Below are 112768 nucleotides of genomic sequence, written 5' to 3'. Positions count from 1 at the left end.
ACTGATACGTCGGAAGGCTGCACATGACGGGGGAGACCCTCGCGACCACGGTGCCGTGGACCGCCCGCGCACCCGGGGCCCTGGACACCGCCGACGCGTTCGCCGCCGTGTTCGACACGTACTTCGGCGAGATCCACACCTACGTGGCCCAGCGGCTCGGCCCCGACATCGCCGAGGACATCGTCGCCGAGACGTTCTTCACCGCGTATCGCAAGCGTGCCCAGTACGACCCGTCCCGCGCGGGAGTGCGCGCCTGGCTGTACGGCATCGCCACGAACCTCATCGGCAAGCACCGCCGCCTGGAGGCCCGCACCCTGCGCGCGCTGGGCCGCTGCGGCCCCGAGACCGACACGCCGGGACACGAGGAGTCGGTGGCCGTGCGCGTCAGCGCCCAGAGCCTGCGGCCGGAGCTCGCCGCCGCCCTGGCCGGGCTCGACCGGCGCGACCGCGACGTGCTGCTGCTGGTCGCCCTGGCCGGGCTCGGCCACGACGAGATCGCCACCGCGCTCGGCATCCCGTACGGCACCGTCGGCTCCCGGCTGAGCCGGGCCAGGAAGAAGCTGCGCGCGCGGCTCGGGGAGGTGCGCGTTGACGGATGACCTGATCCACGACCTGTACGGCGAGCCGCGGCCCGACCCGCACGCCCAGGCCAGGGTGTGGCGGCGGGTGACGGCCAGGCGGCGGCGCAGGCGGCTGTCGTGGCTGGCGATCCCCGCCGTCGCGGCCGCCCTGACGGCGTTCCTGCTCGTCACCACCGGCGTCGGCGACCAGTCTCTCTCCGGCCGCTCCATCCTGCTGACGGCCGCCTCCTCGGCCGCGTCGTCCACCTCGGGCGGCACCTACTGGCACGTCAAGAAACTGCGCGACGGCGCGGGTGTGAGCGAGCTGTGGGTGACCAGGCAGGGGGAGGCGTGGACCGCCGAGCGGGGCCGGGTCACCCGCGTCACCGGCCGGGCGCCGTTCAGCATGGCCGGACGCGATCTGACGTACGAGCAGATCAGCGCGCTGCCGTCCGACGCCGCGGCGCTGCGCGAGCGGGTGGCCGCGATGTTGCCGCCGGGCTCCGACGGGCTGCTCGCCGACGCGCTCAGCGGCCTGCTGTGGACCAAGCCGTCCGCGCCCGGCGTACGCGCCGCGGCCTACCGCGCGCTCGCCGACCTGCCCGAGGTCCGCTACCTGGGCGCCGCCACGGACGCGCGCGGGCGCGCCGGGGAGGCGTTCGCCTTCGACCTGCCCTCCGGCGGCCGGCGGACGCTGATCATCGACCCGGACTCCTCGCAGGTGCTGTCCTGCGCGGACAGCGGTCACGGCGGGCGCTCCGAGATCGTTCTCGCCGCCGGCTGGACCGACCAGGGTCCCGACCTTCGCTGATCTTCCCGACGCGCCGCGCGTGGGTCCCGCGCGCCCTGAAACAGGAGCCATGACGTGTTCTGGCGTGCCCGTACGACGTCAGGCAGGGCCATCTGCCTGAGCGACCAGTTCCCCTGGGCCAAGGTGGAGGAGGTGATGCGCGGCCTGGTGACGCTCGCCGGCCGGCCGCCGGTCCAGCTCGGCACGGAGATCGACTGGACCGCGAACCCGCACGGCAACCGCTCGTGGGCGCTGAACCTGCACACGCTGCGCTGGCTGGGCCGCCTGGTCGCCGAGTACGAGCGTTCCGGCGAGCGCTCTTGTCTCGACCGGGCCGCCGCGGTGGCCGACCACTGGATGCGGGCGAACCCGCGGGGCGGCGCCGGCGTCAGCCCGTGGGCGTGGGCCGAGCACGCGATCGCGTTGCGCGCCCCTGTCCTGGTGTGCCTCAGCGAGCACGTGCACACCCCGCGGCTGTGGGACAGCCTGGCCGAGCACGGTGAGCTCCTGGCCGATCCCGGCCTCTACCGCCAGGGCCACAACCACGGCCTCGACCAGGACATCGCTCTTCTCGTCGTCGCCTGCCGCCTCGGCCGGGGCCGCTGGCGCGACCTGGCCGTACGCAGGATGACGGCCTCGGCCGAGCTGGCCGTAGACGCGCAGGGCGCCCTGCACGAGCAGGCCCCCCGCTACGGCCTGTACGTGCACCGCCGCCTCGGCGTCGCCCTGCGCGCGATCCGCGAGAGCGGGGCCGAGGTCCCCGAGCGGCTGGTGGCCAGGCGGCGGGCGCTGGAGGCGTACGTCGCGCACGCGACCCAGCCCGACGGCCGCCTCGTCCCCATCGGCGACAGCCCCGCCGACGCCCGCGCGGACGGGTTCCCGCACGAAGGGCCGGCGGTGCGGGTCTTCGACGGCGGATACGTCTTCGGCAGGAGTGCGTGGGACGATCCGGAGTCCGCGTACTACTCGATCAGGTTCGGGCCGGGGCGGCGCCTGCACGGGCACGAGGACCACCTGGGCGTCACCTACTTCGCCGGCGGCCGCCCGATCCTGGTGGAGGCCGGGTTCCACTCCTACGAGCGCACCGGCTACGCCGACTGGACCCGCTCACCCGAGGCTCACAACATCCCCGTCCCGACCGGTGCGACCTTCCGCCCCGGCACCGCCACCCGCCTGCTCGACGCGCGCGTCGGCCCTGGTCACCAGTCGTTCGAGCTGGCCGACGACGCGTACGGGGTGCGCAGGACCCGCCGCGTGTTCGTCACCCACGGGTCCGGCATGATGGCCGTGCACGACCGCGTGGCCTCGGGGACCCTGCGCAGCCTGTGGCACTTCGACCCGGGCCTCAAGGTCCTCTCGCGTGGCGACGGGGCGGTGGTGCTGGGCGACGACACGGGCTTCCGCGTCACCCTGCTGCAGTTCCCGGGCGAGGGCCAGGCGGTACGGCCCGCCCTGATCTCGACGGGTTACCTCCGCACCGCCGAGTCCGTCACCGTCCTGTCCCCGGAGGCCCCCGGCGTCCTGACGACGGTCATCCCGCACACCCGTCACGGTTCCGGGACGTGATCGTCGTGACGCCCGGTTCACTCATCACCGTGAGCCGGCCGGACGAGCGGCGGGCGCCGGGTGCACCAGCGTGTCGATCAGTGGAGCCAGCCGCCGGAGCTCTTCCAGGTGGGCGGCGCTGAGCAGGGCCAGCTTCGCCAGGCCCGCCCGGGTCAGCGCGAGGCGTACCTCACGGCGATCCCCGCTCTCTTCGCGGGTGCGGCAGATGAGACCGAGCCGCTCCACACGGTCGGCCAGTTGTACGGCGCTGTGATGGCGGGTGCACAGATAGTCGGCGACCTCCCCGATGGTGGGCCCGCGCGAGTCGGCATGCCCGCGGATCGCCAGCAACAGTTGGTGCTGGGTCGCCGTGAGGCCGACGCGGGCCGCCTGCTGCTCGCTCCACCTCAGGAACCGGCGGAGCCCGGCACGAAAGGACAGCAGGTTCGCGTAGTCCCGCTCAGTGAGTCGTTCGGCCTGTCGCCCCATAACTCATAACCTCTCCTAACGTGATAATATCACACTAAGAGGTACAAATCGGGCGGCCTGGACGGAGTCGGCACGGGCCCGCGCCGTCACGCGCCGCGTCCGTGGCCGTCGTTCGCACAACCTCACGTACGCATGCCGCTGCATGCTCGAAGGTGGTGGAAGACATGGCTGGCGAGACCATGAGAATGCACCCCGACATCGCGGAACTACGGGCGAAATACGAGCTCGCCGCGGAGGCGCCGACCGCCAGGGCGGTCGCCGGGCTCACGTTCCTGGCCGGGCTCTACCTCGCGATGTCCCCGTGGATCGTCGGGTTCGACGGATTCACGACCTTGACCGTGACCAACCTGATCGCCGGAGTCGCCTTGGCGACGCTGGCACTCGGGTTCGCGTCCGCCTACGGCCGGACGCACGGCATCGTCTGGATCGCCCCGCTGATCGGCGTATGGACGATCATCGCTCCCTGGGTCGTCAGTGGCGACGTCGCCACCACGGCCACGATCTGGAGCAACGTCGTGACCGGCGTGATCGTCCTGCTCCTCGGGCTGGCCGAGATGTTCGGGTTGAACCAGTCCCGATTCCGCCGGTAACCCGTTCCCGCGCACTCCACAGGCGGAAGCCGGCCCACCGGCTTCCGCCTCGCCATGCGGCGCCGCGCCGCCTCCTGCCGGCTCTCGCCCCGCCGGCCGCCGAGACCCACGCCGGAAGCGACTTCCGGCTGCGCGTTGCGGGGATAACCCCATGGGGTTACAGTGGGGTTATGCCAAAGATCAACGTGTACCTGCCGGACGACCTGGCCGAGGCCGTGAAGAGCTCGGGGGTGCCCGTGTCGGCGGTCTGCCAGCGTGCGCTGGAGCAGGCCGTGCGCCGGGTGACCGCGATCAGGGAGACCGTTCTGACCGAGCTCGACCTGGAGCAGCCGACCGGCGCCCTGACCCACATGACCGCCAGGACCCGTACGGTGCTCAGGCTCGCCACCGAGCAGGCCCGCGCGGAAGGCGCCGCCGCGGTCGGCACCGAGCACCTCCTCGGCGGGATGCTGAGCGAGGGCACCAACCTCGCGCTGCGCGTGCTGGCCACCATGGAGATCTCCGAGAGCCAGATGCGTGCCGCGCTCGACCGGCACCGTCCCGCCGAGGCAGGCACGGGCGTGCCCGAACGGTTCGGCCCGCACGCCGCCGCCGCGCTCGAGCTCTCGGTCACCGAGGCCACCTCGCTGGGCCACAACTACGTGGGCTGCGAGCACCTGCTCCTCGGCCTCATCGCCGAGCCCGACGGCACGGCCGGCGAGGTGCTGCGCTCCCTCGGCGCCGACCTGCGCCTCACCCGGCGCGCCGTGTCCGCGGCCCTGGCCGGCTACGTCCACCTCCGCGCCCAGACCCCGCAGGCCGCGCCAGAGGCGCTCACCGAGCTGGTGACCGCCGCCGTCCGCCGCGAGATCGCCCCTTTCTCCGAGCGCCTCGGCGTCCTGGAGGCCCGCCTCGGGGAGGACGGCTGAGCCCCCGCCCCGCGCCCGCTTGGCAGGCGGTCGTCGTCCTCACGCTGCTGATCGGCCTGATCATCACAGCGTCGTGGTGAGCAGGGTCAGAGCCAGTCGCGGCGTTTGAAGACCGTGTAGAGCACCAGGCAGACGGCGCCCATCAGCATCAGCGCGAACGGATAGCCGAACACCCAGTGCGTCTCCGGCATGAAGTCGAAGTTCATCCCGTAGATGGTGCCGACCAGCGTGGGGGCGAACAGGATCGCCGCCCAGGCGGAGATCTTCTTGACCTCCTCACCCTGCCGGATGCTGGCCTCGGTCATCCGGGCCATCTCCTCGTTCTGGGCCTGCGTCACCAGCGTCGAGTTGACCACCAGGATGTTCTGCAACATCTGGCGGAACGACGAGATCCGCTCCGTCACGGTGATCGCGTGGTCGGCCACGTCGCGCAGGTAGCGCTGCAGCTCGTCGTTGAGGCCGTATTTCGGCGCCCCCGCGATGAAGCCGTGGACCATGCCCACGAGCGGCGAGGTCGCCCGCTGGAACTCGATCACCTCGCCCGACAGCTCGTAGACGCGCCGCGACACCGACGGGTCACCGCCGAAGACCTGGACCTCGATCTCCTCGATGTCCTTCTGCAGCCCGGCGATCACCGGCGCGTACCCGTCGACCACGGCGTCGAGGATGGCGTACAGGACGGCCTGCGGGCCCTGCCGCAGCAGCTCCGGGTCCGACTCCATGCGCCTGCGCACGCCCTGCAGGTCGGGCGCCTCGGCGTGGCGTACGGTGATCACGAAGTTGGGGCCGACGAAGACGTGCACCTCGCCGAACGCGACCTCCTCCACCTCGTCGAGGTAGCGGGCGGCGCGCAGCACCACGAACAGCGTGTCGCCGTAGCGGTCGGCCTTGGGCCGCTGGGAGCCGACGATCGCGTCCTCCAGCGCCAGCTCGTGCAGCTGGAACTCCTCGCCGAGCTTGACCAGCTCCCATTCCTTGGGCCGGTAGAGCCCGATCCAGGCCATGCTGTCGGGCATCTGCTTGAGGCGTTCGAAGGCGTCGGCGAGCGAGCCGGGGTTGTCGACCCGTTCGCCGTCGCGGTAGATCGCGTTGTCGATCACCGTCGGGCGGTAGGGAGCCTCCTCCGTGGCGCGCGGGTCCATCGAGTGCTCGGGCGCCTCTTCGCGTGCCTCGCCGCTGCGCCTGAACCCTCTGACCCTGGCCATGGTCTCCCTCCCGATGAGGACGATAAGGACGACTAGGACGATTGCCGGTCGTCGAGCTGCCGCGCCGCGCGTTCTCTGATCGTCCTGCGCCACATCGGCGTCCACCCGAGCACCAGCCCGTGCGGCCGGCCCAGTGCCATCTTCGACCATCGCTTGAAGTCGAACTCGTTGTGGTGGCGGACGATCAGGTCGTCCTCGAACCTGAACAGCGCGTCGATCTCGTTGACCACCTCGCGCCCGGTGCTGGAGAAGGTGTAACGGGCCGTCCAGTGCGCGGTGCCGGAGAAGTCGTCGGCGCGCACGTCGCGGTAGGAGGACGTCAGCCCGTTGCGTACGCCGAGCTGGATCCGCCACATCCTCATCACCCGGTCGCGCCCCTCGACCTCCTGGAAGATGGGATCGCCGAAACTGACCTCGGGGTGGTAGCAGCGCTCCATGGCCGCCAGGTCCGCGCGGCCCAGAGCGTCGAAGAAAGCGCTGATGAGTGCTACGTGCCGATCGTTCACTGTCATATCAGATCATGGCCATGCCATTGCTCCAGCAGACGGCCCGCAACCAGTCGTCGCCGAGGTCGAGCCGGGCCAGTGCGTCGAGCTGATGGGCATACGGGTAAGGGATGGTCGGAAAGTCGCTGCCGAGCACCACCTTCCCCGCCAAGCCGAGGTCAAGCAGCGCGGGCCGCAGTCGTTCGGGAAACGGCATGCCGCGCTCGGAGAAGTCGGTGAACGCCATCGTGGTGTCCAGCGCGACCCGCTCGTAGCGGGCGGCCAGCTCGAAGAACGGTTCGTACTCCGGCATGCCCATGTGCGCGATCACCACCCGCAGCCGTGGATGCCGGCGCAGCACCTCGCTGATCGGCTCCTCGCCGACGTAGCCGCCCGGCACGGGGATCGAGCTGGCGTGCACGACCACCGGCACCCCCGCCTCGGCCAGCGGCCCCCACACCTCGTCCAGCTCGGGGACGCGCGGGTCGAACCCGCCCACCTGCAGGTGCACCTTGAAGATCCGGGCGCCGTCGTCCAGCGCCGCCCTGACGTACTTCGCGACTCCCGGCTCGGGATAGAAGGTCGCCGACGGCAGGCAGCCGGGCGTACGGCGGGCGAAGCCGAGCGTCCATGCGTTGAGGTCGGCCGCCATTCCGGGTCTGTGGGCGTAGGCCAGGGCGGGGAAGGATCGCACGCCCAGCTCGCGCAGCCGCTCCACCCGCCGCTCGACCGGCCACTCGTACGCGATCGGCCAGCCCTCGCCCATGAGCGGGCCGCCGTGGTGGAAGTGGTGCCACACGCGGCGTTCCATCCGTTCGGGCAGGAAGTGCACGTGCAGGTCGATCAGGCCGGGGAGTCCCAGCCCCCGCCACCAGTCCGGCACGCGCGCGTCAGAATCCCGTTCCGTGACCACGGTGCAGACCCTACCGACCGTGCTCCCGCCGAACGGCGTGCTCCCCCCGGAATGCGGATAAATGCGCAGTCGTCCAGGAGCCGGGGAGGAGGCTGAGCGGTTAGGGTTTCTCCTCGATGGACAAGCTCTGGGCCCATTTGATCGATGTCCAGCCCGACCCCGACCCCTGGGTCGTCGCGGTCTCGGCGCTGGCCGCACTCGCGCTCGTCGGTTTCCGCATGCCCTGGCAGATCTCCCGAGGGCTGATCACGATCGCCCACGAGGGCGGCCACGCGCTGATGGCGCTGGTCACCCGGCGCAAGCTCGAAGGCATCCGGCTCCACTCCGACACCTCCGGTGTGACGCTGACCAGGGGCAGGCCCACCGGCCCCGGCATGGTGCTGACGGCGCTGGCCGGCTACCTCGCCCCGTCGCTGCTGGGCCTGGCCGCCGCCTGGCTGACCGAGCAGGGGCGCATCACGCTGCTGATCTGGAGCGTGCTGCTGTTCCTGGTCTGCATGCTGCTGCTGATCCGCAACCTGTACGGCGCGCTCATCCTGCTGGTCACCGGCGGCGCGGTGTACGCCCTGATCATGTACGCGCCGGCCGAGGCGCAGCAGGTCGTCGCCCTGGTGGCCGTGTGGTTCCTGCTCTTCGGCGGCATCCGGCCGATCATCGAGCTGCAGCGCAAGCGGCGCCGGCGGCAGGCCCGCGACTCCGACGCCGACCAGCTGGCCCGGCTGACGCTCCTGCCGGGCGGCTTCTACGTGTTCTTCTTCCTGCTGGTGTCGGCGGCGTCCGCGGTCTTCGGCGCGTACCTGATGAACCCCCTCTAGTATCGAAATTTCACACTAAACTCGCCCGCGAGCGCTATCAGGGGGAGTGACGTGCTGCCAGTCGAGGACGCGCCCGGCTACCGGGTACTCGATCAGGCGGGCCGGGGCGGGTTCGCCGTCGTGTACCGCGCCTACCAGGAGCGTCTCGACCGGGTGGTGGCGCTCAAGGTGCTCTCCGTCGACCGTGTCGACCAGCGCACGATGCGCAGGTTCCAGCGCGAGCTGCAGCTCACCGGCCGCCTGACCGGCCATCCGAACGTCGTGACCGTCTTCGACACCGGCGTGACACGCTCCGGCAAGCCGTACATCGCGATGGACTTCTTCGAGAACGGCTCGCTGCGCGACAAGGTCGGCAACGAGGGGCCGCTGCCGGTGCCCGACGTGCTGCGCGCGGGCGTGAAGCTGGCCGGCGCGCTGGCCGCCGTCCACGAGGCGGGCGTCCTGCACGGCGACATCAAACCCCAGAACATCCTCATCTCCCGGTACGGCGAGCCGGCGATCGCCGACTTCGGCGTGGCCCGGGTCGTCGACTCGGCGGAGGTGTCGGCCACCTCGCACGCGTTCACCCCGCTGCACGCGGCGCCCGAGGTGCTCACCGGGCAGCCGCACTCGGCCTCGACCGACGTCTACTCGCTCGGCTCGACCCTCTACCACCTGCTGGCCGGGCGGCCCGCCTTCCACAACCCGTCGGACCCGTCGATCGCGCCGCTGATGTACCGGGTGCTCAGCGTCGATCCGCCGCCGCTCAACCGCCCCGACGCGCCGCCCGGGCTGTTCGAGGCGATCCTGCGCGCGATGGCCAAAGAGCCCGGGCAGCGGTACGCGTCGGCGCGCGCGTTCGCCCGCCGGCTGCGGGAGGTGCAGGCCGAGCTCGGGCTGCCCATGACGGACCTGCTGGGAGAGGACCCAGGCCCGGGCCCGTCGATGTCCACCGCCCCCCGCCGCCACGCCACCTCCGGCCCGCCGGCCGGAACCGGCCCCACCACCCCGGCGCCGACCGGCCTCGACCCCACCCACCCGGGCCCCACCACCCCGGTCAGCGGCGCCCACACCGGCCCGAGCGGGTCTCCCACCGGTCCGGCCCCTACCAGCCCCGCCGGCCGGGCTCCGACAGGTCCGGCGGTTCCCGGCCGCCTGGCTCCCACCGGACCCGGGGCGGCAGGCTCTCGTCCCGAGCCGGCGCTCGGCGTACCCCACCAGGCACCCGCGGAGGCGTCCAGGACACGGCGGAGTCTGCTGGTCGGCGGGGCGGTCGCGGTCGTGGCGGTCGGCGGGACGGTCCTGGCCGTGCACCTGTCGCTCCAGCAGCCGGCCACGCCCCGGACGACCACGGCGGACACCGCGCGCCCTCAGCAGCCGGGCGCGGAAAGCCCCGCCCCCATCGACGAGCGGGACGTGGCCGCCCTCGCCCCCCGCCGCGTCAAGGTGACGGCGGACCGGGGCGCGCTGGTCGAGCTGGCGTGGGTGCTGCCCGCACGGGCCCGCGACTACCCCGTGGTCGTGCAGCGATCGCCGGTGGAGGAGGGCGAGCAACCCGTCACCGCTCTCGACCAGGGCGCCACGTCGACCCGTCTGGCCGGCCTCGACCCGGGCACCGGCTACTGCTTCCTGGTGGGCGTGCCGCTGCGCATCGCGGAGGACTCGACGGTCGCCTGGTCGCAACCGGCCTGCATCAGAGGCGCGAAGGCCCGCCCCACCCGCCGGTGACCCGCGCCGCGGGGCGGGGGCCGCTCAGCCGAGGAGCTTGCGGGCCGCCTGCTCGATCTCCGCTTCCGACAGCAGCACGTGCTGGGCCGCCGCGCCGAGCGGGACGAAGCTGTCGGCGGAGCTCACCCGCGCGATCTTCCCGGTGAACCCGGCGTCGAGCAGCTCCGTCACGACGCCCTCCGAGACGCCGCCGGTGTGGCGGGTCTCGTCGGCGATGAGCACGTTGCCGGTCAGCTCGGCCGCCCGCACCAGGTCGTCGATCGGCAGCGGCGCCAGCCAGCGCAGGTCGAGCACGCGACAGCCGTACCCCTCCTGGGTCAGCCGCACCGCGGCCCGCAGGCTCATCCGTACCCCGTTGCCGAACGTCACGATCGTCAGGTCACGCCCGTCACCGTACGCACGCGCCCGCCCGATCGGCACGTGGGTCTCCGGCCAGCGCGCGGGCGGCGCGTACGGGGCCAGCCACCCGCCGTCGCCGTCCTCGAACAGGTCGCGCGTGTTGTAGAGCGCGATCGGCTCCAGGAACACGCACACCGACCCCGACGTACGGGCCGCCGCCAGGCAGGTGCGCAGCATGGACGCGGCGTCGTCGGGACGCGACGGCGAGGCGATGACCAGCCCCGGGATGTCGCGCAGCGCGCCCACCGCGTTGTCGTTGTGGAAGTGGCCGCCGAACCCCTTCTGGTAGGCGTAGCCGGCCACGCGTACGACCATCGGGTTGGTGAAGGCGCCCTGCGAGAAGAACGACAGCGTGGCCGCCTCGCCGCGGATCTGGTCGAGCGCGTTGTGCAAATAGGCGAGGTACTGGATCTCGGGCACCGGCAGCATCCCCGACACCCCGGCGCCGAGCGCGAGACCGAGGATGGCCTGCTCGTCGAGCAGCGTGTCGAACACCCGCCCGGGCCCGAACCGCTTCTGCAGCCCCCGGGTGACGCCGTACACGCCGCCCTTCTTGCCGACGTCCTCGCCGAAGACGGTCATCTCCGGGTAGACGGCGAGCGCGTCGGCGAGGGTGCGGTTGATGGCGAGCGAGAGGGTCAGCGGCTTGTCGTCCTCGGGCAGCGCGCCGGCGAACGCCCGCTCCCTGACCTGGACGGCGGCAGCCGTCGGGCTGATCTTGGCGATCAGCTCAGGGCTGCGCGGCGCGATCGGCGCCATGACCTCCTTGGCCGAGCCCAGCCGGGGGCGGCGCGAGGTCTCCTTGGCCACCCGCAGGATGTGCTCGCGGGCGCTCTCGTACATCTTGAGCAGCCCCTCGGGCGTCTCCAGGCCGGCCTCGACGAGCATGGCCGCCGTCCGCACCAGAGGGTCGCGTTCGAGGTCGGCGCGGATCTCGCGCTGCGTGCGGTAGGCCAGCTCGACGTCCGACCCGGCGTGCCCCATGAGCCGCACGGTGGACAGGTGCAGGAACGCCGGCGCGCGGTGCTCGCGCACGTGCTCGGCGGCGCGCACGGCCGCGTCGTACGCGGCCGCCAGGTCGCAGCCGTCGGCGGCGAAGTATTCGATGCCGGGACGCCGCGCGGTCGCCTCGACCCACCCCTTCGGCGTGCGGACGCTGATACCGATGCCGTTGTCCTCGCACACGAACAACATCGGCAGCGACTGCCCCTGGTAGGTGGCGTAGGCGGCGGTGTTGAGGCCGGACAGGGCGCTGGCGTGGTTGATCGAGGCGTCGCCGAAGCTGCACACCGCGATCGCGTCCTGCGGCCACTTCGAGGGCACGCCGAGGGCCCGCGCCCGCTCGATGGCGAACGCCACGCCCACCGCCCTGGGCAGGTGGCTGGCGATCGTGGAGGTCTGCGGGATGACGGCCAGGTCGGGATGGCCGAACACCTTGTGCCGGCCGCCCGCGATCGGGTCGTCGGCCGCGGCGGAGAGCCCCAGCAGAACATCGCGGATGCCCTGCTCGGACAGCCGGCCGGCCAGCTCGGAGCGGGTCAGGTAGAACGCGCCCGAGCGGTAGTGGAGCAGGGCGGGATCGGTGGGCCGCAGGGCGGCGGCCACGGCCGCGTTGCCCTCGTGACCGGCCGAGCCGATCGTGTAGAAGCCCTCCTCCTGCTCACGCAGCCAGCGGGCCGCGATGTCGAGGAGGCGGCTGTCGAGCTGACGCCGGAACAGTGTCCTGCACTGCTCGCCGGTCAGCGAGGAGCCCTCACGGACCGGCGCACCCGGATCTCGCGGAGGGCCCGCCTCCAGCGTCGCAACCGCCTCGGTGAAATGAGTCTCAACAGTGTCGCGCGCCACGTCCACGATTATGTCCTTGATCCAGCCCGGCGTCTGCCGGACGCGGGGGAGATGTTGCAGACCGGTCCCTTTGAAGGTGACCTATAACCGTTTGTCAGAGTTCACAACCTTCTCTTGCGCGCGCACGTCTACTGAGGACACACGTGGCACCCTCAATGCCGCGTTGAACCACTGGGGTCTCCAAGAAAGGAACCCGCATGTTACAACGCATCCGTGTGGCCGCCCTCGCCCTCGTCCTCGGCGCCGGGACACTCGCCCTGTCGCCGGTCCCCGCGACGGCGGCCCCCGCTCCCACCATCAGCCAGGTGAGCGTCAGCCCTGCCTCGCCGATCGTCGTCTTCGACGCCGACGTGGCGGTCACGTTCACGTTCACCACGACGAACGCCACCGCGGCGGCGCTCAAGGTCGACGGCGCGCCGGTCGCGGTCACGTCCGCGCCGGACGGCGGCGGCCTGAAGTGGACGGGCACCAAGTCCTTCGGGCCCGGCGCAGCCGGCGGGCACGCCGTCTCCGCCACCGCCCAGGGCGACGGTGAGGTCTCCACGAGCGGCTCGTTCCAGGTGGCACGGGCGCTCACCACCGCGATCCGCGACTTCGACGCCGGCCCCGACGTCGTCGGCCGGGGCGACACCGTCAGGGTGTCGGGCGTGCTGGTGGCCGACCGCAGGGGATACGCCGGCCAGAGCGTGTCCATCACCTTCCGCGAGCGCGGGAGCGACGCCTACCGCGAGGTCGCCAAGGTGACGACCGGCCGCGGCGGCTGGTTCGGCACCCGCGTGCGGGCCGGCGCCACCGGCTGGTGGCGCGCCGAGTTCGCGGCCACCGCCACCGCCAGGGGCTCCGTCGCCGACGCCGACCGGGTGGACGTCCGCCGTGAGCTGGACAGCCGGATCTCCCGGTTCGGCGCCCGTCCGGAGCGGGTGGAGCAGGGCGACCGGCTCACCTTCACCGGCGCACTGACCGTCGAGCGGCGCGGCGGCGCTCCCGGCCGGCGCGTGGCCATCGCGTTCAAGGCCGACGGGTCGTCCCGCTGGCAGCACGTCACCAGCGTCACGACCGGCCGCGACGGCCGCTTCCGCGCCTCGGCGACGGCCCGCGCCTCCGGCTGGTGGCGCGCCGAGTACCGGGGCGGGCACGGCGTCGACGGCTCGGTCAGCGCCGCCGACCGGGTGCGGGTCGACCCGGCGAGGGCGGAGGCGCGGCTGATCGCGTTCGACGCCCGTCCGGAGCCGGTCAAGCGCGGCCGGACGCTGACCGTCACGGGCCTGCTGCAGGCCGGCGACGACGGCTCGTGGCGGGGCCACCGCGCCAAGGTGGCGCTGCTGTTCAAGCCGGAGGGCGCCGGGAAGTGGCAGTACGTGAAGTCCACCTGGTCGAACGGCGGCGGCAGGCTCGCCACGACGATCAGGGCCTGGAACTCGGGGCACTGGAAGTTCGCCTTCGGCGGCGACCCGCGCACCCACGGCGACGACAGCCGCACGGACTACGTGCGCGTCAGACGCTGAATCGCGGCCCGAGGGCCCGGACGGACAACCGCCCGGGCCCTCGTCATGTCCGGAAAAAAGTGCATATCAACTTGGCGCGCATCAAAAGACAGAGTTCCGATCGCTGTAGCTCTTTGAATATTCCGTCTTTCCTGATCTCGAGGGGAGATGCAACATGAGGGTGTGACCGTGTATCTCAAGGCATGGCAGCGATTTGTACTGGTGGTCGTATTGGTCATGACCACAGTGCTGGTCGCGGTGGCGAGTAATCAGATTTTGAATGAGAACGTTCTTAGTTGGTGGTGGTGCCTTCCCGCCCTCGGTTGGTCGGCAATTGCAACCAGTGCTGCGCTTTGCTTGACAAGTGCTAGTTCTGGTCGTGCTGAGTCGGGCGCTATTGTGTCAACCGGGGGTAAGTATGTTGCACTGTGCGCCGTTGGTGTTGTCGGCGTGGGCCTGATGACAGTATTCACCTACATGGGAACCTCCGCCGTCGCTAGCACCCAACATCCGACATGCACCACTGGATCGATTTGTTTGTGGCCTGAGCGAGGATTCGGTGGAGAGATGTGGAAATGGACGCCAGGGCGAGACGCGGAGGGCCTGGTTCCTGAACGTCTACGCGATCAAATCGGGTCGTTCCAGGCCCAGGCTATTGGGTGTTTCATGGACAGCGATTCAAGTGAAATGCGACCTATACAAGTGGGCGACTGGAGCGGCCGATACACTGAAAAGTTCGGACAGATAGCAGATGTCATAAAGGCGAACTGCTGAGATGGCATGACGCCGCTTCGCGCGCGGTGCAGTCCGAAAGTTAATGATCCTTAACAGCGGCGGTGAGCGCGGCGCGGGCCATGGTGTGCAGGAGCGGGCGCATGCGCCGGGCCGGAAGCTCGCCGGCGCTGTGCGGGGTCGAGTTGAGCAGGCCGAACACCGCGTGCGTGGCCGCGCGCAGCCGCGCCGCCGGGCACGACGGGTGCAGCTCGGCCAGCACGGTCACCCACTCCTCGACGTAGAGGCGCTGCAGCCGCCTGATCTGCCACCGCTCCCGCTCCGGCACGTTGCCCAGCTCCCGGTCGTGCACGGTGATCAGCGCCGGCTGCTCCAGCGCGAACGTGATGTGCGCGGCCAGCAGCGCGTCGAGCGACTCCGCCGGCCCCGGTGAGGTGGTGACGACCGTGACCGCCGACTCCCGCAGCCGCGAGCTGACGTCGAGCAGCATCTCCGACAGCAGGGCGTCCTTGCCGCTGAAGTGGCGGTAGAGGGCCGGGCCCGAGACGCCGACCGCGGCGCCGATGTCCTCGATCGGCACGCCGTGGAAGCCCCGTGCCGCGAACAGCCGGGCGGCCGCCTCCAGGATCTCCGCGCGCCTGTTGCGCCGATTGCGGGTAGGTGAGGCGGAGGCGGTGGTCACGTCTCACATACTAGACGGTGCACGTTAACGATGACTAACATCCGTGCCATGAGAGGGGACTCATGAGCGGCGACTGGCCGGTGCTGAAATCGGCGGTGGACCCGGGCGGCGAGGCGTACAAACGCAACGCCGAGCTCAACGAGCGGCTCGCCGCCGAGCTGCTCGAACGCCTCGCGGCGGCCGCGCTCGGCGGCCCAGAGCGGTCGCGGCGGCGCCACGTCGAGCGCGGCAAGCTGCTGCCCCGCGACCGCGTGGACGGCCTGCTCGACCCGGGCTCCCGCTTCCTGGAGCTGTCGCCGCTGGCCGCGAACGGCCTCTACGACGACCAGGCGCCCGCCGCCGGCATCATCACCGGCGTCGGCCGCGTCTCCGGCCGCGAGTGCGTGGTCGTGGCCAACGACGCCACCGTCAAGGGCGGCACGTACTACCCGGTCACCGTCAAGAAGCATCTGCGCGCGCAGGAGGTGGCCCTGCACAACCATCTGCCGTGCGTCTACCTCGTCGACTCCGGTGGAGCGTTCCTGCCGAAACAGGACGAGGTCTTCCCCGACCGCGAGCACTTCGGCCGCATCTTCTACAACCAGGCCACGATGTCGGCGCGCGGCATCCCGCAGATCGCCGCCGTGCTCGGCTCGTGCACCGCCGGTGGCGCGTACGTGCCCGCGATGAGCGACGAGGCCGTCATCGTGCGCGGCCAGGGCACGATCTTCCTCGGTGGCCCGCCGCTGGTGAAGGCGGCCACCGGCGAAGAGGTCACCGCCGAGGAGCTGGGCGGCGGCGACCTGCACGCCCGTGTCAGCGGCGTCACCGACCACCTCGCCGAGGACGACGCCCACGCCCTGGCCATCGTCCGCGACATCGTCTCCACGCTCGCGCCGCGCGCCCCCCGCCCCTGGGAGACGGTCGCGCCCGAGCCGCCCCGCCATGACCCCCGCGAGTTGTACGGCGTCATCCCCGCCGACACCCGTCAGCCGTACGACGTGCACGAAGTGATCGCCAGGATCGTCGACGGCTCGCGTTTCCTCGAGTTCAAGGCCGAGTACGGCTCGACGCTCGTCACCGGGTTCGCCCACATCCACGGCCACCCGGTCGGCATCCTGGCCAACAACGGCATCCTGTTCAGCGAGTCGGCGTTGAAGGGCGCCCACTTCATCGAGCTGTGCGACCAGCGCCGTATCCCCCTGGTCTTCCTGCAGAACATCAGCGGCTTCATGGTCGGCAAGGCGTACGAGGCGGGCGGCATCGCCAAGCACGGCGCCAAGATGGTGACGGCCGTGTCGTGCGCCCGGGTGCCCAAGTTCACCGTGGTGGTCGGCGGCTCGTTCGGGGCGGGCAACTACGCCATGGCCGGACGGGCGTACTCCCCCCGGTTCCTGTGGATGTGGCCGAACGCCCGCATCTCCGTCATGGGCGGCGAGCAGGCCGCCAACGTCCTCACCACCGTCGGCGCCGCCGACGCCGACGCGATCAGGGCCCAGTACGAGCACCAGGGCAACCCGTACTACTCCACGGCCAGGCTGTGGGACGACGGCGTGATCGACCCGCTCGACACCCGCACCGTCCTCGGCCTGGCGCTGTCCGCGGCGGCCAACGCCCCGCTCGAGCCCGCCGGCTACGGCGTCTTCCGGATGTGACGCATGTTGTTCGACCGTGTCCTCATCGCCAACAGGGGCGAGATCGCCGTACGGATCGCCCGCACTCTCCGCGCGCTCGGCGTCACGTCCGTGGCCGTGCACACGCCGTCCGACGCAGGGGCCCGTCATGTCCGGGACGCCGACCTCGCCGTCGAGATCCCCGGCTACCTCGACATCGAGGCCGTCGTGGCGGCGGCCCAGGCCACGGGCGCGCGGGCCGTCCACCCCGGCTACGGGTTCCTCGCCGAGAACGGCGCGTTCGCGCGGCGCTGCGCCGAGGCCGGGCTGGTGTTCGTCGGGCCGCCGGCCGTGGCCATCGACGCGATGGGTGACAAGATCCGCGCCAAGGCCACGGTGTCGGCCGCCGGCGTCCCCGTGGTGCCCGGCGCCGCCGACGCCCTGGAGGAGTGGCGCGACTTCCCCGCACTGATCAAGCCGTCCGCCGGCGGCGGAGGCAAGGGCATGGTCCTCGTACGGTCGGCCGCCGAGCTGCCCGACGCCCTGGAGTCGGCCCGGCGTACGGCGCGGGCCGCGTTCGGCGACGGCACGCTGCTGATCGAGCGGTACGTCGAGCGCCCCCGCCACATCGAGATCCAGGTCCTCGCCGACACCCACGGCACCGTGGTGCACCTGGGCGAGCGCGAGTGCAGCCTGCAGCGCCGCCACCAGAAGATCGTCGAAGAGGCGCCCTCGCCGTTCCTGACCGCGGGGGCGCGCGCCGCCATGGGCGCGGCGGCGGTGGAGGCCGCCCGCGCGGTCGGCTACGTGGGCGCGGGCACGGTGGAGTTCATCGTCGACGGGTCCACCGGCGCCTACCACTTCATGGAGATGAACACCCGGCTGCAGGTGGAGCACCCCGTCACCGAGCTGGTGACCGGACTCGACCTGGTGGAGCTGCAGCTGCGGGTGGCGGCGGGGGAGCGGCTGCCGTTCACCCAGGACGACGTTCGGCTCGCCGGCCACGCGGTCGAGGCCCGCGTCTACGCCGAGGACCCGACCCGCGGTTTCCTGCCCACCGGCGGTCGCGTCCTGCTGCTGCGCGAGCCCACGGGCGGCGCGTCCGGGCGCGACGTCGTGCGGGTGGACTCCGGGCTGGCCGAGGGCGGGGTCGTGGGCAGCGAGTTCGACCCGATGCTCTCCAAGGTCGTCGCCTGGGCGCCCGACCGGGCCGCGGCCCTGCGGGCGCTCGACCGGGCGCTCGCCCGCACGGCCGTCCTCGGGGTGGTCACCAACGTCCCGTTCCTGCGCGCCCTGGTCACGCACCCGGCCGTCGCGGCCGGAGAGCTCGACACCGGGCTGGTCGAGCGCGTCCTGCCCGAGCTCGTGCCCGCCGACGGGACGCCCGGCGACGACGTGCTCGCCGCGGCGGCACTCGTCTTCCACGCCATGCCGCAGGGCGACGACCCCTGGGAGGCCACCGACGGCTGGCGGGTCGGCGAGCGCGCGTGGACCACGTGGCGGGTGGAGTCCCGCGCCGGCGTCCACGCGGTGCCCGTGCGCGGGCTGCCCGAGGAGTCGGCCGAGGTCCGGCTCGACGGCCGGACGGTCCCGGCGCGCGTCCGCCGCGACGGCCCCGGCCTCGCCGTCACGCTCGCCGGGCGCACCGAGCACTACCTGTGCGTACGCCAGGGCGACACGCTCTGGCTCGGCCGCGACGGCGAGGCGTGGTCGTTCACCCGCCACCTGATCGGCGACCCCGGCGACCGCGCGCGCGCCGCCGGCGCGGGCGACGGCGTGGTGCGCAGCCCGATGCCGGGCACCGTCCTGGTGGTGAAGACCCAGCTCGGCGAACGGGTGAGCGAGGGTCAGCCGCTGGTCATCGTGGAGGCGATGAAGATGGAGCACACGGTCACCGCCCCCTGCGACGGCGTGATCGCCGAACTGCCCGCCCAGCCCGGGCGGCCGGTCGACATGGACGCCGTTCTCGCCGTGGTCACCGCTGAGGAGGCGTGATGCCGTACCCCATGCAAGGGTTGCCGCGACAGGTGTCGATCTACGAGGTCGGGCCGCGTGACGGGCTGCAGAACGAGTCGGCGGTCGTGCCGGTCGAGGTCAAGGCCGAGTTCATCGAGCGGCTCGCCGACGCCGGGCACAAGATCATCGAAGCGACCAGTTTCGTGCACCCGACGTGGGTGCCGCAGCTCGCCGACGCCGACGAGCTGCTCGCCCGGCTGCGCAGGAAGCCGGGCGTGCGCTACCCCGTCCTGGTGCCGAACGAGCGCGGCCTCGGCCGGGCACTCGACCGCGGCGTGGACGAGATCGCGATCTTCGCCAGCGCCACCGAGACGTTCGCCGCCAAGAACCTCAACCGCGGCCTGGAGAGCCAGTTCGACATGTTCGAGCCGGTCGTGGCCAGGGCGCTGGAGAGCGGGGTCCGGGTACGCGCGTACGTGTCGATGTGCTTCGGCGACCCGTGGGAGGGGCCGACGCCCGTCTCGCAGGTCGTCCAGGTCGGGGAGCGCCTGCTGGGGCTCGGCTGCTACCAGCTGTCGCTCGGCGACACCATCGGCGTGGGCACGCCGGGCCACGTCACGGCGCTGATCGAGGCGTTCCGCTCGCCGGAGCGGCTCGCCGTGCACTTCCACGACACCTATGGCCAGGCGCTCGGCAACACCCTTGCCGCGCTCCAGGCCGGCGTCACCACCATCGACGCCTCCACGGGCGGCATCGGCGGCTGCCCGTACGCCGAATCCGCGACCGGCAACCTGGCCACGGAGGACCTGGTCTGGATGCTCCGCGGGCTCGGCATCGAGACCGGGCTCGACCTGGGCAAGCTCGTGTCCACCAGCGTCTGGCTGGCGGAGCTGCTCGGCCGGCCCAGCCCATCACGCGTCGTACAGGCGCTATCGAAAGGCTGACATGCTCAACGACGAGTACGCAGAGCTGCGCAAGACGGTCGAGGCGTTCGCCCGCGAAGTGGTCGCTCCGGTGATCGGCGACTACTACGAGCGCGAGGAGTTCCCCTACGACATCGTGCGCCAGATGGGCGCGATGGGGCTGTTCGGGCTGCCGTTCCCGGAGGAGTACGGCGGCATGGGCGGCGACTATTTCGCGCTCTGCCTGGCCCTGGAGGAGCTGGCCAGGGTCGACTCCAGCGTGGCGATCACCCTGGAGGCGGGCGTGTCGCTGGGCGCGATGCCGATCTACCGGTTCGGCACCGAGGAGCAGCGCCGCGCGTGGCTGCCGAAACTGGCCTCGGGGGAGATGCTGGGCGCGTTCGGGCTGACCGAGCCGGGCGGCGGGTCCGACGTGCCGGGCGGCATGCGGACGACGGCGGTGCTCGACGGCGGCGAATGGGTGATCAACGGCACGAAGGCGTTCATCACGAATTCCGGCACCGACATCACCGGCGTGGTCGGCGTGGCCGCGCTCACCGGCGAGCGGGAGATCTCCACGATCCTCGTGCCGAGCGGCACATCCGGGTTCACGGTGTCGAAGAAGTACTCCAAGGTCGGCTGGAACGCCTCCGACACCCGCGAGCTGGCGTTCGCCGACTGCCGCGTGCCCGCCGCGAACCTCCTGGGCGAGCGCGGCCGAGGCTACGCCCAGTTCCTGCAGATCCTCGACGAGGGCCGGATCGCCATCGCCGCACTGAGCGTGGGCCTGGCGCAGGGCTGCGTGGACGAGTGCCTGAAATATGTCAGGGAGCGCAGGGCGTTCGGCCACCCGATCGGCCACTACCAGGCCATCCAGTTCAAGATCGCCGACATGGAGGCCCGCGTCCACACCGCGCGCCTGGCCTACTACCACGCGGCCGAGCGCATGCTGGCCGGGCTGCCGTTCAAGAAGGAGGCGGCCATCGCCAAGCTGGTCTCCTCCAACGCGGCCATGGACAACTCCCGCGAGGCCACCCAGGTCTTCGGCGGATACGGCTTCATGAACGAGTTCCCCGTCGGCCGCTTCTACCGCGACGCCAAGATCCTGGAGATCGGCGAGGGGACGAGCGAGGTGCAGCGCATGCTCATCGCCCGGCAGCTCGGGCTGGGCGACCTGTGATCCGTCCCCCGCGCCCCCTTCAGCCGCGGGGAGTAGGTCAACTAGGGTCATCAGTCATGGGTGACGATCTTCTCATCAGGAGAGCGGACAAGTCGGACGCGGACGCGGTCTTCGGGCTGGCCCGCGACTTCGGCGTGACGTTCCAGCCGGAGCGCGACGCCTTCGACGCCGCGCTGCCGGCGTTGCTCGCCGATGACGACGCCCTCCTGCTCGCGGCGGTGGTGGGCGGGCGGGTGCACGGCTACCTGCTGGGGTTCGTCCACCTGACGCTCTTCGCCAACGGGCCGGTGGCGTGGGTCGAGGAGGCGATGGTCCAGTCGGGCTCGCGCCGCCAGGGCATGGGCAGGGCGCTGCTGGAGGAGTTCGAGCGCTGGGCCCGCTCACGCGACGCCCGTTACGTGGCCATGGCGACGCGGCGGGCGCCGGAGTTCTACCACGCCCTCGGCTACGAGGCCTCGGCGACCTTCTACCGCAAGGTCCTGCGCTAGACGAGTGCGTCCCAGGTCTTCGCGGTGCGGGCACGGCGGAGGCACGGCGCAGGCACGGTGCGGCCGCTGACGCGTGTGTCCGGCCTCACCCGCACGCCACGTCCCTCTCCGATCGCCTACGACACTGACCGGCTCAGGATTTGCTCGGATACCCCCAATAGTCCTGTTCGGGCAGCCTCAGGTGCGTGCCCGGGTCGGTGATGGCGTACGCATCGGCCGGGCGCAGGCCCGCGGCGGCCGGCAGCAGGGCTGAGGGTCATGGGTGGATGATGGCGCGTTCGTGTCGGTATGTGATGGCATGCTGGACGCGTGACGATCCATGCCGTGAGTCCCCTGTTCGTCGGCCGTGCCCGCGAGCTGGCCGTCCTCGGTGACGCCCTCGACCGGGCCCGGGCCGGAGCGTCGTCCACCGTGCTCGTCGGCGGCGAGGCGGGGGTCGGGAAGACACGGCTGATCAAGGAGTTCACCGACCGGGCCGGCGACGCGCTCGTCCTGGTCGGCGGCTGCCTGGAGCTGGGCACCGAGGGCCTGCCGTTCGCGCCGTTCACGGCCGTGCTGCGCGGGCTCGTGCGCGAGCTGGGCCACGACGGCGTCGCGGCGCTCGTGCCGGGCGGCGACGCGCGGGCGCTGGGACGGCTGCTGCCGGAGTTCGGGGAGCCGGGGCGCGACGGGGCCGACGCCCGGGCCCGGCTGTTCGAGCAGGTGCTCGGGCTGCTGGAGCGCCTGGCCGACAAGCGTCCCGTGGTGCTCGTGGTGGAGGACGCCCACTGGGCCGACCGGTCCACCCGCGACCTGCTGTCGTTCCTCGTCCGCTACCAGCCCACAGCGGCCCGCCTGCTGGTCGTGGTGACGTACCGGACCGACGAGCTGCACCGCAGCCACCCGCTGCGGCCGCTGATCGCGGAGCTGAGCCGGGTCGAGTGGGTGAGCAGGCTCGCGCTGCCCAGGCTCACCCGCGAGGAGGCGGACGCGCTGGCCGCGGGCATCCTACGGCACGAGCCGGCCACCGCGGACATGGACCTGATCTACACGCGCAGCGAGGGCAACCCGCTGTTCGTCGAGGCGCTGGTCAACGAGGCCCACGGCGCCGAGGCGCTGCCCGAGTCGCTGCGCGACCTGCTGCTCGCCAGCGTCGAGCGGCTGCCCGCCGAGACCCAGGAGCTGCTGCGGGTGGCCAGCGCCGGCGGGCAGCGCATCGAGCACGCCCTGCTCAGCGCCGTGGCCGGGCTCGACGAGAGCGCTCTGGCCCACGCGCTGCGGCCCGCGGTGGCCGGCAACGTGCTGGTCGTCGACGGCGAGGGCTACTCCTTCCGCCACGCGCTCATCCGCGAGGCGCTCCACGACGACCTGCTGCCCGGCGAGCACACCCGCCTGCACACCCGCTACGCCCAGGCCCTGGAGCGCGACCTGTCGGTCCTGCCCGCCCCGCGCGGCGCCGTCGAGCTGGCCCACCACTGGCACAGCGCCCACGACTCCACCTGGGCGCTGGTCAGCGCCTGGCGGGCGGCCGCCGTCGCCCGCAAGTCCACCGCCTACGACGAGCAGCTCCGGATGTTGTCCAGAGTGCTGGAGCTGTGGGACCGCGTGCCCGACGCCGCGGAGCGCATCGGCGCCGGCCGGATCGACGTGCTGCGGCAGACGGCCAAGGTCGCCCACCTCGCCGGCGAGTACGAGCGCAGCGTCGCCCTGGCCGGCGCCGCCCTGGACGAGATCGACGCCGGCACCGACCCCGTCAGGGCGGCGCAGGTGCTGCGCCTGCGTGGCCTGGCCCGCTACGACCTCGGCCGGCCCGGTTTCCTCGACGACCTGCGCGAGGCCGCCGCGCTCGTCCCCGCGGACCAGCCCAGACTGCGCGGCCAGGTGCTGGAGAGCCTGTCGCGCATGCTCCACCGGCCGGAGGACCGGCCGGAGAAGATCGCCACGGCCCGGCTCGCCATGGAGATCGCCCACGACGTCGGCGACGCCAACGTCGAGGCCCACGCGCTGATCAACATGGCCTGTTCCGGTTCACGCTACGCGGACATGGAGGAGCTGCGGGCGTACGCCGAGGCGCGCCGCATCGCCGCGCCCGTGGAGGCGTACGGCGTGCTGATGCGCTGCGCGATCTCCGAGTCCGACGCGCTCGAAGGCGCCGGCCGGCACGAGCGGGCCGCGCAGGTCGCGCGCGAGGGCGTCGAGGAGGCCACCCGCTACGGCCTGGCCCGCACGTCCGGCACGTTCCTGGCGATCAACCTGGCCGAGCCGCTGGTGTCGCTCGGGCGCTGGGACGAGGCCTTGCGGGCGATCGAGCAGGCGATCTCCCTCGCGCCGCCCGCGCCCTACCGGGCGAGCCTGCAGGGGTTCGCCTTCGACATCGCCCTGGCGCGGGGACAGTACGACCGGGCGGAGCAGCTGCTCGCGTCGTCGCGTGGCGTGTTGTCGCGCGGCACGCACCGCGACCAGGCCGTGTTGCCGCATCTGTGCAGGAGTGTCCGGCTGCTGAAGGCGCGCGGGCGGTCCGCCGAGGCCCTGGAGGCGGCGGGGCGGATCCTCGACGAGCACGACGTGACCGCCAACTCCCGCTACGGCTGGCCGGTGCTGGTGACGTGCGCCGAGCTGATCTGGGACACCCTTCCGTACGCGCAGGCCCTGGAGGTCGTGCTCGGCGGGCGGGAGGCGCCCCCTTCGGCGGCCGTGTCCCTGCTGCGGCGGGCGCGGGCGCTGGCGCCGAAGACGGACGTCGACGGCGACCTGCAGCGGGCGCATCGGCTCTCGTTCACCGCGCTGGCCGGGCCCGACTCGCCGCAGGAGGCCGCCGCTGAGCCGGCCGCCTGGCAGGTCAAGGCGTGGGACCTCGCGGCGGGGGCGTGGGCGGCGCTGCGGCAGCCGTACGCGGAGGCGCAGTGCCAGGTGGGTGCGGCGCAGGCGGCCCTCGCGGCCGGCGACCGGCAGGAGACGGCGGCCCGGGTGGCGCGGGCCCGCGAGCTCGCCGGGGAGCTGGGCGTGGCGCCGCTGCTGGAACGCCTCGACGTGTTCGCGCGGCGGGCCAGGATCGGCGGCTCCGACGAGCCGGCCGACGGGCAGCCGCTGGGGCTGACGGCCCGCGAGCTGGAGGTGCTCCGCGAGGTCGCGGCCGGGCGGAGCAACCGTGAGATCGCCGGACGGCTGTTCATCTCGGCCAAGACGGTGAGCGTGCACGTCTCCAACATCCTCGCCAAGCTGGGCGTCGCCACCCGGGGCGAGGCCGCCGCCACCGCCCACCGCCTGCGCCTCTTCGACGCCTGACCGGGCTCAGCCGGTCAGCTGGGCCTCCAGGCGGTAGCCGTCGACGGTGACGTAGACCTGGTCGCCGGGGCGGGCGTTGAGGCGCATGAGCACCGGCTGCAGCGAGTCGAAGACCGGCTGCTGGCCCTGCCAGACCAGGACGATCGCGTTGTCGCCCGGGCCCGTCACCGACAGCAGGGTGCCGGGACGCATGCCGAGCTGGGCCGCGTACCCCTCGGGGACGGGCACCGGGCCGCCCCTGAGGTGCTCGGGGGTGACCTCGATGCGCTGCCAGCGACGCGGGTCGGACGACGGGCTCGGCAACGGCGGGGGCGGTGTGGACGGTGTGCCCGCCACGTGGAGTATCGCCGAACGCCCGCCCGACAGCGCCGACAGCGTGGCCAGCGCGGCCGAGGGGTCGATCGACCCGGCAGGGGCCGGCGGGATCGGCTGGCCGCCGCGGTGATGGTGGCCGTTGGCCCCAGGCGTACGGCGGGGCAGCGGCTGGGCGGGGGAGGACTGCGCGGCCGAACGGTCGGGCGCGGCCTCCGGCGGCAGGGCGTCGAGCCACGCCTTGGCCGAATGGGCGCGGATGCCCAGCTCGGCCATCAGCGCGACCACGTCGGCGTCGGGCGGGGCCGAGGCGAGCAGCTGCCGCGTGCGGGCCTGCAGGCCGTGGATGTCGCCCACGACGAGCCAGCCGTCCTGCAGCCTGCGGTCGGGCATGAGCGTCACCAGCACGCGCCACAGCGGGGTGCGCAGCGAGGGCACCATCACCGGGTGGGCGGGGTCGGCGCCGATGAGCTGATCCTCGGTGGCCGCCGCGCCGAGCCACTCCGTCAGCCGGAACATGTGGCCCGTGACCGGGGCCGACTCCGACGAGCGCAGCCAGTGCAGGACGCGTTCCTCGGCGGTGCGCTGGGCCTGGGAGAGCGCGTCCCGATCGACCAGCATCTTGTGGGCGAGCGTACGGAGGCTGATCGGGTCCTCGGCGAACAGCCGGTGCACGGCGACCGCCAGCTCCAGCTTGTCGAGGGTGCGGAACAGGCCGTCGACGACCCGGACCATCGCATGGTCGGGGTCGGAGGGGACGGCGCTGGGGCCGGCGTAGGCAGGCACGCCCTTGGCGGTGTCGCCGGACGGGATGCGCGGGATCGACCCGGTGCTCGGCCCGCCGGAGCCCTGGCCCGGACCGCTCGGGCCGGCGCTCGGGCGTCCGGGCTGCGGCCCGGTGGGACGCTGCGGGAGGCGTTCGGACGGCCCGGCGCCGGGACCGGACTGGCCGGTGCCGGGGCGCTGAGGCAGGCCCTCGCCAGGGAACCCCTGCCGCGGCCCGCCGCCCTGCTGCTGCGCGGGGACGGAGCCGCTCTGCGCGGGGAAGGAACCGGTCTGCCGCTGCCCGGAGCCGCCGCCCTCCGCCTGCGCGGCTGGGAAGGAGCCGGTCTGCCGCGGGTCCTGCGCGGCTGGGAAGGAGCCGGTCTGCCGCTGGTTGTCCGGGGGTGTGAACGAGCCGGGCTGGCGCTGGTCGTCGGCGGGTGTGAAGGAGTTCGATGGGCGCTGACCCTCCACGGCAGGGAAGGAGCCCGTCTGGCGGCCCTCCTGCGGGGACGGGAGGGAGCCGTTCTGGCGCGGGTCCCGTGCGGGCTGGAAGGAGCCCGGCCGGGACGCGGTGCCGTCCTGCGGGAACGCCGGGCGCTGGGGGAGCCCGTCGCCCGTCGGTTGGGGGCCGGACTCGCCCTGCGCGGGGAACCACCCGCTCTGGGCGGCGGCGGGCCGCTGCGGGAGGCCGTCCGGCGCGGCGGGGAACGGCCCCGTGCCCCGGGGCGAGCCCTCCCCGTCACGCTGGACGGGACGGGTGACCTCGGGATGGCCCGGCCGCCCGGGAGTCTCGGGCGAGGCGGGCGGCTGGGAGCCGGGCGCTCCGGGCTGCGAGGCGCCGGAGGCCGGGGCCCCTGAGGCGGGAGCCCCGGAGGGCGGAGAAGCGGAGGGACCGGGCAGCTGAGACGCCGAGGCGGGCGCCCCGGCCGCCGCCGCGGGAGCTCCCGGGAGCGGGGCTCCGGAGGCGGAGGTTCCCGAGAGCGGGGACGTGGAGCCTGGCGTTCCGGAAGGCTGGGATCCGGAGCCCGGCGTTGCGGAGAGCGGGGACGCCGAGCCTGGCGCTCCGGCGAGCGGGGACGCCGCGCCGGGCAGCGGGGAGACCCCGGGGGCCTGGGCGGCCTCGCGCTGGGCCGGGATACGGCCGATGATCTCGCGGAAGACCGCGCCCATCAGCACCTCGGGCGTGGCCGACGGGGTGGTCAGGTCGGCCGGCGACAGGCGGCGCAGCCGGTGCCAGCCGCCGAGCCCGGTCACCGCCGTACGGGTGGAGTCGGGCCACCCGGGCAGCGCGGGATCGACGTGGTGCACCGTCAGCGCGGGCAGCAGGTCGCACAGCGGCAGATGGTCCCACCGGGAGGAGGCCAGCCGGGCCAGGCGGTCGCAGATCCAGTCGAGCCCCGCCGTGCCGAGTGCCCTCGACAGCGCGAGAGAGGACCACCATCCCGCGGGCAGCCGAGGATCGCCGAGCACCTCGGCCACCTGCTGAGGGCGGCTCCAGCGCAGGGCAGGGACCAGGTCGCTCAGGCAGATCGATGACTCGACTTCCATCGGCGGACCTTATCCTCCCCAGTGAGCCGCGTGTGCTCCCCGTGACGCATGTGGCTAATGGTGCAGCCTACGCGGCAAGCTATCAATCAGTGTGAATAGGGTAAAGACGGTTCAGATCCAAACCGTACCGTGGACGGCCGCCCACCTGGGCCACACATTCTGCACCAGCTCGGCACCCCGCCTCCAGGGCGGTGGCCTCGTCGGCGCCCTGCAGGGCCGCGGTGAGAAAGCCGGCGGCGAACGCGTCGCCCGCTCCCGTCGAGTCTACGACGTCGGCCGGCACGCCCGCGGCCATCGCGACCACCTCGCCGTCCTTCGCCGCCAGCGCGCCACCGGCTCCGAGCTTGACGACCGCGGTGCCGTACGTCTCGCTGAGCAGTACGGCGGCGCGCTCCCCGGTGGCGGCGCCGGTGAGGAGGAGCGCCTCGTCCAGGTTCGGGATGATCAGGTCGGCGGTGGCCGTCTCGCGCAGGAAACGTGTGACGCCGAAGTCGCGCAGCGGCCCCGTGGAGGCCGGGTCGACGCTGATCGGCACACCGGCCGCCACCGCGTCGGCCGCCGCCCGCCGGGCCAGCAGCAGCCCGCCCGGGGCGAACAGCAGATAACCCGACAGGTGGAGGCGGCCGGCGCCGTCGAGCAGGGACGGGTCCCAGTCGGCCTCCGAGATCAGGCCGCCGGCGCCGCGGTTGGTGAGCATCGTGCGCTCGCCGCTCTTGTCCACCATCGCGATCACGACGGCCGTCGGTTCGTCGGGGTCGACCGTGACGTGCGGGCGGACGCCCGACTTGACCAGCTCGCCGATGTGCCACTCGCTGCTGTCGTACCCGAGTCTGGACAGCAGGCGCACCTCGGAGCCGAGGGCCGCGGCCCAGGCGGCGGTGTTCGCGCCGGAGCCGCCGGGGCGGAGCACGATGTCGGCCGCCGCGTCGCTGCCGATCATGACCGGTGAGCCGTGCAGCGCCACCATGTCGGTGACGATGTCGCCCACCACCACGAGGGCGCCGGCGGTCACGACGTGGCCCACGCCAGGGCGATCCGGGCCGCCAGGGCCGTGTTGCCGCGTACGGCGGCCAGATTGGCCTCCAGGGACGCGCCGCCGGTGCCGTCGACCAGGTAGCCGAGCAGGAACGGGGTGATCGCCTGCCCCTTGACGCCCTCGCGCTCGGCCGCCGTCAGCGCCTCGGCGAGCACGCGGTCGTGCAGCTCGGGGTCGAGCTGCAGGTCCCGCGGGACGGGGTTGGCCACGATGAGCGCCGACTCCTGGCCGCCCAGCGCGTCCTGGCCGCGCATGACGGCCGCCGCCTCCTCGGGCGACTCGATCCGCCAGTCGACCGGCAGGCCGGAGGAGTGCAGGTAGAAGCCGGGGAAGGTGTCCGTACGGAAACCGGCCACGCTCACGCCGCGCGTCTCCAGGCGCTGCAGCGTCGCCGGCACGTCGAGGATCGACTTGACGCCCGCGCAGACCACGGTGATGCGGGTGCGGGCGAGCGTGTCGAGGTCGGCCGACTCGTCCTGGTCCTCGGTCCAGCCCCGGTGCACGCCGCCCAGCCCGCCGGTGGCGAACACCCGGATGCCGGCGCGGGCGGCCAGGAACGACGTGGCCGACACGGTGGTCGCCCCGCTCGCCTTCAGCGCCGCCGCCATGGGCAGGTCGCGCTGGCTCAGCTTGCGCAGCCCCGGCTCGGTCGCGATGCGCTGCAGCTCCGGCTCCTCCAGCCCGATCCTGGGGACGCCGTCCAGGACGGCGATCGTGGCCGGGACGGCACCGGCCTCGCGGACCACCCCTTCGAGCTCGCGGGCCACCTCCAGGTTGCGCGGCTGCGGCAGCCCGTGGGAGATGATCGTGGACTCCAGCGCCACGACGGGCGCGCCGTTCGCCAGGGCGTCGGCGACCTCGTCGGAGGGCCGGAGAACGGGGTCGGTGCTGCTGCTGCGCATGGTGAGTGTGACGCTCCTCGTGTGGTCCTGGGTTGCCTAGCCGGAACGGTGGTTTTCGTAGGTTTTGTTCCGAACGAGGCAGGGTACGGCCCCTCGGCCCACCCGTCCACCTGAGGATCACACGAGCAGCACGACCCCGGCCAGCGACGTGGCGGCGATGATCGTCGTGGCGATCCCGCCGAGCAGCACGACCCGCCCGCCCCTGGCCAGCCGCCGCACGTCGATGCCGGTGCCGAGGCCGAACAGCGCCGCGGCCATCAGCACGTTCGTCACGGCCGGCGCCGCCCCGGTCACCGCCGCCGGCACCCACCCCGCGGCGCGCAGGACCACCATCGCGAGGAACGCCGCCACGAACAACGGCAGGATCGGTGGCTTCGCCCCCCGTTCGCGCCCGCGGTGGGCGGTCAGCGCGACGATCGGGGCCAGCAGCACGACGCGGCCCAGCTTGACCGTCACGGCGGCGGCCAGCACGCCCGAGGCCGCGCCGATCGCCGCCACCTGGGCGACCTCGTGCACGGCGGCGCCCGTCCACACGCCCAGCTGGGCGGGCGACAGGCCCGCGAGCGAGCCCACGAGAGGGACGAGGGCGAGGGCCGCGGTGCCGTACAGGACCACGACGCCCAGGGCCGCGGCGGCGTCGTCCTCGTCGGCGAGGTCGGTGCTCTCGCGCATGGCGGCGATGGCCGCCGCGCCGCAGATGGACACCCCGGTGGCCACGAGCAGCGACGTGCCGGGCGACAGGCCCAGCCGGCGGCCGATCGCCGGGGTCACGGCGAACGTCAGCCCCGTCGCGACCGCCACGACCGCCAGCGTCGGCCAGCCCAGGGCGAGCAGGTCGGGCACGGCGATCTGCAGGCCGAGCAGGGCCACCGCCACCCGCAGCACCCGCCGCGACACGAACGCGAGCCCCGGCCTGAGCCGCTCGGGGACGCCCGCCAGGCCGGCCAGGACAGCGCCGGCGACGACCGCGACGACGGCGGGGCTGAGCGCCGGGACGTACCGGTTGACGAGCAGCGCGCCCGCCACCGCCACGGCCGCGGCGCAGACGCCGGGCCACAGGGTGCCCGGCGGCAGGCCGCGGGAGGGCGAGGGACGCGTGGCGAGGGACATGATCCCAGTCTTCTGGGCGGCGGAAACGCCCAGTAGACACGCTTTGTCTGGGAGGTCATAGCCTTCAGCTATGACTGAGCTGCCCGATCTGGGCTCCCTGAAGCTGCTCGTGGACGTCGGGCAGCTCGGCAGCCTCGGGCAGGCCGCCCGGGCCGCCGGGATCGCGCAGCCGTCCGCGAGCAAGCGGATCGCGCGGCTCGAACGCCGCCTCGGGCTGCCTCTCATCGAGCGCACGCCGCGCGGCTCCACGCTGACCTCCGAGGGCAAGATGGTGGCCGACTGGGCCGCGCAGGTGCTCGCCGCCGCCGAGGAGCTCGTGCGCGCCGTCGCGGCGGTGCGCCGGGGCGGGGCCGCCCACCTGCGGGTCGCGGCGAGCATGACGGTGGCCGAGTACCTGGTGCCGCGCTGGCTCGGCGAGTTCCAGAACCGCGAGCCCGCCGTGCCCGTGGGTCTGGACGTGGTCAACTCCGCCGACGTGGCGGCCCGGGTGCTGTCGGGCGAGGTGGAGCTCGGGTTCGTCGAGGGGCCGAACGTGCCCGGCGGGCTGGACAGCCGCGTCGTGGGGACCGACCGGCTCGTGGTCGTGGTCGCGCCGGGGCATCCGTGGGCGCGGCGGCGTACCGCGCTGCGGGGGGCCGAGCTGGCCGCCACGCCGCTCGTGGTGCGCGAGCCGGGGTCGGGCACACGGGAGACGCTGGACGTGGCGTTCGCGGACCTGCAGCGGGCCAGCCCGCGCCTGGAGCTGGGGTCGAACTCGGCGGTGAAGGGCGCGGCGCAGGCGGGGGCGGCCCCCGCGGTGCTCAGCCGGTACGCGGTGGAGGCCGACGTCGCGACGGGCCGGCTGGTGGAGGTGCCACTGGCGGGCCTGAACCTGGTGCGCAGCCTGCGTGCCGTCTGGCGCCGCGGCCGCCCCCTGACCGGCTCCGCCGCCACCCTGCTCGCCATCGCCACCCGGCCCTGATCCGGCCGGTGCGTGGCTAATGGGAGAAAGGGCAGGAAATGTCTGGAAGTGGGCGTTGACGTGAGCTATGGGATGAGTCGTAAGGTGCCGGAATGACGTATGACGTGGTCGTGGCCGGAGGCGGGCACAACGGGCTGGTGGCGGCCGCCTATCTGGCCCGCGCGGGGCGGCGGGTACTCGTCCTGGAGCGGTACGACCACGTGGGCGGCCTGGCGATCTCGGCGCGGCCGTTCCCCGGGGTGGACGTGCGCCTGTCGCGCTATTCGTACCTCGTCAGCCTGCTGCCCGACACGATCGTCCGCGACCTGGGCCTCGACCTGGAGTTGCGCCGTCGCCGCTACGCCTCCTACACCCCGAAGGGCGACACCGGCCTGCTCGTCGACAACGAGGACGAGCTGCGTACGGCGGCGTCGTTCCGCAGCGTCACGGGCGGCGAGGCCGACCTGGAGGCGTGGCGGCGCTTCTACGGCATGGCGGCCCGCGTCGCCGAGGCCCTCGCCCCCACCCTGCTCGAACCCCTGCGCCCCCAGATCGAGATCGAGCGCCTGGTCGGGCCGCAGGCGTGGCGTGACCTGTTCGCCCAGCCGATCGGCGAGACGGTCGAGCAGTACTTCGCCGACGACACCGTGCGCGGCGTGGTGCTCACCGACGCGCTGATCGGCACGTTCGCCGACCCGGCCACCGACCTGTCGGCCAACCGCTGCTTCCTCTACCACGTGATCGGGAACGGCACCGGCGAGTGGAACGTCCCGGTCGGCGGCATGGGCGCGGTCTCGGGTGCGCTGGAGGCGGCCGCCAGGCAGGCGGGCGCGGAGATCAGGACCGGCGCGGAGATCGTCGGCATCTCGCCGTCCGGTGAGGTGACGTTCAGGGCCGGCGACGGCGAGCACACCGTGAACGGCCGGCACGTGCTGGTCAACCTGCCGCCCGCCGTGCTCGACCGGGTGATGGGCCGGCCGCCGGAGGTGCCCGAGGGCGCGCAGCTCAAGGTCAACATGGTGCTCGCCCGGCTGCCCCGGTTGAAGGACCCGTCGGTCGATCCCCGGGCGGCCTTCAGCGGGACGTTCCACATCAACGAGGGACGCGACCAGCTCGCCGCCGCGTACGCGCAGGCGGCGCGCGGGGAGATCCCGGAGCTGCCCCCGGCCGAGGTCTACTGCCATTCCCTGACCGATGCGTCCATTCTCGGCCCTGAGCTGCGGGGGAGGGCGGAGACGATGACGCTGTTCGGCCTCCACCTGCCAGCCAGACTTTTCCGGAAAAATCCCGATAAAGCGCGAGAAATAGCGCTTGATGCCACATTCGCCTCCATCAACGCCGTCCTCGCCGAGCCCCTTCAGGAATGCCTGCTCACCGCCCCGGACGGCACTCCATGCGTCGAGGTCAAAACCCCCGTCGACCTGGAGAAGGACGCCGGCCTCCCGGGCGGCCACATCTTCCACACCGACCTCAGCTGGCCGTACGCGGAAAAAGGCGGATGGGGCGTGGAGACCGAACACGAACGCATCCTGCTGTGCGGCGCGGGTGCCCGCAGGGGCGGCGGCGTCAGCGGCATCGGCGGCCACAACGCCGCCATGGCCCTGCTGACCTCCTGAGGCGAGGGCGTCAGGGCTCACCGCGCCGCCGGAAGCGTGGTGATTTCCGGCACCGTGGCATGGGCCGTTCATCACCTTCTCATGATGAGGTTTTACCGTTGGGGCATGAGTGAGCCCGCACGATTGCTGGTGGTGGACGACGAGCCCGCGTTGCGTGAGGCGCTGCAGTCGAGCCTGGAGTTCGAGGGCTACAAGGTCGTCACGGCCGACGACGGGCTGCAGGCCCTGGAGACGCTGGCCGCCGACACCTACGACGCGGTGCTGCTCGACGTCATGATGCCGCGCCTCGACGGGCTCACCGCGTGCCGGCGGCTGCGGGCCGGGGGCAACCCCGTCCCCGTCCTCATGCTCACGGCGCGCGACGCGGTCGGCGACCGGGTTTCGGGGCTGGACGCGGGCGCCGACGACTACCTCGTCAAGCCGTTCGAGCTCGACGAGCTGCTCGCTCGGGTGCGGGCCCTGCTGCGGCGCGGCCGGCTGAGCGGCGGCGGGGCCCCCGAGGGCGACATCCTGTCGTACGGCGACCTGCGCATGGACCAGGCGACCCGGGAGGTCAGCCGCGGTGAGCGCAGGCTCGACCTGACGCGGACCGAGTACCTGCTGATGGAGCTGTTCCTGTCCCATCCGCGCCAGGTGCTGACCAGAGACCAGATCCTCAGCGAGGTGTGGGGCTTCGACTTCGAGCCGACGTCCAACTCGCTCGACGTCTACGTGATGTACCTGCGGCGCAAGACCGAGGCCGGAGGAGAGCCCCGGGTGATCCACACCGTGCGCGGGGTGGGCTACGTGCTGAGAGACGTACCGTGAGGCGTGCCAGGATACGGGGCAGCCTGCGCACCCGCCTGACGCTGCTGGTCACGGCGGCGGTGGCGCTCGCCGTCGCGGTCTGCGCCGTGTTCTCCTGGTTCATGGTCGAGACGCTGGTCATCCGGCAGCTCGACCACACCATCGAGGAGTCGGAGGAGCAGGGCGACAAGGACTACCTCGTGCACGAGTGCACGCCCGACGGGACGCAGGGCATGTTCGACGGCATGGCGACGCTGCTGCGCGCCGACGGCTCCACCTGCTCGATCGGCCCGCCGATCGTGCCGACGGAAGACGACGAGGCGGCCGTCCCCGGGCAGCACGAGACGATCTACCGGTACGGCGTGACAAGAGACGGCAAGCGGGTGCGCGTGGTGACCCAGAACTTCGCGCCCGGCGTGGCCGTCATGGAGGCGCGTTCCGTCTACCACATCCAGCAGACCCTGCAGCTCACCGCCATGGGGCTCGCCGGCATCACGGCGATGGGCGTGTTCGGGGCGGCGTGGGCGGGCCTGGCCATCTCGCGGGCCGCCCTGCGTCCCGTGGGCGAGCTGACGAAGGCCGTCGAGCACATCGCGCAGACCGAAGACCTCCACACCCGCATCCCGGTCACCGGCACCGACGAGATTGCCCGGCTGTCGTCGTCGTTCAACGCCATGACCAGCGCCCTGGCCGGCTCGCGTGAACGCCAGAAACAGCTCGTCGCCGACGCCGGCCACGAGCTGCGCACGCCGCTCACGACCCTGCGCACCAACATCGACCTGCTCCTGCGCAGCGAGCAGACCGGCCGCAGCCTCGACCCGGCCGCGAAGGAACGGCTGCTGATCAACGTGAAGGCGCAGTTCGCCGAGCTGTCGACGCTGGTCGCCGACCTGCTCCAGCTCGCCAGGGGCGACACCGACCACGAGCCGCACGTCGAGCTGGGCCTCCACGAGGTGGTCACGATCGCCGCCGAGCGGGCCCGGCTGCGCGGCGCGGAGGTCTCCACCGACCTGCGCCCCTGGTACGTCGTCGGCAGCGCCACCTCGCTCGAACGTGCCGTGCTCAACCTCATCGACAACGCCGCCAAGTTCAGCCCCGGCGGCCAGGTCGAGGTGCGGCTGCGGGACGGCCGGCTGACCGTGCGCGACCACGGCCCCGGGCTCGACGAGGCGGAGCTGCCGCACGTCTTCGAGCGGTTCTGGCGTTCGCCGTCGGCGCGCAGCCTGCCCGGCTCGGGGCTGGGCCTGGCGATCGTGGCCCAGGCCGTCACGGAGGCGGGCGGCACCGTGCGCCTGGAGAACGCGCCGGACGGCGGGGCGATCGCGACCATGGACCTGCCGGGCAGGCCGGTGCGCTGACGCCCCGGGTGGGCCGAGGTTACGCCGGGAGAGCGGCGAGCAGGAAGGCGAGGCGGGCGGCGGCGGATTCGACGTCGTCGGTCGTGCCGAGGCGGTAGCCCCACGAGGTGATGAAGGCGCCTTCGTCGGAGCAGGTCACCGTCTCCACGAGGGTGGCCGAGAAACGGTTGCGGACCGACACGTACGCCGGGTCGCTCGCCAGGGCGATGCTCTGGACCGACAGGTCGGCATGCCGGCCCGCGTGCCACGCGAACCGCTCGAGGCTGAGCGCGGTATCAAGCATCAAGCGTCACCTCCGCATCGTCTCGCGACAGAATTGCACGATCTTGCGTGGGGTGGCAAGCAATTGCTGCGGTTAATGTGAGGTTTGTTTCCTATATTCAGCCAGAATGCCTATGATGACCTCTCGTCCCGATTCGTCAAACTTTGCGGCTTTTGCGTAATCGTCGAACGCCCTGAGGTAGAAGGCGATGTCGTCGGGATCGCGGAGGTTCAGGTCTTTCGTCATGGTGGCGACGCCGACCATCGACTCGTCGTAGATCCAGAAGCCGTTGATCGGGTTGGCCGGCAGCTCGGTGCCGAAGGGGATGACGCCGAACTCGACGTTCGGCAGCGTGCTGACGGCGAACAGCCGGTCGAGCTGGCCGCGCATCACCTCCGGCGGGGCCAGGCAGGTGCGCAGCGCGGCCTCGGTCACCACGAACCGGAACGTCCGCGTGCGGTCGTAGAGGATCTCCTGGCGCTGCATGCGCACGCGTACGGCGGTGTCGATCTGGTCGGGGGCGCTGTAGAGGCGCTTGACCTTACGGAAGACGTGACGGGCGTACTCGGAGGTCTGCAGCAGGCCCGCGATGATGCCCGGCTCGAAGACCCGGAAGGCCGTCGTGCGGGCCTCGAGATCGCGGATGTCCTCCTGGATCGCGGCCAGCCCGCTGCGGTGGCGCTGCTTCCAGTCGTCGTGCCGGTTGAGCAGGGCGATGGACTGCCTGATCAGCTCGTCGGTGGTGGCGGAGGAGGCGCCCACGGCCTGCGCCCAGGCGACCACGTCGTCCTCGGTGGCCGTCTGCCGGGCGTTCTCCAGGCGTGAGACTTTGGACGGCTGCCAGCTCAGCCGCTCGGCCAGCTCCTTGCCGGACAGGCGGGCGGACTCGCGCAGCCGGCGCAACTGACCGCCGAGCTCGATGCGCGCCTGCTGAAACGACGTCACGCCGCAAGAGGCTAGTCCCGTGGCCGCCGATCATGCCACCATCCGTGACAATCGTGATCAAGCGGTAGCCATGGGTGTTCCGCCGCAGGTCAGGTCGTGGTCGTTCCGGCGTCGGGCAGGACCCGGCGGGCGATCTCGGTGATGAGCTCCCGGGGCACCTCCACCGCGGTCTCGCCGTCGAGCACGTCGCGCAGGTCCGCGAGCGCCTCGGCGTCGGTGACCTGCATGCCCTGCACGACGATGGTGCCGCGGTCGGTCTCGTACAGGGTGGGGCAGGCGCCCGCCTCCGAGAGAGAGCCGAGGAACCGCATGCGCATGTCGATCCTTCCCGTGAACGGCTGCAATTGCGCGCAATCCTATGTCTCGGGGGCTCGTTTGCGATCGTTTACCTCGAAATCGTGATATGTCGTGATTTATCTCAATCCAACGCGCCCCCCATGAACTCCTGCGCCCGCTCGAACAACCCCAGGGTCGTCGCGTGCAGCAGGTCGCCGATGTCCTTGGGCGCCTTTCCGGCGAACGCGCGGGCGTGCGTGCCCTCCAGCACGATGCCCAGCTTGAAGCAGGCCATGACCGCGTACCAGTCGATGGACGACAGGTCGCGATCCGACAGCGCCGCGTAGTACGCGACGAGCTCCTTCGGCTGCGGCAGCCCCGGCACGTGGTTGTCGCCGGGCTGCCACATGGCCACCATCCAGCCGAGGTCGACCAGCGGGTCGCCGATCGTGCACATCTCCCAGTCCACGATCGCGGCCACGCGCGGCCCGTCCCAGGCGAACATCAGGTTGGCGAAGTGGTAGTCACCGTGCATGACGCCCGGCGTGAACGTCCTGGGCAGGTGGCGGGTCAGCCAGTCGGCAGTCTCGCGCAGCCCCGGGATGTCGGGCCCGGGGTAGCCGTCGAGCTCCCCGTACGAGTCGAGCTCCTTCAGCCAGCGCGGCACCTGCCGCTCCAGGAAGCCCTCCGGCCGGCCGAACCCCGGCAGCACCGCCGGATCGACCCGCCCCAGCTCGGCCAGCGCCGCCGCGGCCTCCAGCCCCATCCGGTGCCTGATCGCCGGGTCGGAGGCGTGCGGCTCGGGCAGCCCCGTCGAGGGGTTGAACCCGTCCACCGGCTCCATCAGGTAGAAGACCGGCTCCTCGGCGGTCTGCGCGGCCACCAGCCGGGGCGCGGCGACGGGCGTGTCGCGCAGCGCCGCCAGCACCCGCGCCTCACGGCGCAGCACCTCGTTGCTCTTCGCGCGGGCGTGCTGGGGAGGGCGGCGCAGCACGTACGGGCGGCCGCCGCGCTCGAAGCGCACCATGACGTTCTGCGTTCCGCCCCGGACCGGTGTGGCGTTCGTGATCGGGCCGCCCGGCAACCCCTGGGCGTCCATCCACGCGCCGAGCGCGTCGAAGTCGACGGCGCCGACGTCGATGTGGGTGACGGACATGAACCGCCCTTCGACCGAAGGATATTCTAGTCGCCGACCCTACGAGAGCCCCGCGCACAAGGTCAACCCGGATCGCGTGAGAGAGGACATCGGATGGACTGCGTGGCCGCGGTGGACGTCGGCGGCACCACGATGAAGGGCGGCCTGGTCGCCGCGGACGGGACGCTGCTGCGGGTCGAGCGGCGGCCGACCCCCCGCGCCGAGGGGCCGGAGCGGGTGGTCGCCGCGATCTCCCAGTTCGTCGCCGACCTCGCCCGGCCGGGCGAGGGGGAGCGTCCGGTCGCCGTCGGGCTGGCCGTTCCCGGCCTGGTCACGCCCACGCACGCGATCTTCGCGGCCGCGTTCGGGTGGCGGGACGTGCCCGCCGCGGCGTTCGCGGACGTGGACCTGCCGGTGGCGCTCGGCCACGACGTCCGCTCGGCGGGGGAGGCGGAGCTCGCCTGCGGGGACGGCGGCGGCGACGTGCTCTTCCTGCCCATCGGCACGGGCATCGCGGGCGCGATGGTGCTGTCGGGCTCGCCGTACGGGGGCGCGAACGGGTGGGCCGGGCAGATCGGGCACATCCCCGTGCGTCCGGACGGTCTCGCCTGCGGGTGCGGCCAGCGGGGCTGCCTGGCGGCGTACGCGTCCGGCGGGGCGGTGGCGGCCCGCGTCGGCGTCCCCGGGGCCGCCGAGGTGGTCCGGCTGGTCGCCGAAGGGGACGCCGAGGCCGTGCGCGTGTGGGCGGAGGCGGTCGAGGCGCTCGCCCTGGCGCTGGCGACGTACACGCTGGTGGCCGACCCCGCGGCGATCGTGGTCGGGGGCGGGGTGTCACAGGCGGGCGACGCCCTGATCGTCCCGCTGCGCGAGCGCCTGGCCCACCGCCTGGGCTTCAGGAAGGCCCCGGAGGTACGGGCGTCGTCCCTCGGCCCGCTCGCCGGCCTGATCGGCGCTGGGCTGCTCGCCTGGAGGTCACTCGACCGGTGACACCGGCGGCACCCACGTGGGGGAGCGCTTCTCCATGAACGCCGCGATGCCCTCCTGCCCCTCCTCCGAGGTGAACCGCTCGGCCGACAGCTCGGTCATCCGACGCAGCCCCTCACCGAACGACAGCTGCGGAACCTCCCTGACCAGGCGCTTGGTGATGGCCAGCGCCTCGGGGCCGCCCTTCGTCAGCATCTCGGCGTAGCGGGCGACGGTCGCGTCCAGCTCCTCCTCCGGCACCGCCCGCGACAGCAGCCCGATCTCGGCCGCCCGGGCCGCGTCGAACACCTCGCCGGTCAGGAAGTAGTCGGCCGCCGCGCGGGCGCCGACGCGCCGCAGCACCGGCACGGAGATCATCGCGGGCACGACGCCGAGGCGTACCTCGGTGAAGGCGAACGACGCCGTCAGCGGCGCGATCGCGAAGTCGCACGCCGCCACCAGGCCCAGGCCGCCCGCCCTGGCGGTGCCGTTGAGCCGGCAGATCACCGGCTTCGGGCTCTCCCAGAGCGTCCGCAGGATCTCCGGCAGCGAGGCGGTGACCGGCGCGTCCGGCCGGCCGTCCCCGGCGCGCTGCTCCTTGATGTCGGCCCCGGAGCAGAACACCTTGCCCGTCGCCGTCAGCACGACCACCCGGGCCTCCGGCTCGGCCAGCGCCCAGGCGAGCCGGTCGGCCAGGTCGGCGAGCAGGCGTACGGACAGCGCGTTGCGGTTGGGCGGCGAGTCGAGCGTGATGGTCGCGACGCCCGCCGCCAGGTCCTTGTGTACGAGGCTCATGCGCAGCACGCTACCGGGTGCCGATCAGGCCGCCGGCGGACGTCAGCCGCAGTGGCTCCAGTCGGACTTCCAGTTCTTGGTGCCCCACGAACCGCCCCAGATCACGCACTTCTTCGCCGCGGGCAGACGCAGCGGGCCCGCGTACGAGGTGTAGACGCCCGGGTCGGTCGCGGTGGAGCCGCCCTTCACCTGGAGGACCGCGCTCATCTTGACCTTGCCGGGGTGCACCATGCGGGAGATCGTGATCACGCAGTTCCGGCCCGCACCCGTGTGGTACAGCAGGTAGATCGTGGCGTCCGCGCCCAGCGAGTGGGTGTCGATGACCTGGTAGCCGGCGCCGCACACGGTGGTCGGCTTGACCGTGTTGGGCTTCGGCGCGGGCGACGGCTTGACCGTGGTGGGCTTGGCGGTCGGCTTCGTGGTCGGCTTGTTCGTGGGCGACTTGGTGGGCGACGGAGCCGTCGTGGGGGCCTCGGACGGCGTCGACGGGTCGTGCGGGGGCTCGACGTTCGAGCGCTTCTTCCTGCTCTTCGTCGGAGACGGCGAGGGCTCCGAGCGGGGCGTGCCGACCGGCTGGCTGGGCACGTCCACCACCTCGGGCACGTTGGCGACCGGCTTCTTGGTCTTCTTCTCGCCCTGCCCCGACTCGATGTCGAGGGTGGGCACCTCGTCCGCCGTGGGGACCTCGGGGTCGGAGGTCTGACCGGCGGTCACCGGGGGCTCGCCCGGCTGTCCCGCGGCGCCCGAGCCGTCGCCGGAGGCCTCCCGGGAGGAGCTGCCCACGGCCACGACCGGGACCTCCTCCTTGCTGTTCGCCTGCACGACGACCGCGCCGGCGACCACGAGCAGGGCCGCGGCGGCGGCGCCGGTCAGCGCGAGGGTCAGCGTCCGCCGCTGCTTGGGCGGAACGCCGTCACCCGGCAGCGGACCCGAGGGACGCGCGCCGCCCTGCGGCGGCACACCACCGGGCCCACCCTGCTGAGGTCCACCCTGCTGAGGTCCGCCCGGCATACCGCCGGGCTGCGCTCCGAAGGGCACTGCGGGCTGGCCGCCCTGGGGGTGACCGCCGTGCGCCATGCCCGGCTGAGGATGACCGCCGTGCGGGCCGCCCTGGGGACCGCCGGGCTGGGCACCGCCCTGGACAGGCCCGCCGTGCGGGATGCCCGGCTGGCCGCCCTGAGGGTGACTGCCGTAGGGGGCGCCCGGGTGCGGGAAGCCGTGGTTCTGGGCTGCGGCTGCGGCGTGGTGGCCGTAGTCGCCGGTCTGCGGCGGGGCCGGAGGGACCGGGCCGGTCTGGAACGGGGAGAGGGGGCCGGTCTGGGACGGGGCCACCGGGCCGGTCTGGGACGGGCCGCCGGCGACGTGGATCGGGTTCGGCTGGGTCCACGGGCCCGGGTAGACGTCCCCGCCCGGGTGCCCCGGAGCCGGGAAAGCGTTCGGAGCGGGCGTGGACGGCGTGGATCCGGGCGGCGTGGATGCGGGCGGTGTGGCGTCCGGCCGGCCGGCGACGGGTTCGACGGCAGCCTTCGGCGCGGGCTGGCCGGTGAGGCGGACGATGAGCTCGTCGGCGGTCGGGCGCAGCGCCGGGTCCTTCGACAGGCAGGCGGCGACCAGCTCCGCCAGCACGCCCTCCATGCCGCCGAGCTGCGGCTCCTCGTTCAGGATCCGGTTCATCACGACGGGGATGGAGTCGGAGCCGAACGCGGGCTTGCCCGTCGCGGCGTACACCATCGTGACGCCCCACGCGAACACGTCGGCGCTCTCGGAGACCGCGGCCCCGCTGAGCTGCTCGGGCGCCAGGTACGACGGCGTCCCCATGGCCATCCCGGTGGCCGTCGCGCCCGGGGAGTCGAGCGCGCGGGCGATGCCGAAGTCGATCACGACCGGGCCCTCGGGGCCCATCAGCACATTGGCGGGCTTGAAGTCGCGGTGCAGGATCCCCGCCCGGTGGATGGCCGCGAGCGCGGTGGCCGTGCTGATCGCCAGCCGTTCCAGCGCCGCGCCCCGCCGCGGCCCCTCGTTGATGACGAGCTCACGCAGCGAAGGGCCCGGGACGTACTCGCTGACGATGTACGGGCGGCTGCCGTCGAGGTCGGCGTGGAGCACGGGCGCGGTGCAGAACCGGGCCACCCGCTGCGCCACGGCGACCTCGCGCAGGAAACGGGTCCTGGCGTCGGCGTCGGCCGCCAGGGCGTGGTGCAGGAGTTTGACCGCGACCTGCTCGCCCGAGTCGCTCTTGCCGAGGTAGACAACGCCCTGACCGCCCTCGCCGAGCCGGGCGACGATGTCGTACGCCCCCAGCCGCCGCGGGTCGTCCGCCGCCAACGGCTGGAACTGATTCACGTCGGACCCCCATCACAACCCCAATAGATGAGGCAAAACGCTACCAGCGGGACCCTTGTCAAGTCTGCCGCTCGTAACAGAACTTTCATGTTTTGACCAAAAAAGTCAGCGTTTCATCGCAGGTGGTGTGGCGAATCCGCAGGTAGGTCACGTCTTGGTCAACCCAAGATCATTAAGTCAGATGGCTTTACCGGGGTTCAGGATGCCGAGCGGATCGAAGACGGCTTTGATCCCGTTCTGCACCTCGGCCGCCACCGGTCCCGACTCCATGGCCAGCCAGCGCCGCTTCAGCAGGCCCACCCCGTGCTCGCCGGTGAGCGTGCCGCCGAGCCGCAGCGCGGTGGTGAACACCTCGTCCGCCGCGGCCCACACCTCCGCGGGCGGTTCGAGGGTGCCGTGGTCGAAGATGAAGACCGGGTGCAGGTTGCCGTCGCCGGCGTGGGCCGCCGTGGCGATCAGCACGCCGTGCCGCGCCGCCGCCTCCTCGATAGCGATGATCATCTCGGCGAGCTTGGACCGCGGCACGCACACGTCCTCGACCAGGCACGCGCCCATCCGCTCCTTGGCCCCGTACGCCAGCCGCCGGACCCCGATCAGCTCCTCGGCCTCCTCGGGGGTGGACGACACGGCCACGAACGAGGCGCCGTTGTCCAGGCAGATCTGCTGCATGCGCTCGGCCATGGCCTGGCCGTCGGCGGCGTCGGACTGGCCGATCAGCATGGCCTGCGTCGTGTCCTCCAGCCCGATGTTGCGCCAGTCGTCGATGGCCTTGAGCGTGGTGCGGTCGAGCAGCTCCATGAGCGACGGCTGGCAGCCGGCCGCCATGATCGCCGACACGGCCGCGCCGGCGTCCCGTGGCGAGCCGAACTCGGCGGCGAACGTCGCGGGCGGCACGGCCGGGGCGCGGCGCAGCCGCACCGTGGCGGAGGTGATCACGCCGAGCGTGCCCTCGGAGCCGACGAACAGACCCGTCAGGTCGTAGCCCGTGACGCCCTTCATGGTGCGCCGGCCGGTGTTCATGATCCGGCCGTCGGCCAGCACCACTTCGAGGCCGAGCGTGGAGTCCCTGGTCACGCCGTACTTGACGCACCGCAGCCCGCCGGCGTTGGTGGCCAGGTTCCCGCCGATCGTGGAGATCTCGTACGACGACGGGTCGGGCGCGTACATCAGGCCGTGCTCCCGGGCCGCCCGGTCGAGGTCGGCGGTGATGACGCCGGGCTCGACGACGGCGATCTCGTCGGCGGGGGAGAGCTCCTTGATCGCGGTCATCTTCGCCAGCGACAGGACGATCGCGCCGTCGCCGGCGACCGCCGCGCCCGCCAGGCCGGTGCCCGCGCCGCGCGGCACCACCGGCACCCGGTGCTCGGTGGCCCACTTCAGGGTGGTCACCACGTCGTCGCGGGAGGTGGCCAGCACCACGCCGAGCGGCTTGCCGGGCGCCACGAACGTGCGGTCACGGGCGTAGGAGTCGATCACATCGGGGTCGGTCACCACGCGCGCTTCGGACAAGGAGTTCACCAGGGAATCAATCGGTCTCACACAGTGAACTCTATGGTTTGCGCCGGACTTCCCTTACAGCCAAACTGCCCGGATGGATGTGAGGTGCCCGGTGTGTTCGGAGGCCGACCAGGTCATCGCCGTTCCGGGCGTGGTCGCCGCGGGGACGACGTACAAGATCGGACGGGTCCGCTTACCGGGCGCGCGCGAGATCGCCGACCTGCCGACCGCGGCGGCGCTGGGCGCGTCCCGGCACGTGATGAGCCGCACGCAGCTGGCGGTCTGGCTGTCGTTCCCCGCCCGCCACTACACGCCCTGGGTCAGGAACCAGGGATACGTGCTGCTCCTCGTCGCGGCCCTCGTGCACCTGGTCGTGTCGCTGGTGATCGCGATGGGCCAGGACCCGAAGTGGGGCGAGGTGCTGCTCGCCCCGTTCTGCCTGACGGGCCTGTTCTGGATGCTCGGGCTGCTGAACGTGCTCGGCGCGCGCGGCGCCCGCCGCAGGGACGCGGCCGAGCTCACGGCCAGGGAGAAGGCCCTGGCCGTGTGGGAACGGCTGCGCTACTGCCCGCGCGACAACGTGGCCTTCGAGCCGGGCCTCGACATCGCCTTCCATCCGAGCGAGACGCGCGAATACCTCTTCGGCTTCCGTCCCGGCTCCCGCTGACCCGAGGCGGTCAGCCGCGTTCCTCGGCCACCAGCCGCACGCACACAGCCAGCCCCTCGATCGCCTGCTCCAGCTCGTCCAGCCCGGGGTAGGTCGGCGCGATCCTGATCGTGCGGTCGTCGGGGTCCTTCCCGTACGGGTGCGTCGCGCCCGCGGGCGTCAGCGCGATGCCGGCCGCCTTCGCCCTGGCCACCACCTCGGCCGCGTGCGGCACCTCCAGGCTGACGAAGTAGCCGCCCTTCGGGCTCGTCCAGCTCGCCAGTCCGCCGAGCCGCTCGGTCAGCACCTTGTCGACCAGCTCGAACTTCGGGCCGATCAGCTCGGCGTGCCGGCGCATGTGGGCCGCCACGCCCTCCGCGTCGCGCAGGAACTCGACGTGACGGAGCTGGTTGATCTTGTCGGGGCCGATGGACTGCTTGGCGGTGTTGCGCAGGAACCACTCGACGTTCGCCGGCGAGGAGCCGAAGAACGACACCCCCGCGCCGGCCAGCGTCACCTTGGAGGTGGAGGCGTAGACGAACACCCGGTCGGGGTCACCGTGCTCGGCGCTGAGCGCCAGCACGTCGGCCAGCTCGGCCGGGGTGTCGGTCAGGTGGTGCACCGCGTACGCGTTGTCCCAGAAGATCCGGAAGTCGGGCGCCGCGGTCGGCATGGCGGCCAGCCGCCGGACCGTCTCGTCGCTGTAGACGACGCCGGTCGGGTTGCTGTACTTCGGCACGCACCACATGCCCTTGACGCTCGCGTCGGCGGCGACCAGGCGCTCGACGACGTCCATGTCGGGGCCTTCCGCGGTCATCGGGACCGCCACCATCGTGATCCCGAGCCGCTCGCAGATCGTGAAATGCCGGTCGTAACCGGGAACGGGGCACAGGAACGTGATCTCCGGCTCCTCGATCCACCGGCGCGCGGCGCCCGGCAGCGGGCTCAGCAGCGCGTGCACCACGGTGTCGTGCATGAGCGCGAGGCTCGCGTTGCCACCGACGACCAACTGGCCCGCGGGCACCTGCAGCAACGGCGCGAACAGCTCCCGCAGCTCCGGCAGGCCCTGCAGGTTGCCGTAGTTGCGGGCGTCGCTGCCGTCGGCCGCGCGGTAGGACGCCGGCAGCCGCAGCATGTCGTTGGAGAGGTCGAGCTGGCTCGGCGACGGCTTGCCCCTGGTGAGGTCGAGCGAGAGCCCACGCTGGACGAGGGCGGCGTAGTCACGCTGAGCGGTCACGATCATCTCCTCCGAGTCGGTCCGGCTTGCAGGATAGAAGATGTCGCGCCGTGGACCGGCGGACTTCCGCCATGTGGACGCCCCGCGCAAAAGTCCCGGCGAACAATGGCAAAAGACGGCTTCCCCCGCGTCGCCGCTTGGCGTGCAATGGGTAGATCGGGGCAGGCACAACTCCGTACAGGAGGGGAGCAGCCGTGACAACTGTTCGCGAGACCACGATCGAGCAGGTCAGGCGCCGCCGCACCGGGACCGTCATAGCCTCCTGGCTGTCGACCACCGACCACAAGGTCATCGGGTACCTCTACCTGATCTCCTCGTTCGGGTTCTTCCTCATCGCCGGCGTCATGGCCATGATCATCCGGGCCGAGCTCGCCGCCCCCGGCATGCAGCTCGTCAGCCAGCAGCAGTACAACCAGCTGTTCACCGTGCACGGCACGGTGATGCTGCTGCTGTTCGCCACCCCGCTGTTCGCCGGGTTCGCCAACGTCATCATGCCGCTGCAGATCGGCGCGCCCGACGTGGCCTTCCCGCGGCTGAACGCGGTGTCGTACTGGCTGTTCCTGTTCGGCGGGCTGATGGTGCTGATCGGCTTCTTCACGCCCGGCGGCGCGGCCGACTTCGGGTGGTTCGCGTACACGCCGCTGTCGTCGTCGGTGTACTCGCCGCAGGTCGGCGGCGACTTCTGGATCATGGGTCTGGCGCTGTCCGGCCTCGGGACGATCCTCGGCTCGGTCAACTTCATCACCACGATCATCGGCATGCGGGCGCCCGGCATGACGATGTTCCGCATGCCGTTGTTCACCTGGAACGTGCTGCTGACCGGCCTGCTCGTGCTGCTCGCCTTCCCCGTGCTGGCCGCCGCGCTGCTGGTGCTGGAGGCCGACCGCAAGCTCGGCACACAGGTCTTCCTCGCCGAGAACGGCGGGCCGCTGATCTGGCAGCACCTGTTCTGGTTCTTCGGCCACCCCGAGGTGTACATCATCGCGCTGCCGTTCTTCGGCATCATCACCGAGGTCATCCCGGTCTTCAGCCGCAAGCCGATCTTCGGCTACATGGGGCTGGTGGGCGCGACGATCGCGATCGCGGGCCTGTCGATGACGGTGTGGGCGCACCACATGTTCCCGACCGGGCAGGTGCTGCTGCCGTTCTTCTCCTTCATGACGTTCCTCATCGCGGTGCCGACCGGCGTGAAGTTCTTCAACTGGATCGGCACGATGTGGCGCGGCCATCTGACCTTCCAGTCACCGATGTTGTTCGCCGTGGGCTTCCTGGTGACGTTCCTGCTCGGCGGGCTGACCGGGGTCATCCTGGCCTCGCCGCCGCTCGACTTCCACATCAGCGACACCTACTTCGTCGTCGCCCACTTCCACTACGTCGTCTTCGGCACCGTCGTGTTCGCCATGTTCGCCGGGTTCTACTTCTGGTGGCCGAAGATGACCGGCCGGATGCTCGACGACCGGCTCGGCAAGGTGCACTTCTGGACGTTGTTCGTCGGCTTCCACACCACGTTCCTCGTCCAGCACTGGCTCGGCGTGGCCGGCATGCCCCGCCGCTACGCCGACTACGGCGTGGCCGACGGCTTCACCTTCCTCAACCAGCTCTCGTCGGTGGGGGCGTTCCTGCTGGGCGCCTCGACGCTGCCGTTCCTCTACAACATCTTCAAGACGGCCCGGCGTGCGCCGAAGGTCACCCTCGACGACCCGTGGGGCTACGGCAACTCGCTGGAGTGGGCGACGAGCTGTCCGCCGCCCCGGCACAACTTCACCAGCATCCCGCCCATCCGCTCGGAGCGGCCCGCCTTCGACCTGCACTACCCCCGGGTGCCGCCGGAGGAGGCCCCCGAGGCCGGCGGCGGCGAACCCCCCGAGCTGGGCCCGCGCCCCGGCGACGAGCCGAGAGCCCCGGAGGGCACGCGCTCCTGACGGGTTCGCGACCTTCCCCAAGCGCCCGGTTGGTGCTTGTGTGGAGGTGACTCCGCCCCCCGAGGGAGACCGGCGATGACTGGAACGCGAACTCCCTTCGCCCCCGAGACGGCGCCCTGCGGCAGGAAGGCCGGCGGTGAGCGCTTCATGGAGGACGACGGCTACGGCCTGCTGATCCGCGACTGGTTCTACACCTGCGGCTGCCGCCGCATCCGCCACGAGTACCACGACGGCAGCATCCACCTGTCCGCCGTCCGCCACGACGGCAAGCGCGTCAAGGACCAGGCCGAACCCGATCGGGGGAAATGAGGGACATGATCGATGTGCTGATCGTCGGAGGGGGCGGGGCGGGGTTGCGCGCGGCCGTGGCGGTGGCCGAGAGCGATCCCGCGTTGCAGGTGGCGGTCGTGTCGAAGGTGTATCCGATGCGCAGTCACACCGTCTCCGCCGAGGGCGGCGCCGCGGCGGTGATCGGCATCGGCGACACGCTCGACGAGCACTGCTACGACACGATCTCCGGCGGTGACTGGCTGTGCGACCAGGACGCGGTCGAGGCGTTCGTGGCCGAGGCGCCGCGAGAGCTGATCCAGCTGGAGCACTGGGGCTGCCCGTGGAGCCGTGAGCGCGACGGCCGGGTGGCCGTGCGGCCGTTCGGCGGGATGAAGAAGATGCGCACCTGGTACGCCGCCGACAAGACCGGCTTCCACCTGCTGCACACCCTCTTCCAGACCACCCTGAAATATCAGGACATCATCAGGTACGACGAGTGGTACGTCACCAAGCTTGTCGTCGACGACGGCCGCGTCCACGGCGTCGTGGCCGTCGAGATCAGGACCGGCCGCGTCGAGACCATCCCGGCCAGGACCGTCATCCTGGCCACCGGCGGCTGCGGCCGCGCCTTCCCCTTCACCACGAACGCCTCCATCAAGACCGGCGACGGCATGGCGCTGGCCTACCGGGAGGGGGCGCCGCTGAAGGACATGGAGTTCGTCCAGTACCACCCCACCGGCCTGCCGTTCACCGGCATCCTCATCACCGAGGCCGCCAGGGCCGAGGGCGGCTGGCTGATCAACAAGGACGGCTACCGCTACCTGCAGGACTACGACCTCGGCGCCCCCACGCCCGAGCCGACGCTGCGCAGCATGGAGCTCGGCCCCCGCGACCGGCTCTCGCAGGCGTTCGTGCACGAGCAGCGCAGGGGCCGTACCGCCGACACCCCGTACGGACCGGTCGTCTACCTGGACCTGCGCCATCTCGGCGAGGGGAAGATCGAGCACCGCATCCCGTTCGTGCGCGAGCTGTGCCGCAGCTACCAGAACCTCGACCCGGTGACCGACCTCATCCCGGTGCGTCCGGTCGTGCACTACATGATGGGCGGCGTCCACACCGACCTCGACGGCGCCACCACCGTCGCCGGGCTGTACGCGGCCGGGGAGACGGCGTGCGTCAGCATCAACGGTGCCAACCGGCTCGGCTCCAACTCGCTGGCCGAGATCCTCGTCTTCGGCCGCCGGGCCGGGATCGCCGCCGCCGAGTTCGCCCGCTCGCACCGCGAGGCCGAGCCGGCGGCCGTGCGCAGCCAGGGGGAGGACGAGCGGCGGCGGCTGACCCGCGCGCGCGAGGGCGGCGGGAACGGCGGGCGGATCGCCGACCTGCGCGAGGAGATGCAGCACACCCTCGAAGGCGCGGCCGGCATCTACCGCAGCGGCGACGTGCTGACCAAGGCCGCCGACACGCTGGCCGGGCTGCGCGAGCGCGCCCAGGAGGCCCGCGTCGACGACGGCAGCACCGCGTTCAACACCGAGCTGATCAACCTGCTGGAGCTGCACGCCATGCTGGAGGTCGCGCAGACGATCGTGGCCTGCGCGCTGAACCGGCGGGAGTCGCGCGGCGCGCACCAGCGCACCGACCACACCGCTCGCGACGACGACGCCTACCTGGCGCACTCGCTGGTGCACCGCGCGCCCGACGGCACCCCGTCGGTGGGCCTGCTGCCCGTGACGATCACCCGCTGGGCTCCGGGAGAAAGGGTCTACGGCCGTGACTGACAGCGCTGAGACGCCGACGATCCGGATGGAGGTCGCCCGGTACCGGCCAGGGGAGGACACCGAGCCGGTGTTCCAGGCGTACGACGTTCCGCTCATGGACGACTGGGCGGTGCTCGACGGGCTCACCTACATCAAGGACCGGCTCGACGGCAGCCTGTCGTTCCGCTGGTCGTGCCGGATGGGCGTGTGCGGCTCGTGCGGCATGACCGTCAACGGCGAGGCCCGGCTGACCTGCGGCACCTTCCTCACCGAGTACGGCTCCGGCCCGGTCAGGATCGAGCCGCTCAAGGGCTTCCCGGTGATCCGCGACCTGGTCGTGGACATCGACGACTTCCTGGCCAAGCTGTCGTCGGTGCGGCCCTGGCTGGTCAGGAAGGGCGAGGAGCCGCCGCTGACCGCCGAGTACGCCCAGACGCCGGAGCAGCTGGAGGCGTACAAGCAGTACAGCATGTGCATCAACTGCCTGCTGTGCTACTCGGCCTGCCCGGTCTACGTGCTCGACCCCGACTTCCTCGGCCCGGCCGCGATCGCCCTGGCCCAGCGCTACAACCTGGACTCGCGCGACATGGACGACCGGTTCGACGTGCTCAACCTGGACGACGCCGTGTGGGGGTGCACGTTCGTCGGCGAGTGCACCAAGGTCTGCCCCAAGCACGTCGACCCCGCCGAGGCCATCCAGCGCTACAAGGTGAGCGCCGCGCTGCGCTCGGTGCTGCCGTGGAGCCGGCGATGACCGAGGACGCGCGCACGGACGTCTACCGGCCGCGCCGCGACCGGCTCTGGTTCGCCCGCAGCCGCGGTTACACCGTCTTCGTGCTGCGCGAGCTGACGAGCGTCTTCGTGGCCTGGTCGATCGTCTTCACGCTGATGCTCGTCGACGCCGTGCTGGGCGGGAGCCTCGCGGAGTTCGCCGCGCTGGCCGCGCGGCCGTGGATGATCGCCCTGAACGTGGTGGCGCTGGCCGCGACGGTCTTCCACGCGGTCACGTTCCTCAACCTCGCGCCGAAGGCCACGGTCGTCCGGCTGGACGGCTGGCGGGTGCCGGCCTGGATGATCCAGGGCGGCAACCACACGGCCTGGGCGCTGGTGTCGCTGCTGATCGCCTACGTCGTGCTGAGGTCGTGATGACGCCGAGGAAACGCACGCCGGAGCCGTACCTGTGGCTGCTGTTCAGCGGCGGGGGAGTGGTGGCGGCGCTGGTGCTGCCGGTGCTCGTGCTGCTGTTCGGGGTGCTCATGCCGCTCGGCGTGGTGGACTGGCCCGCCGCGGCCCACCTGCGGGCGCTGGTCGACCACGTGCTCGTCCGGGTCGCGCTGGCGGCCGTCGTCGTGCTCTGTCTCTTTCACGCGGCTCACCGGCTCCGCTTCACCAGCGAGGAGCTGCTCGGCCTCGGCCGGTTCGACCGGCTGATCGCGGTGGTCTGTTACGGCGGCGCGCTCGCCGGCGGGATCGTCGCGGTGAGAATGATGACCGATATGTCGTAGTTTGATCACAGTTACACAACGGCCTTTACGCTGAGTTTACCTACCCTCTAACGTCCGGCATTGCACTCTTCATGGCCGATTGCCCGGAGATCCCGGGCAGAGAGGGTTCCCGGTGCCCAGCAAGAAGCGCCTGTTAGCAGCTTTCCCCGTGGTCGCCCTCCTGGGCGCCGCCTTGTCCGTGCCTCCCGCCCAGGCGGAGTCCGTCGCCCGCTACGAGCCGACGGCCGCGGACCACTACATCAACTACGCGCCCCCGAGCGTCGAGAGGGACCCGCGGGAGCCCACGCTCAACAACGCCAAGGCGCGGTCCTTGTCGCCGGCCGAGAAGTTCGACCGCAAGTTCGCCGGCGGCAACCCGGCGGCCGGCCGCATCCTCGCCGCGCGCGAGAACGAGGCCATCAGGACCGGCCGCAACCCCGCCGACTGGATCTTCAAGAAGTCGAAGCAGGTCCGTACGGCCAAGCTCCTCACGATCCTCGTCGAGTTCAACGAGCAGGCCAACGACGACTTCTCCGGCTACAACCGCCTGCGCACGGTCAGCAGCGCCCCGGACGACTGCGTCGTCGAGCCGCCTGGCACGTTCCTCAACGGCCCGCTGCACAACAACATCCCCGACCCGGCCACCCTGCCGGCCGAGGACAACAACTCCTTCTGGGTCAAGGACTTCAGCACCGAGCACTTCAACAAGATGCTCTACACCGACAAGGGCATCACCGAGCGCGTCCGTCCTGATCTGAAGGACCCGCGTGACGGCAAGCCCGGCATCGACATCTCCGGCCACACCATGAAGCGGATGTACGAGGAGATGTCGAAGGGCGCCTACTCCGTCACCGGCTCGGCGGTCGGCTGGATCAAGGTCCCGCACTCCGAGGCCTGGTACGGCGCCGCGGCCTGCGGCGGCGCGCCCCAGGACATGTCCGGCCACCCGGGCAACCCGCTCGGCGCCCAGCAGTTGCCGATCGACACCGTGAACGCCCTCGCCCAGGCCCAGCCCGACTTCCCGTGGGCCGACTACGACGTCGAGGACATCTCCGACGCCGACGGCGACGGCAACCACGCCGAGCCCGACGGCGTGATCGACCACCTCGTGCTGGTCCACGCCGGCAAGGACAAGTCGTCCGACGGCGGCGCCGAGGGCACGTACGCGATCTGGGCGCACTCCAGCGCGGTCGCCGGCGGCTACAAGATCCCTGGCAGCGACAAGAAGATCTCCAACTACATCGTGCAGCCGGAGGACTCCGGCGTCGGCGTCTTCGCCCACGAGTACGGCCACGACCTCGGCCTGCCCGACCTGTACGACACCACGGGCGCGGCCAGCTCCGCCGTGGACTTCTGGGACCTGATGTCCAGCGGCTCCCACTCCGGCCCGATCTTCCAGTCGATGCCGAGTCACATGGGCCTGTGGGACAAGTGGGTGCTCGGCTGGGCGAACCCGAAGGTGTTCGAGCCGGGCGACCGCGCCAAGGTCGTCACCGTCGGCCAGTCCTCACGCACGCCGAAGCTCACCGAGGACGGCGTCCGCGTCAACCTGGAGTCGGCGCCGGTCAAGATGATCGACGTCCACAGCGGCTCGAACGCCTGGTGGAGCAACCTCGACCAGGAATGGGGCAACCAGACGCTGACCCGGGACCTGCCCGTCCCCGCCGGTGACGATCTCAAGCTGTGGATGTGGAACAACTACGAGATCGAGCAGGACTGGGACTTCGGCTTCGTCGAGGTCTCCACCGACGGCGGCGAGACGTGGACCCAGCAGAAGGTCTACGACGAGGCCGGCAACGAGGTCAGCACGCCGGACGACTACGCCGACCCGTACAAGAACCTCGTCACCTTCGGCAACAAGAAGTACGGCCTCACCGGTGACACCGGCGGCGCATGGCGGCACGACTACGTCAACCTGACGCCGTTCGCCGGCCAGACGATCAAGCTGCGGCTGTCGTACAACACCGACGCCGCCTACCAGATGCGCGGCTGGCACGTCGACGACTTCGAGCTCACCAACGGCGGCACGGCCGTGTGGAGCGACGACGCCGAGAGCGACACCGGCTGGCTGCACATCGTCGGCACGTTCACCAACACCAGCGGCCAGGGCTGGACGCGCAACAACGGCGAGCGCGAGATCTCCCGCTTCTACCTCGCCGAGTGGCGCAACTTCGACGGCTTCGACAAGGGCCTGCAGTACGCCTACGACACCGACTACCTGCGTGACGGCGCGTGGAAGGTGCAGAAGGTGAAGTACAACGCGCCTGGCCTGCTCGTCTGGTATCGCGACTCGACGTACGTCAACAACAACATCTACGACACCATCCAGACGCAGCCGAGCATCGGTCCCAAGGGCAGCCTGCTGATCGTGGACTCCCACTACGAGCCGCTGCGCCGCACGGGCGAGGCGGCCGAGAAGGACCCGCAGCTCAACAAGAACCTGCAGGGACGCGTCCAGACCTCGAACGCCGCGTTCGGGTTCGGCAAGACGTACCCGTTCAAGGAGTGCCTGGAGGCGGCGGACGAGCCGTTCAGCCAGTACTGCACGAACTTCCCCGCGCAGAAGGGCGTGTCCACCTTCACCGACGCCAAGACGTGGTACCCGGGCATCGAGACGATCGACGGCGGTCTGTACTACCGCGACTTCGACGCCTCGGTGGTCGTGCCGTCGAAGGGCGACCAGGCGTACTCCACCCGCGTGGTGCACCAGGACGGCACCCCGGCCCCTGAGCTGTACGGCCAGACGGTCGCCGGCTCCGTGCTCGGCACCGGCAACCCCGGTGACGAGGGCAAGGCCCTGGGTGTGCAGTTCAAGCTCCTGGCCCCGCTTCCGGGCAACGTGGGCGCCCTCGTCGACGTCGTCCCTCCGCGCACCAGCACCAAGAAGTAGCACCACGGCGGGGCCTCCGTTCCCACGGACGGCCCCGCCCCCACCTCCCGGGGCGCGACCATGCCGGCCGCCCCGGGACCCGGTTGCCCCACCCGCCGCAGAAGTGCGGCCCACCAACCGCTCCTTGGCTCGGCACCTGCCGAAAAGCAGCCCGCCTCCCGGGAATTCGCGTGGCGACGCCGAGAATTCAGGCCGCGTTCAGGCCGCGTCGGGGTGTTTTCCCGCCCGTCCCGGAAGAGAGCCCGCACTCACGTTGACCTGGGAAGTCCGGGGTTGACGCCGGAGCGCGACCGTCCCTCCCCGCCTCGACAGATCTCTGCGGGGGCGTACCTTTCAACCCCAGCCCCCACACGAGCCCCCTGAGGTTGGTCGCGTTCAGCGACCAACCTCAGGCGGCACGCCAGTGCCCCTACGATGATGACCATGAGCCAACTGCGTGCCAAAGCCGAGCACACCGAGGCGATCCGGCGGGATCGCCGGGTGGCGGTGGTGGTGAACACTCGCTCGCGCCGCGGCCGTCGTCATTACTTCGAGGTGATCGAGCAGATCCACAACCTCGGGTTCGAGCCGCTGGCGGAGCTGTCGGTGTACAACCCCAAGAGGCTGCGCGACCTGCTTGACACAGCCCTGGCCACGGGGCCTGACCTGCTCATCGTGGGGGGCGGCGACGGCACGCTGTCGTCCGCCGTCCGTCATGTCGCCCATCGCGACGTCGCCTTGGGCGTGCTGCCGCTGGGCACCACCAACAACTTCGCCCGCAGCCTGGGCCTGCCGCTGGATCTGGCGGGGGCGATCAGGGTGTTCGACACCGGCAAGGTCGCCGACATCGACCTGGGCATGGCCGACGACCGGCCGTTCGCCAATCTGGCGAGCTTCGGGGTGTCGGTCGAGGTGGCGGGCAAGGTGAAGCCGTGGCTCAAGCGCATCCTGGGCCGCCCGGCCTACCCGCTCACGGCGCTGACGATCCTGCCGGGTCACCGGCCGTTCCGCGCGTACATCACGGTGGAGGGGCAGCGTCACGAATTGCTCACCCATCAGCTCAACATCGCCAACGGCCGCTTCCACGGCGGCTGGCAGGTGGCCAAGGACATCAGCATCGACAACGGCATGCTGGTGGCCTACCAGCTCGGCTCGGGCAAGAAGGTGCGGCTGCTCGGCGAGACGTTGTTGCGGGCCACCAGCGGCCGCTGGCGCAGCCTCGCGGGCGGGCCGTTCGTGGTGGGCCGGGAGATGCTGCTGGAGACCGACCCGCCGATGGCCGCCGACGTGGACGGCGAGGTGCGCCTGCGCACCCCGATCCGGCTGCGCGTGGTGCCCAACGGTGTGCGGGTCATGGTGCCCGCCTCGTTCGAGGACCGCTGACCGCTCAGGCGCCGCCGAGTCTCCGGTACGCGGCGGTGAGGGGTCCCGACAGGTCGCCGGGCGGCGGGAAGACGCGCGGCAGCAGGTCGGGTGCGGCGGCCGAGGGGCGGCGCTCCGGCCGGTGGGCGGTGGCGCCGGGGCTGTAGAAGTCGGCCAGCCGGTCGGCGAAGGGCACGTCCGCCACGGTCGGCGGGGCGCCCGCCGGCTCGTCGGCCAGCGAGCCGAGCAGCTGCTCGCGCGTACGCCCGCGCCAGGCCAGCACCAGGAACGGGTCGTCGTCGAACGACTCGGCCAGCAGGTAGAGCACGGCCGACAGGTGCTTGCACGGGAACCCCCAGTCGGGGCAGGAGCAGTCCATGTCGAGGTCGCGCGGGAACAGGTCGATCCCCATCGCCGCGAACACCTCCTCGATCTCGGGCGGCATCTCGCCCGCCAGCAGCTTGGCCCGGTGCACGGCCTGCGCCCCGATGGACTCCTCGACGGCCTCCCAGCGCTTCTCGCCGTACGCCTCGATCCTGACGACGACCTCGTACGGGTCGGGCCGCGAGCCCTGGACGGCGGCCCGCACCTCGCCGGGGGACAGGTCGATGGACAGCACCTGGCCCTGCCGGGCGTAGGAGCGTCCGCGCGAGAGCCGGCCCTTGTCGCAGACGCGCTCCAGGATGTCGATGAACCGGCGCGACCACCACGTGGAGCCGATGCTGCCGCGTCGCGTACGGGCCTTGATGCCGCCCTCGACGCGGATGGGGCCGCCGCCGTCGTACCAGGGCATGCTCACACCCCCTCGGCCGTCAGCTCGAAGACGTCGCGCAGCTCGTCGGTGGACAGGTCGGTCAGCCACTCCTCGCCGGTGCCGACGACCCGCTCGGCCAGGGCCTTCTTGCGTTCGATCATCTGGTCGACGCGTTCCTCCAGGGTGCCGGCGCAGATGAGCTTGCGCACCTGGACGTTCTTGCGCTGGCCGATCCGGAACGCGCGGTCGGTGGCCTGGTCCTCGACGGCGGGGTTCCACCAGCGGTCGACGTGGACGACGTGGTTGGCGGCCGTGAGGTTGAGCCCGACGCCGGCGGCCTTGAGCGAGAGCACGAACAGCATGGGCTCGGGGTCGTTCTGGAAGCGGTCGACCAGTCGGTCGCGGGTCTTCTTGGGCAGTCCGCCGTGCAGCCAGAGGACGGGCCGGTCGAGCCGCTGGGCGAGGTAGGGCTGCAGCATCGTCCCAAATTCGGCATATTGCGTGAAAAGTAGCGCTTTTTCGCCTTCTGCGAGGATTTCTTCCGACAGCTGCTCCAAGCGGGCCAGCTTGCCCGACCGGCCGGTCAGGCGAGAGCCGTCCTTGAGCAGGTGGGCAGGATGGTTGCAGACCTGCTTCAGCTTGGCCATGGCCGACAACACCAGGCCGCGCCGCTCGATCCCCTCACTGCTGTCGATCCTGGCCAGCATGTCGTCCACGACCGCCTGGTAGAGGGTGGCCTGCTCGGTGGTCAGCGGGCACCACTCCTTGACCTCCATCTTCTCCGGCAAGTCAGAAATAACCGATTTGTCGGTCTTGACGCGCCGGAGGATGAACGGCCCCGTCGCCCGCCTCAGCGCCTGCGCCGCCTGCTCGTCCTGCCGCGCCTCGATCGGCTCCTGGAAACGCGTCCTGAACCGCGCACGCGGCCCCAGCAGCCCCGGATTGGCGAACTCCATGATCGACCAGAGCTCGGCCAGGTGGTTCTCCACCGGCGTGCCCGTCAGCGCCAGCCTCGTGCCGGCCGGGATCGAGCGGACGGCGCGGGCCTGCAGCGTGCCGCTGTTCTTGATCGCCTGTGCCTCGTCGCAGACGACCCTGCGCCACGGGTGGGCCTTGAGCGTCTCCAGGTCACGCTGTGCGGTGCCGTACGTGGTGATCACCAGGTCGGCCGAGCCGACCCGGGCGGCGTCGCGCCCGCTGCCGTGGTGGACGTACACCCGCAGCCCCGGCGCGAACCTGGCCGCCTCCCGCTGCCAGTTGCCGACCAGCGACATGGGGCACACCAGCAGCGTCGGGGCGTCGGCGCGCTCGTGGACGAGCAACGCCAGCGTGGTGACTGTCTTGCCCAGCCCCATGTCGTCGGCCAGCACCCCGCCGAGGCCCAGCTCCGACAGGAAACTCAGCCACGCCAGCCCCCGCTCCTGGTACGGCCGAAGCGTCGCGTCCAGGCCCGGAGGCGTGCCCAGCGGGGCGAGCCGCCGCTCGGCCTGCCCGGACAGCAGGTCGCCGAGCACGCCGTCGGCGTCGACCTCCAGCAGCGGCAGCTCGTCGTCGTGGGCGATGATCTCGTGCAGCAGGTCACGCGCGGGCGCCTCGCCCGCGCGGGCCGACTCCACGGCCTTGAGCGCCGCCCTGAGCTGCCGCTCGTCCAGCTCCACCCACTGGCCGCGCACCCGGACCAGCGGCACCTTGAGCCGGGCCAGCTCGGCCAGCTCCTCCTCGCTGACGGTCTCCTCGCCGACCGCCAGGTCGACCCGGAAGTCGACCAGCTCGCGCAGCCCGAACCCCTGGCTCACCGCCGCGGACTGCGTCTTGGCGCGGGTGGTGAGCTTCAGCCCGAGCCGCGTGCGGCCGGCCCAGCGCGGCAGCTGCACCCCGAACCCGGCCGCCTGCAGCAGCGGCGCCGCCTGCAGCAGGAACGCGAACGCGCCGGCCGTGTCCAGCGCGAGCTCGCACGGCCGGGGCACGCGCAGGGCCCGGTCGAGCTCCGGATACAGCCGCACCGCCCGCCCCAGCCCGGCCAGCAGGTCGCGCTCCGGCCTGCCCGGCAGGCCCGTCGCGGCCTCGCCGCTCCAGACGGCGGCGGCCGGGACGTACAGGCTGGGGTCGTCGGCGGCCTGCAACGCCAGCTCCACCCGCCAGCCGGTGGCCTCGGAGGGTGCGGGGGTCTGGGAGGGGTCGGGGGTCTCGGAGGGTTCGGTCAGGCGGAAGCACACCCGTGTGGCGCCCTCGGCGGCGGCCACCGCGTCCCGCCACGCCTCCAGCTCGCGGCGCAGCGCGGGGACGTCGGGGCAGACAGGGGAGTCGCCGGTCAGCGCGGCCAGCCACCGCCCGGCTGGGGTCTCGGGCCGTTCGGTGAGAGGTTCGGTGAGCGTACGGCGGACGAGGGCGTCGGTGAACGCCTCCAGCGCCGCGCCGAGGACCTGCGCCGACGGGCGTTCGGCACGCCAGGCCCGGCAGACCGGCGGCATGGCGAGGGCCAGCTCCCGGAAGTACGCGGCGTCGGCCCCGGTGAGCACGGGCCGCCACACCGCCCGCCCCATCGCGTCGGCGGCGGGCGCCAGCTGCGGGATGACGCGGCCCCGGCGTACCAGATCATGGGCGAAGGCGGTGACGGCGGCCCAGTGGCGCATCGTCGCGGTGGCGGAGTGCTCCGCCGGGAGGGGCAGCGCCCGCGCGGCCGGCGGGACGACGGCGGGCACCCGCCACGTCCGCAGCCTCGGCCGGACGGTCTCCGTCTGCCGCCCGCTCTCCGGCGAGGGCAGCGGCTCCCGCACCGACCCGGGCAACAACAGCTCCAGCTCGTACGGCGGCGCGTCGTCCAGCCCGAGCACCGCGGCCACCTCGGCCGCGCCGGCCGCGAACGGATGGGCCCGCACCTCCCCGGACCTGCCCCCGGCGGCCCGGTGAGCGGACGTGGTCTCGGCCCAGAAGGCGAGCCCGTCGTCCGTCCAAACCCCGTGTACCAGCACGTCGGCAGGCTACCCCGGCCGCCGGTAGATCAAGTCCTTAATGAGCCGCCCTGGAACGGGTAGGGTAAAAGGTATGAACCCTCCCGGATCGTGGTGTGAGCGGCCCAAGCCGCAGGCTCCCTCGTGCGAGCTGCCCTCACCGTGGAGCAAGCCCGAGCGGCCCGCCGGCTGGTGCGAGGTCGAGAAGGACCCGGTGCTGTCCCTCCTCGGGAAGCTGATCAAGGCCGCCAAGCGCTGACCTGGTGATAGAAGACCTGTCGCGTGGGTAGTCGCCTTCCCCAGTGGAGGAGGCGAGCAGTCGTGAACGACACCCACAAGCTGGTCACTGATCTTTCCGAGCAGGTCTCCCGCCTCGTGAGGGACGAGCTTCGCCTGGCCAGGATGGAGCTCACGCAGAAGGGCAAGCGTGCGGGCTTCGGCGCGGGGCTGTTCGGCGCGGCCGGAATGGCCGCCTTCTTCGGCGGCGCCGCCCTCGTGGCCGCCGTCATCATGCTGCTCGCGCTCGTCATGCCCGGGTGGCTGGCCGCCGCCATCGTCGCGGTCGTGCTGTTCATCGCCGCCGCGGTGCTCGGGCTGACGGGCAGGAGTCAGGTGAAACGGGTCGGCCCGCCGGTCCCGTCGGAGACCATCGCGAGTGTCAAGGCCGACATCGACCTGGTCAAGGAGAAGGCGCGGCGGTGACGCCCTCCCTCAGGAGCCGGTATGTCCTGCGTTTGCGCGGGGCTGACTTTCTCTCCGGCTTGAGGGCAGAGGCTTCTTCGGAGGTATTCGATGAGTGAGACCGATCCCGGATACAGCGATCAGCACGCCGGCAACGTCGGCGCCCACCGGGCGACCGTGGGCACGCCGACCGAGCGTGAGTCGATCAACGTTCCCCCGACCCGGGCGGGCGCGGCGGAGAACGCGCGGCGGGCGGAGGCCGCCCGCGAGGAACACGAGACCTTCGTCCCCGAGGCCCCCGTCCAGGACGAACGTACGGAGGCCGTGGAGAACCTGCGTCCCGAGGAGGAGTCCCTGCGGGGAACCCGTACGGGCGGCCGGACGCGCGACAACCAGGCGGGGAACCGTACGGGCACCAGGAGGGAGAGCAGGAAGAGCAGGCGGCGAGGCGAACGCGGGGAAGACGACGACGAAGGGGGCGACGTGCGTAGAGACATCGAGGAGACCAGGAGAGAGCTGGGGGAGACCGTCAGCGCCCTGGCCGCCAAGACCGACGTGAAGGCCCGGGCGGGGCACGCGGCAGAGGTGGCCAGGAGCAGGGCCGCCGGCGCGGCGGAGACCGTCAAGGGCAAGGCGTCGCAGGTGGCGGGCAAGGTGCGCGGGACCGCCCCGGAGCAGGTCAAGGGTGTCACGGGGAAGGCCAGGAAACGTCCCATGCTGCTCGTCATGGCGGCGGGCGCGGTGACCGCGCTGGTGGTGCGCCGCATGATGCAGGGCCGCCAGACCGGGCCGCGGGTGACGTTCCGCCCCATGACCCGGCCCATGACCCGGCCGATGATGCGGCCCACGTCGAGGCGGAGCCCCATGCCGGCCTGGCGCTTCCCGTCGAAGCGCCGCACAGCGGCGTGGCGCAGCAAGACGGGCAAGGGCCCGATGGCCGCGCTGGGTCACAAGACGGGTAAGGGCCCGATGGGCGCGTTCGGTTCCAAGAACGGTCCCATGGCCGCGATGGGGCGGCGCCCCATGGTGACGTGGCAGCGCACGATGACGACGCGGCCCAAGATCGTGCTGCATCCCACCATGGCCGACCGGCTCATGGCGGCGTGGCGCTCCAGCAGGGGACAACGTCCGATGGTGACGTGGCAGCCCACGATGGCCAGGCGGCCGAAGATCGTCTGGCGGCCCACCATGCGCGACCGGCTCATGCGCACGATGACGAGCAGGCGGCCCACGATGGGCAAGGCCCGGATGTCCGCCGGACAGCGGCTGGTCATGCGAGGCCACTGACTCGGCAGGCAGGACAGTGCCGGGGCGTCCCCGCCGGGGGCGCCCGGGTAGCCTGCCGGGGTGATGCGTCGAACGGCCGCCGACCTGCTGGTGGCGGGGCTGATGACCGGGCTGATGACCGGGCTGATGACCGGGCTGATGACCGGGCTGGTGGCGGGGTGCGGCGCCGGGTCCGCGGTGAGCGACTTCGGCACGGTGGTCAGGGGCGGCGCGGGCACGACGGCGAAGGCCGAGCTGCGGCCCGGGCAGCGGTTCACGCTGGCCGTGCCGGCCGACCCGGCGCCGGGCGACGACTGGGAGCTGGTGGCCGTGCCCGACACGAAGGTGGCCTCGTTCATCAGCGAGGAGCAGCAGGGCGGCACGACGTACTTCGTCTTCAACGCCAAGCGGCCGGGCACGACCGAGATCCGGCTGCGCGCGGCGGCCCCCGCCACGGGCGAGGCGGTCTTCGACGTCACCGTGCGGCAACCGGCCCGTACCGCCGGGTGAGGGCCGCCCGGGCGGGCTAGGCTGCGGTAGTGGACTTCATCCGGGTACGCGCCTCGGCCGACGGCACCGAGACGATCTCCTACTGGACCGGCGACGTCTACGGCTGGCAGGACGACGGCGGCCCCCACCACCTGTTCGGGTTCGAGGGCCTCAACGTCGCCAGGGCGGTCGAGACCGACGCCGGCTGGCAGCTGCTGACCAGGGAGGCCGCGCTCTACCTCGACCCGGCCACCCGCGAGGTCGCCGACACGTGGGACAACCCGTTCACCGGCCGCCGGGTCGAGGTGCAGCACGTCTTCAACGACCCGGTCAACCAGCGGCTGGGCGCCCATCCGGTGCCCGTCACCCGCCTGGGGGACCGGGTCGTCTTCAACGTGGACGTCCGGCTCGCCTACCCCTCGCCGCTGAAGGTCGCCGACCATCCCGACCACTCCGCCGGCGACACCTACCGGGCGATGGAGCTGTTCCAGTTCTTCGCCGAGGCGAAGGATCTCGACGCGGGCCTGCCCGACGTGCCGAGCGTGTTCTCGTGGTGCCGGGTGTCGCCGTGGCTGCCGTGGATGGCGATGGGACAGCGTGGCGGCGCGCTGGTCTACCACTGCCGCGGCGCCAAGGTCGCCGAAGTGCCCGCCCGCCTGCGCGAGCGGGCCGGCGAGCGCTTCCTGCACGCGCCGGACGCCTGGTCGGCGCCCAACATGACGAGCTGGACGGCCTTCGCGGCCCGGCACGCGGCGCAGGCCGGCCGGTGAGCCCCGACCTGTTCTGCGAGATCGTCGCGGGCGAGCGGCCCGCCCACGTGGTCGGCTCCGATGACGTCGCCGTCTCCTTCCTCGACGCGCGGCCGGTCTTCAAGGGCCACGTGCTCGTCGTGCCGCGCGCCCACGTCGAGACGTTGTCCGACCTCGCCGACGTGGGGCCGTTCTTCGAACGGGTGCGTGCCATGGCCAGGGCCGTCGAGGAAGGGCTGCGGGCCGGCGGCACGTTCGTCGCGATGAACAACCGGGTCAGCCAGAGCGTGCCCCACCTGCACGTCCACGTGGTGCCGCGCACGAAGAAGGACGGCCTGCGCGGCTTCTTCTGGCCCCGCACCAAATACGACTCCGACGAGGAGGCCGCCTCGTACGCCGCCCTCATCGCCGAGGCGCTGGGCTAAGCTCCCCCGCGTGGAGTACCTCGTCGGATCCGCCGTCGTCGCGGTGGTGGTCGGCGTCCCCTCGATCGTGTTGTGGCGGGTCATGCGCGGCCGGCGCGAGCTGGGCACGAGCCCGGCCGAGCGGGCCACGTTCGAGACCCTGCACACCGCCTCCCTGGCCGGGCCGCCGCTGCGCGCCGGGCTGACCGCCGACGGCGCCGAGCGCGCCTCCCGACACCTGCGCGCGCTGCTCGGCTCGGCCGCCGTCGCCATCACCGACCGCGAACGGCTGCTCGTCTACGACGGCGCCGGCGACCACCACGCCGGGCAGGCGTTCGAGCACGCGGCGGCCACCCTGGAAGACGGCCGCACCCAGGTGCTCACCATCGAGTGCGAGCTGCTCGAATGCCCGATCCGGCAGGTCGTCGTGGTGCCGCTGACCACCGACGACCGCGTGGTCGGCGCGCTGGCCGCCTACGGGCAGAGCGCCTCGGCCGGGCTGGTCAGGGCCGCCCAGGAGGTGGCCGGGTGGGTCGACTCGCAGCTGGAGCTGGCCGAGCTCGACCGCTCCCGCACGCTGCTCATGGAGGCCGAGGTGCGGGCCCTGCGAGCGCAGATCTCCCCCCACTTCATCTACAACTCGCTGACCACGATCGCGTCGTTCGTCCGCACCGACCCCGAGCGGGCCAGGGAGCTGCTGCTGGAGTTCGCCGACTTCACCCGCTACTCCTTCCGGCGGCACGGCGAGTTCACCACGCTGGCCGAGGAGCTGCGCTCGATCGACCGCTACCTCATCCTGGAGCGCGCCAGGTTCGGCGACCAGCTCCAGGTCACACTGCGCATCGCGCCGGAGGTGCTGCCGGTGGCGGTGCCGTTCCTGTGCCTGCAGCCGCTGGTCGAGAACGCCGTCCGGCACGGCCTGGAGAGCAAGAACGGCGTCGGCCGCATCACGATCATCGCCGAGGACGCCGGTGCCGAGTGCCGCATCAGCGTCGAGGACGACGGGCTCGGCATGGACCCGGAGCGGCTGCGCCGCATCCTCGCAGGTGAGATCGCCTCCTCGGGCGGCGTCGGCCTGGCCAACGTGGACGAGCGGCTGCGCCAGGTGTACGGCGACGAGTACGGCCTGGTCGTCGAGACGGCCGCCGGCGCGGGCACCAAGGTCAACGTGAGGTTGCCGAAATATCACCCGGGAGTCTCCGCCCGTTGACCCCGATCTTCGTTGTCGGTTTCATCACTGTCTATGGCACTACTCCGGGTCCTCGCGGTCGACGACGAGCTACCCGCCCTCGAAGACCTGTCGTATCTGCTGCGCGCCGACCCGCGCATCGGGGAGGTGAGCACGGCCCGCGACGGCGCGTCGGCGCTGCGGCTGCTCGACCGGGCCATCGCCGACGGCCGTCCGATCGACGCGGTGTTCCTCGACATCAGGATGCGCGGGCTCGACGGGGTGGTGCTCGGGCGGCTGCTGTCCCGCTTCGCGAACCCGCCCCGGGTGGTGTTCGTCACCGCGTACGAGGAGCACGCGGTGGACGCGTTCGAGATCAAGGCCGAGGACTACCTGCTCAAGCCCGTACGGCCGGAGCGGCTGGCCGAGGCGATCCGGCGGGTGGCGCTGTCGGCCGACGTGCCGGCCGACAGCGGCGAGAGCGACACGATCCCGGTCGAGCTGGGCGGGGTGACCCGGTTCGTGTCCAGCGCCGACGTCGTCTACGTCGAGGCGCAGGGCGACTACGCCCGCCTGCACACGGCCTCCGGCAGCCACCTGGTCCGCATCCCGCTGGCCACCTTGGAGGAACGGTGGGCCTCGGCCGGCTTCGTCCGTGTGCACCGCAGCCATCTGGTGGCCGTCAAACACATCGAAGAGCTGCACATCGACTCCGGCAAGTGCACGGTACGGGTGGGCGACACCGAGATCCCGGTCAGCCGCCGCCACACCCGCGAGCTGCGTGACCTGCTGGTCCGACGCGCCAGGAAGGGCAGGCCGGAATGAGCCACCCGAAGGGCGGGCGGTCATGAGCCCCGAGTCACGGCCGGTGCGCAGGCCGTCGCCGCGGGCCGACACTCCCCGCCGCGTCACCGTGACCAGCCCCCGCACGGCCGCCGCCCGGCGCCCCCGCTACCCGGCCACCCGCGAGATCGACGAGCAGACCCGGGTCGGCGAGATCTACATGCGTTCGCTGCTGCGCACCCAGTTCCGGCTGGCGTTGTTCGTCTGCACGGTGCTGGCGTGCGTGGTCGGCGGGCTGCCGCTGCTCTTCCTGCTCATCCCGGAGCTGCGCGAGGCCCACCTGCTGGGCGTGCCGGTGCCGTGGGCGGTGCTGGCCGGGCTCATCTACCCCGGCTTCGTCCTGGGGGCCTGGCTCTACGTCCGCCAGGCCGAACGCAACGAACGCCACTTCGCCGAGCTGGTCGAGCGCCGATGAGCCTCACCGCCGTGCTGGTCGTGGTGGTGGCGGCCGTGCTCATCGGCGCGTTCGGCATCCGGTTCTCCCGGACGACGTCCGACTTCTACGTCGCCTCCCGTACGGTCAGCCCGCTCTGGAACGCCTCCGCCATCGGCGGCGAGTACCTGTCGGCGGCGTCGTTCCTCGGCGTCGCCGGGCTCATCCTGTCCTTCGGCGTCGACATGCTCTGGCTGCCGGTCGGCTGGACCGGCGGCTACCTGGTGCTGCTGGTGCTGGTGTCGGCGCCGCTGCGCCGCTCGGGGGCGTACACGCTGCCGGACTTCGCCGAGGCCCGGCTGGAGTCGATGACCGTGCGCCGCACCGCGAGCGTGCTGGTCGTGCTGATCGGCTGGCTGTACCTCATGCCGCAGTTCCAGAGCGCGGGCCTGGTGCTGCGGACCATCACCGGCGCGCCCGTGTGGGCGGGCGGGCTGCTCGTCGCGGTCGTCGTCGCGGTGAACGTGCTGTCGGGCGGCATGCGGTCGATCACGTTCGTGCAGGCCTTCCAGTACTGGCTGAAGCTGACCGCGCTGGCCGTGCCCCTGGTGTTCCTGCTGATGGCCTGGCACGCCGACGGCGCGCCCGCGCTGAACGCGCAGGACGCCGCGAGCTGGCAGGTGCCGCTGACCGGCGGCAGGGAGTACGCGCTGTACTCGACGTACTCGCTGATCCTGGCCACGTTCCTGGGCACGATGGGGCTGCCGCACGTGCTCGTGCGCTTCTACACCAACCCCGACGGGCAGGCCGCGCGCCGCACGACGCTGGTGGTGCTGTCACTGCTCGGCGCGTTCTACCTGCTGCCCGCCGTGTACGGCTGGCTCGGCCGGCTGTACACGCCCGACCTGGTGCGCACCGACACGGTCGTGCTGACGCTGCCCTCCCGCATGATCGACGGCACGCTGGGCGACCTGCTGACGGCCCTGGTGACCGCCGGGGCGTTCGCGGCGTTCCTGTCCACGTCCTCGGGGCTGACCGTGTCGGTGGCCGGGGTGATCGCGCAGGACCTGCTCAAGGGCGGGGTGCGCTCGTTCAGGATCGCCACGCTGATGGCGGTGGCGGTGCCGCTGGCGCTGGCGCTGTGGGCGCGGGAGCTGCCGGTGGCCGACGTGGTGGGGCTGGCGTTCGCGGTGGCGGCCTCGTCGTTCTGCCCGCTGCTGGTGCTGGGCATCTGGTGGCGGCGGCTGTCCACGACCGGGGCCCTGGCCGGGCTGCTCGTGGGCGGCGGCCTGGCCTGCGCGGCCGTGCTCGTCACGATCACCGGCGGGCCGCACGGGGGGCTGACGGGCGCGCTGCTGGCCCAGCCGGCGGCCTGGACGGTGCCGATCGCGTTCACCGTGATGGTGGCGGTGTCGTTCCTGACGCCGGACCGGGTGCCGCACGGCGTGGCCAGGACCATGGTCCGGCTGCACACCCCGGAGAACCTCGACCTCGACCGCGGCGACTGGCGTCCCCGCTCGTCGTGACGCCCGCCCGCGGGTCAGGCGCGGTCCAGCAGGTCCGCTTCGGCCAGCGCGTCCGCCGCCTCCCCGGCCCGGCCCTGCCGCTCCAGATGACAGGCGAGGTTGCGCAGCGTACGGGCGAGATCCCGGCGCAGCTCGCCCTCCGGCGGCTCGTGGGCGGCCAGCGCGCGGTAGAGGTCCACCGCCTCCTGGTAGGCGGCGTGCGCGCCCGCGCGGTCGTCCAGCGAGGACAGCGTGATCGCGAGGCTGTGCAGGCTGTCGGCGAGCGCCGGCTCCGCGAGGTGGCCCGACGTGACCATCTCCCCGTAGACGGAGACGGCCTCCCGCTCCGGGGCGAGCGCGTCGGCGGCTCTGCCGGCCCGGTAGAAGCCCGCGCCCACGGCGGTGAACAACCGCCCGAGATCCTCCGCCCTGGCGCCGTCCTCTCCGAGGTGCCGCAGGGCGACCGCCTCGCGGGTCACGAAGACCGCCTCGTCGTAGCGGTGGAAGGCGATCAGGCGCACCGCCACCCGCAACAACATCTCGGCCTGCATCGCGCAGGTGTGCACCAGCGTCGGCACGCGCCGCCTCGGCCTGCTCCTCGCCACCCGCCGGCACAGGCCGTAGGCCTGCAGGAGCAGCCGCTCGGCTTCGCCGCGCGCGCCGGCGTGGGCGTCGGAGCGTTCCAAGAGAGCGTCCATCCGTCTGAAGCGGCGGATCTCCCGATACGGCCGCAGGCCCTGCAGGGCGCCGAAGCCGAGGTTGAGCACGGTGAGCGCGGCGACACCGGCGAGAACGCCTCCGGGCAGCGCCCACCAGGACCAGCCGAACCACCAGACGACCAGGGCCCCCAGAGCGGTGGCCGCGAGCCACTCCCATAAGCGCATGCCGTCATGATCGGCTTTTTACCGCGGGTGCGCCAGAGGAATCGTCGGCCCATCGCGGTGACGGAAAGGTGTCCGGACGGTGGACGCGCACCTGCTGACGGGTGGGTTCTCCGGGAGTTAACCCCTCGGTTCATGCATGGTCAGGCGGGTCTGACCTGCTCATCATCGGCGGCGGCGAGCGTGAATGACCGGACCCGGTTCCTGCGACACGCTCGGAGACCTGACTGTGAAACGTTCCCTGACCGCCCTGGCCATGCTCGGCGCGCTCGCGGCGGCGGGCTGCTCCTCCGCCAGCGGCAGCACCGGCGACGCCGATGTGCTGCGCTTCGCCGCCGTGCCGGTCGAGCAGAACATCGACCCGACGGCCGAGTACAAGGACATCATCGCGCTGATCGAGAGGAACACCGGCAAGAAGGTGGAGTTCGTCCGCTCGACCGACTACAACGCGGTCATCGAGGGCATGGTGTCCGGCAAGATCGACCTGGCCGAGTTCGGGCCGCTGTCGTACGTGCTCGCCAAGAGCAACGGCGCCGCGATCACGCCCATCGCGTCGATGGTCGAGAAGGGCGGCACGCCGACGTACCAGAGCTACGGCATCGTCCCCGCCGACAGCCGGATCCGCGACATCAGCGGTTTCAAGGGGGCCAAGGTCTGCTTCGTCGACCCCGGCTCCACCTCCGGCTACCTCTTCCCCAGCCAGGGCCTGCTCGCCGCCGGCGTCGACCCGAAGACCGGCGTGCGGCCCGTCATGGCGGGCGGGCACGACAACTCCGTGCTCTCGGTCGCCTCCGGCACCTGCGAGGCCGGCTTCTCGGAGAACTCCATGGTCGACCACATCCTCATCGAGAAGGGCAAGCTCAAGGAGGGCCAGGTCAAGGTCGTCTGGAAGTCGCCGCCCATCCCCATGTCGCCGGTGGCCATGCGCGACGCGCTGCCCGCCGACCTGAAGACCAAGCTCACCCAGACCTTCACCAAGGACGCCACCAAGGACCGGCTCGTGCAGCTCGGCATCTGCGCGGACGAGGCGTCCTGCCGGGTGACGGCCGACTCGTCGATCTGGGGCTTCCAGCCGGTCACCGACGCCACCTTCGACTCCGTACGCGAGGTGTGCGCGGTCACCCACAACGAGAAATGCTCCAAGGCATGACGGGCGGCCTGCCGGTCGTCGAGACCCGCGGCCTGGTCAAGACCTTCGGCGACGACGTACGCGCCTGCGCCGGCATCGACCTGACCGTGCGCCAGGGCGAGATCGTCGCCCTGCTGGGCCCCTCCGGGTCGGGCAAGTCCACGCTGCTGCGCCACCTCAACGGCCTGACCAGGCCCGACTCCGGCGACGTCAGGGTGCTCGGCGTGGACGTCGTCACCGCCAAGGGCGCCGCCCTGCGCGCGCTGCGCCGCCGGGTCGGTGTCGTCTTCCAGCAGTTCAACCTGGTCGGCCGGCTGACCGTCATGGAGAACGTGCTGAACGGCGCACTCGGCCGGGTGCGCGGCCCCCGCTACGGCATCGTGACCTGGCCGAAGTCCGTACGGGTGGAGGCGTTCGAGCACCTCGACCGGGTGGGCCTGGCGGACCGGGCGTACCAGCGGGCCGGGAGCCTGTCGGGCGGGCAGCAGCAGCGCGTGGCCATCGCGCGGGCGCTGCTGCAGCGGCCCGAGCTGGTGCTCGCCGACGAACCCGTGGCCTCGCTCGACCCCGAGACGGCCGCCTCGGTCATGGACCTGCTGGTGCGGGTGTGCCGGGAGGACGGGCTCACCATGGTGTGCACGTTGCACCAGATCGAGCTGGCGCTGCAGTGGACGCGGCGCGTGGTGGGGCTGCGCCGGGGCGAGGTCCGGCTGGACGAGCCGACCGGCGCGCTCGACGCGGTGCGGCTGCGCGGCCTGTACCTGTCCGACCCTGTGACGGTGCCATGAGCCCGCGCGCCCGCTCCGCCGCCCCCTCCCCGCCGCGGCCCGCTCCCGCGAGCCCGCCGGGGCACGGGGTGCCCGGCCTGCCGCGGGTGCCGCGCAGCGGGCGGCGGATGGCCGCGTGGGGGTTCCCCCTCGTCTTCGCGGTGCTCGGGGTCGTCGCGCTCGACCACCTGGGCGTCGGTGTGGGAGGGCTGGTCGCCGGGTTCGGCGAGGTGGTGGCGCTGCTGGCCAGGGCCGTGCCGCCGACGCTCGCCGACCCCGCGACGACGTTCGCCCACGTGTTCGACACCCTCTGGATGGCCGTCGCCGGCACCGCCCTGGCGACGGTGCTGGCCGCCGCGCTCGGCGTGCTGGCCGCCTCGCGGATCAGGACCGTCAGGTCGGCCGCGCTGGGCGTGATCGTCGCCTGCCGCGCCGTCCCCGACGTCGTGTTCGCCGTCTTCTTCGTGGCCGCGATCGGCATCGGCCCGCTGCCCGGCGTGCTCGCGCTCGGCCTGCACTCCGTCGGCATGCTCGGCAAACTGTTCGCCGAGGCGGTCGAGCAGGCCGACACGGGCGTGCGCGAGGCGGTCGCGGGCACCGGGGCCGGCCCGGCGCAGCGGCTGCTGGGCGGCGTGCTGCCGCAGGTGGCGCCCTCGTGGGTGGCCGCCATCCTCTACCGGCTGGACATCAACTTCCGCGGCTCCGTGCTGCTCGGCGCCGTCGGCGCGGGCGGCATCGGGCTCGACCTGAAGACCGCGTTCGGGTTCACCGACTACCGCGAGGCCACCGGGGTCGCGCTCGTCACCGTGGCCGTGGTCCTGCTGGTCGAGGGGGTCTCGGTGGCGCTGCGCGGTCAGCTGCTCGGCGCGGGCGGCGCCCGGGCGGTGCCCGCCGTGCGCGGCACCCGCGTGCCGTGGACGCGCGGCCGGTTCGCCACGCACCTGGCCGGGTGGGGCGCGCTCGCGCTCGCGGCGGTGGCGTTCTGGCGGGTCGGCGCGAGCCCGGCCGCGCTGGCCGACGCCGCGGCCGGATCCGTACGGGCGCTGGGCGACTTCTTCCCGCCCGACTTCGCGCCGGTCGCCGGCCTGCTGGGCGGCGGACTGCTGGAGACGGCCGCGATCGCGCTCGGCGCCACGTTCCTCGGCACGCTCGCCGGCGTCCCGCTCGGGCTGGCCGCCGCCCGCGCCGTGGCCCCCAACGACGGGGTGCGCCTGGGCGCCCGTACGGTCCTCGTGGGCCTGCGCTCGATCCCCGACCTGCTGCTGGTGCTCGTGTTCGTGGCCGCGTTCGGGCTCATGGACGGGCCGGTCGCCGGCACCCTGGCGCTGGCCGTCTTCACCGCGGCCCTGGTCGCCAAGCTGGTCGCCGACGACGCCGAGGAGCTGCGCAGCGGGCCGCGCGAGGCCGTCCTGTCGGCCGGGGCCGGGCCGGTGCAGGAGCTCACCGTGGCCGTGCTCGGCCAGCTCACCCCGCGTCTGACGGCCATCACCCTGTACGCGCTCGACGTCAACCTGCGGGCCTTCTTCATCCTCGGCATCGTGGGCGCCGGAGAGCTCGGCTACGCGCTGAGCCAGCACATCCGCGCGCTCGACCACGACGTCGTGACCGCGATCGTGCTGCCGGTGTTCGTGCTGGTCCTGGCCGTGGAGGCGGTCTCGGCCCGGCTCAGATCCGTCCTGCGTTGATGGCCTCCACGCTCGTGCGGCGTCGCCCGCCGTTCACCTGCCGGTCAGAGTCGCCGCCGAGGCTGCTTGTCATGACAAGCACGCAGCGCTACCTGGAGATGGCCGACATCCTGGAGGCGGAGCTCGCCCACGTGCCCGTGGGCGCGCAGGTGCCGAGCGAGCACGTGCTGGCCGGCCGCTTCCAGGTCAGCAGACCCGCCGCCCGCGCGGCCCTGCAGGAGCTGGAGCGGCGGCTGCTGGTCCGGCGTGTCCAGGGCGTCGGAACCTTCCGGCGGGGGCGCGTGGAGTACGTGATCTCCGCGCACGTCCCGCCCTCGTTCAGCGAGACCGTCCGCCTGGCGGGCGCCGAGCCCGGGGCGCGGCTGGTGAACTGCGGGGTCCGGCGCGCGGTCGAGGCCGAACGCGCCCGGCTCGGGCTGAGCGCCGGCGCCGCCGTCTGGGCGGTCGAGCGGGTCTTCAGCGTCAACGGTGAGGCCGCCGCGTACGCCACCAGCGTCCTGCCCCGCCGCCCGCTGCTGAACCTGGACAGGGAGCTCGCCGACGACGTCTCCCTGCACCGGGTCCTGCGCCGCCGGTACGGGCTCACCGTGGTGCGCGCCCGTTACCGGATCAGCCTGGACGTGCCGCCGCCCGGCGTCGCGGAGCACCTGACCGGCGGCGAGCGCGGGCCCGTTTGGCTGGCCGAGAGCGTCAACCGCGCCGCGGGTGGCCCGTACGTCGAGTACGCCCGCACCTACCTGCGCCCCGACGTCCTCGACGTCACCTTCGAGATCGAAGAGGAAACCCATTGATCGACATGATGACCCGGGAGGAGCGCGCCGAACTGCTCGCCGCCGCCACTCCCGGAGAACTGCTGCCCCTCGCCGAGCGCCTGCTCGGCTCGGGCGACCTGGGCGAGCCGGTCGTCCTGCACCCGCCCGAGGTGGGCATGGTGATGCTCACCGTGCGGGAGCCGGTGGCCGAGGAACGCTTCCATCTGGGGGAGGTGCTGGTCACCTCGTGCACCGTCGAGGTCGCGGGCGCGGCGGGCTGGTGCATGCGCGGCGGCGACGACCGCGTGGCCGCCCTGGCCGCCGCCCTCCTCGACGCCGCCGCGGCGGCCGGGCTGCCGGCCGCGGGTGACGTCCACGCCCTGTGCGCGGCCGTCGCCGAGCGCCGGGCCAGGGAGGACGCCGCCGAGTGGGCCGAGGTGTCGGCGACGCGCGTGGCCTTCGAGGAGCTCACGTGACCGTCACCGAGGTTCAGGGGATCGGCGCGTACGTCCGGGCGGTGACGCCGACGGCGGCGCGGGCGCAGGCCGACTTCCGGGTGCTGCTCGACGTGCTGTCCCGGCCGGGGGTGCTCGGCCGGGTGGGACGCGGGGACGGGCCCGCGGCGCTGGCCGTGGCGGCCGGGCTGGCCGACGTCGAGGTGCCCACGGCGGTGCTGACCGCGCCGGGGGAGGAGCACTGGGCTCAGGCCCTGCATCTGGGGACCTCCGCGCCGCCCGCCGCGCCGCAGGCGGCCCGCATGGTCGTCGCGCTGCGCCCGCCCGCCGCGGAGGAGGTCGCGGCGCTGCCCCGGGGCGACGCCCTGCACCCCGAGTTCGGCGCCCGCCTGATCGCCGCGGTCACCGCGCTGGAGGGTGAGGGGCCCGTGCCTTCCGCGCCGGAGGGTGAGGGGCCCGTGCCTTCCGCGCCGGAGGTCGCGGGCGCGCGGGGGCCCGAGGTCGTGCTGACCCTCAGCGGGCCCGGCGTGCCAGCGGCGCGGCGGCTGCGGGTCGCCGGGCTGCCGCCTGAGGTGTTCGCCGCGCTCGCCGCCGCCAACGCGGACTTCCCCGCCGGCGTGGACACCTTCCTCGTCGCCGCGGACGGCACCGTCGCCGGGCTGCCGCGCAGCACCCGCATCGAGATCGAGAACGGAGAGCACTGAATGGGGTACTCAGGTGCCAGCGGCGGCCACGAGGCCATCCTGGCGGCCGAACGGCTGGTCGAACGCCACCGGTACGGCGGTCCCAGCGCCTGGCTCGGCATCGACCAGATCACCGGACGCCTGAGGCTGGCCGTCGACCGCGTCATGGGCGAGGGCGGCCTGTGGGCCCCCGAGCTGGCGGCCAGGGCGCTGCGCCAGGCCGAGGGCGACGTACAGGAGGCGGCGCAGCTCATCCGGGCCCACCGCTCGACGCTGCCCCGGGTGGCGTACTCGGAGCCGGTGCACGCCGACGAGCTGCGGGTCTCGCGCCGCATCTCGCCCGCCTTCCGCAACCCGCCCGGCAGCCAGCTCCTCGGCCGCACCCTCGACTACGTGGGCCGGCTGCTCGACCTCATGCCGGAGGAGCAGGCCAAGGCCCGCGCCGACCGTCCGGAGCCCGCCCCCGACCCGGAACCGCCGCACGTGAACGGGGAGGACCCCCGCCGCCCGCCCCGCCTGCTCGGGCTGCTGCGGTCGATGGACCTGCTGGTCGAGCGGCGTACGGACGACGACCCCGAGCCGTACGACATCACCCGCGCCCCCGTCCGCCCCGGCGTGCCCCGCTCGGCCCGGCTGACCGCGATGGCCCGCGCCGAGACCGGCTCCCTCGTACACCTGTGGTACTCGTCCACGTTCCAGCCGGGCCGGCACAACCACGAGTTCCCCGGCGAGGTGCGCCACGGCGCCCTGCCCGTGCGGGTCCGCCACCCGCTCACCGGGAACCCGGTCACGGTGGCCGGGGTCCGGGTCACCGAGGTGGAGACGATCGACGACCTCGACCGCGCCGAGGAGGACCGCAGCCGGCTCGACGTCGGCTACGGCATGTGCTTCGGCCACAACGAGCGCAAGGCCATCGCCATGGCCGGCCTCGACCTGCTGGTGCACCGCGACGGCGGCCGCTCGGGCCTGGAGCAGGAGGTCCTGCTGACCCTCGACGGCATCGAGGCGTCCGGCTTCCTGGAGCACCTCAAACTGCCCCACTACGTCGACTTCCGGTCGGTGCTCGACCGCAAGCGCGCGGTGCGGGCCGCCAGGAAGGAAGCGGCCGCGCGATGAGGACGATCACCGAACTCGCCGGCGACGGCGGCCCCAGGGGCATCTTCGACGAGCTGTCCAGACGCGAGGTCCGCAGGGCCGCGCTCACCGCGGTGGCCGTGCCCGGCTACCAGGTGCCGTTCGGCTCGCGCGAGATGCCGGTGGCCCGCGGCTGGGGTTCCGGCGGGCTGCAGGTCACCCTCGCCCTGGTCGGCCCCGGCGACCGGCTCAAGGTCATCGACCAGGGCGAGGACGGCGGCGTGAACGCCTCCAACCTGCGCCGCCTCGTCGTCGGCCACGTCGGCTGCGCGGAGGAGACCGACACCCGCGCCGCCACCGTCATCCAGTCCCGGCACCGCGTCCCCGAGACGCCGCTGCGCGCCGACCAGGTGCTGGTGCTGCAGGTGCCGGTGCCCGAGCCGCTGCGCGCCGTCGAGTCCGACGTGCGCGAGCAGCGCCGCATGCACGCCGAGGCCGACTACTCCCGCATGTGGGTCGGCCTGTACGAGGACGTCGTCCGCAACGGCGTCGTCACCAAGACGGCCGGCTACCCCTGCATGGTGAACGGCCGCTACCTGATCTCGCCCACCCCGATCCCGCGCTTCGACGTGCCGAAGCTGGACCGGGCCGAGCACCTGACCCTGTTCGGGGCCGGTCGGGAGAAGCGGATCTACGCGGTGCCGCCGCACACGCGGGTGGAGCCGCTGGTGTTCGAGGACATCCCGTTCGAGGTCGAGCACACGCCCGGCGCGGCCTGCCGGCACTGCGGCTCGGCCGGGTCGTACCTGGTCGAGGTGCCCGCCGCCGACGGCACCGTGTCGTGGGTGTGCAGCGACACCGACTTCTGCGCGCGTCACCGGGAGGGACGGTCATGAGCTGGGCGTTGAAGGTGGAAGGGCTCGGCCGGGTCTACGGCGAGGAAGGACCGCGGTCGCTGACCGGCACCGGCCCCGAGCACGGCACGTCGGTCTCTCCGGTGACCGGGGCGGTCGTGGCGGCCTGGGACGTCGGCTTCGAGGTGGAGCCCGGCGAGGCGCTGGGCGTCGTCGGCGAGTCCGGCTCGGGCAAGTCGACCGTCATGCGCTGCGTGGCCGGCGACGAGCGGCCCAGCCGGGGCAGCGCGTACCTGCGCGCGTACGACGACGGCGCCACCGACGTGCTGGCCCTGGACGACGGGGCGCGGCGGCGGCTGCGCGTCGACCGCGTGGCCGTCGTCTACCAGGACCCCGCCGCCGGGCTCGACCTGGACACGAGCGCGGGCGGCAACATCGCAGAACGGCTCACCGCCGCCGGCGCCCGCAACTTCGGCCGCATCCGCGACCGCGCCGCCGAGCTGCTGGAGCTCACCGAGGTGCCGCTGTCGCGCATGGACGACCCCGTACGCACCTTCTCGGGAGGCATGCGGCAGCGCGTCCAGATCGCCAAGGCGCTGGCCAACCGGCCGCCCGTGCTCCTGCTGGACGAGCCCACCACCGGCCTGGACGCCTCCGTCGCCGCCGGCGTGCTCGACCTGCTGAGGAACCTGCTCGAACGACTCGGCGTCGCCGCCGTGGTCGTCTCCCACGATTTCGGCGTCATCGAGATGCTGACCAGGAGGGTGATGGTGATGCAACACGGCCGCGTCGTCGAGACGGGCCTGACCGACCAGCTGCTGGAGGACCCGCAGCACCCGTACAGCCAGCGGCTCGTGGCGGCGGCGCGCGGATGAACGTTCTCGAGATCAGGGGACTGGTCAAGTCGTTCACCCTGCACACGATCGACGGCCGCACCGTGGGCGCGCTGCACGGCGTGGACCTGGACGTCGCCGCCGGCGAGCACGTCGCGCTGGCCGGCTCGTCCGGCGCGGGGAAGTCGTCGCTGCTGCGGTGCGTCTACCGCACGTACGTGCCGACGTCCGGTCGCGTGCTGCTGCGCACCTCGTCCGGGGCGGTCGTGGACCTCGCCGCGCTGCCCGACGCCCAGGTCGCCGACCTGCGCGGCAGGGAGCTGGGCTACGTCTCGCAGTTCCTGCGCGCCGAGCCGCGCCGGGCGGTGCTCGACGTGGTGGCCCGCGCCGGCGTCGCGCGCGGCATGGACCCGGACCCGGCACGGGACGCGGCCGCCGGCGCGCTGCGCAGGCTCGGCATCGACGAGCGGCTGTGGGCGATGCACACCACCGTGCTGTCGGGCGGCCAGAAGCAGCGCGTCAACCTGGCCGCCGGCACCATCTCGCCACCCCGGCTGCTGCTGCTCGACGAGCCGGTCTCGGCCCTGGACCCGGTGAACAGGGAGGCCGTGCTGTCCATGATCGCCGACCTGACGGGCGCGGGCGTGGCCGTGCTGTCCGTCTTCCACGACCTCGACGCCATCGAGCGGCTGGCCACCCGCGTGGTGGTGCTGGAGGGCGGCCGGGTGGCCGCCGAAGGGGCGCCCGGCGCCGTACTGCGTGATTCCCGACTGAACCTGGAGGTGGCCCGATGAGAGTGCTCGCGCACGCCACGGCCGTACTGCCCGACCGCGTCATCGAGGACGCGCTGGTCGTCATCGAGCACGGCCTGATCACCCACGTCGGGGCCGCCCGGCCCGGCGCCGTGCCCGCCGAGGCCGCCGACCTGCGCGGCGCCCTGCTGCTGCCCGGCATCGTGGACACCCACAGCGACGGCCTGGAGACCGAGCTGCGCCCGCGGCCGGGGGCGGAGTTCGAGATCGGCTTCGGGGTGTCCTCCTTCGAGGGACGCGTGCGGGCCGCCGGGGTCACCACGGTGTTCCATGGGGTCGCGTTCGAGTCGCACAACCGCAAGGGACGCACCGTCGAGCGGGCGCGCCGCCTCGACGCCGCGATCCGTGAGCGCGCCGCCTCGGGGCACGCGCTGGTGGACCACCACATCCTCTACCGGCTCGACGCCCGCGACCCCGAGGGCCTGGCGGCCCTGGAAACCTCCCTGTCCGGTACGCCCACGCCGCCGCCGCTCGTCTCCTTCGAGGACCACACGCCCGGCCAGGGGCAGTACCGGGACCCGGCCGTGTACCGGCGCTGGCTGGAGGGCACCGAGGGCATCTCGGCCGAGGAGGCGCAGCTGCGGGTGGAGACGCTGGTGGCCGAGCGCGACACGCGGATCGGGCACCGGGAGATCGCGCTCGGGCGGCTCGCCGAGTACGCGGCTCTAGGCAGGGCGCGGCTGCTCGCCCACGACCCGGTGACGCCGGACGAGATCGACACGGCGGTGGCCAACGGGGTGTCCGTGGCCGAGTTCCCCACCACCCTCGAGGCCGCGCGGGCGGCCCGCGACCGGGGGCTGCACGTGGTCGCCGGGGCGCCGAACGTGCTGCGCGGCGGCTCCCACTCCGGCAACGTGGCGGCGGCCGGGCTCGTCGCCGCGGGGCTGGTGGACGCGCTGTCCAGCGACTACCTCCCGTCGGCGCCGCTGGCGGCGGCGCTCCTGCTCGCCCGGCAGGGGATCGCCCCGCTGCCGCGCGCGGTCGCCCTGGTGACCTCCGGCCCGTCCGCCGTCGCGGGCCTCACCGACCGCGGCACGCTGGCCGAAGGAGCCCGCGCCGACCTGACCGTGGTGACGGTCGACCGCGACTGGCCCACCGTACGCATGACCGTCACGGCCGGCGACCAGGTCCTGCCGGCAGGGGTAGGAGCATGACGGTGGCCCGGCGAGGAGAGGAGCACGCGATGCAGCCCGCAGGAGCAGTCCCGTCCCCGCCGGACGGGGGCCCCTCCGGCCCGACCCCGACCGGCTCGTCCCAGACCGGCTCGTCGCCGAGCGGTGCCGGCCCGAGCGGTGCGGGCGCGAGCGGTGCGGGCGCGAGCGGTGCGGGCGCGAGCGGTGGGGGCCAGGTGGGGCGTGCGGCGGCGGGGTGGTGGGGTGGCGTGCCGGGGGAGGCGAGCCCCGTGCTGGCCGCCGCCGCGGTCGCGGCGCTGGAGGCGTACGCGGCGGCCACCGCCCGGCATGGCCGCGCCGCGCTGGAGGCCGTCGTGGCCGACGGCGCGGACGGCACCCCCACCATGCGCATCGACGTGCTCGTCGAGGACGCCGTGCTGTCCGCTCTGGCCCCGTACGGGGTCAACGTGCTCACCGAGGAGACCGGCTGGGTGGACAACGGGTCGGCGCGGACGCTCGTCCTGGATCCGGTGGACGGGTCGGCCAACGCCGCCGCCGGCGTTCCGCTGTCGGCCTTCTCGGCGGCGGTCGCCGAGGACGGGGTGTTCACCGAGGCCCTGACCGTCTGGCTGGACACCGGTCGCAGCTGGTGGGCGGCGGCCGGCGTCCCGTCACCGCTGCGGACGACCGGCCGCAGGGCGCTGGCGGGCGCCGCCGTCTCCCTCCTGCGCCCCCACCCCGCCAACCCCGGGGCGGCGGCGGCCTGGTGGGAGGTGGTCAGGCGGGCGGCCCGCGTCCGCATCCTGTCCACGAGCTGCCTGGAGGGCGCCCTCGTCGCCCAGGGAGCGACCGACGCGTTCGCCGACGCCGCCACCGACACCCACCGCCTGGTGGACATCGCCGCCTCGGTCGTGCTGGCGGAGGCGGCGGGCGGCGCGGTCAGGGACGTCTTCGGCCGCCCCGTCGAGCTGGACACCGACCTCACCAGGCGCTGGAGCGGCATCGTCGCGGCCACCCCCGACCTGGCCGACGAGCTGGCCGAGGTCCTGCGCCAGGCGTACGAGGATCAGCCCCCCGTCCCGTGACCCCGAGGCCGCCGGGGCAGGCCGCCGGGGCTCGGGGTCACGGCCGTGAAACCGCCGGCGCGGGTCCTCCCCTTGTCGGCATCCGAGCAGGACGCGGGCCCGGGCGGCCGATACCGTCGTGTGCCATGGAGATCTGGATCAACCCCGCGTGCTCCAAGTGCCGCTCCGCCCTGTCCGTCCTGGACGCCGAGGCCGCCGAGTACACCGTGCGCCGCTACCTGGAGGACCCGCCGGACGCGGCCGAGATCCGCGACGTCCTGACCCGGCTCGGCCTCGAACCGTGGGACATCACGAGGACCGGTGAGGCGCGGGCGGCCGAGCTGGGCATGGACGCCTGGCCGCGCGACGCGCAGACCCGTGACCGGTGGATCAGCGCGCTGGCGGAGCACCCGATCCTCATCCAGCGGCCGATCATCACGGCCGACGACGGGTCCGCGGTGATCGGCCGATCCGAGGAAGCCGTACGTTCCGCGCTCTCCCGCCCGTCCTCGGGGAACGCCGGGGCGAGCGACCAGGGCGGCCGGTGACGGGGCGCGCTGCTCGACGACGTCAGGCGCCCGGGACCAGGGTCGTGACCAGTTCGGCCGCGCGTTCGGCGATGGCGTAGACGGTCGCGTTGGTGTTGGCCGACGGGATCGCGGGGATCACCGAGGCGTCGGCCACCCGCAGTCCGCGCAGGCCGTGCACCCGCAGGTCTCGGTCGACGACTGCCAGGTCGTCGTCACCCAGCCGGCAGGTTCCGACCGGATGGCAGTACGACGCCAGGACGGCGCGGGCGTAGGCACGCAGGCCGTCGTCGTCGAGCGTGGCCGTCCGCGGCGTCATCTCCTGATCGCGCCAGGAGTCCAGAGCCCGCGCATCACCGATCCGGTGAGCCATGCGCAGCCCTCTCACCACGATGGCCAGGTCACGGTCGTCGCTGTAGTAGCCCGGGTCGAGCACCGGAGGCGCGCCGGGCACCGGGCTGCCCAGGCGGACGGTGCCGCGGCTGAAGGGACGCATGAGCGCCACCCCGATGGTGTAGCCCTCCCCGGCGCCCGCGTCGGGCACGTGGCCGGGGCCGTCGATGAAGAGCAGTTGCAGGTCGGGCGCGTCCAGCACGGGGTCGCTGCGCACCAGACCGAAGGCTTCGGCGTGATTGTGCGTCCCGGGCGGGATCGGCCGCGCCGACCGGTACACCACGTTGGCCACAGGGTGGTCGTGCAGGTTCTCGCCCACTCCCGGAAGGTCCGCCACGACGTCGATGCCGTGCTCACGCAGGTGCGCGGACGGGCCGATGCCGGACCGCATGAGCAGCTGCGCCGAACCGATCGTCCCGGCGGCCGGCATGACCTCGCCCGAGCAGACCGCGAATTCCCGCCGCCCGCCGGCGCTGTAGTCGACTCCGGTGCAGCGGCCACCGGCGATCCGCAGCCGGTGCACGAGCGCGCCGGTCACCACCCGCAGATTCGGCCGTCCCAGGGCCGGAGCCAGGTAGGCGTCGGCGCCACTCTGCCGCCGGCCGCCGACGATGTTGAGATCGACAGGCCCGAACCTCTCCTCCAGCCCACCGCTGACGTCCGACGCCCGGGAATGGCCGGCCTCCAGGGCCGCCTCCAGGCAGGCCACCAGAACGGGGTTGACCGGGTCGGCGGGAGCGACGGTCAACGGGCCGCCGACGCCGCGCAGGGCCGGGTCCCGGCCGGGGGCGTGCTCCGTGCGTTTGAAGTACGGCAGCAGGTCGTCGAAGCTCCATCCGGCCACCTGCCAGGCGTCGTAGCTCGAACGATGCCCGCGGGCGAAGATCATGGCGTTGATCGAGGACGACCCGCCGAGTCCGCGTCCGCGGGGCAGGAGCACAGACGTGCCGGTGCCCGCCTGCTCGACCGTGAAGTCGCCCCAGCAGGCCGGGCCTCGCAGCAGTGCCGGCCAGGTGGGCGGTGTGGACATGGCCTCCAACGACTGCTCGACGCCGTCGCCTCCTACGGCTTCCAGGACTACCTGGCCGACAAGCAGGCCCTCGGCCAGAGCGAGGACCCGGTGGCCGACCTGCGCCGAGCCTGGCACCAGCACATCGACTTCGGCTTGTCCAAGCCCGCCTTCTACAGCCTGATGTACGGCGAGGCCCGCTCCGGGCAGTTGTCGACGGCGGGCCGCGAGGCCATCGCCATGCTGCGCCGGCTCATCACCCGCATAGGCGAGGCCGGCCTGCTGCGCATGAGCGTCGATCGAGCCACGCGCATGGTGCACGCCAACGCGATGGGGGTCGTCCTGTCCCTCCTGGCGCTCCCGCCTGCCGAGCGGGACCTGGAGCTGCCGGCGATGGCGCTCGAGCACGTCCTGCGTACGATCATCACCGGCGACGCGCCCGCCCCGGACGGGACGGTGCCCGGCCGGGCCGTGGCCCTGCGCGAGGCGCTACGCCGGTACGGGACGAGTTCCTTGTCGCCCGCCGAGAGCGTTCTGCTCACCGAATGGCTCGACCGCATCACGAACGCCACCTGAGTCTCGGGGGTGCGGTCACGGGGGTGGCAGTTCGCCTGAGCCTCTCGCCACCAGCTCCACCGGGATCTTCACCCGGCGGGGCGACGGCGCGGGGTTGAGGAGCAGGTCCACGGCGCTGCGGGCGAGGCGGGTCATGTCGTAGCGGACCACCGTCACGCCCGGGTTGAAGACGTCCGCCAGCGCGAAGTCGTCGAACCCCACGTACGCCGGTCGCTCCGGGCGTTCGCGCAGCGCCTGCAGGATGCCGATCGCGGCGCGGTTGTTGGTGGCGAAGAACGCCGTGGGCGGCTCGGGCAGGTCGAGCAGGCGGGCGACCTCCTGGGTCACCCGCCACGGGTCGAACACTCCCCGCACCACCAGTGCCTCGTCGGCCGCCACCCCTGCCGCCGCCAGCGCCGTACGGTAGCCGGTCGCCCGGTCGTGCACCGAGCTCAGCCCGTCGTCGTCGGAGACGAGCGCGATCCGGCGATGCCCCCGGGCGAGCAGGTGCTCGGTGGCGGCGCGCCCGCCGCGCTCGTCGTCGAGCAGCACGACGTCGGCTGCCGCGAGGCCCGGCGGCACGCGGTCGACGAAGACCGTGGTCAGGCCGGGGTGCCCGGCGAGCCAGGCGTGGTCGGCCGCCGACGGGACGACGATCAGGCAGTCGACGCCGCGCGCGTACATGGACTCGATGAGCACACGCTCCTTGCCGGGGCGCTCCTCGTAGGAGCCGAACACCACCAGCGCCTCGTGCGCGGCCGCCGCGGCCTCGACCGCGGCGGCCAGGCGCGAGGAGAACTCGTTGGCGAGGTTCTCCATCACCAGGCCGAGCGTCAGCACGGTCGCGCCCCGCGCCAGGCGGGCGGCGGCCTCGTTGCGGCGGTAGCCGAGCGCGCTGATCGCCGCCTGCACCCGCCGCCGCAGCGTGGCCCGGACGTGCGGCTCGCGGTTGACGACGCGGGAGACGGTCTTGAGGCTCACGCCGGCGTGCCGGGCCACGTCGGCCATGGTGGGTCTGCGCGGGGCGGGACGGTCGCCGAGCTCGGGCCTGATGTCCTGCTCTGTCATAGTCTGCCCCCATGCATGATGACGACTGGATCTGCGGCCGGCTGGGCGAGGACGAGCCCTGGATCCTGGGGGCGGTCAACCCGCCGGTGTTCGAGAACTCGCTGTTCACGTTCGGCTCGGCCGAGGAGCTCGGCGAGGCGATCAGGAACGAGGACGAGCGCTACGTCTACTGGCGCGGCACCAACCCGACCGTCGACCTCGCCCAGCGCAAGCTCGCGGCGCTGGAGCGGGGGGAGCGGGCCAAGTGTTTCGGCTCGGGGATGGGCGCCATCTCGGCGACGATCTCGTCGCTCGTGTCGGCCGGGGACCACGTGCTGGTGCTGGGGGCGGTCTACGGGCCGACCACGCAGTTCCTGCGCTACCTGGAGAAGTACGGGGTCACGCATACGCACGTCGACGACCTCGCGGGATGTGACAGCGCTATCAAGGCGAGCACCCGCCTACTGTACTTCGAGTCCCCCTCCTACATGGCGTACGAGGTGGTGGACATCGCGGAGGTGACCGCGTGGGCGCGGCAGCGGGGTCTGGTGACCGCGATGGACAACACCTGGTCCACGCCGCTGTTCCAGAAGCCGCTGACGATGGGCGTCGACCTCGTGGTGCACTCGTTGTCGAAGTACGTCGGCGGTCACAGCGACCTGGTGGGCGGCGTGGTCGTGGGGCCGGCCCGGCTGATCAGGCCGCTGGCGCTGACCGAGTACCAGCTGTACGGGGCGGCCATGTCGCCGCACGACGCGGCCAAGGTGATCAAGGGTCTGCGCACGCTGCCCGTACGGATGGCCGCCCACCAGGAGCGGGGCCTGGCCGTGGCCGCGTTTCTGGAGCAGCACCCGGTGGTCCGCTCGGTGAACCATCCCGGGCTGCCCTCGCATCCCGGGCACGCGATCGCGCTGCGGCAGATGTCGGGCTTCTCCAGCCTGTTCAGCTTCGTGCTCGACACCGACTCACGGCAGGAAGTCGGCGCTTTTCTCGATAAATTGCGGCATTTCAGGATTGGGGTGTCGTGGGGTGGGTTCGAGAGCCTGGTGAACGCGCCCGCGCTGACCGTCGAGGAGAGCGTCCGGTCCACCATGGGCATCCCTGTCGGCCTCGTCCGCCTCTCGGTCGGCCTGGAGCCCGCCGACACGTTGACCAAGGATCTCGGGGCAGCGCTGGAGGAACTGGCGTAAAGCCTGTGATTGACCGCAGGAGGGGCGAAACCTAACGTGACTGACAGCGCTGTCTGTACAACGCTGGAGGCTCGTCATGAAAAAGCCCCTCCTGTCCGTCGCGGCCGCCGCCATGCTGGTGCTCGCGGGTTGCGGCTCCGGCTCCTCCTCGTCGGAGATCCGGCTCCGCATGATCGAGAGCCTGACCAGTCCCGAACGTACGAAGCTCATCAAGTCACTGATCGCCGGCTTCGAGAAGGCCAACCCGGGCGTCACCGTCGAGCTCATCTCCCCGCCCCTCGACAGCGCCGACCAGAAGATCACCCAGATCCTGCAGACGAAGAAGGACCTGGACGTGCTGGAGGTGCGCGACCACACCGCCAAGTCCTTCTCGAACAACGGCTGGCTGGCCGAGCTGCCCACCGACACCTGGCCCGGCTGGTCGGATCTGACGGAATTAGCCCGGACGAAGGCCGTCGAGGTCGGCGGCAAGGCGTACCTGATCCCGTACGGCTTCTACCAGCGCACGCTCTTCTACCGCACGGACTTCGGCATGGCGCGGCCCCCCACGACCTGGCAGGAGCTGTACGAGGCCGGCAGGCGGATGACCACGGGCGACCGGTACGGCTACGCGTTCCGCGGCGGCAAGGGCGGCGCCGACTACGCGGTCATGATGATCAGCGCGTACAACGGCGAGGCCCTGGACCCCGAGAAGTCCTTCTACCTCAAGGACAAGCGGACGATCTTCTCCACCCCGGAGGCCGCCCAGGCGCTCGACCTGTTCGTCAAGATCTTCAAGGAGGCGTCGCCGCCCGACTCGGTGGCCTGGGGCTTCCCCGAGATGGTGCAGGGCTTCACCTCGGGCGTGACCGGCATGCTCATCCAGGACCCCGAGGTGATCAAGACCGTCGAGGAGAGCGGCCTGGCCAACTGGTCCACCGCCCCCATCCCCAAGGGTCCGACCGGCTACGCCTTCCAGCCCGTCGGCTACGCCGGCTGGGGCGTGACCTCCTTCACCCGGCACCAGAAGGAGGCGGTGAAGCTGGTGCAGTTCCTGTCGGAGGCCGAGCAGAGCATCGCCTTCGCCAAGGGCAACTCCCTGATCCCGATCTCGAAGCAGGCCCAGGAGGACCCGCAGTTCTCGCAGGGCGCGTGGAAGGCGTATCTACAGGCGCAGCAGGACCCGAAGCAGGTGACGACGATCAGACCGGTGGACTACCCGGGCTGGAGCCAGTTCACCGTCGACTCCGACCGTGACATCCAGTCCCTGATCACCGGCAGGACGACCGTCGCCGAGGTGCTCGGCACGTGGGACTCCTTCTGGGCGGACCAGGCCGGGAAGGTCTCTTGAGCCCGCCGCGCGTCTTCACCGCGCGCCGGGCGGCGTTCGTCGCGCTGTGCCTGCTGCCCGGTGCGGTGTTCGTGGCCGTGTTCACGTACTACCCGGTGGTCCGGGGCGCGGTGATCGCTTTTCAGCGCTACAACCTGTTCGACCTGACCTCGACGCCGTTCGTCGGCCTGGAGAACTTCCGGGCCGTCCTCGGGGAGGACCGGTTCTGGACGGCGCTGCGCAACACCGGCACGTGGGTCGTCGTGTCGCTGTTCTTCCAGTTCTTCCTCGGCTTCGGGCTGGCGCTGGTGCTGCGCCGCCACTTCCCCGGCCGGGGGCTCTACCAGGCGTGGGTGTTCTTCCCCTGGGCCATGTCGGGATTCCTCATCGGCCTGCTGTGGCGGTGGATGTTCAACGGGCAGTTCGGCGTGATCAACGACCTGCTGCTCAAGGCGGGCTTCATCGAGGAGCGCGTCGGCTTCCTGGCCACGCCCGGCTGGGCGATGACCTCGGTCATCGTGGCCAACATCTGGTACGGCGTCACGTTCTTCGCCATCATGATCATGGCCGCGCTGCAGTCGGTGCCCAAGGAACTGTACGAGGCCGCCGCGGTGGACGGCGCCGCGCGGCTGCGGCAGTTCTGGCACGTGACGCTGCCGCACATCCGGCCCACCCTGGCCCTGATCGTGCTGCTGCGGATCATCTGGATCCTGAACTTCCCCGACCTGATCTACGCCATGACCGGCGGCGGCCCGGCCGGCGGCACCGACATCATCACGACCTTCCTCATCCAGCAGGTTGCCGGCGGCGACTACGGCCGCGCGGGCGCGGTGGGCCTGCTCGTGCTCGGCCTGCTGCTGTCCTTCAGCGTCTTCTACCTGAACGCCACCCGCTTCGAGAGGTCACGTTGAGACGCCTCGCGACCGCGGCCAAGGTCGTCGTGCTCGGCGCGTGGCTGCTGGTGACCCTGTTCCCGCTCTACTGGATCGTCGTCACCTCGCTCAAGCCGCAGTCGGAGATCTTCTCGCTGCCGCTGCGCTACTGGCCGGGCGAGGTGACGTTCGAGCACTACGAGGAGCTGTTCTCGTTCGCCGACTTCGGGACGTACCTGGCGAACTCGCTGGTCGTCTCGCTCGTCGCGGCCGCCGTGGTGACGGTGATCGGGGTGCTCGGCGGCTACACGCTGGCCCGCTTCTCCTTCCCGGGGCGCGGGGCGGTGATGCTGGCGTACCTGGTCACCCAGATGATCCCGCTGTTCATCGCGCTCGCGCCGCTCTACCTGCTGATGTCCGACCTCGGCCTGCTCAACCGGCTGGCGGGGCTGATGCTGGTGTACGTGGCGATGCTGGTGCCGTTCGCGACGATCATCATGCGCGGCTTCTACGAGCGGGTGCCGGTGGCGCTGGAGGAGGCGGCCCAGGTGGACGGGGCCTCCCGGCTGGGCGCGATGGTGCGGGTGGTGATCCCGGTCATGCTGCCGGGGATCGCGGCGACGTTCATCTTCGCGTTCGTGCAGTGCTGGAACGAGCTCTTCCTGGCGATCACGTTCATCGACAGCGAGGACGCCAAGACGATCCCGGTGGCGATGAACTCGTTCATCACCCAGTACGACATCGACTGGGGCTCCATGGCGGCGGCCACGGTGGTCTCGGTGGTGCCGACGCTCGTGCTCTTCGCGGCCATCCGGCGCTACATCGTCGAAGGACTCACCGCCGGGGCGGTGAAGGGTTGAACGGGATGGCCGACCGCTCGTCGTGCGATACAGACCTTTCACCGCACGCCGCCACCAACTAATCGCCCGCCCGCAGCGGCTCGCCGAAGAACGCCGTCACGGGCCTCCACGACGGATAGGTTGCGCTCTTACGTTGGGCGTGATCCGCATCACAGTGGAGGTCTCGTGACGACCAAAGAACATGACGCATCTGTCTATGAACAAGTGCAGGAGAGCAGCGAGTTCCAGGACCTGAAGCGGCGCTTCCGCCGCTGGACGTTCCCCATGACCGTGGCGTTCCTCGCGTGGTATCTGCTCTACGTGGTGCTGTCCGGCTGGGCGCGCGGCTTCATGGCGATCGAGGTGCTCGGCCACATCAACGTCGGGCTGATCCTCGGCTTGTTGCAGTTCGTCTCGACCTTCCTCATCGCCTGGGCGTACTCCAGGCACGCCGAGAGGAAGTTCGACCCGATCGCCGACAAGCTCCGCCACGAGGTTGAGGAGAAGGCCAAGTGAGCTCGACCACCCTGGGGATGATCCTCTTCCTCACCTTCGTGGCCGCCACGCTGGGGATCACCTTCTGGGCCAGCCGTCAGACCAAGACGGCGGCCGACTACTACGCGGGCGGCCGCTCGTTCAGCGGTGTGCAGAACGGCCTGGCGATCGGCGGCGACTACATGTCGGCCGCCTCCTTCCTCGGCATCGCGGGCATCATCGCGCTGTCCGGCTACGACGGGTTCCTGTACTCGATCGGCTTCCTGGTGGCGTGGCTGGTCGCGCTGCTGCTGGTCGCCGAGCTGATGCGGAACTCCGGCAAGTTCACCATGGCCGACGTGCTGGCGTTCCGGATGAGCCCCCGCCCGGTCCGCACGGCGGCCGGCGTGTCCACGATCGTGGTCAGCATCTTCTACCTGCTGGCCCAGATGGTCGGCGCGGGCGCGCTGGTCGGCCTGCTGCTCGGCATCACCGGCGACGCGGGCAAGGCGTGGACGATCGTCGGCGTCGGCGCCCTGATGATCGTGTACGTGGTGTTCGGCGGCATGAAGGGCACCACCTGGGTCCAGATCGTCAAGGCCGTGCTGCTCATGGGCGGCGCCGCTCTGGTGACCGTGCTCGTCCTGGCCAACTTCGGCTTCAACCTCTCGGCCCTGCTCGGCCAGGCGGCGACGGTCAGCGGCCCCGAGGCCAACCCGCAGAGCTTCCTCAGCCCCGGCCTGAAGTACGGCACCGAGGCGCAGGGCCTGGCCGGCAAGATCGACCTCATCAGCCTGGGCCTGGCGCTGGTGCTCGGCACGGCCGGTCTGCCGCACATCCTCATCCGCTTCTACACCGTCCCCACGGCGAAGGACGCCCGCAAGTCCGTCCTGTGGGGCATCGGCATCATCGGCGTGTTCTACCTGCTCACCCTGGTCCTCGGCTTCGGCGCGGCGGCCCTGGTCGGCAGGGAGGCCATCGCCGCGGGCGACGCGGCGGGCAACACGGCGGCGCCGATGCTGGCCCAGCAGATCGGACAGGAGATGTTCGGCGCGGTCGGCGGCACGATTCTGCTCGCGCTCATCGGCGCCGTCGCCTTCGCCACGATCCTGGCCGTGGTCGCCGGGCTCACGCTCGCCTCCTCCTCCAGCTTCGCCCACGACCTGTACGCGCACGTCTTCAGGCGCGGCCAGGCCAGCGAGCGGCAGGAGGTCGTCGTGGCCCGCATCTCCGCCTTCGTGATCGGCGCGGTGGCGATCGGCCTCGGCATCCTCGCCCAGGGGCAGAACGTGGCGTTCCTGGTGGCGCTGGCGTTCGCGGTGGCGGCCTCGGGCAACCTGCCGGCGATCCTCTACAGCCTGTTCTGGAAGAGGTTCAACACCGCCGGCGCGGTCTCCGCGATCTACGGTGGTCTCGTCTCCGCCCTGCTGCTGGTGATCTTCTCGCCGGTCGTGTCCGGCTCGGAGACGGCGCTGATCAAGACGGCCGACTTCGCCTGGTTCCCGCTGAGCAACCCCGGCATCATCTCGATCCCGCTGGGCTTCCTGTGCGGCTGGATCGGCACGGTCCTCAGCAAGGAGTACAACGCCGCCAAGTACGCCGAGATCGAGGTCCGCTCGCTCACCGGCGTCGGCATGGAGAAGGCCAGCAAGCACTAGACCGTCCCCCTGCCAGGCGCCCGACCCCTGCCCCGGGGCGCCTGCGCACCAAGGGCCCGGCCGCGTCGCGGCCGGGCCCTTTCGCGTGTACGGAAGTCCCGGCCGGGAAGGTGGTGTGGGCGTCCCAGGGCGGTGTCCCACATCGCTGCGGCCACTTAACGACACGGAAACGCAGTGATATGAGTGGTTGACGGGATTTCAGCGGTATGGGTACGTTCTCAGATGTGTGAACGTTGCCACACTGGCCTGGCGCCACGTGGCCGTCATCAGCCTGCCTCGTGCCCCGCTTGATCAGTGTGGAGGCGTAACCCCCATGAGAAGCCCATTCGTCCGCTGGTCCGTCCTGTCGGTGTCACTGGCGCTGGCGCTCACCTCCTGTGCCAAGGGCACCGGCGGCGCGTCCGCGCCCTCACCGACGGCCGGCCAGTTCAACCCCAGCGCCACCTTTGACGGCACCATCACCGTCATGGGCTTCGGCGCCACCGACGAGATCGGCTCGACCCGCGTCGAGCTGGCCGAGAAGGCCCTGGGCGGCGCGGACGTGAAGCTCGTCGAGGGCGACCTCGACATCCAGCAGTTCCTGTCGTCCGTGGCCGCCGGCGACCCGCCGGACGTCATCTACGCCAACCGCGACCAGATCGGCACGTTCGCCTCCCGGGGCGCCATCGTGCCGCTGACCGCCTGCATCCAGGGCGAGCGGATCGACACCTCGATGTACAACAAGAACGCCCTGGCCCAGGTCACCTTCGGCGACGATGTCTGGGGCATCCCCGAGTTCAACCAGGTCCAGATCACGATGGCCAACGCCGACCTCCTCAAGGACGCCGGGCTGAGCATCGAGGACGTCAACGGCTCCAGCTGGGAGAAGGTCACCGCCGCCGCGAAGAAGCTGTACAAGGCGCCCGGCGGCAAGCTGAAGGTGGTCGGCTTCGACAGCAAGCTGCCGGAGTTCCTGCCGCTGTGGGCCAAGGCGAACGGCGCCGACCTGCTGTCCGCCGACGGCAAGACCGCCCAGCTCAACAGCCCGCAGGTGGTGCAGGCGCTGGAGTTCGCCGTCGGCGTCTACGAGGCCCAGGGCGGCTTCGCCAAGGTCAAGGCGCTGCGCGACTCGGCCGACTTCTTCGGCAAGGGCAACCAGTTCGCCACCGGTGAGCTGGGCGCCATGCCGATGGAGCAGTGGTACGTCAACGTGCTCAGCGACGTCTCGCACGACGCGCCACTGGCGTTCGACACCTTCCGCACCAAGCAGGGCGAGCCGCTGGCGTACTCGTCCGGCTCCTCCTGGGCCATCCCGCGCGGCGCGAAGAACCCCGGCGCCGCCTGCCGCTTCGCCAAGACCATGACACTCGTCGATTCGTGGAAGGCCGCCGCCGAGGCCCGCCTGGCGGAACGGGAGAAGGAGAACAAGCCGTTCACCGGCGTCCTCACCGGCAACGTCAAGGCCGACGAGGAGATCGAGAAGATGCTGACCTCGGGCGGCGAGCCCTGGGACGCCGGCGTCAAGGCCTTCTACGAGGCCAACGACCACACCTTCAGCCTCCCGGCCAACCCGGCCGACTCCGAGTTCAAGACCGCCTGGCAGGACGCGGTGAACCGGGTGCTCAACGGTCAGGAGGAGCCCAAGCAGGCGCTCGACAGAGCCCAGCAGGACGCGCAGGCGGCCCTGGACAAGGCATGGGCGAGCTGGACGAAGCGTACCAACTGACATGGCTTCTACCCGGACACCGCGATGGCGGACCATGCGGTTCACCGAGACCCGGGCGGCGCTGCTGTTCATCAGCCCCTGGATCATCGGTTTCCTGATCTTCACCGCGTGGCCCGTCATCAACAGCGCGTACCTGTCGCTGACCGACTACGACGTCATCAACGACCCGAACTTCGTCGGCTTCGACAACTACGTGACCCTCTTCGAGGATCCGAAGGTCGGGCTCGCGCTGCGTAACACGTTCATCTACGCCGTGATGTCGGTGCCTACCCAGCTGATCGTCTCGCTCGGCCTCGCGCTGCTGCTCAACAGCGCGACGAAGGCGAGCGGCTTCTTCCGCACGGCCTTCTTCCTGCCGAAGATGACGCCGCCGGTCGCGATCGGCATCCTGCTGCTGATGCTGTTCAACGGCCAGAGCGGCCTGGTCAACGGTTTCCTCGGGATCTTCGGCATCGACGGCCCGGCCTGGACCACCGACCCCGACTGGATCAAGCCCGGTCTGGTGCTGATGAACCTGTGGACGGTCGGCTCGTCGGTGGTCATCATGCTGGCCGCGCTGCGCGGCGTCCCCCAGGAGCTGTACGACTCCGCCCTCGTCGACGGGGCCGGCTGGTGGAAGCGCACCCTGCGGATCACCGTGCCGATGATCAGCCCCACGCTGTTCTTCCTGTTCATCGTGGACAGCATCAACGCCCTGCAGTCGTTCACCGAGGCGTACACCGCCTTCTTCGGCGCCGGCAACACCACCTACAGCAACGACGCGGCGCTGTTCTACGCGATCTACCTGTTCCAGCAGGCCTTCGAGTTCCTGCACATGGGCTACGCCTCGGCGCTGGCCTGGCTGCTGTTCATCGTGATCATGGCGATCACGGCCGTGCAGATGCTGGTGACCAGGCGATTCGTGCACTACGAAGGGGGCAAACCGTGAGGCGGCTCAGGAAGGTCCTGATCTGGGCGGCGCTGATCGCGTTCACCGTCGCCTTCATCTACCCGTTCATCTGGCTGCTCAGCGCGTCGTTCAAGCCGCGCAGCGAGGTGTTCGACCACCGGATCCTGCCGGAGACGTTCACCTTCGACAACTACATCCGGGTGTGGCAGGAGGCGCCGCTGGCGCTGTGGATGTTCAACACGCTGCTGGTGACCGTGCTCGCCGCGGTGGCCGTGACGATCACCAGCGCCATGGTGGCGTGGGGGTTCGCCTACTTCCGCTTCCCGGGCAGGGGCCCGCTGTTCGGGCTGGTGCTGGCCACCATGATGCTGCCGGGCGCGGTCACCATGATCCCGGTGTTCCTCATCTGGAACTCCCTCGGCATGGTCGGCACCCTCACGCCGCTGTGGGCGCAGAACCTGTTCGGCAGCGCGTTCTACATCTTCCTGCTGCGGCAGTTCTTCCTCGGGCTGCCGCGGGAGCCGTTCGAGGCGGCGAAGATCGACGGGGCGAACAACTGGCGGATCTTCACCCGCATCGCGCTGCCGCTGTGCAAACCGGCGGTCGTGGTGACGCTGCTGTTCGAGTTCCAGGCGGCGTGGACGGACCTCATGCGGCCGCTCATCTACCTGCGCGACTCCTCCACCTTCACCGTGCCGCGCGGGCTGAAGGCGCTGCTCGACCAGTTCGGCTTCGGCGGCGAGTGGCACTGGGAGATCGTCATGACGGCCAGCGTGATCACCACCATCCCGATGATCATCCTGTTCTTCCTCGGCCAGAAGCACTTCGTCAAGGGCATCGCGACCACCGGCGGCAAATGATGGGTTTTCCCCAAGGATTCCTGTGGGGCGCGGGCACGTCCGCGTACCAGATCGAGGGTCACCACGGCCGCGGCGAGTCGGTGTGGGACGTGTTCTGCCGGCGGCCCGGCGCGGTCGAGGGCGGCGGCGACGGCTCGCGGGCCTGCGACTCGTTCCTGCGCTGGCGCGAGGACGTCGCGCTGGTCAAGGAGCTGGGCCTCACCGCGTACCGCTTCTCGACCGGCTGGTCGCGGGTCATGCCGGACGGCGCGCACCCCGACCCCAAGGCGCTCGACCACTACGAGCGCTTCACCGACGCGCTGCTGGAGGCGGGCGCCGAGCCCGTGCTCACGCTCAACCACTGGGACATGCCGGCCTCCCTGACCTGGGCCGAGCGTTCCACGGTGGACGCCTTCGCCGCCTACGCAGAGGCGGTCGCCGGCCGGCTGGCCGACCGCGTCACCTGGTGGATCACCCAGAACGAGCCGTGGATCATCGCGTTGCTCGGCTACCAGCTCGGCCTGCACGCCCCCGGCGTCGCCGACCTGGGCACGGCGGTCCGGGCCGGTCACCACGTGTTGCTCGGTCACGGCGCGGCGGCCGACGTGCTGCACGCGTACCCGGGGACGAAGGCGGGGGCGGCGCTCAGCCTCTTCCCCTGCGACCCGGCCACCGACCGCGAGGAGGACCGGGCGGCGGCGGTCGGCAGCGACGGCTATGTCAACCGCTGGTATCTCGACCCGCTGCTCGGCGACGGCTATCCCGCCGACATGCGGGCGCACTGGGAGCGGGCGCTCGGCCACGGGCTCGACTTCGTCCGCGACGGCGACGAGGCCGCCATCGGGGGCCGCAGCGACTTCCTCGGCATCAACTACTACACCCGGCGCGTCATGGCCGCCGCGCCGCCCGGCCCGTTCCCCTGGCGGGTGGTCGGGCCCAGCGGTGACGTGGCCAGGACCGACGAGGGCTGGGAGATCAGCCCCGGCTCGCTGCGCGACCTGCTCGTCGGGCTGAGCCGCCGCTTCCCCGGCACCCCGCTGATGGTCACCGAGAACGGCGGCGTCTTCGGCGACGCCCCCACCCACGACGGCCAGGTGCACGACACCCGCAGGATCGCGTTCCTGCGCGACCACGTCGAGGCCGTCCGCCAGGCCGTCGAGGCCGGCGCCGACGTGCGCGGATACCTGCACTGGTCGCTCATGGACAACTTCGAGTGGGCGCTCGGCTACCGGCCCAGGTTCGGGCTCGTGCACGTCGACCACGCCACCGGCGCGCGTACCGTCAAGGACTCCGGGCGCTACTACGCCCGGCTCATCGCCGCGGGCGGCGCCGCCCCCGCCCTGCCCAGGATCGAGGCATTCGGTTAACCCATGCGGATCACCACCACGGACGCGGCCTACTACCTGGACAGCGGCCACTACCACCTGACCGTCTCGCGTAGCGACCCCAGCGCCGAGCTGGAAGGCTGGATGACGCTCAGCCTGATCGCCTCGGCGCACACCAGGGGCGGGCGGGACGAGACGTACGAGACCCTGCCGCCCGTGCTCGCCGAGCGCGGCGACGTCGCGGTCTTCGACTTCCCCCAGCGCAGCACCGCGTGGGAGAGCAAGACCGTCCGGCTCACCTGCACGCCCGAGAAGATCGCCGTCGAGGTGCGGGTGGAGGGCGACGGCGTGCTCGGCGACGTGACGCTGCTCGGCGGGCGGGCCGTGCTCAACACCCGCGCGTCCGGAGTGTTCCGGTCGGGCGTGCACGCGCGCGGCGTCTTCAGCCCCACCCCCGCCCACCCCGTGCGGGTGGTGCGGCCGGTGTCGGCGGCCGTGGCGCTCACCGTCGTCGGCGACGCCTCGCCGGGCCGGCTGCACGCGGTCTTCTCCCCGCCGCCGCTCGTGCTGGCCTTCTGCAAGGACGAGCCGGACGGCGCCACGGCGGTGCCCGGCGGGCCCTGGCTGGGCGCGTCCGTACGGGCCGGGATCACCGACCTGACCTTCACCGAGGTCGCCTACGAGCCGCTGGACGGCGGGGCGCTGCTGCGCTTCGACTACGAGGGCCACACCGAGGTGCGCGGGGCCTGGACCTCGCCCGCGGTGGTGTTCCGGGCGGCGGAGTCGCCCTGGGAGGCGATCTCCCACCACCGCGCCGATCTCGTCGCGCACGGCCTGGCCTCGGAGGGCCCGGCGGGGGAGCGGCACGCGTGGTGGAGCGAGCCGATCTTCTGCGGCTGGGGCGCCCAGTGCGCCGCGGCCGACGGCGTCTCGCCGGTCGAGCTGTCCCGCCAGGACCGGTACGACGGCTGGCTGGCCCGGCTGGAGGAGCACGGCATCGTGCCCGGCACGATCGTGATCGACGACCGGTGGCAGCTCACGTACGGCGACCTGCGGACCGACGAGGCCAAGTGGCCGGACCTGCGCGGCTGGATCGCCGACCGGCACGCACGCGGGCAGCGCGTGCTGCTGTGGTGGCGGGCCTGGTCGGCCGACGGGCTGCCGGCCGAGGAGTGCGTGACCGACGCCGGGGGGCGCCCCGTGGCGGCCGACCCGTCGAACCCCGCCTACCGGCTCCGCATCCGGTCGATCATGGAACGGCTCCTCGGCGACCTCGACGCCGACGGCTTCAAGATCGACTTCACGCAGTGGTCACCCAGCGGCTCCCACCTGAAGACGTACGGCTCCACGTGGGGCCTGGCCCTCCTGCACGAGCTGCTCGCCACCATGTACGACGCCGCCAAGCAGGTCAAACCCGACGCTCTCATGATCACGCACACCCCGCACCCCGCCTTCGCCGGCGTCAGCGACATGATCAGGCTCAACGACGTGCTGGAGGTCGACGCCCGCGGCGAACCCGTGCCGGCCGTCGACCAGCTCCGCTACCGCCACGCGGTGGCCCGCCACGCGATGCCCGGCCACCTCATCGACACCGACCAGTGGCCCATGCCGAGCAGGGCCGACTGGCTGGCGTACGCGCGGGCCCAGCCCGAGCTGGGCGTGCCCGCGCTGTACTACGTGGACGCCATCGACAACTCCCGCGAGGAGATCACCGGCGCCGACCTGCGGCAGGTGGCGTCGTGGTGGTGGCCGGCATGAGTCAGGCGGAGCCGCCGGCCGGCCGGCGGCAGGCGGAAGTGGTCGTGTACGGCGCGACGTCGGGCGGCGTGTGCGCCGCCGTCGCCGCCGCCCGGCGCGGCCTGGACACCGTGCTGCTCGAACCAGGCCGGCACGCCGGCGGCATGACCTCCGGCGGGCTCGGCTACACCGACATCGGCGACGCCCGCGTGCTGGGCGGCATGGCCGCCGAGTTCCGGCGGGCCGTCGCCGACGCCTACGGGGTCGCGCCCGGCCACTACGCCGGACCCGAGCCGCACGTCGCCGAGGAGATCTTCCTGTCCTGGCTGGAACGCGCGGGCGTGGAGGTGGTGTACGACGCGGGCCTGACCGGCGCGGACACCTCCGAGGGACGGATCGTGTCCGTCACGACGGCGCGCGGCGCGTACGCGGCCGGGGCGTTCGTGGACGCGAGCTACGAGGGAGACCTGATGGCCGCCGCCGGAGTGAGTCACCGGGTCGGCCGCGAGGACCGGACACTGCACGGCGAGACCTTCGCCGGGCGGCGCGAGGTCGTGCCCGGCATGCACAACTTCCCGCCGTGGATCTCGCCGTTCCGGGCCGACGGCACGCTGCTGCCGCAGGTCGCGGACGGGCCGATGGCCGAGGTGGGCGCGGGCGACGGCGGCGTCATGTCGTACGGCTACCGCGTCTGCATGAGCACCGCGCCCGACCGGATCCCGTTCGAGCGGCGGCCCGGCTACGACGAGGAGCACTGGGAGCTGGGGCGCCGGTTGTTCCGGCACTGGCGGGAGCAGGGCGTCGAGGTGCGCGCCGGGCGGCTGGTCGGGCTGGAGCCGAACCTGCCGAACGGCAAGGCCGACGGCAACTCGCTCGGGCCGTTCTCGCTCAGCGTGCTCGACCGTTCCGCGTGGGCCTACCCCGACGCGGGGCCCGAGGAGCGCGAGCGGATCCGCCTGCACCACCTGCGCCACGCGCAGGACCTGCTGTACTTCCTGTCGCACGACCCCGAGGTGCCCGCGCACGTGCGGGCCGAGCTGGGGCGGTGGGGGCTGCCCGCCGACGAGTTCGCCGACACCGGGCACCTGCCGCACCAGCTCTACGTGCGCGAGGCGCGGCGGATGCTGGGGGAGAAACATCTCACCGAGCACGACCTGGTCCAGGGGCGTCGCCAGGAGGACGTGGTGGCGATGGGGTCGTACCACATCGACATCCGCGAGGTGCAGCGGACCTGGCGGCGGGTGTACGAGCACCCCGACCCGGTGCCGATGGTGGTCACCGAGGGGTACCTGTCGGTGGGGGTGGCGCCGTACCAGATCCCGTACGGCGCGATCGTGCCGCGGCGGGAGGAGTGCGTGAACCTGCTGGTGCCGGTCTGCGTGTCGGCCTCGCACGTGGCGTTCTCCTCCGTCCGGATGGAGGTGCAGTACCAGATGCTCGGCCACGCCGCCGGCCTCGCCGCCGCGGCGGCCGCCTCGACCGGTAAGCCCGTGCAGGACGTGGACGTGGCCGCCCTCCAGGACGAGCTCAGGGCCGCCGGCCAGGTGCTCTCCCTCTGACACGCGAAAAGCCGGCGCAGTGCGCGCCGGCTTTTCCATGCGACGGTGGCGGCCGGATGTGGGCCGTTTCAGCTGCGACGGGCGCGGCCGGATGTGTGCCGGGCTTTCGCTTGCGACGGGGCGGCCCGAGGGGGCCCGGACTTTTCGCCTGCGACGGCGCGGCTGATGGTCCGCTGCGCTTGGCGCCCGTGAAGGGCCCGGCGTGCCTGGGCCCTGTCCCCGTCAGGCGCGGGTGCGTTCCAGGGCCTCCCGGACGAACGGAGGGATCACGCGGCGCAGGACGTTCGCCTTGTGGGACTCCGCGAGAGCGAGCGCCGCCTCGACCTCGGCCGGCGTCCGGTCGCCCGCCAGCAGCCCGAGGGCGGCCAGGCCGGCCGCGCCCATGTCGCGGGCCGCCCGCACCCAGCCGGCCAGCTCGGCCGCGATCGGCCCCGGCACGTCCGCCGGCAGCTCCGCCAGCCGCGTCAGCTCCGCCCGCAGCTCCCCGGGATCGTCACCCTTCAGCACGGCGGCGCACAGCACGGTCAGCGCCGGGCTCTGGTCGGCCCCGGGCGGCCACGCCGAGCACGCCTCCACCAGCGGCAGCAGCGCCGAGGCCCCCGGCAGCAGCCGCACCGCCCGCGCGTGGGAGCGCGCCGGATCGTAGGCCGCGAGGTGCCAGGCGTAGTCGGCCACCGTCGTCAGCGCGATGCGCGAGGCCGCCGCCTGCACCATCGGGTTGGCCGTGATCCCCGCCAGCGGCACGCCGTCCAGCTCGGTGTCCCGCCCCACCAGCGGCCCGAGGAACACCCGGTCGAAATCGAAGTCGTTGACCGGGAAGTTGTCCCACAACGCCACCTGGTGCCCGTACGACGCCGCCGCGGCCGTCATGTCGGCGGCGGAGATCTCGCCGACCACGATGTCGGAGCCCGTCCACCAGACCAGCACGTCGGCCGGCAGCTCCGCGGCCAGCCGCTCGCGGTACGGCGTGCGCCCGGTGCCCGCGTAGTCGGTCGGCACCATGGTCAGCGGCCGCTGCGCGCCCCGGGGCGCGAGGAACTCCTCGGCGAAGTCGCGGCAGACCGCCGCGTGGGCGCTCGCGCTCACGCCCTCCGCCGTGCCGTACGTCTCCCGGTCGGGCGCCTGGCTCAGCTCGGGCGGGATGTCGTCGAACAGCAGCGCGTACTCCCTGACGCCGGCGTCCCACACCTGGGCCGCCTTGGCCCGCAGCGCCGCCCGCTCGGCCGGGTCGCCGTAGACCATCGACAACCCCGGGCTGAGCGCGAACACGAACCTGACGTGCCGCGCCGCCGCCTCCGCGACCAGCTCGCCCAGCCGCGCCAGCTCCTCCTCCGGGTACGGCTCCCGCCACCGCTCCCGGTGGTACGGGTCGTCCTTGGGGGCGTAGACGTAGGCGTTGAGCTTGTGGCGGCCCGAGAAGCGCAGATGCTCCAGGCGGTCCGCGTGGCTCCACGGCGTGCCGTAGAAGCCCTCGATGGTGCCGCGCAGCGGCAGGTCGGGCCAGTCGCGCACGTCGGCCTCCGGCACGCACCTCGCGTGCGCGGGGCACGGCGCGGCGGTCAGCGCGAGCAGCGTCTGCGCGCCGTAGAACGCCCCGGCGGGGTCGGCGGCGGCGATGAGCACCCGTCTGCCGCGGGCGGTCAGCGTGTAGCCCTCCGGCGGCAGGTCCGTGCCGCCGACCGTGATCTCCACCGCGACGTCCGCGCCGGTCGCCGTGATCAGTGCGGCGCGTAGGGCCGTCACGGCGTTCGCCGGGCCGTCACCCAGGCGGACGGCGGTCAGGTCGACGCAGGCGGAGCCGAGGGTAGCCTCTTTCGGACGGGGGACGATCCATTCCAGGGCATCCATGTGGGAACGATACCGGATACAATCGCGCCTCGTGGGTAGGGATGTGACCGAAGTTTTGCCCGGGGTGTTCCGCGTCGAGGACACCTGCAACGTCTATGTCATCAAGGCTCCCGCCCATCCGGGCGCGGAGCGCACCGGGATCGCCGTCGACTTCGGTTCCGGCCGTGTGCTCGACCTGCTCGGCGAGCTGGGCCTCGACCGTCTCACCGACGTCCTGATGACCCATCACCACCGCGACCAGGCCCAGGGTCTGGTGCGGGCGGCCGAGGCGGGGATCGCGATCCACGTCCCGCCGGTCGAGCGCGAGCTGTTCGCCGACGTCGAGGAGATGTGGTCGGCGCGGCGGCTCCACAACGACTACGACCTGCGCGACGACCGGTTCTCGCTGCTCGAGTCCGTGCCCGTGGCCGGCGTCGTCCCCGAATACCGCACGGCCCGCTACGGCGGCGTCGACGTCCGCGTCCTGCCCACGCCCGGTCACACCGCGGGATCGGTGACGTACGTCGTCGGCCGGGCCGCGTTCACCGGCGACCTCGTCTACGCCCCCGGCAAGGTCTGGTCCCTGGCCGCGACCCAGTGGTCCTACACCGAGAACGAAGGCCCCGCCATGGTGGTCATCAGCGCCGAGCTGCTCCGCAGGGAGGAGCTCGACGTGCTGCTGCCCTCCCACGGCGACCCCATGACCGACCCCGACGACGCGCTCGGCCGGCTCGCGACCGCCATGCAGCGCTACGTCGACTTCCGCCGCCCCCACCCGTGGGACGTGCGCGGCATGCTGGCGGAGCCGTTCGTCGAGATCACGCCCCACCTGCTGATGAACCGCAGCAGCCAGTCCTACAGCTACGTGCTGCTGTCGGAGTCGGGCGCGGCCATGGTGTTCGACTTCGGCTACGACATGTCCACCGGCATCCTGTACACCAGCACGGCTCGCCAGGCCCGCCGCCCCTGGCTGGCGTCCCTGCCGGCGCTGCGCGAGCGCTACGGCGTCACCGACATCGAGGTCGCCGTCCCCACCCACTACCACGACGACCACGTGGCCGGCATGCCGCTGCTGCGCGACGTCGAGGGCACCGAGATCTGGGCGCCGTCCCACATCGCGCCGATCCTGGCCGTGCCGCTCCACCACGACCTGCCGTGCCAGTGGTTCGACCCGATCCCCGCCGACCGCGTGCTGGAGCTGGGGGAGACGGTGCGCTGGCGGGAGTACGAGATCACCGTGCACGACCTGCCGGGGCACACGCTGTTCGCGGCGGCGTACGAGTTCGAGGTGGACGGGCACCGGGTGCTGGTCACCGGCGACCAGCAGGACGGATCGGGCATCCCCGGCGAGCGCCAGGAGATCCTGAATTTTCAGTACAAGAACAGATTCGCCATCGAGGACTACCGCAAGAGCGCCGCGCTCTACAACCGCCTGCGCCCCGACCTCATGGTCAGCGGCCACTGGCGGCCCCGCTGGGTCGACGACGCCTACCTGGCCATGCTCACCGAACGCGGTGACGAGCTGGTCTCGCTCCACCACGAGCTGCTCCCGCTCGACCGGTTCGACCTCGGGGCCGACGGTGTGCTCTGCCGCCTGACGCCGTACCATTCGAGCGTCCCCGCGGGCGGCGAGATCGTGCTGACGGCCACCGTCCGCAACCCGTGGCCCGAGAAGGCCGTGGCCGTCGTCGAGCCGGTCCTCCCGCCCGGCTGGCGGCGCGAACCGGGGGCCGTGACGCTGAGGCTGCCCGGAGGGGGTATGGAGCAGGTGCATCTCCGTCTCGGGGCCGACGTCGTGCCACGGCGCCGCGTACGCCTCGCCGTAGATCTCACCATCGGCGACCTGCGCCTCGGGCAGCACGCCGAGGCGCTCGTCGACGTCGTCGCGGAAGGGGAACGATGACCGCGGAACGGCGCAGTGCCCCCCTCAGCCGTTCCCGCAGACCCACGATCAAGGACGTCGCCGAGGCCGCCGGCGTCTCGCGCTCCACGGTCTCGCGGGCCCTGACCGGTCGCGGCTACGCGGCCAGCGACGTGCGCGAGCGCGTGCTGCGTGCCGCGGCCGAGCTCGGGTACGTGCCCGACGTCATGGCCCGCACACTGAAGCAGCAGGTCAGCAGGTCGGTGGGCGTCCTGGTGAGCGACCTGCGCAACTCCTTCTACGCGGAGCTGGCCGCCGGGGCCAGCCGCGAGGCGCGCGAGCGCGGCTACACGATGGTGCTGGCCGACACGAGCCTGTCGGCCGAGGCCGAGAGCGAGGCCGCCGAGGCGCTCGTGGCGCTGCGGGTGGCCGGGGTGATCGTGACGCCCAACTCCTCGGCCGTCTCCACGTACCTGTCCTCCCACGGCATCCCGGTGGTGGAGGTCGACCGCCAGTTCGCGGCGGGCTCGACCGACGGCGTCGTGGTGGGCAACCGCGTAGGCGCCCGTACGGCCACCGCCCACCTGGTGGGGCTGGGCCACCGCAGGATCGCGTTGTTCATCGACGAGACCGACTGGGCCACCGGCTACGAGCGCTACCAGGGCTACCTGGAGGCGCTGGCCGCGGGCGGCATCAAGGTCGAGCCTGACCTGGTCGTCTCCTCCGGCTGGGACGTCGCCGACTCCCGCAGCAGGGCCATCGAGATGCTGCGCGCCCCCGACCGGCCCACGGCCGTCTTCGCGGCCAACAACGTGCTGGCCGAGGGCGTCTGGCGGGCGATCGGCGAGCTCGGGCTACGGATCCCCGCGGACGTCAGCCTGGTCGCGTTCGACGACGCGCCCTGGATGAGCATGGTCTCGCCCATGGTCAGCGCGGTCTCGCAGGACACCTTCAACCTGGGCGCGACCGCCGTGCGCCGGCTCCACGAGCGCATCGCGGCCCCCGAGTCCGACTCGGTGACGACCGTGCTCAGCGTACGGCTCGTCGAGCGCGAGTCCACGGCCCCGCCGCCCGGGGGCTGAGGCCGCGGCGGGCTGGAAAGATGTCCGCATGACTGAACCAAAGTCCGATCTGCACCGATACCTGCAGTCCGTCCGTGAAGCCGTGGTGTGGAAGCTCGACGGGCTCTCCGAGTACGACATCCGCCGCCCCCTCACGCCCACCGGCACCAACCTGCTGGGGCTGGTCAAACACCTGGCCGGTGTCGAGGCGGGCTACTTCGGCGACACCTTCGGGCGGCCGTTCCCCGAGCCGCTGCCGTTCATGGCCGACGACGCCGAGCCGAACGCCGACATGTGGGCGACCGCCGGCGAGTCCCGCGAGGACGTCGTCGCGCTCTACCGCCGGGTGTGGGCGCACGCGGACGCGACCGTCGAGGCGCTGCCGCTGGACGCGGTCGGCGAGGTGCCGTGGTGGTCGGAGGAGCGCCGGCGGACGACGCTGCACCTGATCCTGGTCCACGTCATCGCGGAGACCAACCGGCACGCCGGGCACGCCGACATCGTCAGGGAGCTCATCGACGGGGCCGCCGGCCTGCGGCGCGACAACGACAACCTGCCGCGGGCCGAGCGGGAGTGGTGGGACTCCTACCAGGCCCGGCTGGAGCAGGTGGCGCGGGAAGCCGGTCAGAGCTGACCCGGGATGCGTTGACCCGCGGGGAAATGTCGGCCTAGGATCCCGTGTGGGAACGATGTCACAGCATGCGTTCCCGTTTCGGAGGCCCCCATGGAGCACGATGTTCCCCCCGTCCTGTCGCTCGACATCGGCGGCACCAAACTGGCCGCCGGGATCGTCACGGGCGACGGCCTGATCCACGGCTGGCAGCTCGCCCCCACCCGCAGGGAGGAGGGGCCGCGACGCGTCCTGTCCAGGCTGTTCGACCTGGGCAGGAAGGCCGTCGCGGAGGCCGGCGCGCCCGAGGTCGCGGCCGTCGGCATCTCCTGCGGCGGCCCGCTCGACACCGCCACGGGCGTCGTGCAGTGCCCGCCCCACCTGCCGGGGTGGATCGACGTCCCGGTGGGCGCGCTGGCCGCGGAGGCGTTCGGCGTCCCCGCGGTCATTGAGAACGATGCCACGGCCGCGGCGCTGGGCGAACACCGCTACGGCGCCGGCCGCGGCACCAGCACGATGCTCTACCTCACGATCTCCACGGGCGTCGGCGGCGGCTCCGTCATCGGCGGGCGCCTGCACCGGGGCGCCGCGGGCAACGGCGGCGAGCTCGGACACGTCATGGTGCGGCCGGGCGGCCGCCCCTGCACGTGCGGCAGGAACGGCTGCCTGGAGGCGTACGCGTCCGGCACGGCCATCGCCGAGCGGGCCCGCGAGGCCCTCGCCGCCGGCCGCCCCTCGTCCCTGTCCTCGCTCGATCTCCCGACCGCCGAGGACGTCTCCCGCGCCGCTGAGGCAGGCGACCCGCTCGCCGCGGAGATCTGGGACGAGACCACATGGGCGCTCGGCAGCGCGGTCACCGACCTGGTGAACGCGTTCGAGCCCGAGCTCGTCGTCCTCGGCGGCGGCGTCACCCGTTCGGGCGCCCGGCTCCTCGACCCCGTGGCCGCCGCCGTAGCCCGCGACGCCATGCCGCCCGCGGCCCGCGCCGCCCGGATCGAGCCGGCCCGGCTCGGCACGGGCGTCTGCGTGGTCGGCGCGGGCGCCGTCGCCCACGACCTCGTCTCAGGAAAGACCGATGGCTGACCGACCCCTGACCCCCACCGCCACACCCGCGACCCCCGTACCCGCGACCGCCCCTGACGCCCACCCGGAGGCGGGATCGGCATCGGCGCTGCTCGCCTCGCACGTCGAGGGCCACCTGGCCGCCGCGCGCGGCATGGCGGCCCTGCTGCCCGCCGTCGAGGCCGTCGCCGATCTGCTCATCGAGACGTTCACCCGCGGCGGCACCGTCTACACCCTCGGCAACGGCGGCAGCGCCGCCGACGCCCAGCACCTCACCGGCGAGCTGATCGGCCACTACAAGCGCGACCGCCGCCCGCTGCCCACGGTGACGCTCACCACCGACGCCACCGTCATGACCTGCATCGCCAACGACTACGCCTACGAGGACGTCTTCGCCCGGCAGGTCCGCGCGCTGGCCCGCTCCGGCGACGTCGTGGCGGCGTTCACCACGAGCGGCAACTCACCCAACGTGGTCGCGGCCCTCGAAGCCGCGCGGACCAACGGCGCGGTGACGGTATTGTTCGGCGGCGGTGACGGCGGGGCCGCCACGAAGCACGCCGACCATCTCCTCCTCGCCCCGTCCGCCGAGACCCCGCGCATCCAGGAGATCCACACTCTGATGCTCCACATGATCAGCGAGAAGGTCGACGTCTGGGCGGCCGCATGACCAGGCGCACCGCTCCCATGTCGAACGCCCCCTCCGGCGGCCGGCCCCGCGGCCTTCCCCGCGCCCCACGCCCGGCGGCCACCCCCGACCGCACCCTCCACATGATCGGAAACGCCCACCTCGACCCGGTGTGGCTGTGGCCGTGGCAGGAGGGCTACCAGGAGGCGCGGGCCACGTTCTGGTCCGCGATCCACCGCATGGACGAGTACCCCGACTTCGTCTTCACCTGCGACCAGGTCGTCCTGCTGTCGTGGGTGGAGGAGTCCGACCCTGAGCTGTTCGCCCGCATCAGGGAGAAGGTCGCCGAGGGCCGCTGGGTCATGGTCGGCGGCTGGTGGGTGGAGCCCGACTGCAACATGCCGTCGGGGGAGTCGTTCGCCCGCCAGGGCCTGTACGGCCAGCGCTACCTGAAGGAGAAGTTCGGCGTCACCGCGACGGTCGGCATGAACGTCGACCCGTTCGGCCACAACGCCATGCTCCCGGCGATCCTGCGCGGCCAGGGCATGGACTCCTACTGCTTCCTACGCCCGGGACCGCACGAGAGCGAGCTGCCCGGCACGATGTTCTGGTGGGAGGCGCCCGACGGCAGCCGGGTGCTGGCGTACCGGATCCCGTTCGAGTACTGCAGCCCGCCCGGCGAGGTCGCGGGGCAGACCGAGAAGGCGCTCGGCCAGCTCGACCGCTCCCTCGGCGACCTGATGGTCTTCTACGGCGTCGGCAACCACGGCGGCGGCCCCACCAAGGCCAACATCGACTCGATCCACCGCTACGACCAGATGGGCACGTTCGGCGAGCTGACCATGTCGTCGCCCCGCCGCTACTTCGACGAGATGACCAAGCGGCTCGGTGAGCAGGGCCTGGCCGAGCTGGCGGTCTGGCGCGACGACCTGCAGCACCACGCGGCCGGCTGCTACTCCGCCCACTCCGGCGTCAAGGCCTGGCAGCGCCGGGCGCAGGCGGCGGTGCTGTCGGCCGAGCGGTGGGCGGCGATCGCCGGCCACGACGCGCGCGCCGACCTGGAGCGGGCCTGGAAGCAGGTGCTGTTCAACCAGTTCCACGACGTGCTGCCCGGCTCGGCCATCGAGCCCGCCTACGACGACGCCCGCGACCAGCTCGGCGAGGCGGTGGCGATCTCCAAGCGGATCATCACCAGGGCGCACAACGTGATCGCCCGCGACGTCCGCGTCCCGCAGCAGGACGGCACGCAGCCGGTGATCGTCTTCAACCCGCACCCGTGGCCGGTCTCCACCCGGGTCGAGATGCAGTACGGCCTGGCCCCGAACGGCGTGCACGTGGTGGACGCCGACGGCGCCGACGTGCCGTGCCAGCGCACCCAGTCGGTCGCCACCACCGACGACAAGGGACGCGGCGCCACCGTCTTCCAGGCCGACCTGCCCCCGCTGGGCTACCGCCTCTACCGGCTGCGCCAGGGCCCGGCCGCGCACGCGCACGGCACGCTGTCGGCCTCGCCGCACCACCTCGAGAACGACGTGCTGCGCCTGGAGATCGACCCGGTCACCGGCTGGCTGTCGAGCCTGCTCGACAAGCGCACCGGTGTCGACCTCGTGGCCGGGGCGGCCGGCGAGCACACCCAGATCTGCGAGGACCCGACCGACACCTGGGGTCACCGCGTGGTGTCCTACGACTGGCCGGGCGAGGCGATGGCCACGACCGGCATCGTCCTGCGCGAGGAAGGTCCGCTGCGCGCCCGCATCCGGGTCGAGCGCGCGTGGGGCCGCTCGACGATGGCCGAGGAGTTCATCCTCGGCGCGGGCGACGACGACGCGGTGGAGGTGCGGGTCACGCTCGACTGGCGCGAGCAGGCCCACCTGATGAAGCTGCGCTTCCCCGTCGCCGTGCAGAGCCCGGTGGCCACGTACGAGATCCCGTTCGGGCACCTGACCCGGCCGATCGACGGGGCCGAGGAGCCCGCGCAGTCGTGGGTGGACCTGTCGGGGGTCGTGGGCGGCCGGCCCGCCGGCCTGGCCGTGGTGAACAACGCCAAGCACGGCTACGACGTCTCCCCGCCGAGCCCGGGCCGCTCGCACAGCATCGGCATCACGGCCGTGCGCAGCCCGGTCTACTCCTGGCACGACCCGCGCCTGCTCGACCCGGACGGCTACTACTCCTACCAGGACCAGGGCACGCAGCGGTTCACGTACCTGCTGGTGCCGCACGCCGGCGACTGGCGGGCCGCCGCGCTCACCCGGCGGGCGGCGCTGCTCGGCTCCCCGGTGCGCGCGATGCTGGAGAGCTTCCACGACGGGCCGCTGCCCGCGTCGCGCGGCTACCTCGACGACGGCGGCGGCCAGGTCATGGTCACCGCGGTCAAGCTGCACGAGGACACGCCGGGCGACCTCGTGGTCCGGGCCGTGGAGACCACCGGGCGGGCCGTCCAGGCGACGCTGGACGTCCCGCTGGCCGGCGTCCGGCTCACGGCCGACTTCGGGCCCTGCCAGATCCGTACGTTCCGGATCCCGCTCGCCGACCCGCTGGCCGCGGTGGAGACGGACCTGGTGGAGCTGACCGTCCGCAAGGGCGCGTTCACGGTGGAGGCGTGGTGAGCACCCGCTTCGTCGTCACCGATCCCGACACCGGGATCGGTGGGGGCGAGCTGGTCGTCGAGGTGCTGGGCGCGGGGCCGTACAGCGTGGAGTGGGAGTGGGGCGGGCGGCTGGTCACCGGCCGGCGCGAGCTGCGGCTGCGGGTGCGGCACGACGGCGCCCGGCCGTCCGCCGGGACCGTGCGCGTCAGCAGGTCGGTGCCCGCCGCCGACCCCTGGTGGCTGATCCCGGGCCTGTTCTACGGCGAGAACCGGCCCGCGGCCTGCGCCCGCGTCTTCCCCCGGTTCGAGACGGGAGCCGACCGGCCGCAGGAGATGGTCTCCAGCCGCTGGGGCTTCCGTGCCGACCGGGCCGCCACGCCCGCCGTACTCGTCTGGGGCGACACCGGCGGCGCCGGCCTGATCGCGGACGAGGAGTCGCCCCTCGGGACGACCGGCCTGGCCTTCGAGCACGACGCGGGACGGGCGACGATCGCGCTGCTCTTCCCGTACCGGGAGTACCCGGTGACCTACTACGGGTCGGCGCTCGCGCTGCCCCCGAGTGAGGCCGAGCACGTGTGGCAGCCCGGCGAGTCGCATGTCCTGACGCTCGCCACCTTCCCGCTGCCGGCCGACCGGCACGCGTACGCGCCGGTCCTGCGCGAGGACCGCGACCTGCGCCTGGCCGCGGCGCCGGTCGAGCCGTGGCAGGACGTGGCGACGGCGGCGGACATCGCCGCCGAGGGCCTGTACCGCTGGCACTACGACCCCGACCCCGGCGTGCTGCTGGAGACGGTCGGCTTCGACCGGGAGGTGAGCGGCGGCGACGGCGAACGGGTGGACCGGCAGGCCATGCACGTCGGCTGGGTCAGCGGCATCCCGTGGGCGGCCGCCCTGCTGGAGCACGGGCTGCGCACCGACCGCCCCGAGCACGTCGCCGCCGCCGAACGGGTCATCGACTTCATCTGCGCCAACCTGTCGCCGTCCGGGACGTTCTGGGGCACCTGGTACCGCTCGTCGGGCTGGTCGCAGAGCTGGAGCCACGTCAAGGACGCCCTGCACGCGCGCACCCTCGGCGAGGCGACCCTGTTCCTGCTGCGCGCGCTGCGGCACCGGCCGAACCCCGCCTGGGAGGCGGCGGCCCGCTCCAACATCGGCGCGATGCTTGCCCGCCAGCGCCCCGACGGCAACCTCGGCACCCTCCACCACGCCGCCACCGGCGAGGTCCTGTCGTGGTCGGGCGCCTCAGGCCTGACCTGGGTGGCCGCCCTGGCCGAGCAGGGCGACCCGGCCTGCCTGCGGGCCGCCGAGCGCGCGGGGGAGTACTACGCCTCGTTCGTGCACGACGAGTTCCTGTACGGCGCCCCCGAGGACGTCGACCTCGCGCCGACGTCGGAGGACGGGTACGCGGCCGTGCTGGCGTACATGGCGCTGCACCGCCGGACGGGCGAGGAGCGCTGGCTCGATCTGGCGCGCCGCGCCGCCGACTGGACGCTGACCTTCCGCTACACCTACAACGTGCGCTTCGGCCCGCGCACCCCTCTCGGCGTGTACGGCTTCGCCACCCGCGGCGCCGACCAGGCCTCGCCGTCCAACCAGCACCTGCACGCGTACGGGCTGGTGTGCACCGCCGAGCTGATCGAGCTGTCGGAGGCGCTCGGCGACCCGTACTACGCCGAACGGGCCGAGGAGACCCTCGCCTGTTTCCGCCAGTTCCTCCCGGCGGCCGACGGCGACCTCAACGCCTACCGGGGCATGATCACCGAACGTTACTACCAGACGGACTGCTTCCAGCCCAAGGGCATGTACCTGACGCTGTCGCACGCCTGGAGCGCCGGCGTGCTCCTGCTGGCCTGCGAACAGGTTCTCGCCTCGCGTGCCGGCCGAGCCCTGAGCACGCGGCCCGTCTACGCGGATGGTCCGACATTCATCGAAAGATCAGGTGAAGTGGTTAGTTAGGCCGTAATCTTCGGAGATGCACAACTCGCTCACCTTCGGGCACCTCCTGGACGACGCCGGGCTCCTCGCCTTGGAGCACCAGCTGCACCTGGAGGAAGTCCTCGGAAACCACAGCTGGCACGCCGACCTGCAGCAGCCGCTCTTCGGGTTCACCGGCGACCGCACGATCACGTGCACCGGCTTCCACCTGCTCGGCACTGCCGCCCCCGACCTCGGCACCTGGTTGTGGGCGTGGGCGAACCCCTCGGACTTCCCCGACGCGGTGGTCGCCGCCGCCAAGGGGCTGCGCGACTTCGGCCACCAGCACGGCATCCTGGAGCTCGTCTCGCCGGAGGTGCCCTTCGCCGCACTGCCCGGCTCCCCGACGCAGCCGCACCTGGTGGCGGGGCTGATGACGGATGCGGCCAAGGCGGTGACCGGGATCTGGACGTCGTACCAGGGGGACGCGGGCGGCGGCACCCGGGCGGCGTTCCTGGTGCAGCACCCGGACTTCCAGTTGCCGGCACCCGAGCCGGCCCGCGTCATGAGAGTCATCCAGCAGGGGCTCGTCGGCCTGACGCTGCACGACCGCCGGCGCGCCCTGCACAGCTACGCGACCAGGCGCGGGCTGGGCGCCGACGTCGGCCGCGACCAGGGGCGGCTGTCCGGACCGGGGCTCGAGGCCGTGATCGACTTCGACGAGCTCGGCCGCGTCTCCGGCATCAAGGCCACTCTGGCGCAGCCGTAGCCCCTCCTCCGGACGAGGAGGGGCCGCGGAGCCGGCTCAGCTGCCGACGGGCTCGGCGCGCAGCCGGGCGGAGTGCTTGACCAGCGTGATCAGCACCTCCCGGCTGGAGTCGCGCTTGCGCGCGTCGCACATGACGATCGGGATCGACGGGTCGAGCTGCAGCGCGAGGCGCACCTCGTCCAGCTGGAACGACGGCGAGCCGTCGAAGCAGTTGACCGCCACCACGAACGGCGTGCCACGCCGCTCGAAATAGTCGACCGACGGGAAGCAGTCGGCCAGGCGCCGGGTGTCGGCCAGGATGACGGCACCCAGCGAGCCCTCGGCCAGCTCGTCCCAGACGAACCAGAAGCGTTCCTGCCCGGGCGTGCCGAACAGGTACAGGACGTAGTCGTTGCCGAGGGTGATCCGGCCGAAGTCCATCGCCACGGTGGTGGTGCGCTTGGCCTCCACCGACGTGATGTCGTCCACGCCGATGCTCCGGTCGGTCAGCACCTCCTCCGTGCGCAGCGGCCGGGTCTCGGAGACCGCGCCGACCATCGTCGTCTTGCCCGCGCCGAACCCGCCGGCGATGAGGATCTTGATCGCCGTCGGCAGGCGCGGGCGCTCAGAGCGAGCGAAGGCCATCGAGCACCGCCCTGTACATCTTGATGTCGTGCATGTCCACCTCGGATCGTGGTTCCTGGGCAGAGACGAGTTCGCGGTCGAACAGGTCGCCGAGCAGCACCCTGACCGTGCCTGCCGGCAGATCGAGGTACGCGGCGATCTCGGCCACGGACTTGGGTTCGCGGCAGAGCTGGAGGATCCGCAGGTGCTCGGGGTCCAGCCCCGCGTCCGGCCCCGGCGGCGGGCCGACCGCCAGGGCCATGGAGATCAGGTCGAAGCGGCCGTGCGCGGGCTGGGTGCGGCCGCGCGTCACGACGTAGGGCCGGATGATCTCCGGATCGACCCAGTTCTCGTCCGTGGGTTCGTCGCCTCTCACCGGTCACTCCTGGAGGCGGCCTCGGCGGCGGCGCTCCGGGCGCCCGAGGTGAGGTACTGGCCCACCCGCGCCACCAGCATCGCCATCTCGTACGCGACCAGCCCGATGTCGGCGTTCTGCGGGCACAGCACGGCCAGGCAGGCCCGCTCGCCGGCCGTGGTCACGATGAGGAACTGATGCTTCCACTCCACGACCGTCTGGCGGACGGATCCGCCGGAGATCTGCTCGGAGACGCCCTTGGCCAGGCTCTGCAACCCGGACGCGACGGCGGACAGGTGCTCGCCGTCGGTGCGGTGCAGGCCGGCCGACGAGGCCATCAGCAGGCCGTCGGACGACAGCACGATGGCGTGGTCGGCGTCCTTGACGCGTTCGACGAGGTCGTCGAGCAACCAGTTGAGGTCGGTGCCGGCGGCGGGCGTCATGCCTCACCTCCCGGCTGGTCGTCCATCATCTCGGCCGCACGCGACCGGCCGAGACGGGTGCCTGACTGGAGGGATCCCATCATCGCGCGGATCTCCTCCGGAGAGCGCTCGTCATCGTCCTCCTCGATGTCGGGCTGCGTGGGGTTGTCGTCACGCAGGGCTGGCGCCAGGTTGGCCTGGGGCACCCGCAGCGGGAGCCCCGAAGGGGTGAACTCGGCCACAGGCTGCTGCTCCGGGTCGGCCGGCGTCTCGGACGGGGCTGGGGGAGGGGCGGTCGTGGTCTCGGCCTCCTGCCGTACGGGGTCGGTCACGGGTGCGATCGCGGTGGGCACGCCGGGCACGTCTGCGGAGACGGGCGCGGGGCGCACCTGCCGCAGCGTGCGCACGTTGCCGGACGGGACCGCGCGGGCGGCCGCGGCCGCTCCCGGCTGCCGGCGCGGCAGCCGCTCCCGCCCGTCGTCTTCCTGCGGCTCGGGCGACGGGTCGAGCTGGACGAGCTCCTGCGGCAGCAGCACCACGACCGTCGTGCCGCCGTACGGCGAGGCCTTGAGCACGACCTGGATGTCGTGCCGCCTGGCCAGCTGGCTGACGACGTAGAGGCCGAGGCGTGCCGTGCCGGTGATGCGGAACTCGGGCGGGTCGGCGATGCGCGCGTTGGCCGCCTCCAGGTCCTCGGACTTCATGCCGAGACCGCGGTCCTCGATCTCGATCACGTAGCCGTTGGCCACGAGCTGGCCGCTGACCTGCACGTTCGTGTACGGAGGCGAGAACGACACGGCGTTCTCGATCAGCTCGGCCAGCAGGTGGATGACGTCACCGACGGCGCGGCCGACGAGCACCACCTCGCCCATCGGCATGAGCGTCACGCGGGTGTAGTCCTCGACCTCGGCCAGCGCGCCGCGGACCACGTCCACCATGGGGACCGAGCGGCGCCACGTACGGGCGGGGGAGGAGCCGGACAGGACGATCAGGTTCTCCGCGTTGCGGCGCATGCGGATGGCCAGGTGGTCCAGCCGGAAGAGCTCCTTCAGCTCCTCGGGGTCGGTCTCGCGGCGCTCCATCACGTCCAGGACGGTGAGCTGCCGGTGCACCAGGCCCTGCGTCCTGCGCGCCAGGCTGAGCAGGATGTCGCGGATACTGCGGCGCAGCTCCGCCTGCTCGGCCGCGACGCTGATCGCGGTGCGCTGCACGGTGTTGAACGCCTGGCCCACCTGCCCGATCTCGTCGTCACCGAAGTCGAGGTCCGGCGCCTCCTTGGCGACGTCGACCTCCTCGCCGTGACCGATGCGCTCGACCACGCTGGGCAGCCGCCGGTCGGACAGCTCGTGGGCCGCGTCGCGCAGCTTCTTGAGCTGGGCGAGCAGTTGCCGGCTCGTGGTGATCGACAACACGATCGAGGCGATGACCGCGATCAGGCCGAGGCCGCCGGCGAGGGCGAGACGGACGATGACGCCGACGGCGACCGGCACCGACCGCTCGACCAGGCGGTCACCGGAGCCGAGCACCATGGTGTTGAGGTCGGCGAGCGCACGGTCGGTGGCGGTGCGCCAGGCCTGGGCGCTGAAGGGCAGGTCGCCGGCGAGGGCGGGCCCCTGCTCGGCGACCATGGTCTCAAGGTTGCGCAGGCGGGTGAACGACTGGCCCGCGTAGACCTTCTCGTACTCGGCCCGGTCGAAGTCGGACAGGTCAGTGCCGGCCTGCTCGGCCACGAGGCGCCAGGCGCCGACGTTCTGGGTGAACTGCGCGTGCTCGGCGGGCGAGAGCCGGCCGCTGACGAGTGCGCCGGACAGCAGGGCGTCTTCCTTGGTGATGATGTCGCGGGCGCGGCTCAGGGCCAGCAGGTTGCGGACGTCCTTGGCCAGCGCCTTGTCGTCGAGGGTGGCCAGCGAGCCGTAGAGGGCGTAGAACGAGTCGATGACCTCGCTGTACGCGTCGGTCGCCTTGGTGCGGTTCATCTCGCCCGCGTCGACGGCCTGCCGGGTCTGCCGGAGCGTGTCGAGCTGGCGGAACACCTCGTTGAGGCGTTCGGCGCCTTCTTCGTCGGTCGCCCAGCCGACCAGGGTGCCGCCGGCGGACTCCCGGAAGCCGGCCAGCAGGCCGTCGGTGCGCTTGCGCTGCTCGTCCAGCTGGTCGCTCATGGAGGAGGAGCGGTCGCTCAGCTCGACGGCCGACATGCGGCGCTCCTTCTGGAGCTCCTCGAGCAGCGACTCGCTGGGGTCGACCACGCTCTCGTTCACCTGGGTGACCCACAGCAGGTTGACGCCTTCACGTAAGGTGACCCATGCGGCGAATGCCCACAGCGCCGCCAGGGAGAGTAGCAGAGCCGTTACTTTGGTCCGCAGGCTCGTTTTGCGGAAGCCCATTTAACCCACCCTGAAAGTGATACGTGTGCTGGCCACCAACAGGTGCGGCGGCAACGGACGGTGTTGATCACGTAACTGTAGCGTAGGGCAAAGGGCCTCTCAAGCAACACCAAACCCTTTGAGCACGAATATCCCATTTTTGACTAACATAGTCAAAAATGGTGGAACTGCTTATGCTGCCGACCGTGAGCGACTCCACCTCCGCATACTTCGGCATCCGCAACGACCTCGCAGATCGACTGCTCAAGGCGTCCCACCAGCTGGCAGGAGTGCCCCAGCAGGACCGCGCCGCGGTGCTGACCGCCGCCCTTGACGCCGTGCCAGAGGCGGCGAGCCTCTTGAACCCCCACACCGCCCTGTTCGCCGAGGGCGACAGCGACTCCAGCCGGCTGGCGTTCAGCTGCTTGTCAGCCGCCGCCACCTTCCCCTCGGCCGCCCGCGACCAGATCGCCGATCTCGGGGCGCTGACCGCCGTCCTGTTCGGCATGGACGACATCGCCGACAGCATCGCCGGTGACTGGACGGACCGGGACGTGGAGGCCTTCTTCGCCCGCGTCCGCGCCATCCTGGCGGACGACCCCGTCGAGGCCGGAGCCGACGATCCCATGGACGCCGCGCTGCGCGCCTGGCGCGCCTGGTGCGAGCGCTTCCGCCGGCACCCCGGGGCCGCCGCCCACACCGCCACACTGCTGGAGCAACTCCGCCTCGCCGGCGCCGCCATGGCCCTGGAACGCCGGTGGGCCATGAGCGGCGAGCCCTGGCCCGAGTACGCCCCGTACCTCGCCAACGGCGGGCTGACGATCCTTTACC

At 72.2% G+C, this 112768-nt stretch carries 102 protein-coding genes (1 of these 102 running past the window's edge); 74 read left to right on the top strand and 28 right to left on the bottom strand.

Annotated features, from left to right (window positions below; translation table 11 throughout):
- Positions 1 to 23 precede the first annotated feature (23 nt).
- From ACIBP6_RS25875 to ACIBP6_RS25865, 3 genes are read left to right on the top strand one after another with little or no spacing between them, the layout of a single operon-like run.
- Positions 24 to 599 (top strand): RNA polymerase sigma factor, encoded by a 576-nt coding sequence (locus ACIBP6_RS25875; protein ID WP_132622428.1) that lies wholly within the window; start codon positions 24 to 26, stop codon positions 597 to 599.
- Positions 589 to 1371: a CU044_5270 family protein gene (locus tag ACIBP6_RS25870; RefSeq protein ID WP_397056093.1), complete on the top strand. Its 783-nt coding sequence runs from the start codon at positions 589 to 591 to the stop codon at positions 1369 to 1371. Before ACIBP6_RS25875 ends, ACIBP6_RS25870 begins: the two co-directional genes overlap by 11 nt.
- A gap of 54 nt (positions 1372 to 1425) precedes the next feature.
- Complete coding sequence (locus ACIBP6_RS25865; RefSeq protein ID WP_397056091.1) at positions 1426 to 2916, top strand: heparinase II/III domain-containing protein; 1491 nt, start codon at positions 1426 to 1428, stop codon at positions 2914 to 2916.
- A gap of 24 nt (positions 2917 to 2940) precedes the next feature.
- Here the strand turns inward: ACIBP6_RS25865 and ACIBP6_RS25860 are convergent, their stop codons facing one another.
- Positions 2941 to 3384 (bottom strand): MarR family transcriptional regulator, encoded by a 444-nt coding sequence (locus ACIBP6_RS25860; RefSeq protein ID WP_397056089.1) that lies wholly within the window; start codon positions 3382 to 3384, stop codon positions 2941 to 2943.
- A 164-nt stretch (positions 3385 to 3548) separates the two neighbouring features.
- Here ACIBP6_RS25860 and ACIBP6_RS25855 point away from each other — a divergent pair, with 164 nt between their 5' ends.
- Together ACIBP6_RS25855 and ACIBP6_RS25850 are read left to right on the top strand one after the other, a co-directional pair.
- Positions 3549 to 3974 (top strand): SPW repeat protein, encoded by a 426-nt coding sequence (locus ACIBP6_RS25855; RefSeq protein ID WP_397056087.1) that lies wholly within the window; start codon positions 3549 to 3551, stop codon positions 3972 to 3974.
- A 170-nt stretch (positions 3975 to 4144) separates the two neighbouring features.
- A complete protein-coding gene (locus ACIBP6_RS25850) occupies positions 4145 to 4882 on the top strand; it encodes a Clp protease N-terminal domain-containing protein (protein WP_397056085.1) in 738 nt (245 codons plus the stop codon).
- An 86-nt stretch (positions 4883 to 4968) separates the two neighbouring features.
- On the opposite strand, the gene ACIBP6_RS25845 is transcribed toward ACIBP6_RS25850, so the two are convergent.
- The 3 genes from ACIBP6_RS25845 to ACIBP6_RS25835 are packed head-to-tail and all read right to left on the bottom strand — an operon-like array spanning position 4969 to position 7485.
- Positions 4969 to 6087 (bottom strand): magnesium and cobalt transport protein CorA, encoded by a 1119-nt coding sequence (locus tag ACIBP6_RS25845; protein ID WP_132622436.1) that lies wholly within the window; start codon positions 6085 to 6087, stop codon positions 4969 to 4971.
- A 32-nt stretch (positions 6088 to 6119) separates the two neighbouring features.
- Positions 6120 to 6599: a nuclear transport factor 2 family protein gene (locus ACIBP6_RS25840; RefSeq protein ID WP_397056083.1), complete on the bottom strand. Its 480-nt coding sequence runs from the start codon at positions 6597 to 6599 to the stop codon at positions 6120 to 6122.
- Between the two features lies 1 nt (position 6600).
- Positions 6601 to 7485, bottom strand: coding sequence for an amidohydrolase family protein (locus tag ACIBP6_RS25835; RefSeq protein WP_397056081.1), 885 nt, complete (start codon positions 7483 to 7485; stop codon positions 6601 to 6603).
- Between the two features lie 116 nt (positions 7486 to 7601).
- On the opposite strand from ACIBP6_RS25835, the gene ACIBP6_RS25830 reads away from it, so the two are divergent.
- Both ACIBP6_RS25830 and ACIBP6_RS25825 read left to right on the top strand, forming a co-directional pair.
- Positions 7602 to 8300: a M50 family metallopeptidase gene (locus ACIBP6_RS25830; RefSeq protein ID WP_132622440.1), complete on the top strand. Its 699-nt coding sequence runs from the start codon at positions 7602 to 7604 to the stop codon at positions 8298 to 8300.
- A 51-nt stretch (positions 8301 to 8351) separates the two neighbouring features.
- Complete coding sequence (locus ACIBP6_RS25825) at positions 8352 to 10007, top strand: serine/threonine-protein kinase (protein WP_397056079.1); 1656 nt, start codon at positions 8352 to 8354, stop codon at positions 10005 to 10007.
- A 24-nt stretch (positions 10008 to 10031) separates the two neighbouring features.
- On the opposite strand, the gene ACIBP6_RS25820 is transcribed toward ACIBP6_RS25825, so the two are convergent.
- Positions 10032 to 12251: a thiamine pyrophosphate-dependent enzyme gene (locus ACIBP6_RS25820; protein ID WP_397056077.1), complete on the bottom strand. Its 2220-nt coding sequence runs from the start codon at positions 12249 to 12251 to the stop codon at positions 10032 to 10034.
- Between the two features lie 197 nt (positions 12252 to 12448).
- Between ACIBP6_RS25820 and ACIBP6_RS25815 the strand changes: the two genes are divergently transcribed.
- Together ACIBP6_RS25815 and ACIBP6_RS25810 are read left to right on the top strand one after the other, a co-directional pair.
- Positions 12449 to 13756: a hypothetical protein gene (locus ACIBP6_RS25815; RefSeq protein WP_397056075.1), complete on the top strand. Its 1308-nt coding sequence runs from the start codon at positions 12449 to 12451 to the stop codon at positions 13754 to 13756.
- Positions 13757 to 13903: 147 nt separating this feature from the next.
- Positions 13904 to 14509, top strand: a complete 606-nt coding sequence (locus ACIBP6_RS25810) for a peptidase inhibitor family I36 protein (protein WP_397056073.1) — start codon at positions 13904 to 13906, stop codon at positions 14507 to 14509.
- A 40-nt stretch (positions 14510 to 14549) separates the two neighbouring features.
- Here the strand turns inward: ACIBP6_RS25810 and ACIBP6_RS25805 are convergent, their stop codons facing one another.
- The gene (locus ACIBP6_RS25805; protein ID WP_397056071.1) at positions 14550 to 15149 is read right to left on the bottom strand and encodes an SACE_7040 family transcriptional regulator; all 600 of its coding nucleotides are present in this window, start codon (positions 15147 to 15149) and stop codon (positions 14550 to 14552) included.
- Positions 15150 to 15229: 80 nt separating this feature from the next.
- Here ACIBP6_RS25805 and ACIBP6_RS25800 point away from each other — a divergent pair, with 80 nt between their 5' ends.
- The 6 genes from ACIBP6_RS25800 (at position 15230) to ACIBP6_RS25775 (ending at position 24531) form a co-directional block, all read left to right on the top strand.
- On the top strand, positions 15230 to 16783 hold the full coding sequence (locus ACIBP6_RS25800; RefSeq protein ID WP_449595298.1) for a carboxyl transferase domain-containing protein: 1554 nt from the start codon (positions 15230 to 15232) through the stop codon (positions 16781 to 16783).
- A 3-nt stretch (positions 16784 to 16786) separates the two neighbouring features.
- Complete coding sequence (locus ACIBP6_RS25795; RefSeq protein WP_397056067.1) at positions 16787 to 18736, top strand: acetyl/propionyl/methylcrotonyl-CoA carboxylase subunit alpha; 1950 nt, start codon at positions 16787 to 16789, stop codon at positions 18734 to 18736.
- On the top strand, positions 18736 to 19641 hold the full coding sequence (locus tag ACIBP6_RS25790; RefSeq protein WP_397056065.1) for a hydroxymethylglutaryl-CoA lyase: 906 nt from the start codon (positions 18736 to 18738) through the stop codon (positions 19639 to 19641). Before ACIBP6_RS25795 ends, ACIBP6_RS25790 begins: the two co-directional genes overlap by 1 nt.
- 1 nt (position 19642) lies before the next feature.
- The gene (locus tag ACIBP6_RS25785) at positions 19643 to 20779 is read left to right on the top strand and encodes an acyl-CoA dehydrogenase family protein (RefSeq protein WP_397056063.1); all 1137 of its coding nucleotides are present in this window, start codon (positions 19643 to 19645) and stop codon (positions 20777 to 20779) included.
- Between the two features lie 56 nt (positions 20780 to 20835).
- A complete protein-coding gene (locus ACIBP6_RS25780; protein ID WP_132618914.1) occupies positions 20836 to 21267 on the top strand; it encodes a GNAT family N-acetyltransferase in 432 nt (143 codons plus the stop codon).
- 309 nt (positions 21268 to 21576) lie between these two features.
- Positions 21577 to 24531 (top strand): helix-turn-helix transcriptional regulator, encoded by a 2955-nt coding sequence (locus tag ACIBP6_RS25775; protein ID WP_397056061.1) that lies wholly within the window; start codon positions 21577 to 21579, stop codon positions 24529 to 24531.
- 6 nt (positions 24532 to 24537) lie between these two features.
- On the opposite strand, the gene ACIBP6_RS25770 is transcribed toward ACIBP6_RS25775, so the two are convergent.
- From ACIBP6_RS25770 to ACIBP6_RS25755, 4 genes are all read right to left on the bottom strand, one after another.
- Entirely contained in the window at positions 24538 to 27156 is a 2619-nt protein-coding gene (locus ACIBP6_RS25770) for a hypothetical protein (protein WP_397056059.1), read from the bottom strand.
- 82 nt (positions 27157 to 27238) lie between these two features.
- Entirely contained in the window at positions 27239 to 28180 is a 942-nt protein-coding gene (locus ACIBP6_RS25765; protein ID WP_397056057.1) for a carbohydrate kinase family protein, read from the bottom strand.
- Complete coding sequence (locus ACIBP6_RS25760) at positions 28165 to 29094, bottom strand: pseudouridine-5'-phosphate glycosidase (RefSeq protein WP_397056055.1); 930 nt, start codon at positions 29092 to 29094, stop codon at positions 28165 to 28167. The genes ACIBP6_RS25765 and ACIBP6_RS25760 overlap by 16 nt, the downstream gene beginning before the upstream one ends.
- A gap of 117 nt (positions 29095 to 29211) precedes the next feature.
- On the bottom strand, positions 29212 to 30204 hold the full coding sequence (locus tag ACIBP6_RS25755; RefSeq protein ID WP_397056053.1) for a YeiH family protein: 993 nt from the start codon (positions 30202 to 30204) through the stop codon (positions 29212 to 29214).
- A 70-nt stretch (positions 30205 to 30274) separates the two neighbouring features.
- Here ACIBP6_RS25755 and ACIBP6_RS25750 point away from each other — a divergent pair, with 70 nt between their 5' ends.
- The 4 genes from ACIBP6_RS25750 (at position 30275) to ACIBP6_RS25735 (ending at position 34904) form a co-directional block, all read left to right on the top strand.
- On the top strand, positions 30275 to 31165 hold the full coding sequence (locus tag ACIBP6_RS25750) for a LysR substrate-binding domain-containing protein (RefSeq protein ID WP_397056051.1): 891 nt from the start codon (positions 30275 to 30277) through the stop codon (positions 31163 to 31165).
- A gap of 92 nt (positions 31166 to 31257) precedes the next feature.
- On the top strand, positions 31258 to 32760 hold the full coding sequence (locus ACIBP6_RS25745) for a phytoene desaturase family protein (RefSeq protein ID WP_397056049.1): 1503 nt from the start codon (positions 31258 to 31260) through the stop codon (positions 32758 to 32760).
- A gap of 105 nt (positions 32761 to 32865) precedes the next feature.
- The gene (locus ACIBP6_RS25740) at positions 32866 to 33567 is read left to right on the top strand and encodes a response regulator transcription factor (protein ID WP_397056047.1); all 702 of its coding nucleotides are present in this window, start codon (positions 32866 to 32868) and stop codon (positions 33565 to 33567) included.
- Positions 33564 to 34904 carry a sensor histidine kinase gene (locus tag ACIBP6_RS25735; protein WP_397056045.1) on the top strand — a complete coding sequence of 447 codons (1341 nt, stop codon included), beginning with the start codon at positions 33564 to 33566 and terminating at the stop codon, positions 34902 to 34904. Before ACIBP6_RS25740 ends, ACIBP6_RS25735 begins: the two co-directional genes overlap by 4 nt.
- Positions 34905 to 34923: 19 nt before the next feature.
- On the opposite strand, the gene ACIBP6_RS25730 is transcribed toward ACIBP6_RS25735, so the two are convergent.
- From ACIBP6_RS25730 to ACIBP6_RS25715, 4 genes are all read right to left on the bottom strand, one after another.
- Entirely contained in the window at positions 34924 to 35187 is a 264-nt protein-coding gene (locus ACIBP6_RS25730; RefSeq protein ID WP_397056043.1) for a hypothetical protein, read from the bottom strand.
- A gap of 72 nt (positions 35188 to 35259) precedes the next feature.
- A complete protein-coding gene (locus ACIBP6_RS25725) occupies positions 35260 to 36111 on the bottom strand; it encodes a helix-turn-helix domain-containing protein (RefSeq protein ID WP_397056041.1) in 852 nt (283 codons plus the stop codon).
- Positions 36112 to 36200: 89 nt separating this feature from the next.
- Positions 36201 to 36428, bottom strand: a complete 228-nt coding sequence (locus ACIBP6_RS25720) for a hypothetical protein (RefSeq protein WP_132618892.1) — start codon at positions 36426 to 36428, stop codon at positions 36201 to 36203.
- 101 nt (positions 36429 to 36529) lie between these two features.
- On the bottom strand, positions 36530 to 37543 hold the full coding sequence (locus tag ACIBP6_RS25715) for a phosphotransferase family protein (protein ID WP_397056039.1): 1014 nt from the start codon (positions 37541 to 37543) through the stop codon (positions 36530 to 36532).
- A gap of 93 nt (positions 37544 to 37636) precedes the next feature.
- On the opposite strand from ACIBP6_RS25715, the gene ACIBP6_RS25710 reads away from it, so the two are divergent.
- A complete protein-coding gene (locus tag ACIBP6_RS25710; protein WP_397056037.1) occupies positions 37637 to 38509 on the top strand; it encodes an ROK family protein in 873 nt (290 codons plus the stop codon).
- Here ACIBP6_RS25710 and ACIBP6_RS25705 read toward each other — a convergent pair.
- The 3 genes from ACIBP6_RS25705 to ACIBP6_RS25695 all read right to left on the bottom strand — a co-directional run bounded on the left by ACIBP6_RS25705 (position 38495) and on the right by ACIBP6_RS25695 (position 43162).
- Complete coding sequence (locus tag ACIBP6_RS25705) at positions 38495 to 39280, bottom strand: enoyl-CoA hydratase-related protein (protein ID WP_397056035.1); 786 nt, start codon at positions 39278 to 39280, stop codon at positions 38495 to 38497. The two genes, ACIBP6_RS25710 and ACIBP6_RS25705, sit on opposite strands and share 15 nt — an antisense overlap.
- A 42-nt stretch (positions 39281 to 39322) precedes the next feature.
- On the bottom strand, positions 39323 to 41623 hold the full coding sequence (locus tag ACIBP6_RS25700; RefSeq protein WP_397056033.1) for a serine/threonine protein kinase: 2301 nt from the start codon (positions 41621 to 41623) through the stop codon (positions 39323 to 39325).
- A gap of 177 nt (positions 41624 to 41800) precedes the next feature.
- Entirely contained in the window at positions 41801 to 43162 is a 1362-nt protein-coding gene (locus ACIBP6_RS25695) for an FAD-binding oxidoreductase (protein WP_397056031.1), read from the bottom strand.
- Between the two features lie 52 nt (positions 43163 to 43214).
- Between ACIBP6_RS25695 and ACIBP6_RS25690 the strand changes: the two genes are divergently transcribed.
- Complete coding sequence (locus ACIBP6_RS25690) at positions 43215 to 43787, top strand: hypothetical protein (RefSeq protein WP_397056029.1); 573 nt, start codon at positions 43215 to 43217, stop codon at positions 43785 to 43787.
- Positions 43788 to 43797: 10 nt separating this feature from the next.
- Here ACIBP6_RS25690 and ACIBP6_RS25685 read toward each other — a convergent pair whose 3' ends face one another.
- The gene (locus ACIBP6_RS25685; protein WP_397057078.1) at positions 43798 to 45045 is read right to left on the bottom strand and encodes an aminotransferase class I/II-fold pyridoxal phosphate-dependent enzyme; all 1248 of its coding nucleotides are present in this window, start codon (positions 45043 to 45045) and stop codon (positions 43798 to 43800) included.
- Between the two features lie 152 nt (positions 45046 to 45197).
- On the opposite strand from ACIBP6_RS25685, the gene ctaD reads away from it, so the two are divergent.
- The 8 genes from ctaD to ACIBP6_RS25645 all read left to right on the top strand — a co-directional run bounded on the left by ctaD (position 45198) and on the right by ACIBP6_RS25645 (position 54688).
- Positions 45198 to 46925 (top strand): aa3-type cytochrome oxidase subunit I, encoded by a 1728-nt coding sequence (ctaD, locus tag ACIBP6_RS25680; protein WP_397056027.1) that lies wholly within the window; start codon positions 45198 to 45200, stop codon positions 46923 to 46925.
- 75 nt (positions 46926 to 47000) lie between these two features.
- On the top strand, positions 47001 to 47234 hold the full coding sequence (locus tag ACIBP6_RS25675) for a hypothetical protein (RefSeq protein ID WP_132615735.1): 234 nt from the start codon (positions 47001 to 47003) through the stop codon (positions 47232 to 47234).
- 5 nt (positions 47235 to 47239) lie between these two features.
- Positions 47240 to 48973: a fumarate reductase (quinol) flavoprotein subunit gene (frdA, locus tag ACIBP6_RS25670; protein ID WP_397056025.1), complete on the top strand. Its 1734-nt coding sequence runs from the start codon at positions 47240 to 47242 to the stop codon at positions 48971 to 48973.
- Positions 48966 to 49706, top strand: coding sequence for a succinate dehydrogenase iron-sulfur subunit (gene sdhB / locus ACIBP6_RS25665; RefSeq protein ID WP_397056024.1), 741 nt, complete (start codon positions 48966 to 48968; stop codon positions 49704 to 49706). The genes frdA and sdhB overlap by 8 nt, the downstream gene beginning before the upstream one ends.
- Positions 49703 to 50098: a hypothetical protein gene (locus tag ACIBP6_RS25660; RefSeq protein ID WP_397056022.1), complete on the top strand. Its 396-nt coding sequence runs from the start codon at positions 49703 to 49705 to the stop codon at positions 50096 to 50098. Before sdhB ends, ACIBP6_RS25660 begins: the two co-directional genes overlap by 4 nt.
- Entirely contained in the window at positions 50098 to 50457 is a 360-nt protein-coding gene (gene frdD / locus ACIBP6_RS25655; protein ID WP_397056020.1) for a fumarate reductase subunit FrdD, read from the top strand. The genes ACIBP6_RS25660 and frdD overlap by 1 nt, the downstream gene beginning before the upstream one ends.
- Positions 50458 to 50569: 112 nt before the next feature.
- On the top strand, positions 50570 to 53326 hold the full coding sequence (locus ACIBP6_RS25650) for an immune inhibitor A domain-containing protein (RefSeq protein ID WP_397056018.1): 2757 nt from the start codon (positions 50570 to 50572) through the stop codon (positions 53324 to 53326).
- Between the two features lie 423 nt (positions 53327 to 53749).
- The gene (locus ACIBP6_RS25645; RefSeq protein ID WP_132615740.1) at positions 53750 to 54688 is read left to right on the top strand and encodes a diacylglycerol/lipid kinase family protein; all 939 of its coding nucleotides are present in this window, start codon (positions 53750 to 53752) and stop codon (positions 54686 to 54688) included.
- Between the two features lie 4 nt (positions 54689 to 54692).
- Here ACIBP6_RS25645 and ACIBP6_RS25640 read toward each other — a convergent pair whose 3' ends face one another.
- Together ACIBP6_RS25640 and ACIBP6_RS25635 are read right to left on the bottom strand one after the other, a co-directional pair.
- Positions 54693 to 55460 (bottom strand): SWIM zinc finger family protein, encoded by a 768-nt coding sequence (locus ACIBP6_RS25640; RefSeq protein ID WP_397056016.1) that lies wholly within the window; start codon positions 55458 to 55460, stop codon positions 54693 to 54695.
- Positions 55461 to 55462: 2 nt separating this feature from the next.
- The gene (locus ACIBP6_RS25635) at positions 55463 to 58393 is read right to left on the bottom strand and encodes an SNF2-related protein (RefSeq protein ID WP_397056014.1); all 2931 of its coding nucleotides are present in this window, start codon (positions 58391 to 58393) and stop codon (positions 55463 to 55465) included.
- Positions 58394 to 58466: 73 nt separating this feature from the next.
- Between ACIBP6_RS25635 and ACIBP6_RS25630 the strand changes: the two genes are divergently transcribed.
- From ACIBP6_RS25630 to ACIBP6_RS25585, 10 genes are all read left to right on the top strand, one after another.
- The gene (locus ACIBP6_RS25630; RefSeq protein ID WP_397056012.1) at positions 58467 to 58631 is read left to right on the top strand and encodes a hypothetical protein; all 165 of its coding nucleotides are present in this window, start codon (positions 58467 to 58469) and stop codon (positions 58629 to 58631) included.
- A 62-nt stretch (positions 58632 to 58693) separates the two neighbouring features.
- The gene (locus ACIBP6_RS25625) at positions 58694 to 59074 is read left to right on the top strand and encodes a phage holin family protein (RefSeq protein ID WP_397056010.1); all 381 of its coding nucleotides are present in this window, start codon (positions 58694 to 58696) and stop codon (positions 59072 to 59074) included.
- A gap of 90 nt (positions 59075 to 59164) precedes the next feature.
- The gene (locus ACIBP6_RS25620; protein WP_397056008.1) at positions 59165 to 60340 is read left to right on the top strand and encodes a DUF3618 domain-containing protein; all 1176 of its coding nucleotides are present in this window, start codon (positions 59165 to 59167) and stop codon (positions 60338 to 60340) included.
- A 63-nt stretch (positions 60341 to 60403) separates the two neighbouring features.
- Positions 60404 to 60829 carry a hypothetical protein gene (locus ACIBP6_RS25615; protein WP_397057077.1) on the top strand — a complete coding sequence of 142 codons (426 nt, stop codon included), beginning with the start codon at positions 60404 to 60406 and terminating at the stop codon, positions 60827 to 60829.
- A 29-nt stretch (positions 60830 to 60858) separates the two neighbouring features.
- Positions 60859 to 61578, top strand: a complete 720-nt coding sequence (locus tag ACIBP6_RS25610; RefSeq protein WP_397056006.1) for a DUF1838 family protein — start codon at positions 60859 to 60861, stop codon at positions 61576 to 61578.
- Positions 61575 to 61982, top strand: coding sequence for an HIT family protein (locus tag ACIBP6_RS25605; protein ID WP_397056004.1), 408 nt, complete (start codon positions 61575 to 61577; stop codon positions 61980 to 61982). The genes ACIBP6_RS25610 and ACIBP6_RS25605 overlap by 4 nt, the downstream gene beginning before the upstream one ends.
- A 10-nt stretch (positions 61983 to 61992) precedes the next feature.
- Positions 61993 to 63171 carry a sensor histidine kinase gene (locus ACIBP6_RS25600; protein WP_132615747.1) on the top strand — a complete coding sequence of 393 codons (1179 nt, stop codon included), beginning with the start codon at positions 61993 to 61995 and terminating at the stop codon, positions 63169 to 63171.
- 33 nt (positions 63172 to 63204) lie between these two features.
- Complete coding sequence (locus ACIBP6_RS25595; RefSeq protein ID WP_132615748.1) at positions 63205 to 63954, top strand: LytR/AlgR family response regulator transcription factor; 750 nt, start codon at positions 63205 to 63207, stop codon at positions 63952 to 63954.
- Between the two features lie 22 nt (positions 63955 to 63976).
- The gene (locus ACIBP6_RS25590) at positions 63977 to 64387 is read left to right on the top strand and encodes a hypothetical protein (RefSeq protein ID WP_132615749.1); all 411 of its coding nucleotides are present in this window, start codon (positions 63977 to 63979) and stop codon (positions 64385 to 64387) included.
- Positions 64384 to 65871 carry a cation acetate symporter gene (locus tag ACIBP6_RS25585; protein ID WP_397056001.1) on the top strand — a complete coding sequence of 496 codons (1488 nt, stop codon included), beginning with the start codon at positions 64384 to 64386 and terminating at the stop codon, positions 65869 to 65871. Before ACIBP6_RS25590 ends, ACIBP6_RS25585 begins: the two co-directional genes overlap by 4 nt.
- A gap of 14 nt (positions 65872 to 65885) precedes the next feature.
- On the opposite strand, the gene ACIBP6_RS25580 is transcribed toward ACIBP6_RS25585, so the two are convergent.
- A complete protein-coding gene (locus tag ACIBP6_RS25580; RefSeq protein WP_397055999.1) occupies positions 65886 to 66734 on the bottom strand; it encodes a tetratricopeptide repeat protein in 849 nt (282 codons plus the stop codon).
- 226 nt (positions 66735 to 66960) lie between these two features.
- On the opposite strand from ACIBP6_RS25580, the gene ACIBP6_RS25575 reads away from it, so the two are divergent.
- The 13 genes from ACIBP6_RS25575 (at position 66961) to ACIBP6_RS25515 (ending at position 78499) form a co-directional block, all read left to right on the top strand.
- Positions 66961 to 67881 (top strand): phosphate/phosphite/phosphonate ABC transporter substrate-binding protein, encoded by a 921-nt coding sequence (locus ACIBP6_RS25575; RefSeq protein ID WP_397055997.1) that lies wholly within the window; start codon positions 66961 to 66963, stop codon positions 67879 to 67881.
- The gene (phnC, locus tag ACIBP6_RS25570; protein ID WP_397055995.1) at positions 67878 to 68648 is read left to right on the top strand and encodes a phosphonate ABC transporter ATP-binding protein; all 771 of its coding nucleotides are present in this window, start codon (positions 67878 to 67880) and stop codon (positions 68646 to 68648) included. Before ACIBP6_RS25575 ends, phnC begins: the two co-directional genes overlap by 4 nt.
- Entirely contained in the window at positions 68645 to 70312 is a 1668-nt protein-coding gene (phnE, locus tag ACIBP6_RS25565; protein ID WP_397055993.1) for a phosphonate ABC transporter, permease protein PhnE, read from the top strand. Before phnC ends, phnE begins: the two co-directional genes overlap by 4 nt.
- Before the next feature lie 71 nt (positions 70313 to 70383).
- Positions 70384 to 71103, top strand: coding sequence for a GntR family transcriptional regulator (locus ACIBP6_RS25560; RefSeq protein ID WP_397055991.1), 720 nt, complete (start codon positions 70384 to 70386; stop codon positions 71101 to 71103).
- A 5-nt stretch (positions 71104 to 71108) separates the two neighbouring features.
- Entirely contained in the window at positions 71109 to 71540 is a 432-nt protein-coding gene (gene phnG, locus ACIBP6_RS25555; RefSeq protein ID WP_132615761.1) for a phosphonate C-P lyase system protein PhnG, read from the top strand.
- Positions 71537 to 72223, top strand: coding sequence for a phosphonate C-P lyase system protein PhnH (gene phnH, locus ACIBP6_RS25550; RefSeq protein WP_397055990.1), 687 nt, complete (start codon positions 71537 to 71539; stop codon positions 72221 to 72223). Before phnG ends, phnH begins: the two co-directional genes overlap by 4 nt.
- Entirely contained in the window at positions 72224 to 73318 is a 1095-nt protein-coding gene (locus tag ACIBP6_RS25545; RefSeq protein WP_397055988.1) for a carbon-phosphorus lyase complex subunit PhnI, read from the top strand. It begins immediately after the preceding gene.
- On the top strand, positions 73315 to 74172 hold the full coding sequence (locus tag ACIBP6_RS25540; RefSeq protein ID WP_397055986.1) for an alpha-D-ribose 1-methylphosphonate 5-phosphate C-P-lyase PhnJ: 858 nt from the start codon (positions 73315 to 73317) through the stop codon (positions 74170 to 74172). Before ACIBP6_RS25545 ends, ACIBP6_RS25540 begins: the two co-directional genes overlap by 4 nt.
- Complete coding sequence (locus ACIBP6_RS25535) at positions 74169 to 75005, top strand: ATP-binding cassette domain-containing protein (protein ID WP_132623623.1); 837 nt, start codon at positions 74169 to 74171, stop codon at positions 75003 to 75005. The genes ACIBP6_RS25540 and ACIBP6_RS25535 overlap by 4 nt, the downstream gene beginning before the upstream one ends.
- Positions 75002 to 75757, top strand: a complete 756-nt coding sequence (locus tag ACIBP6_RS25530) for a phosphonate C-P lyase system protein PhnL (protein WP_397055984.1) — start codon at positions 75002 to 75004, stop codon at positions 75755 to 75757. The genes ACIBP6_RS25535 and ACIBP6_RS25530 overlap by 4 nt, the downstream gene beginning before the upstream one ends.
- Positions 75754 to 76929 (top strand): alpha-D-ribose 1-methylphosphonate 5-triphosphate diphosphatase, encoded by a 1176-nt coding sequence (locus tag ACIBP6_RS25525; protein ID WP_397055982.1) that lies wholly within the window; start codon positions 75754 to 75756, stop codon positions 76927 to 76929. The genes ACIBP6_RS25530 and ACIBP6_RS25525 overlap by 4 nt, the downstream gene beginning before the upstream one ends.
- A 29-nt stretch (positions 76930 to 76958) precedes the next feature.
- On the top strand, positions 76959 to 77972 hold the full coding sequence (locus ACIBP6_RS25520; protein WP_397055980.1) for an inositol monophosphatase family protein: 1014 nt from the start codon (positions 76959 to 76961) through the stop codon (positions 77970 to 77972).
- Positions 77973 to 78097: 125 nt separating this feature from the next.
- Positions 78098 to 78499 (top strand): arsenate reductase family protein, encoded by a 402-nt coding sequence (locus ACIBP6_RS25515; RefSeq protein ID WP_397055978.1) that lies wholly within the window; start codon positions 78098 to 78100, stop codon positions 78497 to 78499.
- Positions 78500 to 78521: 22 nt separating this feature from the next.
- Here ACIBP6_RS25515 and ACIBP6_RS25510 read toward each other — a convergent pair whose 3' ends face one another.
- Positions 78522 to 80024: a GMC family oxidoreductase gene (locus ACIBP6_RS25510; RefSeq protein ID WP_397055976.1), complete on the bottom strand. Its 1503-nt coding sequence runs from the start codon at positions 80022 to 80024 to the stop codon at positions 78522 to 78524.
- Here ACIBP6_RS25510 and ACIBP6_RS25505 point away from each other — a divergent pair.
- A complete protein-coding gene (locus tag ACIBP6_RS25505) occupies positions 79992 to 80456 on the top strand; it encodes a hypothetical protein (RefSeq protein ID WP_397055974.1) in 465 nt (154 codons plus the stop codon). The genes ACIBP6_RS25510 and ACIBP6_RS25505 overlap by 33 nt on opposite strands.
- A gap of 15 nt (positions 80457 to 80471) precedes the next feature.
- Here ACIBP6_RS25505 and ACIBP6_RS25500 read toward each other — a convergent pair whose 3' ends face one another.
- Entirely contained in the window at positions 80472 to 81503 is a 1032-nt protein-coding gene (locus tag ACIBP6_RS25500; protein WP_397055972.1) for a LacI family DNA-binding transcriptional regulator, read from the bottom strand.
- Between the two features lie 11 nt (positions 81504 to 81514).
- Here ACIBP6_RS25500 and ACIBP6_RS25495 point away from each other — a divergent pair, with 11 nt between their 5' ends.
- The 12 genes from ACIBP6_RS25495 to ACIBP6_RS25440 all read left to right on the top strand — a co-directional run bounded on the left by ACIBP6_RS25495 (position 81515) and on the right by ACIBP6_RS25440 (position 95878).
- The gene (locus ACIBP6_RS25495; protein ID WP_397055970.1) at positions 81515 to 82672 is read left to right on the top strand and encodes a trans-sulfuration enzyme family protein; all 1158 of its coding nucleotides are present in this window, start codon (positions 81515 to 81517) and stop codon (positions 82670 to 82672) included.
- 76 nt (positions 82673 to 82748) lie between these two features.
- On the top strand, positions 82749 to 84002 hold the full coding sequence (locus ACIBP6_RS25490; protein ID WP_397055968.1) for an ABC transporter substrate-binding protein: 1254 nt from the start codon (positions 82749 to 82751) through the stop codon (positions 84000 to 84002).
- Positions 83999 to 84892, top strand: a complete 894-nt coding sequence (locus ACIBP6_RS25485) for a carbohydrate ABC transporter permease (RefSeq protein ID WP_397055966.1) — start codon at positions 83999 to 84001, stop codon at positions 84890 to 84892. The genes ACIBP6_RS25490 and ACIBP6_RS25485 overlap by 4 nt, the downstream gene beginning before the upstream one ends.
- Positions 84889 to 85713: a carbohydrate ABC transporter permease gene (locus ACIBP6_RS25480; RefSeq protein WP_132618564.1), complete on the top strand. Its 825-nt coding sequence runs from the start codon at positions 84889 to 84891 to the stop codon at positions 85711 to 85713. The genes ACIBP6_RS25485 and ACIBP6_RS25480 overlap by 4 nt, the downstream gene beginning before the upstream one ends.
- 165 nt (positions 85714 to 85878) lie before the next feature.
- Positions 85879 to 86208, top strand: coding sequence for a DUF485 domain-containing protein (locus tag ACIBP6_RS25475; RefSeq protein ID WP_132618566.1), 330 nt, complete (start codon positions 85879 to 85881; stop codon positions 86206 to 86208).
- 17 nt (positions 86209 to 86225) lie between these two features.
- Positions 86226 to 87824: a cation acetate symporter gene (locus tag ACIBP6_RS25470; protein ID WP_397057076.1), complete on the top strand. Its 1599-nt coding sequence runs from the start codon at positions 86226 to 86228 to the stop codon at positions 87822 to 87824.
- Between the two features lie 313 nt (positions 87825 to 88137).
- Positions 88138 to 89529 carry an ABC transporter substrate-binding protein gene (locus tag ACIBP6_RS25465; protein WP_397055964.1) on the top strand — a complete coding sequence of 464 codons (1392 nt, stop codon included), beginning with the start codon at positions 88138 to 88140 and terminating at the stop codon, positions 89527 to 89529.
- Between the two features lie 34 nt (positions 89530 to 89563).
- Positions 89564 to 90457, top strand: a complete 894-nt coding sequence (locus tag ACIBP6_RS25460; RefSeq protein WP_397055962.1) for a carbohydrate ABC transporter permease — start codon at positions 89564 to 89566, stop codon at positions 90455 to 90457.
- Entirely contained in the window at positions 90454 to 91278 is an 825-nt protein-coding gene (locus ACIBP6_RS25455; RefSeq protein ID WP_397055960.1) for a carbohydrate ABC transporter permease, read from the top strand. Before ACIBP6_RS25460 ends, ACIBP6_RS25455 begins: the two co-directional genes overlap by 4 nt.
- Entirely contained in the window at positions 91275 to 92624 is a 1350-nt protein-coding gene (locus tag ACIBP6_RS25450) for a GH1 family beta-glucosidase (RefSeq protein WP_397055958.1), read from the top strand. The genes ACIBP6_RS25455 and ACIBP6_RS25450 overlap by 4 nt, the downstream gene beginning before the upstream one ends.
- A 3-nt stretch (positions 92625 to 92627) precedes the next feature.
- Positions 92628 to 94340, top strand: coding sequence for a hypothetical protein (locus ACIBP6_RS25445; protein ID WP_397055956.1), 1713 nt, complete (start codon positions 92628 to 92630; stop codon positions 94338 to 94340).
- Positions 94337 to 95878 carry an FAD-dependent oxidoreductase gene (locus ACIBP6_RS25440; RefSeq protein WP_397055954.1) on the top strand — a complete coding sequence of 514 codons (1542 nt, stop codon included), beginning with the start codon at positions 94337 to 94339 and terminating at the stop codon, positions 95876 to 95878. The genes ACIBP6_RS25445 and ACIBP6_RS25440 overlap by 4 nt, the downstream gene beginning before the upstream one ends.
- Positions 95879 to 96100: 222 nt before the next feature.
- On the opposite strand, the gene ACIBP6_RS25435 is transcribed toward ACIBP6_RS25440, so the two are convergent.
- Complete coding sequence (locus ACIBP6_RS25435) at positions 96101 to 97726, bottom strand: beta-N-acetylglucosaminidase domain-containing protein (protein ID WP_397055952.1); 1626 nt, start codon at positions 97724 to 97726, stop codon at positions 96101 to 96103.
- A 31-nt stretch (positions 97727 to 97757) separates the two neighbouring features.
- Between ACIBP6_RS25435 and ACIBP6_RS25430 the strand changes: the two genes are divergently transcribed.
- The 8 genes from ACIBP6_RS25430 to ACIBP6_RS25395 all read left to right on the top strand — a co-directional run bounded on the left by ACIBP6_RS25430 (position 97758) and on the right by ACIBP6_RS25395 (position 108194).
- Complete coding sequence (locus ACIBP6_RS25430; RefSeq protein WP_397055950.1) at positions 97758 to 99608, top strand: MBL fold metallo-hydrolase; 1851 nt, start codon at positions 97758 to 97760, stop codon at positions 99606 to 99608.
- Positions 99605 to 100648 (top strand): LacI family DNA-binding transcriptional regulator, encoded by a 1044-nt coding sequence (locus ACIBP6_RS25425; protein WP_397055948.1) that lies wholly within the window; start codon positions 99605 to 99607, stop codon positions 100646 to 100648. Before ACIBP6_RS25430 ends, ACIBP6_RS25425 begins: the two co-directional genes overlap by 4 nt.
- Positions 100649 to 100676: 28 nt before the next feature.
- Positions 100677 to 101261, top strand: coding sequence for a DinB family protein (locus ACIBP6_RS25420; RefSeq protein WP_397055946.1), 585 nt, complete (start codon positions 100677 to 100679; stop codon positions 101259 to 101261).
- Between the two features lie 90 nt (positions 101262 to 101351).
- Positions 101352 to 102320 carry an ROK family protein gene (locus ACIBP6_RS25415; protein ID WP_397055944.1) on the top strand — a complete coding sequence of 323 codons (969 nt, stop codon included), beginning with the start codon at positions 101352 to 101354 and terminating at the stop codon, positions 102318 to 102320.
- Positions 102313 to 102966 (top strand): SIS domain-containing protein, encoded by a 654-nt coding sequence (locus tag ACIBP6_RS25410; RefSeq protein ID WP_397055942.1) that lies wholly within the window; start codon positions 102313 to 102315, stop codon positions 102964 to 102966. The genes ACIBP6_RS25415 and ACIBP6_RS25410 overlap by 8 nt, the downstream gene beginning before the upstream one ends.
- A complete protein-coding gene (locus ACIBP6_RS25405; RefSeq protein ID WP_397055940.1) occupies positions 102963 to 105530 on the top strand; it encodes an alpha-mannosidase in 2568 nt (855 codons plus the stop codon). Before ACIBP6_RS25410 ends, ACIBP6_RS25405 begins: the two co-directional genes overlap by 4 nt.
- Positions 105527 to 107467, top strand: coding sequence for a hypothetical protein (locus ACIBP6_RS25400; protein WP_397055938.1), 1941 nt, complete (start codon positions 105527 to 105529; stop codon positions 107465 to 107467). Before ACIBP6_RS25405 ends, ACIBP6_RS25400 begins: the two co-directional genes overlap by 4 nt.
- Before the next feature lie 16 nt (positions 107468 to 107483).
- Positions 107484 to 108194 (top strand): DUF6882 domain-containing protein, encoded by a 711-nt coding sequence (locus ACIBP6_RS25395; protein ID WP_397055936.1) that lies wholly within the window; start codon positions 107484 to 107486, stop codon positions 108192 to 108194.
- Between the two features lie 36 nt (positions 108195 to 108230).
- Here ACIBP6_RS25395 and ACIBP6_RS25390 read toward each other — a convergent pair whose 3' ends face one another.
- Genes ACIBP6_RS25390 through ACIBP6_RS25375 form a run of 4 tightly spaced genes read right to left on the bottom strand, consistent with a single transcriptional unit; the run spans position 108231 to position 111958 of the window.
- Positions 108231 to 108818, bottom strand: a complete 588-nt coding sequence (locus ACIBP6_RS25390) for a GTP-binding protein (RefSeq protein WP_132620672.1) — start codon at positions 108816 to 108818, stop codon at positions 108231 to 108233.
- Positions 108799 to 109173, bottom strand: a complete 375-nt coding sequence (locus tag ACIBP6_RS25385) for a DUF742 domain-containing protein (protein ID WP_132620670.1) — start codon at positions 109171 to 109173, stop codon at positions 108799 to 108801. The genes ACIBP6_RS25390 and ACIBP6_RS25385 overlap by 20 nt, the downstream gene beginning before the upstream one ends.
- Complete coding sequence (locus ACIBP6_RS25380) at positions 109170 to 109595, bottom strand: roadblock/LC7 domain-containing protein (RefSeq protein ID WP_397055934.1); 426 nt, start codon at positions 109593 to 109595, stop codon at positions 109170 to 109172. Before ACIBP6_RS25380 ends, ACIBP6_RS25385 begins: the two co-directional genes overlap by 4 nt.
- Complete coding sequence (locus tag ACIBP6_RS25375; RefSeq protein WP_397055932.1) at positions 109592 to 111958, bottom strand: sensor histidine kinase; 2367 nt, start codon at positions 111956 to 111958, stop codon at positions 109592 to 109594. Before ACIBP6_RS25375 ends, ACIBP6_RS25380 begins: the two co-directional genes overlap by 4 nt.
- 158 nt (positions 111959 to 112116) lie before the next feature.
- Here ACIBP6_RS25375 and ACIBP6_RS25370 point away from each other — a divergent pair, with 158 nt between their 5' ends.
- Positions 112117 to 112768, top strand: the 5' portion of a protein-coding gene (locus tag ACIBP6_RS25370; RefSeq protein WP_397055930.1) for a terpene synthase family protein. Its footprint extends 410 nt past the window's final position; only the first 652 of its 1062 coding nucleotides appear in the window; the start codon lies at positions 112117 to 112119; its stop codon lies off the right edge, out of view.

Origin of the sequence: Nonomuraea terrae (assembly GCF_044465245.1) — a bacterium.
GTDB lineage: Bacteria > Actinomycetota > Actinomycetes > Streptosporangiales > Streptosporangiaceae > Nonomuraea > Nonomuraea terrae.
The sequence above is the reverse complement of the archived record's forward strand: the minus strand, read 5'-3'. Positions and strand labels throughout refer to the sequence as shown.

What these genes read in the sequence shown, in the direction of transcription:
- ACIBP6_RS25515 (WP_397055978.1), top strand. Translation starts at nt 78,098, where the DNA reads ATGGAGATCTGGATCAACCCCGCGTGCTCCAAGTGCCGCTCCGCCCTG.
- ACIBP6_RS25545 (WP_397055988.1), top strand. Translation starts at nt 72,224, where the DNA reads ATGGGGTACTCAGGTGCCAGCGGCGGCCACGAGGCCATCCTGGCGGCC.
- ACIBP6_RS25815 (WP_397056075.1), top strand. Translation starts at nt 12,449, where the DNA reads ATGTTACAACGCATCCGTGTGGCCGCCCTCGCCCTCGTCCTCGGCGCC.
- ACIBP6_RS25790 (WP_397056065.1), top strand. Translation starts at nt 18,736, where the DNA reads ATGCCGTACCCCATGCAAGGGTTGCCGCGACAGGTGTCGATCTACGAG.
- ACIBP6_RS25620 (WP_397056008.1), top strand. Translation starts at nt 59,165, where the DNA reads ATGAGTGAGACCGATCCCGGATACAGCGATCAGCACGCCGGCAACGTC.
- ACIBP6_RS25770 (WP_397056059.1), bottom strand. Translation starts at nt 27,156, where the DNA reads ATGGAAGTCGAGTCATCGATCTGCCTGAGCGACCTGGTCCCTGCCCTG.
- ACIBP6_RS25535 (WP_132623623.1), top strand. Translation starts at nt 74,169, where the DNA reads ATGAGCTGGGCGTTGAAGGTGGAAGGGCTCGGCCGGGTCTACGGCGAG.
- ACIBP6_RS25375 (WP_397055932.1), bottom strand. Translation starts at nt 111,958, where the DNA reads ATGGGCTTCCGCAAAACGAGCCTGCGGACCAAAGTAACGGCTCTGCTA.
- ACIBP6_RS25660 (WP_397056022.1), top strand. Translation starts at nt 49,703, where the DNA reads ATGACCGAGGACGCGCGCACGGACGTCTACCGGCCGCGCCGCGACCGG.
- ACIBP6_RS25705 (WP_397056035.1), bottom strand. Translation starts at nt 39,280, where the DNA reads ATGAGCCTCGTACACAAGGACCTGGCGGCGGGCGTCGCGACCATCACG.
- ACIBP6_RS25740 (WP_397056047.1), top strand. Translation starts at nt 32,866, where the DNA reads ATGAGTGAGCCCGCACGATTGCTGGTGGTGGACGACGAGCCCGCGTTG.
- ACIBP6_RS25495 (WP_397055970.1), top strand. Translation starts at nt 81,515, where the DNA reads ATGCATGATGACGACTGGATCTGCGGCCGGCTGGGCGAGGACGAGCCC.
- ACIBP6_RS25425 (WP_397055948.1), top strand. Translation starts at nt 99,605, where the DNA reads ATGACCGCGGAACGGCGCAGTGCCCCCCTCAGCCGTTCCCGCAGACCC.
- ACIBP6_RS25690 (WP_397056029.1), top strand. Translation starts at nt 43,215, where the DNA reads ATGGATGTGAGGTGCCCGGTGTGTTCGGAGGCCGACCAGGTCATCGCC.
- ACIBP6_RS25580 (WP_397055999.1), bottom strand. Translation starts at nt 66,734, where the DNA reads ATGCGCTTATGGGAGTGGCTCGCGGCCACCGCTCTGGGGGCCCTGGTC.
- frdD (WP_397056020.1), top strand. Translation starts at nt 50,098, where the DNA reads ATGACGCCGAGGAAACGCACGCCGGAGCCGTACCTGTGGCTGCTGTTC.
- ACIBP6_RS25730 (WP_397056043.1), bottom strand. Translation starts at nt 35,187, where the DNA reads ATGCTTGATACCGCGCTCAGCCTCGAGCGGTTCGCGTGGCACGCGGGC.
- ACIBP6_RS25395 (WP_397055936.1), top strand. Translation starts at nt 107,484, where the DNA reads ATGCACAACTCGCTCACCTTCGGGCACCTCCTGGACGACGCCGGGCTC.
- phnG (WP_132615761.1), top strand. Translation starts at nt 71,109, where the DNA reads ATGATGACCCGGGAGGAGCGCGCCGAACTGCTCGCCGCCGCCACTCCC.
- ACIBP6_RS25750 (WP_397056051.1), top strand. Translation starts at nt 30,275, where the DNA reads ATGACTGAGCTGCCCGATCTGGGCTCCCTGAAGCTGCTCGTGGACGTC.
- ACIBP6_RS25675 (WP_132615735.1), top strand. Translation starts at nt 47,001, where the DNA reads ATGACTGGAACGCGAACTCCCTTCGCCCCCGAGACGGCGCCCTGCGGC.
- ACIBP6_RS25830 (WP_132622440.1), top strand. Translation starts at nt 7,602, where the DNA reads ATGGACAAGCTCTGGGCCCATTTGATCGATGTCCAGCCCGACCCCGAC.
- ACIBP6_RS25525 (WP_397055982.1), top strand. Translation starts at nt 75,754, where the DNA reads ATGAGAGTGCTCGCGCACGCCACGGCCGTACTGCCCGACCGCGTCATC.
- ACIBP6_RS25715 (WP_397056039.1), bottom strand. Translation starts at nt 37,543, where the DNA reads ATGTCCGTCACCCACATCGACGTCGGCGCCGTCGACTTCGACGCGCTC.
- ACIBP6_RS25855 (WP_397056087.1), top strand. Translation starts at nt 3,549, where the DNA reads ATGGCTGGCGAGACCATGAGAATGCACCCCGACATCGCGGAACTACGG.
- ACIBP6_RS25760 (WP_397056055.1), bottom strand. Translation starts at nt 29,094, where the DNA reads ATGCGCAGCAGCAGCACCGACCCCGTTCTCCGGCCCTCCGACGAGGTC.
- ACIBP6_RS25470 (WP_397057076.1), top strand. Translation starts at nt 86,226, where the DNA reads ATGATCCTCTTCCTCACCTTCGTGGCCGCCACGCTGGGGATCACCTTC.
- ACIBP6_RS25560 (WP_397055991.1), top strand. Translation starts at nt 70,384, where the DNA reads ATGACAAGCACGCAGCGCTACCTGGAGATGGCCGACATCCTGGAGGCG.
- ACIBP6_RS25530 (WP_397055984.1), top strand. Translation starts at nt 75,002, where the DNA reads ATGAACGTTCTCGAGATCAGGGGACTGGTCAAGTCGTTCACCCTGCAC.
- ACIBP6_RS25710 (WP_397056037.1), top strand. Translation starts at nt 37,637, where the DNA reads ATGGACTGCGTGGCCGCGGTGGACGTCGGCGGCACCACGATGAAGGGC.
- phnE (WP_397055993.1), top strand. Translation starts at nt 68,645, where the DNA reads ATGAGCCCGCGCGCCCGCTCCGCCGCCCCCTCCCCGCCGCGGCCCGCT.
- ACIBP6_RS25490 (WP_397055968.1), top strand. Translation starts at nt 82,749, where the DNA reads ATGAAAAAGCCCCTCCTGTCCGTCGCGGCCGCCGCCATGCTGGTGCTC.
- ACIBP6_RS25795 (WP_397056067.1), top strand. Translation starts at nt 16,787, where the DNA reads ATGTTGTTCGACCGTGTCCTCATCGCCAACAGGGGCGAGATCGCCGTA.
- ACIBP6_RS25520 (WP_397055980.1), top strand. Translation starts at nt 76,959, where the DNA reads ATGCAGCCCGCAGGAGCAGTCCCGTCCCCGCCGGACGGGGGCCCCTCC.
- ACIBP6_RS25440 (WP_397055954.1), top strand. Translation starts at nt 94,337, where the DNA reads ATGAGTCAGGCGGAGCCGCCGGCCGGCCGGCGGCAGGCGGAAGTGGTC.
- phnC (WP_397055995.1), top strand. Translation starts at nt 67,878, where the DNA reads ATGACGGGCGGCCTGCCGGTCGTCGAGACCCGCGGCCTGGTCAAGACC.
- ACIBP6_RS25595 (WP_132615748.1), top strand. Translation starts at nt 63,205, where the DNA reads ATGGCACTACTCCGGGTCCTCGCGGTCGACGACGAGCTACCCGCCCTC.
- ACIBP6_RS25840 (WP_397056083.1), bottom strand. Translation starts at nt 6,599, where the DNA reads ATGACAGTGAACGATCGGCACGTAGCACTCATCAGCGCTTTCTTCGAC.
- ACIBP6_RS25640 (WP_397056016.1), bottom strand. Translation starts at nt 55,460, where the DNA reads ATGCCCTGGTACGACGGCGGCGGCCCCATCCGCGTCGAGGGCGGCATC.
- ACIBP6_RS25615 (WP_397057077.1), top strand. Translation starts at nt 60,404, where the DNA reads ATGCGTCGAACGGCCGCCGACCTGCTGGTGGCGGGGCTGATGACCGGG.
- ACIBP6_RS25860 (WP_397056089.1), bottom strand. Translation starts at nt 3,384, where the DNA reads ATGGGGCGACAGGCCGAACGACTCACTGAGCGGGACTACGCGAACCTG.
- frdA (WP_397056025.1), top strand. Translation starts at nt 47,240, where the DNA reads ATGATCGATGTGCTGATCGTCGGAGGGGGCGGGGCGGGGTTGCGCGCG.
- ACIBP6_RS25720 (WP_132618892.1), bottom strand. Translation starts at nt 36,428, where the DNA reads ATGCGCATGCGGTTCCTCGGCTCTCTCTCGGAGGCGGGCGCCTGCCCC.
- ACIBP6_RS25500 (WP_397055972.1), bottom strand. Translation starts at nt 81,503, where the DNA reads ATGACAGAGCAGGACATCAGGCCCGAGCTCGGCGACCGTCCCGCCCCG.
- ACIBP6_RS25780 (WP_132618914.1), top strand. Translation starts at nt 20,836, where the DNA reads ATGGGTGACGATCTTCTCATCAGGAGAGCGGACAAGTCGGACGCGGAC.
- ACIBP6_RS25810 (WP_397056073.1), top strand. Translation starts at nt 13,904, where the DNA reads ATGCAACATGAGGGTGTGACCGTGTATCTCAAGGCATGGCAGCGATTT.
- ACIBP6_RS25645 (WP_132615740.1), top strand. Translation starts at nt 53,750, where the DNA reads ATGAGCCAACTGCGTGCCAAAGCCGAGCACACCGAGGCGATCCGGCGG.
- ACIBP6_RS25435 (WP_397055952.1), bottom strand. Translation starts at nt 97,726, where the DNA reads ATGGATGCCCTGGAATGGATCGTCCCCCGTCCGAAAGAGGCTACCCTC.
- ACIBP6_RS25445 (WP_397055956.1), top strand. Translation starts at nt 92,628, where the DNA reads ATGCGGATCACCACCACGGACGCGGCCTACTACCTGGACAGCGGCCAC.
- ACIBP6_RS25630 (WP_397056012.1), top strand. Translation starts at nt 58,467, where the DNA reads ATGAACCCTCCCGGATCGTGGTGTGAGCGGCCCAAGCCGCAGGCTCCC.
- ACIBP6_RS25410 (WP_397055942.1), top strand. Translation starts at nt 102,313, where the DNA reads ATGGCTGACCGACCCCTGACCCCCACCGCCACACCCGCGACCCCCGTA.
- ACIBP6_RS25590 (WP_132615749.1), top strand. Translation starts at nt 63,977, where the DNA reads ATGAGCCCCGAGTCACGGCCGGTGCGCAGGCCGTCGCCGCGGGCCGAC.
- ACIBP6_RS25875 (WP_132622428.1), top strand. Translation starts at nt 24, where the DNA reads ATGACGGGGGAGACCCTCGCGACCACGGTGCCGTGGACCGCCCGCGCA.
- ACIBP6_RS25585 (WP_397056001.1), top strand. Translation starts at nt 64,384, where the DNA reads ATGAGCCTCACCGCCGTGCTGGTCGTGGTGGTGGCGGCCGTGCTCATC.
- ACIBP6_RS25755 (WP_397056053.1), bottom strand. Translation starts at nt 30,204, where the DNA reads ATGTCCCTCGCCACGCGTCCCTCGCCCTCCCGCGGCCTGCCGCCGGGC.
- ACIBP6_RS25390 (WP_132620672.1), bottom strand. Translation starts at nt 108,818, where the DNA reads ATGGCCTTCGCTCGCTCTGAGCGCCCGCGCCTGCCGACGGCGATCAAG.
- ACIBP6_RS25460 (WP_397055962.1), top strand. Translation starts at nt 89,564, where the DNA reads ATGCGGTTCACCGAGACCCGGGCGGCGCTGCTGTTCATCAGCCCCTGG.
- ACIBP6_RS25450 (WP_397055958.1), top strand. Translation starts at nt 91,275, where the DNA reads ATGATGGGTTTTCCCCAAGGATTCCTGTGGGGCGCGGGCACGTCCGCG.
- ACIBP6_RS25380 (WP_397055934.1), bottom strand. Translation starts at nt 109,595, where the DNA reads ATGACGCCCGCCGCCGGCACCGACCTCAACTGGTTGCTCGACGACCTC.
- ACIBP6_RS25850 (WP_397056085.1), top strand. Translation starts at nt 4,145, where the DNA reads ATGCCAAAGATCAACGTGTACCTGCCGGACGACCTGGCCGAGGCCGTG.
- ACIBP6_RS25845 (WP_132622436.1), bottom strand. Translation starts at nt 6,087, where the DNA reads ATGGCCAGGGTCAGAGGGTTCAGGCGCAGCGGCGAGGCACGCGAAGAG.
- ACIBP6_RS25540 (WP_397055986.1), top strand. Translation starts at nt 73,315, where the DNA reads ATGAGGACGATCACCGAACTCGCCGGCGACGGCGGCCCCAGGGGCATC.
- ACIBP6_RS25745 (WP_397056049.1), top strand. Translation starts at nt 31,258, where the DNA reads ATGACGTATGACGTGGTCGTGGCCGGAGGCGGGCACAACGGGCTGGTG.
- ACIBP6_RS25420 (WP_397055946.1), top strand. Translation starts at nt 100,677, where the DNA reads ATGACTGAACCAAAGTCCGATCTGCACCGATACCTGCAGTCCGTCCGT.
- ACIBP6_RS25465 (WP_397055964.1), top strand. Translation starts at nt 88,138, where the DNA reads ATGAGAAGCCCATTCGTCCGCTGGTCCGTCCTGTCGGTGTCACTGGCG.
- ACIBP6_RS25405 (WP_397055940.1), top strand. Translation starts at nt 102,963, where the DNA reads ATGACCAGGCGCACCGCTCCCATGTCGAACGCCCCCTCCGGCGGCCGG.
- ACIBP6_RS25415 (WP_397055944.1), top strand. Translation starts at nt 101,352, where the DNA reads ATGGAGCACGATGTTCCCCCCGTCCTGTCGCTCGACATCGGCGGCACC.
- ACIBP6_RS25785 (WP_397056063.1), top strand. Translation starts at nt 19,643, where the DNA reads ATGCTCAACGACGAGTACGCAGAGCTGCGCAAGACGGTCGAGGCGTTC.